The organism is Sphingobacterium sp. ML3W (assembly GCF_000747525.1).
Classification (GTDB): Bacteria; Bacteroidota; Bacteroidia; order Sphingobacteriales; family Sphingobacteriaceae; genus Sphingobacterium.
Map to the genome: position 1 here is coordinate 3,803,344 of NZ_CP009278.1, position 115,343 is coordinate 3,918,686.

Consider the following 115,343-nt stretch of genomic DNA (forward strand, 5'->3'; position numbering starts at 1 on the left):
ATCCCCTGTGTATCCTTATCGCTACAAGATATAGTCATAGTGGCTAATAAGGCTATGGCAATAGCTGATTTAATTGTATTTTTCATTTTAAAATTATTAATATTAAAAATTTGTTTTACGGTTTATTATAGAGATGAAATGTTTGTTTTATTGATGGTTGCGCTGAAAATAATAGCGTAAGTTGACTGCAAAAGAGCGTCCTGGTTTTTGCAGACTAAAATTGTCATACAGATTAGCATTGCCTAGATTACGACCTTCAAAACCAATATTATATTTACCGGAACCTAAGCTGTATACGATATTAACATCATGACTGAATTGTTTTGGAACTTGTTTTTTATCATCCGAGGCACTCCCTCGACTAGGCCAGTATAACCAGAAATCGTGCACGTATAATAAATTGTACCCAACTGTTAGTTTGTTACTCTTGCCTGAAAAATCAAAGAAGGAGACTGCAACATTAGCATTGCCAAATAGATAGGGAATATTGGGCATCTGGTCATTATAAACTGGACTCACCCCTGTATACCCTTCCTCATATTTCTGTTTATTCTGCAGATATTGATATGTTAATGAACCTCCGAAATTCAAAAAGCTTTTATAAGAATAATGGGCGTCGAGATCCCAACCACGTGTACTGACACCGTCACGATTATCAGCGACTAGCTTCGATTGATTGTTATTCAACCTGTTGTATATAAAGTCAAAAGAGTAACGATAGATGAGATTTCCAGCGACAGAAAAACGATGATCATCACCTTGCTTCCAGCCATACATAGCACCTAGATTTATATTATGGCTACGTTCAGGTTTTAGATTTCCATTAGCTTCTTGGTTTTCTAAATCACCAAAGATTTCATAAGACGTTGGCATCCTGTTGGTCATTTCATAAGATGCCTTTACTTGTAGATCCGACTGCAGAAAATAAGTTGATGCCATTCCATAACCAAATCGCGTTAATGATGTAGCCTCAGCTACGTCAAGTTTATTATTCTGTGTGATCATCTTTCCAAATACGGTTGTACTCCAATGATCTTTAACATCATAACTATATCCTAAACCCATGACATTTTTAATGGAGCGCTGGCCATGTTCATAGTTATTATTTTGAGGATTCAGTTCATCCTCTCCTTTCCTATTAAAGGTCGTAGCGACGTTGCTTAAGGCAAGAGATTGACGATCGGAAAGTTTGTAATTGACGGCTAAAGATGCGAGACCTTCATTGTTTTTATAGACATAAACTTGACGACTGCGCTCACCGTTAACCCCAGTTTCCTTGTAGTTGCCATACCAATCGTAGCGTCGGTTGAGGGTGTCAATATTCTTTTCGTTACCTAAATTAAAATTCGCATTTAACGTAACATCTAATCCTTTTATTAGATTATTTTTCTGATATTTTAAGGTTGGCATAATGGTACTCCCGCGACGGTGCCACCCTCCAAATACAGAAACCATACGTGCACCTGTTTGTATTTCTTTATAGTTTTCACCCAATGTAATACCTAGGAGAAGTTTATCTGCATAGCTTTTATTGGATACGCCTACCTGAGCAACTAGTGCTTCATTATGGTATTTATCATGAAAACGCTTTACTTTAACATTTTCTTCAATACCCCAGGTATTGGGATCTGAGAACATTGTAGTTACGGTATAATCGTTGTCTGAGTAATTTTGATAGGCATTCAACAATACCATAAAACCATTTTTATTGGTGATTCCAGCATTTATGGCTGTACGGTGGGTATTAAAGGAACCATAAGAGTAAGATGCATCCAAAAAAGTACGTGGCTTAGTTGAAGTCACAATATTAACTGCTCCTCCTAATGCATCTGAACCTAACCAAATTGGAACGACCCCCTTATATACTTCTACTCGCTCGGCTAAATTGATCGGAATATTATTGATTTGAAAAGAAGTTCCAAAATTATCCATCGGAATGCCATCCAAAAAAAAGCGAATATGGCTACCAGAAAAGCCATTAAGTGTTAGACTGGTGTTGGAACCTACTCCACCTGACTCCCGTACACGTACACCAGCTACTTTATCCAGTGCATCTGCAATATTTAATGTTGAATTATATAATTTGGTTGCATCGATAGCGGTGACATTGTACGCCTGACGATTGATCTCTTTGACTTTTGTCAAGCCCATTACTTCAACCTCATTGATATCACGACTATCATCTTGCATTTCGATAATAATTGGAATGGTCAAATGATTAGACAAAATCACTTGTGGTCTGTTTACCGTAGTTTTACCAACTGCAGTAATTTGGATATCAACCGTCGATTTGCTATTTGTGAATGAAAAATTTCCACTCTTATCCGCTCGAATAATCTGTCCGTCGATTTTTACAGTTGCGAAGGGCACTCCTACCGTTTCGGATAGTACCTGCCCGCTATAACTTTTGGTATTATTTTGCGCTATGCTATTAAAAACACATAACGACATACCAATAGTCAATATTATTTTGCTATTTTGCATTGTCTTTTAATTGTAACACTTTAGGAGATATACTACATGCTTAACGTAGTAGTAAAGGCAGCCTAATTACCGTTAGACTACCTTTGGCGCCATATTAGAATTACCGTTCTATATGGCGTTTTTTCTTTTTTATTTTACCTGAAAACTTGCTGTAAGTCCCTGCCAATTCTTACTATAGGTTTTATCATTCCAATTTCCTGATTGATCGGCCATATGACTATTTTCGATGACATAGGTACCTGGCCAAATTGCCTCTGCTTTAATTTTACCTTGATGATCTGTTTTATAGCTTTTGCTCCATCCCTTTGGAGACATCACTAAAATTTCTTCATTAGCTACTGGACTGTTGCCACGCAATAATTGAATTTCTACTTGATCATTTGTTTTAAATACTTTGTTTTGGAATATGAAATGAGCTGACAAAGGAACTGCAGAATATGCAGTGCCCTTACCTACCTGAATGTGGCTTTGCGCTAAAAATTCATACCGTGTAGTTCCACCAAGTTCTTTCGCAGGATGTGAGACGAAAATCTGATAAACTCCTTCTTGGACAGGAACAAAACTAGCTTCCAAATAATCTCCCTTGTCCGTAAGTTTCAACTCAGCTTGATTGTCCGGATTTACAAGATTCAGTTTTAACTGACTTAAATCCGAATACCAGTCTTTAGTCTTTTCTATTTCTCCACTTGCGTACTCACCATAATAAATTCGGATAGTATGAGATTGGTTCTTGATACCCATTGGATTGCTTTCAATCCAGATCGCGTGAGCTTGTACCATTTGGTTACCGCCAAAAAGTACGATCATCGCGACTAATAGTTGCTTAACGTAATACATTCTTATTTAGATTAATTAAAGATAATGGACAAATATACAAAGATTGACAAAATATCCAAATCAATTTATTATTTCTATTAAATCATTTCATCTCAGAGGAAACCAAACAGGGGTGTTGGGTGCATAAGCGATCATTTAGATAATAAAGCTACAAACAATATTAGATCTCATTTAAAAAAAATCCGTTCTTCCAATTTTTCCATCACTATTTATCGCAACAAAAAAGAGGTTGTATCTTTTGATACAACCTCTTCATTTACCCGTAAATTTAATGATATGATACAATCACTTATAAGGATAGTATCCATTTAACAATTTCATTTGCTTCATCTTCTTTTAGTGATGGATGTGCTGCCATAGCTACCTCACCCCAAACACCGCTACCTCCATTAATGATTTTATGTGATAGCAGTGCTACTGCATCCTTATTATCTTTATAACGTTTGGCGACTTCTTTATAACTAGGTCCAACGGACTTCTTATCCGTTGCATGACATGCTTTACAATCGGATGCTAATACCAAAGCTTCTCCTTTAGGAACATCTGAACCTTCTTTATGTCCCAAAGATCCATCTGCTTTATCTAAATCTTTATAGGTGGTATCACTAGATGATTTCCCCCCTGCTACAGTAACAGTTTTATTCACACGTTTTGAAGGCAATTCTCCTGCATTATAATCGATTCTTGATATACCAGCATCTGCATTTTTACTGAACCAACCATTACCATATTCCAAGATGTATATTTTACCATCTGGACCAACTTCCATATCAATCGGCGAAGCCAATTTTGTATGGGGCATAAAAGGTTCCATTTTATCAAAATCACCATTTGGCAACATCGTCACGACTTTGATCCATCCACGAATCCAATCATAAATAAATAATTTTCCATCATAATAATCTGAATAACGACTTTCTTTTGGATAAAGATCTGAATAGTATACCGGACCAGTCATAGCGTTACGTCCACCCGAACCCACTTGTGGAAAATCTACAGACTCACCATATGGATACCAGATAAAAGCAGGTTGTGCTACAGGTAATTCTTTAATACCATTATTATTGCGGGAGTTATTGACCGGCTTTTGAGGATCAAATGCTTGGCTACTTTCTCCTGTTTCATAATTATAAGGATTGTAGGCATAATTATTCCCTACGAAAAATGGCCAACCGAAAAATCCAGCTTGACGCGCTTGATTCACCTCATCGTAACCTCTCGGTCCTCTACCTAAACTATCTGCATTGGCATCTGGACCAACTTCTCCCCAATAAAGAAAACCTGTTTTTGGGTCGGTGGAAATTCGGTATGGATTTCTGTTCCCCATGACATAGATTTCAGGTTTTGTATTTGCTTGCCCCTCTGCAAATAGATTTCCTTTCGGAATCTTATATGACCCATCCTTTTCTACCTGTATTCGTAAGATTTTACCGCGTAGGTCATTGCTATTCCCTGAACTTCGTGCAGCATCGTATTGCTCATGTCCAGGACGATCATCGCGAGGGGAATAACCATTACTCACAAATTTCTGATCTTTTTCATCAAATGGAGTTGAGTTATCACCTGTGGATAAATATAGATTTCTGTCTTTACCAAAAGCAAGAGAGCCACCAGTATGACAACAGATATCGCGTTGTGAATAAAACTGAAGCACTATCTTTTCCGACCCCATATCAAGTTTATTATCTTTAAACTCGAATCTTGACAAACGATTAACAGAGGTATCCTTAGGACTATAAAATGCATATACATAATGATTATCTGCAAAGTCCGGGTCTATTGTCAGTCCCATAAAACCTTCCTCAGCATTCACATTAGGGGTTTCTGTTTTATGATATACATCTAAAAAACCTACCTGACTTACTTTTTTTGTTTCCTGGTTATAGTGGAGCAACTCGCCACGGCGTTGCGAAACCAAAATATCAAGATTTGGCAAAATAGCCATTTCTGTTGGTTCAAAAAACTCACCAACTGCTAAAGAAACTTTAGTAAACCTTTCCTCTTCTGGTACTCGTTTTGTCTTGGCTTTAGTGTAATCCAATACGTAGTTATCTCCGATAGCATATTCAATACCTCCTAATACGTGCTTAAGAAATAAATCGTCTGTATAATCTTCATCTTGATGTCCTAAACCAGTATAAAAGGATCGCCCACCATCAAAATCATGGTACCAAGCCATTGGTGTTTCGGTCATTTTTTCAGGATTAGCATAGACCTTTTTATCGATTGTCATCAACACGTTAATCTGTTTGTACAACTTTTTAAAGACATACCACTCATCGGTATGTACCCAAGTATCAGATAAAAAGCTTGTTGCAGGATGTTTTTTATCCAGTATCGTTAATTCCCCTTCCTTCACTTCAGGGTGTGTAACAAAATACCCTCCAACTAACCGTCCATACCATCCCCAATCATATTCAGCATCAGCGGCTCCATGAATACCTACAAAACCTCCACCCGCTTGTATATAGCGCTCGAAGTCCGCTTCCTGGTAACTATTCAACAGATCGCCCGTCGTATTGAGGAAAACAACAGCAGAATAGTTTTTTAAAGAATCTTCTGTAATCCAATCTGCATTCGTCGTAGTATCTACGTCAAAATTATTATCGAGCCCTAACTTTTGAAGAGCAACATTTCCTTTTTCAATAGAATTGTGATGGAAGCCAGCCGTTTTACTAAAAACCAATACGCGAGGTTTTCCCGGTCGCTTATCGTGACAAGAACTTAGAACTGATACGGTCATCAGCAGTAAGAAGATTTTTGACAAAAGTGTTTTAATCATAATTAATCTTATAGGTTGTACTAACTTATTTTGCGTTTCATTATTATTAGCATAATAATTTGCCTTAAAGGTGCAATTATATTTTCGCTCTAACTAACGCTATTTTAACCAAAATATATATTATTTTGATGGCTCTTTTTTTTTAGTGATGCTATTCGGCAACCAATGTAGCTAGATCTTTGCTCCATATCTATCTCGAGGAATATTATATTAAAATTATTACAAAGAAAATCCTTTTAGCAACGACTAATTTGCTACATTTATGGTTTATAACCTAATACTCAATATGAAATTAAACTACTTGAAGTTCGGGACAACCGGCTTATGCTGGTTATTTGGAACGACATTGTTAATGGCTCAACAGCTAACGGATCAGTCAGAAATTAAACTTAACGATCTATCAGCATTCAATGCCGCAGGAAAAACTTGGACTATTGCTGAAAAAGTAATAGCGGAACCCAAAAATGAAAATGAAGTAAAACCATTAAAAGGATTGGGCATTCTTGTCAATTCAACCTCGACGAAAATGAAGGGGTCGGATTTGTTTACAAATGCAGTGCATGGAAATATGATTCTTGAGCTGGATTATTTAATGGCTAAAAATTCAAACTCCGGAATCTACCTACAGGGAAATTATGAAGTGCAATTAAAAGACTCTTGGGGTGTCCTAAATCCGTCCTCATCGGACAACGGCGGTATTTACGAACGTGTAGATAACACTAGACCTGAAGGTTACCAAGGTTATGCTCCCCGTCAAAATGCGAGCAAAGCTCCTGGCTTATGGCAACACTTGAAAATTGCATTTCAAGCACCTCAGTTTGATGCAGCGGGAAACAAAACTGTCAATGCAAGGATATTAAGCGTTGAGCTTAACGGCGTCTTGGTTCAAGAAAATGTTGAATTATTTGGTCCAACAGGTGGTGCGGCAGATAAAGAAAAAGCCCTAGGTCCTTTACGTCTTCAAGGGGACCATGGATCAGTCGCATTTAAAAATATTAAAATATCAAAACTTACGGACGATCTAATTAATGCAAGTAATAAAGGCGGCGATACTACCGATCCTATTTATATCGATGCTCCGACCAATACGATGATAAGAAGTTTTGTCAATTATGCACCTAAAAAACTTGCTGTACATGCGATATCTGTTGGGTCGCCGCAAAAGACGCACTATAGCTATGACTTAGATAATGGGGTGTTATTGCATGCATGGCATGGCGAATTTATCGATGCTACCCCGATGTGGGATGGTAGAGGTAATGGTACTTCTAGAGCTCGTGGAGCAATTACTTCTTTTGCAAAAATAGCTGCACCTGCCGTAGCGCAACTTACTAATGCGCAAGCAACATGGCCAACAGACACTACAGGAACAGGTTTTAAAACTAAAGGATATGTCATCGATAATGAAGATAGACCACAATTTAAATATAATGTGTATGGTGCAGGAGTTACAGACATCATAACGGTTTCAAATGATGGTAAGAGTTTGAACAGATCCGTGAGCGTTGACAAACCAGTTTCAAATCTTTATTTATTATTGGCCAATGCCAGTTCTATTGAAGAGCTTTCAAAAGGTTTTTACCTGATGGATGGGCAGTCCTATTATCTCGAACTTGATAAAGGTGCTCCAAAACCTATCATTAGAGATGCTAATGGTGGTAAAGAACTCATCATACAACTTGACAAACAATTAAATTATTCTATCTCATTCTAATCGAGAGAGCACAATTATTATATGAAACACACTTTTAGAATGCTAGCAATGCTAGCTTTGAGTTTTAGTTATAGCATTTCGCAAGCTCAAGAAACACCAAAAGAAGAAGATTTCTTTAAAATTATGAAAGTAAGGATGCCTGAGGGACCTGTGTTAGAGGTAGGTGGCCTAATTACTTTACCCAATGGTGACCTTGGCATATCCACCCGTAGAGGTGATGTATTTATCGTAGAAAATCCAACTAGTAATAGACCATACTTTCGGAAATTTGCTACTGGTCTACATGAGATATTGGGTCTTGCCTATAAAGATGGTGCACTATATGTAGCCCAAAGAGGCGAGCTGACTAAACTCGTTGATAAAAACATGGATGGTAAAGCCGATGTTTATGAAACGGTCTATGCATGGCCAATAAGCGGACACTATCACGAATACAGTTTTGGTCCTAAAATAGCTGCAGATGGATCCTTTTTTGTATCTGGTAACGTCGCTTTTGGAGACGAAGAATGGTGGCGTGCAGAAAGTCGCGTGCCAATGCGCGGTTGGATTATGAACATTACTGAGGATGGAAAAATGCAGCCTTGGGCAGCAGGAGTACGTTCCCCAGCAGGTATCAATGTTATTGACGGACAGCTTTATTATACCGAAAACCAAGGGGATTGGGTAGGTTCCGGAGGTTTATGGAAAGTAAGTAAAGGTGATTTTATGGGGCACCCTGCCAGTTTGGTATGGACCAAAAGACCAGATTCACCGTTAAAATTATCATCTGAATCCTTTTATTCTAAAATAGATGAACGTCGCATCAAAAATGATCAAGGAAGATACATAAAACCTGAAAATAGAGTCAATGAGAATTTCAAAACAGTTTTTGAAATGAAAAAAGAAATTCCTGAAATTCGCTTACCATCAGTATGGCTTCCACATGGTATTCTTGGGATTTCAAATTCCGAACCCGTAAAAATTCCTCAAGGAACATTTGGTCCATTTGAAGGACAATTATTGGTTGGTGATCAGGGAATGAGTATCATCTCGCGTGTATTCCTTGAAACTATAAATGGGGAAGAACAAGGAGCGGCATTTATGTTCAGAAGTGGGTTTCGTTCAGGCGTATTGAGACTTGCGTGGGGACAAGATGGTTCATTATTTGTTGGTGAAACTAACCGAGGATGGGGTTCTGCAGGTGATGCAAATGAAGGACTTGAACGCTTGGTGTACAACAATAAGATTCCATTTGAGATGAAAGCTGTAAGAGCAATGCCTGATGGTTTTGAAATTGAGTTTACCCAACCTGTTGATTTAAATTCAGCGCAAGATTTAGCTTCGTATAGTGTTGAAAGTTTTATTTACAAATATCATCCTGTATATGGTTCACCTCCTGTTAATAAAGAGACTTTAAATATTAAAGGTGTTAAGGTTTCTCCCGATGGACTTAAAGCTAGAATTGTAGTAGATGGTCTTCGTGAGCATTATATCCATACCATTAATGTGGATGGTATCCGTGAAAAGCAAAACTTCTACTCTATTGTTCACCCAGACGCTTATTACACTTTAAACGCAATACCTAATGGAGAAAAATTAGCTTTAAGCGCATTGAGTACTAAAAACTCTGCAAATGACCCTGTGGTGGAGGTTACTGCAAAACCGATCGATAAGGTTGCAACAACCAATAACAAAGTTGCGACAGCAAAAAAGACAGCTGAAGTAAAGACGAAAGTTAACGAGGTAAAACCGAAAGTAACCGAAGTGAAAACAGTTACTAAAGCGCCAACTTATGCTGAAGTAAAGGGGTTATTGACAAGTAATACTTGCTTGGCCTGTCATAACCCTACAAAAAAGCAAATAGGACCATCTTTCACTGAAATTGCTAAACGTAAATATTCAAATGAAAAGATTGTGCAGCTCATCTATAACCCTAAACCTGAAAACTGGCCAGGTTATGCTACAGAAATGCCTCCTATGCCTCAAGTTTCTAAGGCTGACGGATTAAAAATTGCAGCTTATATCAACTCATTAAAATAATAATGATACTAAACAAGAAAGCCATTCCTAAAAAGAATGGCTTTCTTGTTTTATATGATGTCCTTCTAGTTTCGATTTTCTTAAAAGCGAACCAATAGTTCCGTAATATGATTATTTTCCACTATGCAAAGACTTCCAAATTAAATCGTAAACTTGAGTCGCTTGTATATTGCCTGTGTGTAAACTTGCGTCAGTTATTAAAACAGGATGAAATTTCTCTGGTGTATTGACACTTCCATGCGACCCTTTAACCAAATTAGCATCTAATGGAATCACATCCATTACATAACGAAACCCTGCTTTCTTTCTCAAGAGTTTATACAAAGCTCGAAACTTTGAGGACATAAACATTTCGACAGGATCATACCCTGGCTTTTTATGGATATCAACACATCTTGCATAATCAGGAGCTTTGTCATCATCGAGCCAGAAATAATAAGTGAACCAGCTTTCTGGAGATGCAACCAAAACAAACTCACCCGCACGTTCATGGGCTATCCCATACTCCTCTTTCCCTTGCTGATCCAGAACCTGAGCAATCCCTGGTGTTCTATCCAAGATCTCTTTCACCTGAGCCACTACTGACTGATCGTTGATATAGACATGCGCTACCTGATGATCCGCAACGACAAAGGCTTTGGAAGCTCCTGCATCTAATAACTCTAGACCGCGCTCCATACGTATTTGTAATAATCCTGCTTCTCTAAAGATTCGATTGATATGTATGGGATTATTTACTGGTACAATACCATACTCGGAAAGTACAATAACATTCGCACCTCTGTTTTCATAGAATACAACCAGTTCCCCGATCAAGGTATCTATTTCACCAAGCTCCTTACTGATATTATTCCAATCATTGCCAAATTTCTGTAAGCAATAGTCCAAATGAGGTAAATAGATTAGCGATAGTGTAGGATCATAAAGCTCATCTGTAATCATGGAGGCATCGGCAATCCATCTGCTCGATTTGATATTGGCACCAGGTCCCCAAAAATTAAAAAGAGGAAACTGACCCAGTTTTTCTTGTAAAATATCACGTAACTCTGCTGGTTCTGCATAACAATCTGGCAGTTTTCGACCATCGGCCAAATAATTGGGTCGTGGCGTAACGCTATAGTCAGCATTCGAATACATATTGTACCACCAAAATAGATTGGCACAAGTAAAATTTGGGTCTTCTTTTTTGGCTTTGTCCCAAATCTTTTCCACGAGCACCAATTTGTTGGATTGCTTCCAGAATTTAATTTCCGAATCAACTTCATCATACCAACCATTTCCAACAATACCATGCTCTGTAGGCTGTTTTCCTGTCAGATATGTTGACTGTACACTGGTTGTTAATGCCGGTAGCATGGGAGCTATTGCAGCTAAATTTTTCTCCTTTAGATACCGTTCTAAAAATGGGGTATGCTTTCCGATTAAGTTCGCAGATAAACCAACTACATCGATTACAACTGTTTTCTTCATCTTATACATTCGTTTTGATTACCCAATCCAGTTCATTACTAATAGATTCTGCAATGGGTATTTTTAATTGTTCTGGTAGTACCTCCCAAGTGTAGGTCTCCACTTCTAAATGATCGGTAAAGGGTTCGTTTTTTTGCAGCTCTAATAGTTCGATGATATCTTGTTGTGTGGACTGTAATGCGCCAATATCTTGTACAGATATAGGGACATGGAAGTGGGCACGCCATTGAATCACATCATGATGATCAAAATCTGCCAGTGCAGGTGTTAGGTCCGAATAGCGTATCACTTGACCATCACTTTTAAGGGCTACTACTTGATGTAGATAAGTCGGTTCATTAAACTTTTGAAAACTATTTTTAATAATTGCTCTTTGTTCACTAGATTGATCTAAGTTTGCTTTTAAAGCTGCAGATATTTGTATTTTACCCACTCGTATTCCTTTCGCTTTTAGCTCTTTTAGCACGACTGCATGGTCTTCATAACCGATTGCAAAATGGCAAACATCATAGCAAAGACAAAGGTGTCTCTTAATCAATGATTCGGCGTCAATTGCAGTGATACCAAATGATGTTGCAATATCCTGAACTGCTATCGGGAGTAAATCATTCGTATACCAATCGATAAATTCTCGCCCTGTTTCCAATATCCCATCCGGCTCAGGTTCCAAGTCGAGATGCATGATTGTACCCGTACTTTCTGCCATCGAAATCAATTCCTTTATTACTTCCACTATATTTAAGGTAGCAATCCTTTTTGCCTCCATAAAATCAGCAGTGGACTTAAACCAGTGTCTATAACTAAGTGGAGATGTCGAGATACCACCAGTCATTCCTTCGGCTAATAAAGACTGTAGAATGGTAAAGAGTCTTATCGTATAATCTTTACGCGCATCAGTAGTCCAATCTGGTGTATGTACATCCTCTTTGACTACTGTACGATGAAATTCGCCATAAGGAAAACCGTTCATCGTAAAGACATAAGCGTCATTTTCTTTCAACCATTGCTTGAACTCAATTAAATTATCCTCTTTAACGAGCTCCAAGCTCGAAATATTAGATAATCTAAGTCCTATTCCAAGTGGCTCATTTTTTGAAACAGACTGTTTGATAAAGGAAAAATTATCCTTTAAAGCTTTAAAATCATCGGCCCAATTTTTTCCTGGATGGATATTTGTGCAATATGTTAAATGGCCTGTATTAACTTTCATTTTCTACTAATTTAATGATTTAAGCCAGCTGTTACGCTGGTAAAATTTAAGACATAGTTACTTGCTGCTATCAATAACTGATGGTCCATATGATGCACCTCTTTCCCTGTACCTAGGTCAGTTAATAGCGTGATGGTCAACTTACCCCCAAGATGTTCCTGAAACTCCGTTAAACCACTAAGTATAGGTGATTCTTGATCATTAATCTGAATTAATGGATTAGAAATATCAAATGATAGATGATGCAATACATGCAATATGCGCAACAATTTATCCTCTGTTAATAATCCGCTTAAGAATGAATAGGCACTATCCAAAGCGATACCCATTGCTACAGCCTCACCATGCAAAACATGAAAATTGCTTAATTGCTCCAATTTATGTGCGCTCCAATGACCAAAATCCAAAGGTCTCGCAGATCCCATCTCAAATGGATCTGCAGATGCAATATGATTTAAATGTAATTCAGCACAACGTACAATCAGATAGTTCATGGTATCTAAATCACGAGCAACCAATTTTGTCGCATGTTCTTCAATCCAATAGAAAAATGTTGGGTCTTTTATCAATGCAACTTTAACAGCCTCTGAAATACCTGACCGCCAATCCCGATCCGTTAATGTTAACAAAAACTGATCATCATTGAACACTACAGAGGGGGGCGCGAAAGTCCCTAAGAAATTTTTCTTTCCTTTATAATTTATGCCATTCTTAACACCGATACCAGAGTCATTCTGCGAAAGTACGGTTGTTGGTATGCGGATATGCTTGATCCCACGGTGAGATACAGCCGCCGCATAACCGACAAGGTCGAGCACTGCTCCACCACCAATTGCAGCTATGTAAGAATGGCGATCAATACCGTAATGATCCACCGCTTCTACTACACGATCAAACAAGGAAGTGTCATTCTTTGAGGCTTCTCCTCCCGGAATAACCAAAATCTCTTGGATCAGCTGAACCTCTTGTTGTTGTTTAAAATAAGCTTTAATACGAGGCACTAAATCAGGGTGTGCATCAGCTACCCCCTGATCTAATACAAAAAATATTTTCCGTAAAACATCGGTAGGATTCCCTTTAAAAAAATCTATTAAAGTAGGATTATCGATGTCAAATAACGATTTAGTAAAATGTATTTTATATTCAAATTTTACACTAAAGGACTGTTCTAAAAAACTCATAATTAAAAATCACTAATTAAGTAACAGCGAAAGCTTTACTTAGTAAAATGGATAATGGTAATAAAAAAATGATTGTCAGCGCAATTTTCCAATCTGCAAAAACACTGGCCCAAGCCGCATTCATTAAAATCAAAGCAATCACACCGGCTTTAACTGCTTTTCCGATATTGGGTCCTATAGGGTTATTTATTGCTTTTATAAGTGGCTTAAAAATCATCCATGCAAAGGGTGCAAGGAATAAAAGGGTGACGGTAATATCTCCTTTGAAAACTGCAAAAAATAAGATACAAGCTATAACAAAGGCATAAAGTAGAGCTGCGAAATAAAGCATTCTTTTACTTCCTCCATGTACTTCATCCCTACTTATCATCGTGATAGAGGCAATATAAATAATAGGTACAATCGCCAAAAACCACCATTGACTCACTTCGGAACTAATGATGCTGACACCAAGTAACAGGTTTAATCCACGACAGAGCCCCATATTTAGGGGACCTAAAATAGCATGGTGTTTCGCCCATTTATTATACAGTAAACAAGCCACCATAATGGATATGGCAAGTACAGTTGTCGTCGCACCAATAAAAGTAGCGGTCCCAACCCCTATAAGGAAAAATATTGCTCCAAAAATAGTTGCACCTCTCTCGCTGATCAATCCACTAGGTATAGGACGTTCGGGACGTTCTACCCGATCTAGATTGGCATCGAAGACATCATTAAAAATAATGCCGCCACTATACAGACCAATTGTTGAAATACAAAGTAGTATAATTGGCAATGGATCATCCCAACCTATTGTTAACAAGTAACCTGATATCGCTATACCAGCAAGTACATCGGCTACTGCAGTTACAACATTTGCGGGTCTCATTAACCTGATATATCCTATTAATTTTTCCAATGCAATACCTAATTAAGTAATGATAATCGAGTTTTTATCAATTCGTGGTTGCTGTCCACCACGTAAAATAGAATTACTCGCAAATTTTTGAGATTGATCAATATTCTTAACGGATATGAAATCACTTTCATCAATCTGCCCGCTTTGACTAAAAGCCGTAATTGCATTTCGGAAACTGACCAATTCGATATCACTTAAACTAATGCCAGATTTTTTCATTAAAGCAGCAGTTTTAGGTACGGCAAGTGGATCAGAAATACCCCAATCTGCAGCTGAGTTAATCATAATCCGCTCTGAACCATATTGTTTCACAATATCTACCATACGTTCATTACCCATTTTCGTAAATGGGTAGATTGTAAAAGCAGCCCAAAAACCCCTGTCTAAAACCTCTTTAACAGTCTCTTCATTATTATGATCGACAATCACTGAATAAGGAGAGAGACCATGCTCAATAGCAATATCCATACTACGCTGCGTACCTCTTTTCTTATCTCTATGCGGTGTATGAATCTGTACAGGTAATCCTGCCTCTTTGGCAAGCTCCAACTGCAATCTGAAATATTTTTCTTCCGCAGCAGTCTGATCATCAAAACCTATTTCACCAATACCAACCACTCCCTCTTTAAAAATAAACTGAGGCAATAGTTCCATTACCTGTTCAGCCAACTTTTCATTATTAGCCTCACGCGAATTTAAGCCTATCGTACAATAATGCTTAATACCGAACTGAGAAGATCTAAATCTTTCCCAACCGATCAAGCTACTATAATAATCCGTAAAACTATCAATTCCGGTACGCGGCTGACCCAACCAAAAAGCAGGTTCTATGATAGCCACGATACCTGCATCTACCATCGCTTGGTAATCATCCGTAGTCCGTGCAGTCATATGGATATGTGGATCAAAAAATTTCATTCCACTAATATCATTTAAATCAAGAGCGCTTTGGTTTCTTTCTCCTGCATTTCTTTCTTGGAAATTGTCATTACAGCACATAATTCGTTATTTTATTTTCCTAATTCTATTAATTGATAAATTTCTGGATGAACTGTTCTATGGGCCGCTAGACGTTCTTCAACATAATCGTTTAAGGTACACGCTAGGGCCTGATTCGCTCTTTCTTTTAATCCAGTAATTTGGTTAACATCTTTTTCAGTAAAAAAAGCTTTTAAAACCAATTGGTTCCATGCAGCTTCGGTAAGTGTCTTTGCAGGAAAGGGATTGTGATACATAATTGCATCCAATACCGTTCCTATGTTAGAACGAATTCCTTCTTCACATCTGCTAACCCATTCTTCGGTATAACTTAAGAAAGGCAGAGCTGAATAAAGTGCAATCAGTTCATTCATTTCCGAAGCGATAAATAAGTTATTTATTTTATGGAGATAAACCTCTTTATTATGATCCGGTAACTGCATCAACAACCATACACGAGCCAGTCGATCCGAAGACCATTCCTGCAAAGAAAAACCAGGCAATAATGTACTTATTTCCACGGATTCTTCGGGCTGGATAATTACCTGATTTTTACCTAACATCCTTGGTATTTGTGAAAAACTTTGATTTAACTGGAGTGTTTTTTCTTCTGTTTTAATCGCCTCCACCTTAAGGACTAACCAAGACCATGCATCCAGAGTCAGGTTTTGTTTAAGAATCTGTTGGAACAGCTCATTGAGTTGTTTTTTTCTCTCTAAATCGATCATCGATATCATTTACAAATTAACAGCAACAAAATAGTTTATAGCCAACGCAGCAGCAACAATGAGAAGACCGAAAAATTCTCTCGTTTTCTCAATATAAGGTTTAGTAGCTTGCATACTCTCCACCAGACTTGGCGTTCGGTATTTCATCAACCAATCACGAACTCCATCTTTTGCAAAAAAGAGGATAACAGCATAAATAAGATAAAATACAATAGCACCAAGATATATAAATGGATAATAAAGATCAAAAACAGTCAACCCACAGCAAACGGATGCCAGCATATATATTGGTATCCATAGCCATGAATCTTTATCATTGAGATTTACATATGCAAATCCAATAAATGCAATGCAAAAAATAATATTTAAAACGCTTAGCATCATAAAGTTAGGTTTAGTCAATGAAATTCCATCATTTCTTTAACACAAATAAACAGATTATTAATCTGATTTATACAGTCAAATTGTAAAAAAATTAAGACGAATGTCAAATTACCATTAACTAGATGCTTAAACAAGCAATCATCAATTCTTTAATTTTACCTTTTTCTAGTTATTTCTAGTTCCTTCTCGCTCCGCTCTCCCCTATCTGTTCATGTAATTCTTTAATGGTACTAGAAATAAATAACATACATTATTTTCTTTTTTAAGCAATCAACAGCAATCTTGTGGTTGGTAAATGGAAATTAAATCGTTCAGAAATCTATTGCCATATCGCTTATCGCTCGCATTCTTTAAAAAAGCTTTCCATGTGCATCCAAATCGAATGGAATAAGCAATCCTGACTTTCTTAATCTAGATCAATGATTTAGAGCAATGAAACGACTATCTTTAGCTTAGTAAATAATGAAATCGTCGAAAATTGTACAATTATGATGTTATTTAGTTGATTTCAAGATTTGCTAAAATGTAAACTTAAGTACAATAAAACTGTTTAATACTTTAACGCGTAAAAATAGAATAATATGTCAAATATAGGAGTCATTATAGAAGAGCGAGCCGCAAACATCGGTAATTTTATGGTCGGTCGTCTCCTTCCATTCCATCAAAAAAGAATGGTCGGGCCATTTACATTTATCGACCATATGGGGCCGGCTGCATTGAATGAATATGAAAATCTAGATGTAGGTCCTCACCCCCATGTTGGACTATCAACTTTAACTTATCTTTTTGAAGGCGCCATCATGCATCGCGATAGCCTAGGTACCGAAATGGAAATAAAACCTGGAGCCGTAAATTGGATGACTGCTGGAAAAGGTGTAACACATTCGGAGCGAACCCCAGAATATTTACGCCATACCGACAAAGTATTACATGGGTTGCAGATCTGGGTAGCCCTTCCTAAGGAACTGGAAGAATGCGAACCTTCGTTTGAACACACCAATGCAGAAGACCTTCCGCATTGGGAAGATCAACAAGGTGTAAACTACACGCTAATTGCAGGAGAGGCATTTGGAAAAAAATCCCCCGTATCTGTTTACAGTAAACTGTACTTTATCGAAATAAAATCAAAAAATAAAGCAAAAGTCAGTATAGGTAAAGATCTCTATGGCGAATCGGGACTTTATATCTTGGAAGGTAGTATAACAGATAATGGAACAATTTTCGAACCCAAACAACTCCTTGTAGCTAAAGATGCACAGTTGTGCGAATTTGAAATTGGTGAAAATTCGACTATTTATATTTTTGGAGGAGAGCCATTGCCTGAAGAACGTTATATCCTTTGGAACTTCGTGGGTTCTTCCAAACAAAGACTTGAACAGGCCAAACAAGACTGGATCGATAAAAAATTTCCACCCGTTGCCAATGAAACTGGCTATATACCACTACCTGATTTTTACTTAAATAATAAAATATAAAAGCATGAACACCGTAAAAGCAACTATAGGATCCGATAAATACAAAACCACAGTTATCGCAGGAAAAAATAACATTATTGTTGATGAACCTACTGAAAAAGGAGGTCTTGACTTGGGTTTTCAGCCGTTAGAACTACTAGCGTCTTCGCTTGCTTCTTGTACAGCGATCACGCTAAAAATGTATACAGACCATAAACAATGGGCAATTGAAAAATTTCATGTAGCAGTTACCGTAGAACAATCTGAAGATAAAAAAGAAACAAAATTAATCCGGAAAATTAGTTATGAAGGTAATATTGATGAAAAACAACAAGTACGGTTGGAAGCAGTCGCGAATACTTGTCCAATACATAAGATTCTCCATTCACAAATAAGTGTAGAGACAATAATATTATAACTATAATTTGGTAAAGTAAAAGACTTATAGGGATAAGCCTTTTACTTTTTTTCAATAATTGAGCAATTAGTATGGCAATTGTGGCACGGTCCATGAGTTCCAAAAGGACTTAACTTTGCCTTACAATTTGTATTTCAGCATTGATTCTTACTTCATCACTTACAACGATATTACCCGCCTCGGTTACCGCATCCCATGTTAAACCGAATTCCTTACGGCTTAACTTACCAGAGACTGAGAACCCCGCTTTCGTCTGGCTATACCCATCGACTACAATGCCACCAAATACTACGTCTAACGTAATCGTTCTGGTAACACTCCCTATTGTCAATTGGCCAGTTAATTGGGCATCACTGCCTATTCCTTTATAGTGTGTACCTAAGAATTTCAAATATTTGTTTTCTACACTATTAAAAAAATCGGCCGACCGCAAATGTTCATCGCGCTGTATATCATTGGTATTAATCGAATCGATTTCAGCTACAAATACAATCTTTTGGGCTGTATTAAAATCGTCGGAAACGGTCTCTACCTCAAGGTCAAATTTCCCAAAATAACCTGTCACCGTCGTAATCATCAAGTGCTTTACTTTAAAAGACACCTCACTGTGACTTGGGTCAACCAACCATTTTTGTGTGATCATAATCTGATATTTTTAATATTTATAAATAAATGAAAGCAATCATTGTCCATCGCGAAGTTAAGAAGTACCAGTAAACTAAAAGTTGATGTAAATCAAGATTTACCCTAATCTATTGCCTCATACGAGGTGAAATTGATACCCACCCTTAAAGCTTGCAACCCCTTAACTCCCTGCAACTCTTCCAATTCCAATTCTTCCAGATCATCTAATAATGTTCCATTCTTTTGTAAATATTGTATATAGCCCAAATACTCCTTTTCATCATTCTTCGTAAAGTAAACAATTGCTATTTTACCCGGTTGGGTCAAGCGCTCGCTCGTACCTTTAAGGGTTACCTTATCAATTCTCCTCTTAATGATCTGGTAACGAATATTATAAGAACCTTCTACATCAAAACGGTGCTCATCTGTTCTAAAATTGATATCAATCAAATTAGCATTGACAAAAATAAGCTGTGTAGTCAGTAGATGTTTGCCCATCTGCTCGAGTAAACTATGCGTAATTTTCCCGATAGCAGCCATTGAAGTCAATTGCCAAAGTCGAATATTTTTAAGGTATATCTCATTAAATTTTTTATTCGGTGCAATAGATTGCCCTATGTATATATCATACTCAACTCCATCTGATCTAAATTTCTCGAAATAACAAGGGTAAGAACTTTGTAATTCTTTATCAAATAATTCCAAATAACCACTGATACCACTATTTATCAATTGAATGGAGTTTTCTAAAATGTTACGATTTTTATAGACAATACCCTCTATAGGGTGAACTGCTTTTTCGTATCCGTTGATTAAGGTATGGGCTTCTTTTGAATACTCCGTAAAATAGGTTAGCACTTCAGGCACATTCTGATTAAAGAAATCATTGACTTGGATTTGGAAACTATCCATCATCTCTTCATTGATTTCCTGTAACCATCGCCTACAGTTAAAAATCATTTCATCAAGAATAACAATGCTGTGCAGATCCTTTAACCGAACCAATAGTTTTTCTAGTAACTCTAAGTGAACGACCATATCCTGATATACTGCTTTGTTTCTTTCAATGGTTGAATTCCTGATATCAACAGCACCATATAAGGGATATACTTGTTCGAATTTAATATCGCCTATAATAGGCCTAGGTTTCCCTTCCTCCAACTGCTGTAAATATGTCCAAGCTTCTTTATTAAACTTCCACTGTACGGCTGACTGAAGGGAGGTAAACTTATCTTTTATAACCTCATTTATTTTCGTCTCAAAGTCAACGATTTCATCTTTTAATAATTGTGCAAGTAGTGTACTCGCACTAAATATACGCGCTAGAACCTGTTCATCTAAAACAACCTTCTTCTTGGTGAAAACTTCTATAACTCCTACTAGCTCTTTATTATGAGCTATCGGAATCAAGGCATAGTTTACCACATCCAACTCTTTTAATTTATCCCAGAAAAATTGTATGTTTTTATCTTCTGGCGATTGGTCATTACTGAATACTAGAATTTGAGGTTGTTTAATAAATTGATCCAATATTTCCTGAATACGATCCTCACTCATTTTATTATTCTGAAATAAGGAATAGATTATTGAATTCTTCTTATTTTTAAAATCAAAGACTACTTGAGCATTTAGCCTCAAAAAGGGTAAGAGCGAAAATTCAATATCTGCACTTCCTGCAAGTATTTTCAAAGCCTGTATGACATGTCCGTAGGAATCTGAGTTTTCAACCCCTCTAATAATCATGTTTTTGATATTTTCAAGGGCTTGTTGTGCAGTAACATCAGTAACTGTTAAAATTGAGAAACCATCTAATCGGATTTGATCCAATGGAAGTATTGATTTTATTATTTCAAAATTTAAGGTTTTTGAAAACTCATCTCTTATCTTCGAGCGGTCAATAATGGGTAATTCTCCTGTTACATTCACATCTACGAAAGAATGATCGATATGGATTCTATAGTACTTTTGCAGACCCGAAGTAGCATCTTCAAATGAATGTATCAGCTCTAAATGTTTTGCAGGATTTATACCATATAATCTTTCCAGAATAAATGCGTACAACATGTTCGTTTTATCTGATGAATCCAATGGATTCTGACTAATCCTTAATTGATCTTGGCACACATGCTGCTTCAGAAGCTCATAAAATTTATCTGTGCCAAAACATATTTTTTGTCCTATCGGAAACCCAAGAGCCCAATAAGCCTCTTCTTCTTCCACTAACGGCGGGTTTAATGAGGCATGGATTAACCTGAATATGGGTTCAAAGTGAACAATATTTTCTTCATTTACAGTTCCATGTACTTCAAATATGAGCTTAAACTCATGGAGTACATTCTCGAAAAAATTCTTCTTGATTGAAATTTCATTCCTCGTCCTTTCTTTTAAATAATTTAAAAACGGTTCAAAGGAGAACTTTGTTTCAATTTCAGGAAATTGACCTCCATCTTCATTTATGATATCGAATAATGCTGATTGCATCTTTTTAAAAGTTTAAATTAACACGGGCTTAAACATTGAATATGAATATCCTTTTTGACAACGATCGTTTGTCTCCATTTTTATCAAATCGTAAAACGAATCAATCTAGGAAGGACTCTTCTGCTATCAAAATTACTTCGTAAATTTATTTAATGACTAAATATCCTCAATTTAGAAGTCTTTTATTGCATGGCTAACCCTATTTCCTGAGGGGTATGCAATATACAAAATCCTCCTTTATTCCATGATTATCATAACGATAATAAGTAATACGAGTACTCCGATCCAGCATCATATCTACTGCAACAAAACCCTGTTTAGCATTTTTATAAAGCAATTTCTTATTGTTCTTAATAGCGGAACTTTTAGCTCCGGAACCACTTACTATTTGATATTGATCTCGATTTTTGATAAACTGCAATCCATGATCATGGCCTGCTACATAAATGTAATTTGGGTGTCCTTCGAATACCTTCCCAACGCTTTGTTTCAGACGTTTATATGTAGGATGGCGCATATCCTCTGCATTTGAAAAAGCAGTTGAACGCAATAATGGATATAATGATCCAATAACAGGTAACGGTAAATAAAGGCTTTTATCAATCAGGGTCAACGGAAATAGGTGATCTTTCAACGAATAATGGCCCCCATGTATTCCAAAAGATTGCATAGGGTGATGTGAGGCTACCAATACCATTTTGTCCTGATTCTTATCCAGTATGTTTTTTAGTTTTGCCAAAACCTCTACCTCGGAGTTACATGCGCATTCATGATTAGGATTATCTTTTTTATAAGGAAAAAGCCACCATTCACTATCATAAGCAATAATAACCATCTGATCCGAGATCGGGATTTCAATCGGGTCAGGGCATCCATTTGCTGGAATCAACCGCAAGAGAGAATCATTTTGTTGCGCTAAATAATCTCCTTGAGCCCTAATCTTTGCTAATCCATCCTTACCCGACCTGTCCCAGTCATGGTTTCCAGGGATAAAATATACGGGTGCACCTTTTGCTCGCATCGGCCCATATTGAGAACGCAAGATTTCCGCAGTTTCTACTTCCTCTTGGTCACCCGGAAGCCCCATTCCACGCGGATAGATATTATCTCCCAAAAACATAACGGTCGTTCTACCCTTTAGAATTAAATCTGCAGCAAGTGGTATGATGGTTTCTTGTTTAAAATTTATCTCACCAGCATCGCCTATAAAAATAACGCGATTGAGCACACTATCTTGAGCAATAACTTGAGTCATTGAAAAGGATAGCAAAACTATATGGATGAATTTTAACATATGATCAATTCAATTTAAATTTTATTAATGTTGCTTTATTAGTTTTATCCCCACCCTCATTTCCTATATATAGATTACCCGAATGATCGAAGGCAATGGCTTCTGGCTGATTAAAAACAGTTGGATTCAAGGGGTAAGCTCCTATCACTTCCCATTTATCATTGGCAACCACGAGCATCTTATTGATAGAGGAAAGAATAAACCATTCATTCGTCTGTGTGTTTTTAGTCAATGCCGACGGACGGAAGCTCTTTCCGTTCAAACTACTAAGACGGTCAATTTGTTCCTCATCTATTTTAAATTCACCTTTGCGGGAAACTTCGCCATCTTTAGCAAGTGCCAATATATATCCGGTCAATGTTTTAGACCCTTTATCTACCGTGCACTTTTTACATAATACATATAATAAACTATCCGCTGTTGAAGCTGCTAATGATTCATACTCCTCTTTTGGAATCAGACTCTCTGCGACTTTTACATTTGACGCATTTTTTTGACTCATATCAGCATGAGGAAAAGTATAAATAGTACCACTGCTTTCCATAACTGCCACATAGCCATTATTAATAGCAATACCTTCATAATCACCTTTTTTCGCAAACTTTATCTGTTGCAGATTTTGTTCACCTGGAGCGAAAAAATATACGATACCATGCTCATCTTCATTAGCGAAAATATATTGTGAGCTTTCTTGAGGGAAGGCTATACCAGATATTTCATGTAAGGCATCTGGCAAGAATTGCTTTTCGCCATTATTTAAATCATATCCCTTTGGACTTACAAAGCTTTTAGGGGTTTGTGCACATGCCGAGAAGAAAAATAAGCTTGCTATCGGCATACATATCCAAAATATTTTTTTACTGTTCATATGATATTAGTTTAAGGGATTTTCAATTTGTTTACAATAGTTATAAATACGATCTTGGGCACGCAGTCCTTTACTCGATAAAAATTTTATCGGTTCCATATTTCCATCCAAAAGTTCCGCAGAAGTATCGTCTTCCAGTTGTAAGGCGATAATGGTTTGTATTTCTTTTTTCAACCGTTCATTTATAATCGGAAAACAGACTTCAATACGATTAAATATATTTCGAGTCATCCAATCGGCAGATCCTAGATAAACTTGTTCGTCACCGTTATTATAAAAAATAAAGACTCGGCTATGTTCTAAATAACGATCAACGATACGTCTCACACTTATATTTTCGCTCAAGCCAGCTACTGCGGGCACCAAACGACATATACTTCTAACAATTAGCTGAATTTTTACCCCTGCTCGACCTGCTTCATATAATTTTTGAATCATTCCCTTTTCTTCTAAATTATTTACTTTTATGATAATCGAAGCAGGAAGTCCATTTTTTGCATGTGCAATTTCCTGATCTATTAGCTTAATAAAGCGCTCTGACAAATTAAATTGAGCGACCAAAAGATGGTTGAACCGAATAGTATAAGTAGATTCTTTGTCTCTTATCTCTGTCAGCATATTAAAAACTTCCTTTAATTCATAAAGAATTTCTTGATTAGCAGTCAATAATATGTGATCCGCATATACAAAAGCTGTTTTTTCATTTAGATTCCCTGTAGACAGCAATCCAAAGAATTTTTCCTGACCGTCTTTTCGTGTTTTCACCAGAGCAATTTTAGCATGTACCTTTAAGTTTGGAATACTATACAATACTTTTACTCCTGCGTCTTTTAATTTTTTAGCCCAGTAAATATTATTCTCTTCGTCAAATCTTGCTTTTAATTCTACAAAAACAATTACTTTTTTCCCATTTCTAACTGCGCTTAGTAAGGCATTCAGAATCTTTGAATCACTCGCTACCCGATACATGGAAATATAAATTTCTTCAACATCCCGACTTAATGCCGCTTCATTAAAAAACCGTAAAATAACCTGATACGATTGGTAAGGCGTATGTATTAAAATATCTTCCGTTTCAATTTCTGCAAACAAAGAAAAAGATCTGGTTTTAAAGCTATAAGGAATCGGAGCTTGTGTTCTGTATTTCCAATCTTTTTTATCAATTGGAAAAGAAAATAAATCGCTTAAATTATGATAGTTTCCTCCTTTTATTCCATTAGATCTTCGCAGATTAAAGAGCTTGTTGATCTTTTGTAAAAGTTCATCCGGAAGATCTGGTTGGTACAATAAGCGCGTAGCAATTCCAAAATCTCTTTTCTTAATTTGTTTTTCTATCTTTTCCAACAATGAGCCCTCAAACTCGTTGTCCAATTCTAAATCAGCAGTTCGTGTCACTTTCAATGCATAGATACCTGTAATAGAACCCTCTGGAAATACCAATTTCAGATTTTGCCGAATAATATCATCAATAAAGACAATATATGTTTTATCTTCATCTGAAACTTTGTAAAAACGAGCTATTCGGTCGGAAGGAATATTAATAAGACCCAATTTTTCAGTTCCTTGCTCTTCAACAGTAAAGATTAAATACAATTGATTGTTTTCAGGAAAAAAAGGCTCATCATCAAGTATCCTAATTTCCAAAAATGAAGCTATGCTTTCATAAAAATAATCCCTTGTTTGGGACGCAATAGTTTCGGGTATAATACCATCGTATACGACAAATATGCCTTCATCCTTCAAATCGGGAATGATATCTGCTACTAAAGTATTTCCAAAAAGAGCTAATTGCTTTTCTATTTGTAACTTGGCTTTTTTGTATATATTCGTCTCGTTAGGTACATAATCATCATGACGTTCCTCATTTTTAATCTTTTTCAATGCAGAAAGCACCGGCATGCGCACCCGGTAAAACTCATCTAGATTAGAAGAAAAAATTGCTAAGAAATTAATTCGTTCCAGCAAAGGAACCTGTTTGTTTCCTGCCTCCTTCAAAATCCGCTCATTAAAAGATAACCAGCTTAAATCCCGATTAAACAACCTCAAATTAACTGATTCACCATTTGTATCGTTCATATCTTAAGCATTAATAATAACGACAATAACAAAAGCAAGTACAGAAACAATTAACCCATACATGAATATATTATAAGCTAAGCGGAGTAATTTGAATTTACGTCCCAAAACAACTCCCTGGGAGTAAACATCTTTAATTAAAGTACTATAGAGGTAATCTCGTTCTTCCATCATGAGTTTCATCCCATTACTATAGCTTTCTAGGTTCATTTGGTAAAAATTACCGAAAAATAAGAGATTGACTTTCTTATTTTTCAGGTCATCTGGTGTGTATTTACCATTTGGGACAGAAGGTCTAGTTGCGAGAATCGCTATCACCATCGTAATCAGACTAGTAAATAGCAAAATAGCAGTAGGGAATACCAGATGTACATTATTATCTAACTTACGCAACAACAGTGCAATAACAACCGATAATATGATGGAGTTTACCGTAATTAAGATATTTGATTTATTGTCAGCCATATCACTTAAGCGCTGATTGTTGGTTGAAGTAATTCGAAACATGGTCTCAATACCCCGCTCTGGCCTTCGATTATTTTTTTCTTGACCGCTAATTTCCGACTCTTCTTTCTGTTGTAAAGCCTGGATATTTTGTTGCTTTTTTTGATCTAATAAGTTACGTCCATAATCGGTATGGTAATGATGAGCTTCCATCAATTTAATGGTGTTTTTACGCCACTCCTCTTTAGTTGCAGTATATCCACAAGCTTTTGCCTCTTGGCGCATCAATTTATTACGAGCTTCAAACCGATCGCTCCCAAAATGATACAAGTCTGCATCGCAGACAATTTCTTCAAGGAGATCTTTAGGAGATTGTGGTAGTTTTGTCGCCAAAATACATCCGCGAATTGCAAGAATAATGCTCGTATCAACCTGCTTTAAGTGTAAAAATTTTTCCGCTATTTCTGCACCTCTTTCTTCATGATTATCTTTACCATTAATGCAGTAACCAAGATCATGAAAATATGCCGATAGCGTCACAATAGCTGTATCTCTTTCATCGAGGTTATAATAGTCTGCCATCTTCTTCACGGCCTCTACCACCTCTTCAATGTGCGCTCGGTTATGGAAGCTCAGCTTTGAAAGGTCATGGTCATCCATATACTTATGTACGTATTGTGCTGTTTCATTTATCAATTGAGCGTAATCCATGAGGTCTAAAATTAGTATTATTTTCAGTAATCAATTGTGATTTAATGTTGTCTTCTCCTTGTCTTAAAGATAGGGATTTATCGGAAGATATTTTCTTACGATTTTAGAGATTTAACAGCAATCCTCTCCGAACGAAAAACTTAAGTATTTTTTTTAAACCCTTTTTTATTTGACTAAAACGCATTAGCTTTAGAGATATATTGCTAGTAAACAATTTCTGCGCAATATATCAACCAATATAACCTCTCAAATCTAAGGTTAGTTAAAAATAAAAATAGTTCGTCAGTAGTGAATCGATTACTGTTTTTGGAACAAAAAACCACACAAAATGAAAAGAACTTTATTGATTGTTGCACTAACTGTAGGCTACAATCTTTATGCACAACAGAAGCTTACGGTATGTGAGCCAATCAAATTAAAATGTGAACATCTAAGTAATCCATTGGGAATCGATATCCAAAACCCTAGGTTAACCTGGATGTTGAAGGACGATAGACAAGGTGCTATGCAGACCGCTTATCAGTTATTTGTAGGGACAGATTCTATAGCTGTCGATAATAACAAAGGTGAGGTTTGGGATACCGGTAAACAGTCGAACGGAGATATTATCGTTTCATATTCAGGAAAGGAACTTAATCCATTAACCAAATATTTCTGGAAAGTAAAAATCTGGGATAAGGATGGTAAACCGACGACTTCTAAGATTGTTGCTTTTGAAACAGGCATGATGGGAAGATACAATTGGAAAGGCACTTGGATCAGTGATCATCATGATATCCATCATAAAGAGGCTCCCTACTTCCGCAAAGCATTTGAGGTCAAAAAGACAATCAAATCGGCACGTGCTTATATTGCAGCTGCGGGGCTATATGAACTGTCGCTCAATGGTAGAAAAGTAGGTGAAAACTGGCTTGACCCCATGTATACCCGATTCGATAAAAGGACATTATATGTTGTCCATGATGTAACGCAACAATTGCAGTCGGGTGAAAATGCCATTGGTGTTATATTGGGAAATGGATGGTATAACCATCAATCTCTTGCCGTGTGGGATTTTCACAATGCACCATGGAGAAATCGGCCTGCCTTCTGCATGGACCTCCGCATTGTTTATACAGATGGCACTGAGGAGACCATTGTATCTGAGCAAGACTGGAAGACTTCTTCGGGGCCTATAACTTATAATAGTATCTATACAGGTGAACATTATGATGCCCGCTTGGAACAAGAAGGATGGAATACAGCTAATTTTGATGATTCAAAATGGCAGGGGGTAAAATATCGTAGTGCTCCAGCAGATCTCATTATTTCTCAACAAACTGTACCTATCCGGTTAATAACACCCTTTACCCCAAAGTCGACCCAAAAAATTGATGATAAAACCTACGTATTTGACATGGGACAAAATATGGCCGGTGTTACCCATGTAAAAGCTAAGGGTGCTGCGGGTACTGTGCTCAAAATCAAACATGGCGAGCGCCTACATACTGATGGCCGAATTGATATGGCTAATATTGATGTATACTATAGGGGAGATAAAGAGAATGATCCTTTTCAGACCGACATCTTTACCCTAAGTGGTAAAAAAGAAGATGAATTTATCCCAAAGTTTAATTACAAAGGATTTCGCTATGTTGAAGTTACCAGTAGTCAACCCATCTCCTTGCAAGATTTAAAAATCACCTCCTACTTCATGCATAGTGATGTCGAATCTGTAGGTGAGGTAAAAACCTCTTCCAAATTGGTCAATGATCTTTGGAAAGTAACCAACAATGCTTACCTATCCAATCTCATGGGATACCCAACGGATTGTCCTCAAAGAGAAAAAAATGGATGGACAGGCGATGGCCACCTCGCTATAGAAACTGCTTTATATAATTTTGATGCAATTACAGTCTATGAAAAGTGGCTAGCCGATCATCGAGACGAGCAGCAACCAAATGGTGTATTGCCAGACATTATCCCTACTGGGGGATGGGGATACGGAACAGCAAATGGATTGGACTGGACAAGTACCATTGCTATCATACCGTGGCAGATCTATATGTTTTATGGCGACAGCAGGTTATTGAAAGATTGCTATGAAAACATAAAACGATATGTAAATTATGTAGATCGAACCAGTCCTAGCGGATTGACTAGCTTTGGACGAGGGGATTGGGTTCCTGTAAAGTCAACTTCAAATCTAGAACTTACCTCTTCCATTTATTTCTATGTAGATGCGACTATATTAGCATCCGCAGCTAAACTATTTGGCCAACAAGAAGATTATGCGAAATACGATGCTTTGAGTAAAAAAATAAAAAAAGCAATCAATGATAAATTTCTAAATCGATCGACTGGAATTTATGCAAGTGGCACACAGACTGAATTGAGTATGACTTTACATTGGGACTTGGTACCTGAAGATATGAAAGATAAGGTTGCTGCCAATCTTAACAAGAAGGTAATAGAGACAAATTTTCATCTTGATGTAGGTGTACTCGGAGCAAAAGCCCTATTAAATGCACTAAACAACAATGGCTATGGAGAGACTGCCTATCAAGTAGCTGTTCAGGATAGCTACCCTTCTTGGGGTTGGTGGGTGGTAAATGGCGCCACTACGCTTTTAGAAAATTGGGACCTAAAAGCGGAAAGAGATATTTCTGATAATCACATGATGTTTGGAGAAATTGGGGGTTGGTTTTTCAAATCTATAGGCGGTATTCTTCCTGATGCTGATCAACCAGGATTTAAACATATCCTATTGAAACCTTCATTTCCTAGCACACTAGATCAGTCTGAAGTGACACATAAATCACCTTACGGATCGATAACTTCAAAGTGGACCAAAAACAAAAGGACCATCAATTATGAAGTCGCTGTGCCTCCAAATTCAACAGCGACGTTTTATCCTCCTGCAAATATAAAAGAACAAACAAACATACAACTTAGTGCAGGAAAACATAAACTCGTTTTTACCCTGCTGTAAGAAGTGCTTGACCCTACAAAAACCAAGTACCTGTTGGTCCAAGATAGTATTGATAATAGCTGCCAAAATTAGGTTGCAGCATACAATAGAAATACAGTAAAATAAAAAAAATCAGTAGTAAAATATACTACTGATTTTTTTATATGATTGGATAGCATTTTTACTATCTACAAACAGATTACTTCCCGATACAGAATTTCGAAAATATATTATCCAACAAATCATCTGTTGATACAGACCCTGTTATTTCACCTAAATGATAAAGTGACTGACGGATATCCATAGCTAAAAAGTCTGAAGTAACTGGATTATCAATACCATTAAGTACGCGTTCTAAAGATGACTGTGTATGTTGAAGAGCTTCTACATGTCGAATATTAGTCACTAAAACATCATCAGTATTCAAGTTTGCTAAATTTACTTGTTGCAATAATTCATCTTTGAGTTCCTCCACTCCTATTTGCTCTTTTGCAGAAATATACAAAGGCTGCAATACCGCATACTGTTGCTTTTGTTCAACGCTCAATAAATCAGATTTATTAATAATAGTTACAAAAGGAATGTTTAAAAGTTTCACCTCCTCAATCTGGGTTTCAATATCCTGCACCTGATCTTGTGTTGGATCAAACAGATAGATGATCAAGCGTGCTTGTTTCATTTTTGCTCTAGTACGCTCTACACCCTTGGCTTCGATAACGTCTATTGTTTCGCGAATACCTGCCGTATCAATAAATCGGAAAGTAATTCCCTTGATATTGATTTCGTCTTCAATCGTATCTCTTGTAGTGCCTGCAATTTCCGATACGATTGCACGCTCTTCATTCAATAGTGCATTTAAAAGTGTGGATTTACCCACGTTCGGTTTACCTGCGATAACCACTGGTACACCATTTTTCAATACGTTTCCTTGCTCAAAAGAAGAAATAAGCTTACTCACTACTTGATTTATCTGTTTAATCAGATTTTTCAGTTGATCACGATTTGCAAATTCCACATCTTCTTCAGAAAAGTCCAATTCCAATTCTATTAGTGACGCAAAATGAATCAAGTCGTCACGTAATTTTTTCAATTGATTGGAGAATCCTCCTCGCATTTGCTGCATAGCGATTTGATGAGAAGCAGCTGAATTTGAAGCAATCAAATCTGCAACAGCTTCTGCTTGAGATAAATCCATACCTCCATTTAAAAACGCACGTAAGGTAAATTCTCCAGCTTTCGCTGCCCTAGCTCCTTTTTTAATGAGTAAACTCATCACCCGCTCTATGATATACTTCGAATTGTGTGTGGAAATCTCCACTACATTTTCTTTTGTGTAAGAATTAGGACCTATAAATAGGGAAACCAACACTTCATCTATAATTTCTTCGCCATCACGTATGGTGCCGAAATGAAGGGTATGAGAAGATTGCTTGAGCAAATTCTTTCCTCGAAATACTTGATCGGTGATTACAATCGCATCCTTTCCTGAAAGACGAATAACTGCAATAGCGCCGTTACCACTAGCTGTGGCTAATGCCACAATTGTTTCTTGTTCCAAAATAGTGTGTTCAGACATCTTGCAAAGATAAGGATTACAGCCGTAGTTCACTGGTAAATAAACGATATATTTAAGGTATGATCAGTACATAAGTATTAAATTATACGAGCATTTTTCAACCCAGAAGTTCGCTCACTCTCATTAAACGAGGGCAAAATACCTAGAATAGGTTAGCCTAACATAAAATCATTGAATCTCTTGACATCCGAGTAGTGTTAGGGCACTCATTGGTAATGATTCGAGTATGACAGAAGACTGGTTCGGCAATTGTATGGAGCTTGTTCGCCTAATAACCGAAGGATAGTCGAAGGTCATTCGAAGCGCGGTCGAACAATCATCGAACCAGGGCCAAGGCTGTGTCCCATCAGTCTCAAATCGTTGGCACACATGGTATGGACTTGCATGGAGTTTTAAAGACTTACAGGGACTTTCATGCACTTTCACCTTCATAGTGAACCAAGGTGTACTAAATTACTTTTGAGCTATAATATTGCTTTGGTACGGTAACAACTAATAATTACTAAAGTGATTTAGGGAGTGAAAATTAAATTGGCTACCAAAAAAATACGTCCTGTTTTTTGACTTTAGAATAATTATCTTCAATAGATCGTGTACAATAATATTAATAAAGAAGAGGCGGTGGAATTAAGCGGCTACTAGCAAAAAAAGCAATTAAGTTAAAATCATGTTATTACTTAATCGCTTTTAAAAATTGTTTATCAACACCCTCTTTTCAGTATCTCTGCGCGCAGGGATACTGAAAAGAGATCTCATTCGTTATTTTTGTTTCCCGTCGAAAATAAGTTTATTTTCAATCATCCGATTATTATATTGTTGTTCAAAAGCTTGAAGTTTAGTATCCATAGTATCTAATACTGCTGGGTGCTGCTTGAGGATATCTTGCTGCATAAAACGATCTTCCTTCAGATTATGAAGGGATACATTTTTTGTCCCATCATTGATCAACATATAATCTTTGTAGTAGAAGTTATATGTACCTGCATTATTATTGATTACAAAATTTTCTTTTGTTGGATTCAATGCATCAAAACCAAAGGCAAAATAAGGTTTATTATAATTTAAATAATTCAGTACCGTAGGCATGATATCTATTTGTTGTGCCAACTTATCACTTCTACCTTTTAACTCTCCTCCTGGAGTATACAAAATTATAGGAATGGCAAAGCTATTAGCAGCAGTTTTATATTCAGGTAGCGCACTAACGGTTGCATGATCGGCACAAATGACAAATAAAGTATTTTTATACCAAGGCATGGTCGCTGCTGTTTTAAAAAACTGACGTAATGCATTATCGGTATAACCTATTGGTTCTTGTACAGGCAAGGGTCCTTTTGGAAACACACCTTTATATTTTGTCGGTACTTTAAAAGGGTGATGCGAAGATAACGAGAAGAAACTGGCAAAAAATGGTTGTTTGAAAGTATTGATTTCATTGGCCATAAATTGCATAAACGGTTCGTCCCAAATGCCCCAGATACCATCAAAATCCGCATCATTATTGTATTCATTTTTACCATAATAATGTTGAATACCTGCTAGTTTCATATAAGCAGAGAACCCCATACTCCCGTTTGGAGCACCATGAAAGAATGCCGTTTCATAGCCTTCATTTCCCAATAAATTGGCGATACTAGTTGTCTTATTGCCCGAATAAACCGATAGTACAAAAGGCTCTCCTACAGAAGGAATTCCTGTAATAACAGACGGAAGCGCATCGATTGATTTACGTCCATTAGCATAGGTATGTTCAAAAGTATATCCTGCACGAATCAAAGAATCTAAAAATGGTGTGTAACCTTTGTATTTTCCATCTTGGATATCCCTATTTAACTCTCCAAAATGTTCCTTTGCGAAACTCTCTAGAATCAAAAAGACAACATTCATTTTTTTGAATGGCTCCCTACTTTCTGGATAGTGGATAGGATTATAGATATGGTCCAATTCTTCTTGTGTAAACGTATGAATGGGTTTCAAATTTACGGCTTTCAGAGTCTTCATCATACTAAAAGGTGTATTTAATACGATGTTCATTTCCTCTGGGTTTGTCACATAATCTCCCGCATTACTTAATGTAATGGGTCTGGTACTATGTGCCCATCCACCACGAACTCCACCTATAAACAGAAATATACTTAGTAAAAATAAGGCTGACTGAATGCTATATGCTCCCCATTTAAAGGTCGCTGGCCTATATATCTGCAGCAAGTCATGCAACTTAATTAGAACGTATACCAAGACAGCAAACAATATAAACAAGTACCAATAATCAACGCAAAAATCAAAAGCTAAGGACCAAAGATTCTGCTCATTTGCAAATTGATCAAAGACTGTACCTGTGGTGCGCTTCAATGTAAAAGGGTAATATGCAAAATCAATCAAATTTAAGGCTATACCAATGGAGTTTGTGATAACAAAGATCCATTTCGCTATTTTTTGATAGGTCGCATTGTACTTAAATGGAGCTGGGATAATTTGCATCAAGAGATAGAGTACATTTAAATATAATAAAGCTACAATATCAAATTTAACCCCTCCCCATAGCATCAATGCTAAATGCTCAACACTAACATTTGGAAATAAGGAGTAATTAATCCAATAAAATCCCAATCTTAAAAAAGCGTAAATCAACAACAGCATCAAGAATCGAATCAACAACCCCAAATACGGTGCGAAAAAACCTTTCAATTTAATCATATTTTCTAATTAATATTTTAAAAACTCATGATACACTTCCTGATAATAAGCTTTTCCAATGTTCAATAAACTATCCGTTTTTGCATGGGGAAAATTACTATTTTGCTTGTAATTGATAATTTTCCCGACATTATCAAAACTAACCGCCTGCTCTGGTGTAATGACACCAAATGCATCTTTGGAATTATAAAAAGCAATCTGCGGCGTTGTTGGATTTAACAGATCTCGGCTCCAATGATAACGTTCGGAAGATAAACCCAATTGATGGAGTAAGGTCGCCACCATATCCGTTTGATTTCCTATTTTATGATATTTCTTACCTCTAAATTCTGGCTTTATTACATCTCCAAAAAACAACAATGGAATATGGAAGCGGTGTGGGTTCGACAATTCCCATTTCTCAGCAGGTAATCGATGTCCGTGATCTGCTACAACAACAAACAAAGTATTTTTATACCAGCTTTTACTTTTTGCCTGATTGATAAAATCATAAACCACAGAATCGGTATAATATGCTGTACTTCTAAATTTATCGGCATTCGTTTTAGTGCCAAATTTATAACCATCTTTCAAGTTAAATGGTTCATGATTGATTAACGTAAAAATGGTTGAAAAGAACGGCGTTTTTTCCGTATCAAAGTCATGCAGCATGCGATTTAAGACAACATGATCATACACTCCCCATGATGCACGATCTACATCAACCCCAAAGCTTGCATTATCAACCACTTTGGAAACGCCATGCATCAACATATAGGATTTAAAATTATAAAATTCACTTTGTCCACCATGATAAAATGAGCCGCGGTACCCCACGCTGCTTAGCTCTTGGCCAACAGCTGGTAAGTTTTCATGCTTATCAATATACTTGATAATACTCTCTGGACCTTGAGCAGGGAAAGCGCTAAAAATACCGACCATTCCTTTATCCGAACGATCTGCCGCAGCATAGATATGATCAAAAAAAACACCTTGGTTAATTAATTTTTCAATATTGGGTGTGACTCCCTTTTCACCCCCCATTGATTCAATCAGTCCCCCGACGAAACTTTCCAACATAATAAAAACTACATTTGGTCGATTTGTTGTTAATATCGAAATAGCTGAATCTGGATTTGCTTGAAATGCTGGTTTTAAAATAGCTTTCATTTCCGATTCATCACTATAAAATTGGTATGGACTTTTTAACCGTGTACTTTTAGAGAAATAATCACGCAGTAGCGCCCATTGTGTATTTACTGCTGCATGGTTATAGAAACTTTCCTCAGAGAAATATGCTTTACTGGGATTTAAAGTTGCTCTGCCATAGCCGCCTCGTATAAAGGTAAATAATAAGAGTGCACCAACCAAAAATTTAACAGCATTCTGCCACGGTAATTTAATGTTATAAAAGTGTACCTTTTTGAACATCCAACGATAGAGGAAGTAACCAGATACGATACCAACGATCATACCAAAAACAGGAAAAAATACTGGCGTGGACTCCGCTGAAGCAACAGCTCCTGAAGGAGATGCTAAAAAAGCATCAAAAGCACGTTTAGAGATTTTATCGCCCCATTCTCTATATATATTAATATTGATGAAAGAAACCACGAAGTAAATAACCAACAAACTAATGGTATAAACATCCAATACTTTTCTTTTAAAATGTACTTGAGGTAAGAAAGATAAAAGGCAATAAATGAAGAAAGGAATAGCACATATATAGGAGACTGCAGAAAAATCTAAACTGAGACCATGATAATAGATTCTAAAAACCTCCGACAAATTTTCAAACCCAATCTTCTCAAAAAAAGCGGTGATAAAAAGCAATCGATCGATAAAGCATATGAGCAGCCAAAATAAAAAGTATTGAGTCAGGGCCTTCAACTCATTGGCAATTCTATTCATTTTCAGTAATTTTTAAAACACGCAAATGTACGCTATTTCAGGAATAATAGATTGCTATGTGACGATTATGTTATAAAAATATTATCATATCATCAATTCTTGCACATAATATAACCTCCCCAAGTAAAGAATTATGAGTATAATGGCAAGTAATCAAGCTTAAAGAAGCAATTCCTTCTTACTTAACTGCTTCCTAATTATATTTATACTGCCATTACTAAAATCAAAATGTCAAGGAAATACACATTTTTTAAATAGAAATATTAAACTTCAATAAAACAACTAAATTCGTTAAATTTGCGAACGATTTTGAAAAAAAATTATCATGAGTATAGCAAAAACTTACAATCCTAAAGAAGCTGAAGACAAATGGTACAGCTATTGGATGGAGAATGGATTTTTCCGTTCTACACCTGATGAGCGTGAACCGTATACAATAGTAATGCCTCCTCCAAACGTCACTGGTGTATTACACATGGGACATATGTTGAACAATACCATTCAAGATGTATTGATTCGTCGCGCACGTATGCAAGGTAAAAATGCCTGTTGGGTACCGGGTACCGATCATGCATCTATTGCCACTGAAGCTAAGGTTGTCGCTATGCTGAAAGAGCAAGGAATTGATAAGAAATCATTATCGCGTGAAGACTTCCTAAAACATGCTTGGGAATGGAAAGAAAAATATGGTGGTATCATCTTAAAACAACTTGAGAAATTAGGCGCCTCATGTGATTGGGAACGCACAAAATTCACGATGGATGCTGATTTATCTGAATCGGTTATCGATACTTTTATCAAATTTTACAAAGAAGGTTATATCTATCGTGGTGTTCGCATGGTAAACTGGGATCCACAAGGAAAAACAGCTTTATCTGACGAAGAAGTAATTCGCAAGGAAGTAAATCAAAAATTATACTATATCCGTTATAAAATTAAGGATTCAGATGAACACATCATCATTGCAACGACTCGTCCTGAGACGATTATGGCTGATGCTGCTATCTGTATCAATCCAAATGATGAACGCTATGCACACCTAAAAGGCAAAACAGTACTTGTACCATTAGTTAATCGTGAAATTCCAATCATCGAAGATGAATACGTGGATATGGAATTTGGTACTGGTTGTTTAAAAGTAACTCCTGCACACGATTTAAACGATTATGCTCTAGGCCAAAAACATAATTTAGAAATCATCGATTTATTAAACGATGATGGAACTTTAAATGCCAATGCTCAAATTTTGGTAGGTGAAGATCGTTTCATTGCTCGTAAAAAAATCGCAAAACTCTTAGAAGAAGTTGATCAAATCGAAAAAATCGAAGATTACAAATCTCAAGTTGGCTTCTCGGAACGCACTGATGCTGCAATCGAACCGAAATTATCGATGCAATGGTGGTGTAAAATGGATAAACTAGCACAACCTGCATTGGATTATGTGGTTAGTGGAGAAGTAAATCTGATACCAGACAAGTTCACATCCAGCTATAAGCACTGGATGGAAAACGTGAAAGATTGGTGTATCTCTCGTCAGTTGTGGTGGGGACAGCGGATACCAGCTTGGTATAATGAGAAAAACGAATGGGTAGTTGCTAAAACTGAAGCTGAAGCTATTCAAGAGTTTGAGTCGCAAGGAAAAGCTACTGGAGCGATCCGTCAAGAAGAAGATGTACTGGATACCTGGTTCTCTTCTGGTTTATGGCCAATGTCAGTGTTCGACGGTGTCCGTAATCCTGAAAATGAAGAATTCAATTACTACTACCCGACCAATGATTTAGTTACTGCTCCCGAGATTCTTTTCTTCTGGGTAGCACGTATGATGATCATGGGGCATGCATATACAGGGAAAGCTCCTTTCAAAAATGTATACTTAACAGGTATCGTTCGCGATAAATTGGGACGCAAGATGTCTAAGTCATTAGGAAATTCTCCCGACCCCATTGAATTAATGGCACAATACGGTACAGATGGTGTACGTGTAGGTATGTTATTATCTTCTCCTGCCGGAAATGACTTGATGTTTGATGTTTCTTATTGTGAACAGGGCCGTAATTTTGCAAATAAAATCTGGAATGCCTTCCGTTTAGTAAAAGGATGGGAAACAACTGATACAGCTGCAACTGAGGCTCAAAAAACAGCTGCAAGATGGTTTGAAAGCAAATTCAATGCTACTTTAATAGAGATCGAAGATCACTTTAATAACTACCGTTTATCCGATGCCTTGATGTCTACGTACAAATTGGTGTGGGATGATTTCTGCGCTTGGTACTTAGAGTTGGTTAAACCAGCATATCAAGCCCCTATTGAAGCCGAAACTTTTGAAGTAGTAAAAGGATTTTTCAAACGCATATTAACCTTGGTACATCCATTTATGCCTTTCTTATCAGAAGAATTATGGCATGATGAATTATTCGGTGAACGCGATGCAAAAGATTGTATCATCGTTGCGGACTATCCAACTGTAGGTGAAATCGACCAAAAAATAATTAAAGAGTTCACCATCGTACAACAGATTATTTCTGAAGTTCGAAATATCAGAAATACGAAACAGATCTCTCCAAAAATTGCTTTGCCTTTAGCTATCAATTCAAGTGAAATTGAATTCACGAGTTACCAAGATAGCATCATCAAATTGGCAAATATTGAAACATTAACTTTTGTTCAGGAAAAAGTTAATGGCGCTATCAGTTTCTTAGCAGGCAAAGAAGAATGCTATGTTGCACTTGCAGAAAATATCGATGTTGATGCGGAGCGTGAAAGAATTACAAAAGAAATTGATTATTTAAAAGGTTTCTTGGTTTCTGTAGATAAGAAGTTATCGAACGAGCGTTTTGTTCAGAATGCGAAACCTGAAATTATTCAAAACGAACAGAATAAAAAAGCAGATGCTGAATCTAAGATTAAAATCTTGGCTGAAAACTTAGCAAGTCTATCATAAAAAATATTACTAAAAAGAGGCCAACTTTCTTATCGAAAGTTGGCCTCTTTTGTTAGACAGAATAGGACATAGAATCAAAAAAGCCATACTCAATAGTTGGAATTAAAATTGCATTGTAAAAACAGATCGCAAAAGAAAATTATATAGATAAAAAACAATAACGGTTAATAAATGAAAAAAACAATGTTTTTGCTCTTATTTGTCCTTACTTCTTTATTTGTTCGTGCACAAGAGCAACCTACTGCTTATGCAGTATACGATGAGTTCGATTTATGGAATTTTAGCAAAGGTGATACAGCTTATATTTTTGCTGACATCGCTTATATCCGTAGTAATGCCAGCACCAATGCTACACTCATTGATTCTATAACAGCGGGAAATAGTGTTGTAATTGCCAGCGAAGGATATAATGGAAATACTATAAGAGGGTTCCATGCACCTTGGTATAAAATAACGTACATAAAAAACAACGTTGAGAAAGAAGGGTTCATTTGGCTAGGCCTTTTGGCTCTCAATAGTATCCAGAACGAAGATGGTGAGCAATTTATTTATGGATTTAAAAAATTCAAACCATCTACTGAATATGCTGCAGCTTATTATGAGGCTCAGATAAAGGTGTTTAATAAGGAAAAGAATTGTATTGCACGTGCCGATTATCAAGCAGATGTAAATGATCAACTCGGTACAGAAACAAAAATCCTACCGGCAATGGGATTGAAAAACATCAAAAACATTCATCGCTCAGCATTTCTAAGTGAATCTTGCGGAGTATCAACCCAATATTATTATTTCGCATGGAATGGTCATGAGCTGATTCATTTTCCGAATAAAATGACAGTTTCTGACGCAGGTGTATTCTATCATGACGAAACCATTCTTTTCCCCTCAGAACATTTAGGCGACCAAAATATGATTATTAAAAGGATTATAGAGGGTGAAAACACAAGTGAAGATATGGAAGACCCTAAATATCAAGAAACTAAAAGCCAGATTAATTATATCTGGGATGGGACTACTTTGAGTGAAATCATGGAAATGCGTTGATTAACTTGTAATGATAATGCGCTATTCACCATTTAACAAAAGATATTCACCGATTGTTTCCGGCCGTTTACCTAATGGGAATGTCGATTAATTGCGGTAATAATTATCTTTGAACAAATATTAAAATAATAGATATGATCCTAATAGCAGTATTACTACCCTGGTTATCCTTCTTTTTAAGGGGAAAAATATTTTCTGGAATCTTATGTTTGATTTTGCAGTGTACACTTATCGGTTGGTTGCCCGCGGCTATATGGGCTGTGGCTTCCCGAGTTGATGGTAAAAACAAATCTAGATTTAAAGAAATTAAACGTCAACAACGTTTTTAACATTTTTTTAGCAACAATTATTGATTGAAAGTGTTTATATTTAAAAACAACATCAATTTAAAAATCAATACATTATGGGCATAAAAGAAACATTTTCTATTAATGGAGAGAATCTATTAAAAAAGATTAAAGAGCTCATTGCTGAAGGCAATGTGACCAAAATCAGTATTTCTGATAAGTCTGGAAAAGAAATTATGAGTTTCCCGGTGACTGTAGGTGCTATTGGGCTGATATTCGCACCAATATTTGCTGCTATTGGTGCTATGGCAGCACTATTAACAGAGTGCAAAATAACCGTTGAAAGAAAAGTAAAGGATACGGATGACCACGATCAAAACGCGGACGATACATCACAAAATATTGAAGTAAAATAATTTCGATACTAAAGGGAGAAACTGCATTCTCCCTTTTGCATATTGCTAACTAAGTACGGTATCCCTTACCTCGACTTGTTTCCAATATTTACTATATTGATCAATCCCCGCCAAATGATCAGGATGTACTTCATATGCTGTTATCGCTTCTAGACTTGAAAAGGTTAACATCACGTGGTACGAAAATGAATTATCAACCACGTCTCTTGCATTAGTACCTGCAGGTTTACCAATATGGCAAGATTCTACGCCTGGTACTTTTTTTAAAATCTCAAAAAAGTTTAAAAAGTCTTTTTCTTCTTTTTCCTGAATACCATCTTTTAGCCAGAAATATACACTGTGAAAGATATACCCTGCCTTAAATCCATCGCTTGTTTCCATATTTTTAATTTCTTTTTCTGTATTTGCACATGAGGCTAAAACTGTTCCTGCAGCGCCCGCAAGCACCAATGATTTTAAAAATTTTTTACGTTCCATTATTTTATAATTGATCTATCTAAGATACATAGAAAAAAACAGATGGACAATCTTAAATTCATGGTAAACAATACAGGGTATTTTATAGAAATAAGGCATTATTTTTGATTAATATCCTTAACATTGCAAATATATTTCTCTATAAGCAGTTATCAGGGAAAAACTTAAACATTCACATCCCTTCTAAAGGTAAGCGTAGCGTTATTAGGAATAAAAGTATAAACATATTTACTTGTTTTACGTTATCATATTAAATTAAGGGTTCATAAAAGACTAATACATATTTTGAATAAATTTAGCCGTATCGCATTAAAGACCCTATTATGGATTGTTGGATCTGTAATCGGACTTCTACTTCTAATTATTTTTTTAATTCGACTTCCTTCCGTGCAAAATTATATTGCAGGAAAAGTGACTAGCTATGTAGAAGGGAAAATTGGCACTCCCTTCCATATCGGAAGTATCAATATCGAATTTCCTAAAAAACTAGTTCTTGAAAACATCTACCTTGAAGACCAATCAAGAGATACATTAGTGGCTGGCGAAGCAATTAAAGTCGATATCAATATGATGAAATTGCTGAACAACACCGTGGAGATCCAACAATTGGAAGCGACAGGTATTACGGCAAAAATTCGTCGTTCTCTCCCAGATAGTAGCTTTAACTTCGACTATATTATCAAAGCATTTGCTGGTCCTGAAAATAAGGATACCAAGACCGATACCTCTTCTGCAATGGTTTTCAATATGGACAAGGTACTCTTCGAGCGTTTCCATATTGTCTATGCAGATGATGTAATTGGCACCAGTGCTGATGTCTATTTGAAACATTTCAATACACGAATCAAAAAATTTGATTTGACTAAAAACATGGCTTTTGATTTACCAAAAATCAATATTGATGGACTTAATGCTGTTGTGACACAATGGAATCCCGTACAAGAAGGAACGGCACCCAGTGTTGAAGATTTTGGTATTACAGATTCTACTGCTATCGTCACATCGCTATTACCCGATATTGGAATCAATACTGCTGACTTAAAAAATATCAATGTTCGATATGAAGATAAATCATCCAAACTAAAAACAAAGTTTGCTATACAAAAATTATATGCGGAAATCAACAGTATCGACCTTAATAAAGAACATGTTGCTATTGAAAAAATAAACCTTGACGGCTCCGATGCAGAGGTGTTATTTGACAAAATCGCACAAGTTACTAAACCAGTAACGGAAAAAAACACAGTCTCTACTCCTAGCAAAATCAATTGGGTCGTATCCGTTAAAGATATCAATATCAATGATACACACGTTTGGTATAAAGATGACAATCAAGCACGGATGAAAGGCTTCGATTACTTCAATATAAAAATACCTGCTATCAATACATCGATGAACGACCTATATTATAGTGCTGATTCGATAAGTGGTTCTCTAAAGTCCTTAACTGCCAAAGACCACTCAGGTTTCGAAATCAAAGGCCTAAAAGCTGATTTCATTTATACCAATACAGGTGCTGAGATAAAAAACCTATATGCAGCAACCCAAAACACCTTATTGCAAGATTATATCAAAATAACTTACCCATCTTTAGAAGCCATATCGGAAAATCCAGCATTGCTTGCTGTAAATGCCAATATAAAAAAGAGTCACATCGATATGCGTGATATTTATTATTTCGCACCTTTCTTGGATACCATGGAGGTTATGCAGCCATTAATGAATAAAAAATTCAATATTGATGGTAAAATAATTGGTAAGCTTAATGATTTAAACATTCCAAATTTAGATTTCAGCACATTATCAAATACAAAAATACTGGCCAGTGCAAGGATAAAAGGTCTACCTGATGTAGATAAAATGACGATAGACCTGCAACTCAAGAAGTTCACAACCGGTCGTTCGGATATAGAGCAATTGGTTGCGAAATCCATGTTTCCTAAAGACTTAGAGCTTCCTAATGCGATTGGCTTAACCGGTACATTTAAAGGTGGGATGCAAGCTTTCAATACGAACCTCGCATTAGTTACCGAAAAAGGAACCGCAAAAGTTAATGGTAATTTTGACATGTCCACTCGAGACACCACTTATGATGCCTTCGTATCGATCAGTGACTTTGATATAGGGAAAATATTGAAACAAGATTCGGTGTTAGGAATATTATCATTTGAAGCTAATTTAAAAGGACATGGACTCGACCTTAAAAAAGCTATGGCAAATGTTGATGGGAAGCTGATTCAGTTGGATGCACTAGGTTACCGTTATCAAAACATCGATATGAATGTAGAGGCTGATGCGGGAGATATCCATGCCAAGATTAACAGCATCGACCCCAATATCAAATTCGATTTAAATGCTACTGCTGATATGCGAGACCGATATCCAAAGATAAATTTTGAATTAATGGTAGACAGCATCAATCTTAAGAATCTACATTTAATGGACGATGATTTCCGTTATCATGGTAAAATAGTGGGTAATTTCGAAACTGCAGATCTTAACTATTTAAATGGAAAGGCTCACATCATCAATTCATCTATTGCCTACAATAACGAACGCTACGTCTTAGATAGCATATCACTTATTGCACGTTCTGATAGCAGTAGAAACCTACTCATGTTACAATCTGCTTTTCTTAATGCCCATTTGGTTGGAAAATATAAATTAATGGAACTAGGTTCGGCCATTCAAGATATTGCCCATGTATATTATCAACCTGGTGCCCCTGTTGTCATTCCAAAGTACGAAGACCAACAATTTGAATTTTCTGCGCAGTTGACAAGAACCAAATTTATAAAAGAGTTTCTACCTGATCTTACCGAGATGAAAGATATCACGCTAGATGGTATGTTTAACAGTAAAGATAAATTGATTCAGGCTAAATTAGAAGCTCCAAAAATTGTCTATGCGGGTACAGATATTAATAGTGTTTCTTTCGATCTTACGACCGTCGATAGCACCATGTACTATTCAGCTCTTATCAATAAGATCAAAGTGAGTAACATCGAATTGATTAACACTGTATTCAGTGGTAAAGTCATCAAAAACAACTTAGACTTCGGTCTCTGGATTAAAGATAATAAAGACAAAGAACAATATCATTTAGGTGCCAATATGAAGGTTCACCATGGAGATTTCTTATTTAGCCTTCTTGAGGACGGTTTGATGTTAAACTATGAAAAATGGAAAGTAGACAGCACAAACGTGTTATCATTTGGTAAATCGGGACTTCAAGCGCATAATTTCACTTTGGAAAACAACGGACAGTTATTAGAAATTAAATCGCAGGACACTGTTCTTAACTCTCCTATTGACTTGCTTTTCAAAAACTTTAGAATTGAAACGTTAAGTAAAATGATTGCTGCAGAAGATATGAACCTCGGAGGTGGTATTAATGGTCAGGCTACTATCTCTCGTTTGGAAAGTAATCCTGTATTCGTTTCAGATATTGGAATTGACAAATTTTATCTTGGGACGGATACAATTGGTAATGTAAACATTAAGGTCAATAACGAAAAGGAAAATACCTATGCGGCAAATGTCAGTATTACAGAAAATGGCAATAATGTGAGTTTAATTGGCGAGTTTATAAGTCCACCTAAGGGAGATGCTACTTTTAATGCTGTGTTGAATATCGCTCCTTTAAAAATGCGTACCATACAAGCTTTTAGTTTCGGTTATTTAAAAGAATCTAAGGGCGACCTACAAGGAGAACTTAAAATATCCGGGACAACTAACCGGCCAGTAATTGACGGAGACTTGAATTTCAACTCCGCAGAGTTTAACGTTGCCATGCTAAATGCATCATTCTTTATTGACAATGAGAAAATCAGATTTAACAATAAAGGTATACTATTCTCAGATTTCAATGTTAAAGATAAAAAGGGAAATGTTGGTGCATTAAATGGAACTATACTAACCAGTAACTACTTGGATTATGATTTCAATCTGAATCTTAAAACTGATAATTTTGAGGTTGTTAATTCAACCCGTCAGGACAATGACTTATTCTTTGGTAAAATGTATGTTTCATCGGATTTACGGATTCGTGGTACCTTAGATAAGCCTGTTGTCGATGGAAATATCAAAGTACAGGATAAAACTGATTTTGTTTTCATCATGCCTAATGACGACCCAGGCATGGTTGAACGAAAAGGTGTTGTGGAGTTTGTAGATAAAAGTGATACCACAGCAACAAATGTCTTTGCACGGTTGGACTCTCTAACAACAACGAAATTAACGGGAATAGATGTTACTTTAAATTTACAAACTGACAAAAATGCAAAATTCAAAGTTATCATAGATGAAGGTTCGCAAGATGCTTTAAACATTCAAGGTGAAGCAGAGCTGAATGCAGGAATTGATGCCAGTAATAAAATAACAATGTCAGGGACATATACCGTAGATAAAGGAAGTTACTCCTTTTCATTCGGTCCCGTAAAACGTGAATTCTTATTCAAAGAAGGTAGTACCATTACTTGGGCAGGGGATCCACTGGATGCTCGAATGGATATTACCGCCGTATATAAAGTTAAAGCTCCTACTCTAGAATTGGTACAAACACAATTGGGCGCAGATAATTCAAACTTATATAAACAGCGTGTTCCATTTAACGTTAACTTATTGATTACAGAGCAGCTATTTGCTCCCAAATTAGGATTTGACATTGATTTGGATGAAAATAATGCTATTGTCTCACAAGATGTCGTGAGTAAGGTAAACAATGCACTTTCACAACTTCGATCAGACCCCTCTGAGATGAATAAGCAGGTGTTCTCGCTAATTGTATTAGGGCGCTTCTTAGCTTCCAATCCATTTGAGAGCTTATCTGGTGGCGGTGGAGTCGAATCCATGGCTCGTAATAGCGTGAGTTCGTTGTTATCATCACAGTTAAATCGTCTAGCATCCGATTTAATTACAGGCGTTGAGTTAGATTTCAACCTACAATCTGAAGAAGACTTTACCACTGGAGTTGGCGAGACGAGAACGGATTTAAATATTGGGGTTTCCAAAATGTTGTTTAACGATCGCCTAAAAATCACCATTGGATCCAATTTTGAGGTGGAGGGTAATTCGAGACCTGGAGAACAGGCGGCTAATATCGCTGGTGATATTAGTTTAGATTACCAATTATCTCCTGATGGTCGATATTTTGCACGTGTGTATCGTAAAAATCAATACCAAGTGACATTACAAGGACAATATGTGGAGACAGGTATCGGTTTTATCATCAATATGAGTTATAATAAATTCAAAGAAATTTGGATGAATTCAAAAAAACTGAATGAATATAATACCCGAAGCAAAAGTTTCAGAAAACGCTTTGATGTTGAACGTATGGAAACCGACTCCGTTTATCGGGACAGTGTACGCTACGCAATCCGAGATAGTATGATGCGTGTTGATCCTGATAAATACAAGAAACGTATGTTAGATCGGGAACAAAAGCGCACAATTAAGAAAACAAGTACAGACAATAAAACAGATTCTACTGATCAAAAAGTAGATACCATAGAAGAAAAAGTGATTAGAAATGAAGAAAGGGAGAACAATGAAAAATAACAATCAATTTATAGCACTAACCATTATGCTAGGGCTTTTCATTGCCTCTTGTTCGACCACCAAAAACCTAAAAGAAGGTCAGTCTCTTTATGTCGATGGTCACGTTGACATTGAGTCGGATACGATACCTAAAGCACAGAAAGAAGCATTAGCAACCCATCTAGAAGCAGTGCTTACACCACAACCAAATAAATCATTATTTGGTTGGCGTTATAAACTGGCTTTTAATAATATGGCCGGTGACTCTGTGGGGAAAAATTTCATACGTCGACAATTAAAAAAGATGGGTGAAGAACCTGTTCTACTGAGTGATGTCAATAGAGAATATAATGAAAATCTGCTCCGAAATAGACTTGAAAATATTGGTTTTTTCAATGCTGAGGTGAAATCAGATACAACGGTTAAGGATAAGGAAGCTACGATTCACTATATTGCTACCACCAATCTTATTTACCGCATCAAAAGCGTCACGTTTTCTGTAGACAGCACAAAACAACTCGGGAGGGATATTCTCCAATCACGAGATAAATCCCTTTTAAAAGTGGGGAAACACTATAACTTGGATGATATTATGAACGAGCGTGATCGTATCGATAATGAACTCAAAAATATAGGATATTACTATTTTAGCCCTGATTACATTTTAGTAGAAGTGGATAGTACCATTGGTGACCATAAAGTTGATTTATTTGTAACGATTAAGCCCGAAACACCTGCGATTGCGAAAGCTCCGTCGCAAATTAATAATATTTACATCTATCCAAACTATACAGATGAAGGTACAGGTTACCAACGTGCACCACGTAATCCCCAATTATTTGACAGTTCTCTCTATTTTATTGACCCAAAAAACACCTTTAGAAAACCGGTTATAGCCAATCATATTTTCTTTAGAAAAGGGGATCGCTATAATCGAGGAGCGCATAACAAAACCATTAGCCATTTGGTTAATCTCAACAGTTTTAAATTTGTAAAGAACAATTTTGTCGATAGCAAGGAGGTCAAAAATGGTCTAGATGTGTATTACTACCTGACACCTCTTCCGAAGAAATCAATCCGTGTTGAATTATTGGGTAAAATGGCTTCTGTCTACAATGGTTCAGAGCTGAATGTTAACTGGCAACTTCGTAATGCCTTTAAAGGAGCCGAATTACTAAGTCTCAATGTCTTCGGAGGATATGAGACCCAAACAGGTGGAAGTGTCAGCCTTAATTCAAGCTACTACCGCTATGGTGCCGATCTTACATTGACTTTCCCTCGCATTTTGTCGCCCTTTAAGATTGACCCGAGCCGTAGATTTATTCCGAAAACTTATATCAAGACAGGTTTTGAATTTCTAAATAGAACAAAGGCTTATACCCTACGTTCACTTACATTGGACTACGGTTATATTTGGCAAGAGTCAGAAGAAAAACAACATGATTTGGGTTTAATCGAGATCACTTATGTTCAACCGAGCCGTATCTCGGACGAATATAAAGCTCAAATGGATACTGTACCAACGCTGAAACACGCGATTGAACCACAATTTACGATTGGACCCAATTACAATTTCACATTATCCAACACGATGAACAAAAATCTAAAGAACACCTTTTATTTTAAAGGTAATCTAGATTTATCAGGTAATGTAATCGGTTTAATTAAAGGTGCTAATTATAAAGAGGGAAAAACATTTAAACTTTTTGACGCCTATTTCTCGCAATATATTAAGATAAGTGGAGACGGTAGGCACTACCTGAAACTGAGTGAAAATTCGCAACTTGCCTCCCGTGTTAGTTTGGGTCTCAGTTACTCGTATGGTAACTCTCGTGCCCTTCCCTACTTAAAACAATATTATGTAGGGGGACCAAATAGTATTCGAGCCTTTGCAGCTCGAGCCATTGGACCTGGAACATTAAAGCCACAGAATATAGGAACTGATAAATTCTATGCAGACCAAACCGGAGATATCAAATTGGAACTAAATACAGAATACCGTGCTAAATTAGCAGGATTTGTACATTGGGCTGCATTCATTGATGCGGGTAACGTATGGCTTCAAAATACAGATGAAGAAAAGCCCGGTGCAAAATTCAGTAAAGACTTCTTAACAGAATTAGCTGTTGGAGGAGGTTTGGGACTAAGGTTTGACTTCACTTTCCTGATTCTTAGAACAGATTTTGCAATACCTCTACGTGTGCCTTATTTAGAAAAAGGTGATCGATGGGTGATAAAAGATATCGATTTGGGAAGTAGAGCTTGGCGAAAAAACAACCTGATGTTCAATTTAGCTATCGGCTATCCATTCTAATAAAAAGGGAGAAACAATGTTTCTCCCTTTTTATTTTACTGTTTTTTTATATCACTTAATTGTATTCCTACAATTTATTAAGTAAATTAAACAAAATTAACGACGAGGACCAAAATTAATAAGCTTATGAAAGTTACAATAGTTGGAGCGGGAGCGGTTGGAGCAACAACAGCAGATAATTTAATAAGAAGAAACGTTGCCGAAGAAATCATCCTATTGGATATCAAAGAAGGTTTTGCAGAAGGCAAGGCACAGGATATGTCACAAACAGCTGCCTTATTGGGCTTCGACTCCAAGATAACAGGTGTTACCAGTGATTATAGTGCCACAGCAGGGTCTTCAGTTGCAGTTATTACCTCAGGAATTCCGCGAAAGCCAGGGATGACACGAGAGGAGTTAATAGGAACAAATGCCAATATTGTTAAAACAGTAGTCGATAATTTGGTAAAACATTCTCCAGATATCGTTATTGTTATTGTTTCCAACCCGATGGATACTATGACCTATCTGGCACTTAAAAGCTCTGGATTACCCAAAAATAGAATTATTGGTATGGGTGGAACATTAGATTCTGCACGATTTAAATACCAATTGAGTCAAAAATTAAATGCCTCAGCAAGTGACCTCAATGCTATCGTCATAGGTGGTCATGGTGATACTACGATGATACCACTGATAAAACATGCGACTTGGAATAGCATAGCTGTGAGTGATTTTTTAACTGAAGCGGAACAAGATGAGGTCGTACAGAAAACCATGGTTGGCGGCGCAACATTAACATCCCTAATCGGTACATCAGCTTGGTATGCACCCGGAGCAGCCACTGCTGCTGTCGTGGAAAGCATTGTTAGAAACCAAAACAAACTGTTTACAGCAAGTGTGCTTTTGGAAGGAGAATTTGGTTTATCAGATATCACATTAGGCGTTCCAGTCATCATAAATAAAAATGGTTGGAATAAAATTGTACCTTTGAATCTATCTGAAGAGGAAAAGCAAAAGTTACATAAAAGTGCCGATGCTGTCCGGAATATGAATAATGTACTAAAAGAAATTAACGTTTTATAAAAAATAATATGCAACTCTTTATAAAAAATATGGTCTGCAATAGATGTAAAATGGCTGTAGGAAATATATTTAAAGAGTTGCATATCTCCTATCATGACCTACAATTAGGTGTAGTTACACTTGATTCGGATTTAAATTCAGAACAAAGGACTCAACTGCAGGAAAACCTTCATACTATCGGATTTGAATTAATCGACGATAAAAACACCCGTATTATTGAGAAAATAAAATTGTTGATTATCGACTATACTCGCCAACCTTATGATTTTTTAAATAAAAACCTTTCCGAGATATTGAGCAGTAACTTAAACGTTGAATACAGCTCTTTAAGCGCGCTCTTTTCTTCTGTCACCAGTATTAGTATCGAAAAATATGCGATAATTCAAAAAATAGAATATATTAAAGAATTATTGATATACGACGAACTTTCTTTAGCTGAGATAGCTGAAAAACTTAACTATTCGAGTACTGCCTACCTGAGCAATCAATTCAAAAAAAATACAGGTTTGACTCCTACTCAATTTAAGAATCTAAGCGACCCTACAGCCTTGCGCCAAACCCTTGACCAAGTAAAATGATTAATAAATAAATCGAGTTTCTCCTTTCAGAAAGAACATATTTTCTCTATGTTTGAAGCATGTCGATCATACCACTACAACTTTTACAATTACAGGAACAAGGCACTCATATCTTAGTTGAAGTCATGTTGTTTGATACGGTTCATCTGATGGTGTTGGATACAGGGGCTTCAAAAACAGTTTTTGATAAAAACCAATTGGAACAGATTCATGCCGAACAATTCCAACTGGAAACAACAGATACCTTATCAACAGGTCTCGGAACCAATACAATGCAAAGCTTTCTTATACAGATTCCAATTTTCAAAATCCAAGACTGGAGCATCAAAAATTATAAAGCTGCAGTTTTAGATCTGAGTTCTATCAACTATGCATACGAACAGATGAACTTGCAACCTGTCATTGGTGTTATAGGTGGTGATATTTTAGCCCCTTATGGCGCTATCATCGATTACAAGAAAAAAACGCTCAAATTGCTTAAAAGAAGGTTAAAACTTAAATAACCTTTTGTGTATATGCAGTCGCAAATATAAATAGTATGATAAAGCAATCAACACTCCGGCCACACCCATAAAATAAAGTGTGCTTCTAAGACCAAAATAGCTAGCAAAAGCTCCAATCATTAAGCTTCCTATTGGAAAAACCCCTTGAAATGCCATCACATAATATGAAATTGCGCGCGCTCTATACATCGGCATCGCATGGGTTTGAATGTAGGTGTTGATACTGGAGTTTTGAATCATCATAGCAAAAGAAACAATGGCGGTATACACAAGTGCTAAGACCAATACAGAAGAATGACCTAATAAAAACAAAGCTGCTCCTAATAATAAAGCTGCCCCCATCACTTGATAGCGCATATTAGTCCCAGACTTCAACCGAGCCATATTAATAGCCCCAATCATCGCCCCAAGCCCTGCAGCGCTCTCAAACCAAGAAAATGTGGTAGCATCCCCATTAAACATTTCTTTAGCAACAGCAGGCAATAATGAAGTATATGGAATGACCAATAAACTCGAGAAAGTCATGACAATGATAAGGGAAAAAATATGTGGAGAACGTTTTAGATAGTAGAAACCTTCGACCAGGCCTTGCCAATTACTCCCTTTACTCAAATTGTCTGCGCTTTCTGTAACATTCATCATCCAAAGTGTAATCAAAACGGGGATAAAACTCAGAAAATTAGTACTGAAACACATCATTTCTCCATAGGTACTCAACAGTATACCTCCTATTGCTGGCCCCACCATACGTGCAGCATTAAATATAGAAGAATTGAGCGCTATCGCATTGGGTAAATCTTTTCTGTTTTCGACTAAATGCACCATGAGTGATTGCCTCCCCAATACATCAAATGCATTAATTACACCTTGCGTAAACCCTAACACAGATAACCAAAGTACGTTCTCTAATTTAAGATAAACCAGTAATGTCAAGATACCCGCCTGTATCATTAGACCAATCTGTGTTAGAAAAACAAGCTTGTACTTTTTATGTTTATCGACAAAACTTCCGATAAATGGGGATAATACCAAAGATGGAAGCAATGATATAAAAGAAACAAAACCCAACCAAAAAACTGAGCCCGTTAATTTATACACCAACCAGCTAATAGCGACCCGCTGCATCCAAGTTCCCATCAATGAAATCGCTTGACCAATTATATGTAGTCTGAAATTAGGGTACTGAAGCGATCGAAATAACTGCATATCAATGAATAATAGAAGTAAATGAAAGGAGTAAAATAAGTGAACAGGAATTACTAAGCAATATTTGTGCAGTAATTTCAATTCAGCACAAGATTAGTGAATTTTAATCGATAACTTTGCCACTTAATGGTAAATAAACCAAACAATTAACAATCAATTCAATACGAGATGAAATTTTTTATTGACACAGCAAACTTAGAGCAAATCAAAGAAGCACAGGACTTAGGTGTATTAGATGGGGTAACTACAAACCCAAGTTTAATGGCCAAAGAAGGAATCAGTGGGGACGAAAATGTAATCAATCATTACAAAGCAATCTGTGCTATCGTGGATGGTGATGTAAGTGCAGAGGTAATTTCTACAAATTACGAAGGAATGATCAAAGAAGGCGAAGCACTTGCAAAATTAGATGACAAGATTGTTGTTAAAGTCCCTATGATCAAAGATGGTATCAAAGCGATTAAATATTTCAGCAAAAAGGGAATCAAAACAAACTGTACTTTGGTTTTTTCAGCAGGTCAAGCATTATTAGCTGCTAAAGCTGGAGCAACTTATGTATCACCTTTTATAGGACGTTTAGATGACATTTCGACAGATGGTTTAGGCCTAATTGAAGAGATTCGTTTGATCTATGATAACTACAGTTTCCCTACCCAGATTTTGGCTGCATCGGTACGTAACAGTGCTCATATCCTAGGTTGCGCTAAAATTGGAGCTGATGTTATGACAGGTCCTTTATCAGCAATTACAGCTTTATTGAAACACCCTTTAACAGATAGCGGTCTTGCTACTTTCTTAGCTGACCATGCTAAAGCGGCAGGTAAATAATTTCAGAATAAAACGATTTTAAAAGAACGGTCGAAAGTGCGTGTTATACACCTACTTTTGACCGTTTTTTTATCTAGGAATAATGATGTATTTTTGTCATATGAGTAAAGAGCAACAACAAGAAAAAACAGCATTTGAAAGTGTCGATTTTGCGGCTTTGCTAAAGCAATATCAACTCAAAGTGACACAACCCAGATTGCGTACTTTGGAAATTATATCTACTAAAAAATCGGCCATATCACAACCCGAATTAGAGAAATTAATAGGTAAAGAAATCGACCGTGTCACCCTATATCGCGTACTCTCTTCTTTTGAAGAGAAGGGGATTTTACATAAAATTTTTGACCTGAATGGCACTGCTACTTATGCCCTTTGCTCTACAAATTGCTCTGAACATGAACATCATGACCAGCATATTCACTTCATCTGTAGACGATGCAATTCCGTTTATTGTATGGAAGAAATCACACTCCCAAGCTTTAATCTTCCCAAAGGTTATAAGCTCGAAGCTGTAGCGATAAATGCCCTTGGTTTATGTGACCAATGCCAGGAAAAATAAAAATATTTGTTGACAATATATTCTAAAACATAATGGTTTCATGAAAATTTGAAACCATTATATCTATGGATTGAACAGCCACAAATGCGCGCTAAAAAACAATATAATATATAAGCTAAATTTTAGCTTAAGGAATTACAACACATTGTAACAAAGGTTATTATAAAAGAATAATAAAGATATTATAAAGGAATAAATTTTTAGCTAAATGAACAATTCTACACTAAAGTTTGAAATTGACTCCCTACTCCACTTACAGCATCAGAAACATTAAGCATCAATTAATGCAATAATCTGATTACCAAATAATTAACAAAGCTAAAGAAAACAATAAATACACTAAATAAAAAACACATAATAAACACCTTAAAAACACCCGTAATTCTAGATTAATATTCGTATCTTGTAAGTGATAAGGCATGAGAAATAGCGCAATCAAAGATACCAAAAACATCATGATTCATAGCAACCTTCTCCTCTACTTATAACACGATAAAAAGTAAATAAATACGTATGACGACAAAAAAAGAAAACCCATATCAAGAGGTTTTGACACAGCTCATCATCGACATCTTTGAGAAGTCAAGCAACAAAGCCCTCAACTACAAACAAGTCGCATCAAAATTGAACGTTCACGATTCCGATTCTAAAATAGCTATCGCCAATATCTTAACTTCTCAACCCAAAAACAGCCCATTTATAGAGGTTGAAAAAGGGAAGTTTAAACTTCGTCAGCTCAAAGTTTACGTAACAGGTAAAGTCGATATGACCGCTGAAGGATCTGCTTATATTATACCCGAAGACGAATTTGAAAATGACATTTTCGTAGCACCTAGAAAACTACGTCAAGCATTACATGGAGACATCGTTAAGGTACATACATTTGAGAAGAGCAGAGGCCGAAAAAAAGAAGGCGAAGTTGTCGAAATTATTCAACGAGCCAAAACAGATTTTACCGGCATCATCAACCTTTCACAAAACTTCGCCTTCTTCATTGCTGATGACAAAAAAATGCTTCATGACATCTTTATTCCACTTGATAATCTTGTTGGCGCGAAGGATGGCGAAAAGGCTGTAGTCTCCATCATTGACTGGCCTGAAGGAGCTAAAAATCCAATCGGAAAAGTCAAAACTATTCTAGGTAAAAAGGGAGAAAACAACACCGAGATGAATGCCATCTTGGCAGACTACGGTTTCCCACTAAAATTTCCTAAAAAAGTAGAGGAAGAAGCAAACGCACTACCAGAAACCTGCTCAAAAGAAGAGATTGCAAAAAGAAGAGATTTTCGAAACATCACCACTTTCACCATTGATCCCGCAGATGCCAAAGATTTTGATGATGCCATCTCGTTTCAACAACTAGAGAATGGAAATTACGAAATTGGAATTCACATCGCAGACGTCTCCCACTTTGTCATTCCTGAAACAGAATTAGACAAAGAAGCATACGAAAGAGGTACTTCTGTGTACTTGGTCGACAGGGTGATTCCTATGCTTCCAGAGCGATTGTCCAATGGCGTGTGCTCACTTCGTCCCCACGAGGATAAACTTTGCTTCTCGGCTGTCTTTGAGCTCGATGAGGATGCAAATGTACTAGAACAGTGGTTTGGCAGAACAATCATCCATTCAGACCGTCGTTTTTCTTATGAAGAAGCGCAAGAGATCATCGAAACAAAAACAGGTGATTTTTCTTCAGAGATCCTAAAACTGAATGAACTTGCTTATATCCTCCGCGAACGCAAATTCAAGAATGGCGCAATTGCCTTTGAAAGTGAAGAGGTTAAGTTTATATTGGACGAGAATGGAAAGCCTACAGGTGTCTACACTAAGGTTAGGAAAGATGCGCATAAGCTTATTGAAGACTTCATGTTACTTGCCAATAGAAAAGTTGCCGAATATATCGGAAAACAAGGAAAAGGTAAAAATAAATTACCTTTCGTCTACCGTTTTCATGATGTTCCCAATCCGGAAACATTAGCAACGTTTTCACAATTCGCAGCTCGATTTGGACATAAATTAACGATAAAATCGGATAAAGAAACGGCCAAATCCTTAAATGCATTAATGACCAAGATTGAAGGTAGCAAAGAACAGAATATGTTAACTTCCCTTGCTATTCGCTCCATGGCAAAAGCCATATACACGACTAAAGGAACAAGCCATTACGGATTAGCATTTGATTATTATACTCATTTTACATCCCCTATCCGACGTTATCCCGACGTTATGGTACATAGGCTCCTAGCTTACTACCTTGATGGCGGAAATAAAATCAATGCCGATCATTACGAGAAGATGTGCGAACATACTTCACAGATGGAAAAGAAAGCAGCGGAAGCAGAACGCGCTTCGATCAAATACAAACAAGCAGAATTCCTTCAAGAGCAAATTGGAACTGAATACACAGGTATTATCTCTGGCGTGACAGAATGGGGTATGTATGTGGAAATTCAATCAAATAAATGTGAGGGAATGATCAGGCTTCGCGATATTAACGACGATTTTTATGTCTTGGATGAAAAAAACTTTGCCATCATTGGGCAACGTAAGAAAAAGAAATATCAATTGGGTGATGAAGTACAGATTAAAGTCAAAAAAGTTGACCTTGACAAACGCCAGATTGACTTCACCTTAATAAGCTAAACTAAGTTTATCAAAAAAAGAAATTTCCGCCTCCAAATAAGATGAGACTTTTTGGAGGCGTATCTATTGCATAAATGAACACTAACCATCCAAATGTCGCAACATCTCATCGGTAAAATGTTCCATATGCCTGCCCTGTGTAAACCGCACAGCATTATAAACTCCAGACTCTCCCTTTGGAATAGATAAGGATCTCCAGTTATTCCCTTTCATCATTTTTCCCAGCATCACAATCTGTCCCACATGATAAGGATAATGTGCCAACTGTCTATTAATAGCCTCTATAACAGTATGCCCTTGATTCCGAATATGAACGATCTTACTCAAATCATCAAACTCTAGGGTTTTCAAAGTAGCAAACAGATTTTCCCACGCTTCATTCCATTCTAGAAACAACCTTGTTTTGTCTTCGTCTATCAACTCGAACTCAGCATCCCGGTTACGCCATTCTTTTTCACCATCCGAAGTCAAAAAATCCGTAAAACGAGACCTCATATTTCCGGAAATATGCTGGATAAGAACAGCAACACTGTTACTCTCCTCATTGTAACGCCAAAACAACTGGCTATCACTCAACTGATTCAAAGTACTATCAACTAACTGCTTATAGTACAAAAACAATCTCTGAACATCCTCTAAGTAATTCATATACATAGGTTTACATCTTTACAAAAGCAACAACACCCACACTGTGCTGAATGAAACTTAAATTTAGCTAGAATAAATGACTTTTTTCTAGCTAGCATAAAAAAGCTGACATTGAGCTGAAAAATCACACTGATAATATGCAACTTCACTAAAAGATTAATCGCCTACCTTGTTCTGGGAAAATATAATTTAAAGCTAAAGGGTTATCCTCCATCAACTCCCGCTTAATCTCTTCAACTTGACCGGCCTCAGGTTTCATGTGCGTGATGACAACGTTCAGCTCTCGTAAAGCCTCTTTTCCCGTAAATTGAGCTAACTTTTCCATTTCTTCACTTAAAAGTGCAGGAGTCAAATGGCCAAAAAGTAGTTTTTCAGATTGTGCATTCGGAAATGACACTTCGATCATCAATGCCTTTAGTTGCTTAGCTATTACAATTGGTGCAATAGCTTTCCATAAGTATTCCAAATCTTTGGTTCCCTCCACACGATCCGCACCAGTATCTCCTAAGTATAATACGGAAGATCCCGCTATACTTACCAAAGCTGCAGAACTTCTCATTGGACTCACATGACTCAAATCAAAAGCCTGTATCGTCATATTGGTGTTTTCTACTGAATCCACCTCTCCTAGATACAATCTTTTATATCGATATTTACGAATAGGCAGGGTTCCTTCATTTCCAAAATTAGCCCAAGTAGCATCAATGAAATAATGATTTTTCAATACATCGATCATCCCTGGTGTTGCATAGATACTTTTAGGAGCATCAGCAGGTGCATTAATTATCATACCCGCCAAATGGTCTAAATGCCCGTGTGATATAAAATAGCCCTTAATATAATCCTTCAACACCCTGGAAGCTGGCTCATTGAATGTTTTTAATGCAATTGCTTTTCTAATACCCGCATTAATAGTCCCTCCATCCAATGCTAAATATGCATTATTTTGGTATTCACCGATTAAATAGGAAGAAAGATTATCTTCATGATTACCTCCATAAACACCTAACGGAACGACTTCAAAAGTTTGACTATAAGCCGTAGTACAGAATAACATCATAGCAAGTAGAACCGTCTTTCTCATTTCCATATATCTTATTTAAAAAAACAAAATTACCATAAAAACAATAAACATATTTTAAAGTTTCCTGCGGGTAGTCAGAAAATAAGATGATTGAGATTTTAATAGGGGAAATAAATTATTTTGCCCAGATTTGCAACCTACATCAACGAGAAAAAAAAATGAAATTTAGAAATGACATAGGAGCATTGCGTGCTTTAGCAGTATTAGCAGTAGTTTTTTTCCATTTCAAAATTCCTTACTTCGACGGTGGGTTTAGCGGAGTGGACATCTTTTTCGTCATCTCTGGATATCTAATGACAAAAATCGTGCTTTCTGGATTCGAAAAACAAAACTTCTCCTTTAAAGAGTTTTATATAAAGAGAGCCACCCGAATCATTCCAGCTCTGCTATTCCTCCTTATTGGGGTAATCTTAATAGGAGGTTTTATTTTACTTCCCAACGACTTACAGCAACTTGGAAACAACTCCTTCTTCAGTAGCCTCTTTATTTCCAATATCGATTACTATCTCCATAGTGGATATTTTGACATTGCATCCCAGAACAACATACTGCTACATACCTGGTCACTATCCGTTGAATGGCAATTCTATCTTTTGTTTCCAATATTGCTTTATCCCTTTAGAAATAGCTATTCAGATAATAAAATAAGGTTTATCGTCTTTTTTAGCAGCCTCACAGCAATATCCGTGGCGTTCAACCACTATTTCAATAATACAAACCCATCTTTCAGCTTTTACATGTTCCCAACTAGAGCTTGGGAGATGCTCATTGGCGGGCTTGCATTTCTGACCGAGGGACATATACGAAAATCCATAACTTCCCCTTTAAGGAAAATATTAGCTTTTCTTGGATACTGTACCCTGATCACATGCATTCTCACTCTGAACGAGGAAAATATCAGCTGGCCTTCTTACTATACCCTCTTTCCAGTTGTTGCGACATTCTTGATTATCGTGACACAGTGTGATTTCAAAGTATTGGCTTTTAAACCTATCCAGTGGATAGGAAAACTATCTTACTCTTTATATTTATGGCATTGGCCAATTTACGTATTTTCCATATACCTGGGTTTGAACAAACCCTTCATCACCCTACCCATATTTGTCCTTTCGCTTGCTTTAGCCTGTTTATCATATTATTTCATTGAATCCAATAAAAAATTCAATAAAATTCGCTTCACACTGACCTGCACTTCGGGCGTCGTGGCAGCAGCAGCATTAGTCATGTTATTTCCATACAAAGAATTAAAAACAAATAAGGAGATACAGCACCTCACCAATTATAATACAAATTACCGAAAACACGATCTTGCCAAACAATTTAGAAAGGGCAGTTGTCACCTTGATATTGATAACACCTTCGATCAATACGATGTTGAGTTCTGCGCAAGTATTGATACCACTAAAAGAAATATTCTCCTTCTTGGTGATAGCCATGCGGGCGTTTTTGCACAGAGCCTAAAAGAACAGTTAGCAACAGAAGATGCTCACCTATTGCAAGCAACCGTTTCGACCAGCTACCCCCTTCTAGACCCAAAAGGGCCAAAAGCCTCTTGCGAACTGATCAATTACATGTATCAATCATTTATTCCTAAAAATGCTAAAGATATAGACGAGGTCATTCTCGTTGGATTTTGGGGATCGCAACAATACCCAGATGAAACCTTAAAAATCAAACTGCGAGAAGTAATACAATACTTCAAGGACAAAAAAATCCCACTCAAGATGATTGGGCAAACACCAAGTTACACCATCATCTTTCCAAACATATTGGCTTTGCAATTAAAAAACAGTAGTATAAGAGAAAAGAATTACGTCGAAGCAAGGTCTACACATATCAATAATTTTCTCAAGACGTTCGTCTCAGAAGATATTTATATCGACATTTATAATTTACCTGATGTAAAAAAATACAATGGCCAAGACCCATATATGCATGATGACGACCACTTATCCAAATACGGAGCCGATCAAATTGTTCGCTATTTATTAAGAAACAAATTGATTTAGATGCTAAGTGCAAGATTCTCAATCAAAATGTGGAAAACTAATGGTCGATGTATTTCGATTTAACAATAAAATGGTTATCTTTGCGAACTTATAATAATTTAAGGAGTAAATTAAATAACAAAATCAGGTAAATGCCTACTATTCAACAATTAGTTAGAAAAGGTAGAGTAGCTCTGGTTGACAAGAGTAAGTCACCAGCGTTGGACTCATGTCCACAGCGAAGAGGTGTATGTACACGTGTATATACTACTACCCCTAAAAAACCAAACTCAGCAATGCGTAAAGTAGCTCGTGTACGTTTAACAAACGGTAAAGAGGTTAACGCTTACATCCCAGGAGAAGGTCACAACTTACAAGAACACTCAATCGTTTTGATTCGTGGTGGTCGTGTTAAGGATTTACCAGGTGTACGTTACCACATTATCCGTGGTGCATTAGATACTTCAGGTGTAGCAGGTCGTAACCAACGTCGTTCTAAATACGGAACTAAGCGTCCTAAACCAGGACAAGCAGCGGCTGCGCCAGCAAAAGGTAAAAAGAAATAATTAAACGGAGGAAAGAAAAATGAGAAAATCAAAACCAAAAAAGAGAATCATTTTACCTGATCCAAAGTTTAACGACACTCAGGTAACTCGTTTTGTAAACAACATGATGTATGATGGTAAAAAATCTACAGCATATGAAATTTTTTACAATGCGATTGAATTAGTAGAGCAAAAAACTAGCGAAAGTGGTTTAGAAGCTTGGAAAAAAGCTTTAAACAACGTTATGCCAGCTGTAGAGGTTAAATCTCGTCGTGTTGGTGGTGCTAACTTCCAAGTTCCTATGGAAGTTCGTCCTGAGCGTAAAATTGCTTTGGGTATGAAATGGTTAATTTCATATTCACGTAGACGTGGTGAGAAAACAATGTTTGAAAAATTAGCAGGAGAAATCATTTCAGCTTCTAAAGGTGAAGGTGCTGCTGTTAAGAAGAAAGAAGATACGCATAAAATGGCGGAAGCTAACAAAGCGTTCTCACACTTCAGATTCTAGTTTTGAACTTACACACACAAATATGATTACACCGATCTTAGGTAAAAGACTATTCTTTTACCTGGATCGGTGTACTTATTTAGACAGAAAAATATACGGTCCTTCCGGGGCTTAGTGCTAAAAAATATTATGGCAAGAGATTTAAAATTAACTAGAAATATTGGTATCGCTGCACACATCGATGCTGGTAAAACTACAACAACCGAGCGTATCCTTTTTTATTCTGGTGTAAGCCATAAATTAGGTGAGACGCACGAAGGTTCAGCAACAACTGACTGGATGGCACAAGAGCAAGAGCGTGGTATCACAATTACTTCCGCTGCTGTTACTGTATTCTGGAACTACCGTGGAAAGAAATACAACGTTAACGTTATCGATACTCCTGGACACGTGGATTTCACGGTTGAGGTAAACCGTTCATTACGTGTATTAGACGGATTAGTATTCTTATTTTCTGCAGTTGATGGTGTTGAGCCTCAATCAGAGACTAACTGGAGACTTGCTGATAATTACAAAGTTCCACGTATTGGTTTCGTAAACAAAATGGACCGTTCAGGTGCTGATTTCTTGAAAGTTGTGAAACAAGTAAAAGAAATGTTAGGCTCTGATGCTGTTGCTTTGCAATTACCTATCGGTGCTGAAGATAACTTCGAAGGTGTTGTTGATTTAATCAACAACCGTGGTATCGTTTGGAATGAACATGATAAAGGTATGACTTTTAGAGAAGTGCCTATTCCAGCAGATATGTTAGACGAAGTTGCTGAATACCGTGAAAAGTTATTAGAAGCAGTAGCTGGTTATGATGAGTCATTGATGGAGAAATTCTTCGAAGACCCTAATTCATTAACAGAAGCTGAAATCTTGAAAGCTTTACGTGCAGCAGTATTAGATAATGCTATCGTTCCTATGGTTTGTGGTTCATCTTTCAAAAATAAAGGTGTTCAAACAATGCTTGACTTCGTTATGGAGTTATTACCATCACCAATGGATTCAGAAGGTGTAGTTGGTACTAATCCTGACACTGGTGTAGAAATTCTACGTAAACCAGATGTTAATGAGCCATTCACAGCATTAGGTTTCAAAATTGCTACTGACCCATTCGTAGGTCGTCTATGTTTCATCCGTGCTTACTCAGGTAAGTTAGATGCTGGTTCTTATGTATTGAACACGCGTTCAGGCAACAAAGAACGTATCTCTCGTATTTTCCAAATGCATGCGAACAAACAAAACCCTATCCCTTTCATCGAGGCTGGTGATATCGGTGCTGTTGTTGGTTTCAAAGATATCAAAACAGGTGATACTTTATGTGATGAAAAACACCCTATCGTGTTAGAGTCAATGAATTTCCCTGAGCCAGTAATCGGTTTAGCTATTGAGCCAAAAACTCAAGCTGACATTGATAGATTAGGTATTGGTCTTGGTAAATTAGCTGAAGAAGATCCTACATTCGTCGTTAAAACTGACGAAGAAACTGGTCAAACAGTTATCTCTGGTATGGGTGAGCTTCACTTAGATATCTTAATTGATCGTTTGAAACGCGAATTCAAAGTTGAGGTTAACCAAGGTGCTCCTCAAGTAGCATACAAAGAGTCTATCACTGGTACTTCTGAGCACCGTGAGGTATTCAAAAAGCAATCAGGTGGTCGCGGTAAATTTGCGGATATCAAAGTTGTGATTTCTCCAGCTGATGCAGATTACGATTTAAGTAAATCACCTCTTCAATTCGTCAACGAAATCGTTGGTGGTAAAATTCCAAAAGAATTTATCCCTTCAGTTCAGAAAGGATTTGAAGTATCAATGAAAAACGGTGTATTAGCAGGTTTCCAATTATCAGGAATGAAAGTTCGTTTGATTGATGGTTCATTCCACGCAGTCGATTCAGATTCATTATCTTTTGAATTAGCAGCTCGCTCTGCATACCGTGAGGCATTACCTAAATGTTCTCCAGTGTTAATGGAGCCTATCATGAAAGTGGAGGTTTTGACACCAGAAGAAAACATGGGTGATGTAATGGGTGACTTAAACCGTCGTCGTGGTTTAATGCAAGGTTTGGATACACGTAATGGTGCTCAAGTTATTAAAGCATTAGTTCCACTTTCGGAAATGTTTGGTTATGTAACTCAATTACGTACTATCACTTCGGGTCGTGCAACTTCTACAATGGAATTTGATCACTATGAAGAGGCTCCACGTAACGTTACAGAAGATATCGTTGCAAAAGCAAAAGGTAAATTAAAAGGAGAATAATCCTTTCTAATATAAAAGTAAACCGATCTCCTGTTGATAATAGCTCTAACGGGAGATCACTTTAAACAAAAACAGAAATGAGCCAAAGAATCAGAATCAAATTGAAATCATACGATTACAATTTAGTTGACAAATCAGCTGAGAAAATCGTAAAAACAGTAAAACCTACAGGTGCAGTTGTTAGTGGTCCTATTCCATTACCTACTGAGAAAAAAATCTATACAGTTTTACGTTCTCCACACGTTAACAAAAAAGCGCGTGAGCAATTCCAATTATGTTCATACAAGAGATTGTTAGATATTTATTCATCTAACTCTAAAACTGTTGATGCATTGATGAAACTTGAATTACCTTCAGGTGTTGAAGTAGAAATCAAAGTGTGATAGAATTGCACTGATTGAAACAAGAAAGGCTTCTAATTTAAATTAGAAGCCTTTTTTGTTTCCTATCTATGAAAATTCATTTGGATCAATCAGAACTATGAAATATACAATAGAGCTAAGCACCATCAATGAAGCAGCTAACCGTCTTACGTGCCTCAAAAAAGCCTGTCTAAGAAGATGGTTACATAGGTCTATAAACACCATTAATCATAACCGAACCTTTCGATACCTTTGAAGTATTAATAATAGTCTTATTGATTCTTTTTAGGACTCATTGATTTAAGTATCTTCGAATACGTATTCCCTTTATTATCTTCCTCACCAAGTAAGAATCCCCAAGGTTTCAATTCTTTAACACGATCCATGACAATTTTACAAATGGCCAAGATTGGGATAGCTAGAAACATACCCGAAATCCCCCAAATCAACTCTCCCACAATAATCGCCATCATCGCAAATAACGAGTTAACTTTCACTTTAGACCCTACTACTTTCGGGACAATAAAATTACTATCAATCAGATGGATAATAATCAAGGCAACGATTACGACCAAGACATGTGTAAATGTTGATGTCGCAAATGTAAGCAGCGCTATGACTAAGATTGATGTGAAAATACCAATATATGGCAACACATTGAATACGCCCGTGATAATGGCTAACAGAAGGCTGTATTTCACTCCTATGATACTCAAAGCTGCAAATACTAGCGTAGATACAATGAGCATCTGCAACAATAAACCTATCAAGTATTTTTTAACGACATATTGCACTTGCCCGACAACATCCAATACAATATCATGGTGCTCTTCATTATTGAGCAGCAAAAGAAAACGGACGATGTGACTACGATAAATCAACAAGAAAAAGGTGTAAAGAAAAGTAAATACCAATAAAATAAACAGCGATGATAAAGAGAGTAAGGCTGTACCCAATAGCAGTGTTCCACTATCCAGTGATTTGGAAGCCGTTTTATTTATAATATCCATTTGCTCATTATGCATCACTCCAAAATGGTCTGTAACCCAAATTTGAACATTTTGAAAGCCCGCCAAAATTTGTTCTTTAAAAGCTGGCCAATCGTCTTTTATCATGGACAATTGTGAAGCAAGCATGTAAAACCCAAAACCAACAAAACCAAAGAAAAGCAAAACCGTCACAATCCCTGCAACAGTTCTTGGAAATTTCAATTTCTTTTCAAAAAAATTACTGACGGGAACCAAAAGCAATGCTAAAAGTAATCCTAGAATAAAGGGCACTAATATAGTTGCCCCTATCTTAGCAAGATATCCTAAGGTAATAATAGAAATTAACGTACAGGTTAATTTTATATAAAATGGCAAGGCCAAAAACTTCGTCATAATATCCAATATTTATAAACGTAAAACAATAATACTAAAGTAAAGTTTTACAGGGCAATAAAGAAGCCCTTGCTATAAAAGCAAGGGCTTAATTTTAAAAGATTTTAGTTAAAATCGTAAGCGGTTATATTAAATTCCGAATCCAAGACCTATTGACCAAACACGGTTTTTTGCCGTACCATTTGGTCTCGGATCTAAGTTAGTCAAACCTAGGCCATAACCTGCATTAATTTGAAAACCACTAGTCAATTGATAACCCGCCAAGAAATTTACACCAAAATCTGTACGTTTTAAATCATCAGTTGCATCACTGCCAAAATTAATGTCTCTATCTCCTTTAATAGCTCCATCCAAAACTTCTCCTTTACGCTTTCCACTTAAACCAAATCCAACATATGGACCGGCTCCAACAAAGAAATTACCTGCTCCACCTGTAGGCAGCTTAACAACTAAATTTACCGGAATATCAAGAGACATAACGCTTTCTTTAGTTTCACTTGAAGAAGTCGGCTCCCATTTCCCTCCTTTATTTTGTAAAGATAATCCTGGCTGGATGGAGAAATTTGGTGAAATAGGCGCATCTAAATATCCTGTTACAAAGAAGCCTGTATTTGATTTTGTACTCCCATCATTTATAGAATATTTAGGAATGTTTACCCCCGCACGGAGCCCATATCCTAATCCACTTTGTGCTTGAGCACCAGCAGCCAATAAAAATGCTGCACCTAATGTTAGTAATAACTTTTTCATCGTTCTATTTTTTAATAAGCGTTTTTATAAACATTGCAAGATACACGCCAAATCAATAAAACCCTATTAGTCAAGCTGATATTGAACTCCCATGATTAGTTACTACTGTACAAAATAATAGACAAGTATTACGCGATTGATACATAGCTTGCAGACATCTAAATAACTTATAAAAATAATTTCAAACAAAACAGCTTGATAATGATTTGTTTAAAAAATAATTACACAATAGTCTTTGTTAATCCAAATATTAATTTTACTTTTGCATTCCCTCAGGGGAACAAATAGGGTCGGATGGCCGAGTGGCTAGGCTGAGGTCTGCAAAACCTCCTACAGCGGTTCGAATCCGCTTCCGACCTCGTTTTATTGAACAATAAAAAAATTTATCAAAATGGGAGTTACACGTTTAAAAAGAAAAGATAGAAGAAATAAAACCACTTCACGTGTTGAGGTTCAATTCTTAAGTTTAGGTAGTAATATTGAACTTGGTTCAAGATCTAGAATGAAGAAGTCAAATCAAATCGTTAAAAACGATGCTATCTTAAGCCAATTAGTTTCAGAAGCTAAATAGGTCTAAAAAATACTAAAAGGAATAGCGTTGTAAATTACAACGCTATTCCTTTTTAAGGATGTCTACCAACTGGTGGACTTTTTCTTTTGATGTGCTAAAGATAGGTTCGTTCATTCCAGCGACCTCTGCACGATCAAATATCATTTGCGATGATATTGTTTCTTTTGCCGAGCTATGAATAGCCGTCACACCTGTAGCTTTTAAAATCATTTCCATATTACTGCTATCCACGCCAGCACCGGGCATGATAACAATTCTACCTGCAGCATGCGCAACTAACTGCTTCAATAAGGCAACAGCATCTTCCGCTCTATTTTGCAATCCTGATGTCAATACACGACCTATTCCTAATCCAATCAGGACATCTAAGGAAGTAAATGGATCAACGCATTTGTCAAATGCACGATGGAACGTCACGTGCATCGGTCTAGCAGCCTCTACCAATGCTTTAGTTCGCTTTACATCAACAGTCCCATCCTTACACATAACTCCTATAACAACACCGTCACAGCCCTCCTTTTTACAGAATTGGATATCAGCTAATATTTCCTCAAATTCCAAATCAGAGTAAACAAAATCTCCACCCCTTGGACGAATCAGAACATGTATCCCAATATCTACCAATCTTCTCGTCTGAACAATTTGACCATACGAAGGCGTAGTCCCGCCGTTCTCTAAATTTTGACATAGTTCAACTCGTGTCGCTCCTCCCTGTGCTGCATAACATGCTGATTGCGGAGAATTGGAACAAATCTCCAATTCATATCCATTAATACTGATTTCTTTACCCATGAATTATATATAATATTTTCTCATCTAATTTTAGCGCTATGAAAAGGGAGAAAATTCACATGAATTTTCTCCCTCTCCTATTTATTTAAGTACATACGTGTACATACTTTTAGTAATGCATCACAAAATGGTTCGACAACATTGATGCATCGAATACCATTACCTAACAAATGTACAATAAATCCAACAATTAAGAAATCGACATTCTTCCTACAACTCTAACAATTTCCGAAAATTGATTTTTTATTTAACAAACATTTCAAACGTTTATTTGTATTTTAATTTTACGATTAAAATGAAACAAATTTTAATTATATTCAAGTAAAAAATAAGGATATTATGTCTATTGTATCAAAGGATCTTGAAATTCAGGAAAATCTCATTACACTTATTGAAGATCTCCAAAACAACATACATGACATTAGCCATCGTATAGCAGATTACGGTCAATTATATAACCAAGCTCGAAACCGGATTGGTGCATATGATGATAGGAATGAGAAAATAACAGACCAAATTGGTGAAAAGCACCACAATTTATATCATAAAAAGAAAGCGCTCAATTATCTTTTTGAAATTATAATGGATTATCGAGATGCTAATGGTATTTACCACGAATATGATGATATGATTGCTCAAGTAGAAAATATTATGCTAGCTTTTGCTGAAAAAGAGCAATATGAAGATGCCGCAACTATAAAGAAATGGCACGACCGCCTCCATAAGGCTATTTATATCGTGTAAACCATACTTAGGCTTTATTTGTTAGTCTGTTAATCGTACTTTTGCCCATCATAAAAAGATCGACATGAAAAAACCTGCTGTACAAATAGATTTACACGCTGAAGCCTTTCTTTCCGACTGGGAAGATTATACGGCTGACGAATTAGCAAATGAATCCCTTATCTATATGCGCGATATGTTGGACGCTGCTATTTATTGGGATATGCCAGAAATAAAGTTTGTGCATGGGAAAGGAAAAGGTATCTTAAAAAGAATGATCTACGATGAATTAAAATTCTATAAAGATCAGGGTGCCATCTCACATTACCATCCTACATACCATAATGAAGACATTGTCGTCGTGATTATTGGATTTTGATTCCTAAATCTTTCCCAATTCTTATCTTAACCTTGTCCATAACGAACGTATATGAAGATACTATTGATAGAAGATGAAGTCGCTTTAAGCCAAGTCATCATGGAATCCTTACTAGCGGAAAAACACCGTGTAGAGCAAGCTTTTGACTACGAAAGTGCTCTTGAGAAAATAGCCCTCTATACCTATGATTGCATTTTACTGGATATCATGTTGCCAGGTGGATCAGGTTTACAACTTATGGAGAAAATAAAAGAAAATGGGAAGGATGAATCTGTGATCATTTTATCTGCCAAAGATTCCGTTGACGACAAAGTCAAGGGACTAGAGTTGGGTGCTGATGATTATTTAGCTAAACCCTTTCATTTGGCGGAACTACATGCGCGGATCAAATCCATTATACGTAGAAAAAATCAGCATGGCGACGATATTTTGGTTTATAAAAATATTGCCGTTAACACGACAGACAGGAGCATAACAGTCAATGGAAAACCCGTCACCCTCAATAGAAAGGAATTTGACCTTTTGTATTACTTTATCATCAGGCCTACCAAACTCATTCAAAAAAACAGTTTGGCCGAATCTATCTGGGGAGACCATATCGATCAGGCCGATAGTCTAGATTTTATCTATTCCCAAATCAAAAATCTAAGAAAAAAATTAAAAGATAGCCAAGCCGATATCGATATTCAAGCCGTTTATGGAATCGGATATAAATTAATTTAATGACGAAATCACTCAAAAACTATACGATACGCTATATCACGATCATGATTTTGATCGTGATTGCCGTATGGGCGTTATTATTCTATGCCTTTATCATGGAGGAGGTTTACGATAATGTTGATGATGGATTAAAAAATCAAAAAATAGAAATTATCCGAGCGGCTTATAATGATGAGACAATCTTAAAGATTGATACATTCGGTATCAATCAATTCAAGATTACAAAAGCCTCCCAACAAATACAACAAGGTAAGAAAAACACGTTTAAGAACGACCTGATTTACATGCCATATGACGAGGATATGGAACCTTACCGCATCTTAAACACTTACTTCTATGGAAAAGACAAACAATTATATCATTTAGAAATTCGAACCTCTACTGTCGAAGAAGACGAATTACAATATGATCTCGCTACTGCATTAATTGTTCTCTATATTTTAATTATCATAAGTATCCTTTCAATAAATACCTTAGTCTTTCATCGCGCATTTAAACCATTTTATCAAATATTGGATAAATTAGAAAAATATCATTTTGGTAAATTAAAAGCGACACAAACTATAAAAAGCAATGTTAGAGAGTTTATTTTATTGGACTCGGAGATTGATAAAATGTTGGATCGTAATGAAAAGATATTCCAGCAGCAAAAATTATTTATTGAAAATGCCGCACATGAGCTACAGACACCTTTAGCGATCTCTACCAATAAACTCGAATTATTACTGGAAGATGAACGATTAAGTGAACAACAATTAATCGCCATCAGTGAGACCAAAGAAGCCCTGGAACGCATGATTAAGTTGAACAAAGCCTTACTCATGCTTTCGCGTATTGAAAACAATCAATTTGAAAGTACAGATAAGGTAATATTCAATTCTCTTATCCATCAAATTTGTGATGAGTTAGCAGACTTGATAGAATATAAAGGAATAACGGTCGAGATAGCTGACCACGGTACATTTATCCTAGAATTTAATTCGGACCTTGCTACTATTTTGCTATCTAACCTAATCCGTAATGCCATTACTTACAATAAACCGAAAGATGGTCTGATTAAAATTGATATCCACGGCGATTCTTTTTCTATCGCTAATACGGGTAATAATACAGCATTGCCTCCAAATAGTATCTTCAATCGGTTCCATAAAGAAAATAGTGCAATAAATTCAAACGGTTTAGGCCTTTCGATTGTTAAAACAATTATAGATACAAGTAGCAAAATTGAAATACACTACTCATACTCAAATAGTTTTCATGTTTTTAACATACAAAAGCTATAATTCCTAAATCTTTACCAAATCATAGGGGAACTTTGATATATAAAATAAAAGGAGAATATATTATGAACAAAATTAAAACAATAGCCATCGTCGCACTAGTAGGGCTATCGACGATTACATTTGCACAAAAAAAAGTAATCAACAGTAACGAGTTGCCCGCAAATGCACAGACATTCATCAAAAACAATTTTGCTACTAATCAAATCAGTAGTACGATTGAAGAAAAAGAAAAACTCTTTTCAAAGGAATACAAAGTAATCCTAAACAATGGTACAAAAATCGAATTTGATAAATCTGGAAATTGGGAAGAAGTTGATGGTGAAAAAACAGCAATTCCTTTAAAAATCGTTCCGACAGCGATTCAAAATTATGTAACTAAAAGTTTTCCCGATACACAAATCGTAAAAATAAAAAAATCATCACGTAAATACGAAGTCGAAATATCAAATGGTATTGATTTAGAGTTTAATAAAAAAGGAGAATTTATCCGAATTGATGATTAATTCAAAAGGAAAAGATATGAAAAAATTAATTATAGGATTCGTAGCTCTGCTTACTATCGTATTCATTACGGTATCCTGCGACGACAAGGACGATGATCACCAAATACCAAGCACCTCTTTACCTGCTCCAGCGATAGGTTTTCTTGATATGAATTTTAAAGATATCAAAATTCGTAATGTAGAGAAAAAGAATCCAAATCAGGCAAATGGAACTGTTTACAGCGTTGAATTAGTAAATGGTATAGAAGTGGATTTTGATCAGGAAGGAATTTGGAAAGAGGTAGAGTCTGATAATAATACCGCCATACCCACAGGTTTTATATTGCCATCCATTGTCAGTTATGTAACTACAAATTATACAACTGCACAAATCACGGCTATCGACAAAGTTGCTACCGGATTTGAAGTCGACCTCACAAATGATATCGATTTACTATTCGATGTTAATGGTGATTTTGTAAAAATAGTTTTATAATAAAAAAAGCCACTTTCATATCTATGAAAGTGGCTTTTTTTATTATTATCCAATTATTTTTTAGCTGGTGTAATTTTTATCTTTCTAAACTCTATGGGAGCGTGATCCCCTTGTAAATAGATTGGTCCTGGCTCACCCTCTTTGCTATCTAAAGCGCCGCCTGTGATACCCGGAATCTCTTGATTATTGATGATGGTCTTACCATTTGCTACCACAGTTACCAATCGGCCTACAAGCGTTACTTCATATTTTTGCCATTCATTTGGCCCCAAAGCCACCATTTCATTTGGTGCTAAAAACCCGTAGATAGCACCAAAATAAAGGCTACCAGGGTGCTGATCCTTAGGACTATCTTCGATTTGCAATTCATAGCGACCTCTCAAATAAATCCCCGAATTACCACCTTCTGCATATCTAAACTCTGCTTCCAGTTTGAAATCTTCAAACTTTTCATCTGTTATTAAATTAGCACCTGCTTTATCACTCGTTAAGATACCATCTTTCACCGACCAATTATTATCACCACCAACTGGCTTCCACCCTGTCAAATCTTTACCGTTGAATAGCTCAATAGCCTCACCCCACTGTACTGTACCTGTACGATTCAAATAAGGTGCTTTCTCGCCTGTAAAATTATGGCTGATTCCTTTATTTGATGTCACTGTTCCTTTTATTCCTGTTGCCGTCACTTCACCTTCAATTACAAAGTCACCTTCACCGCCTTCCCATTGAGGAGGAATAGCAAACGAGAATTTTCCATTTTCAAACTTCACATGAGAAACAGGACGAGCACTACCACTATCTCCTACATAAGTACCTACTAAAGTATTAAACCCAGACAGCTTGACCTCAATCCAAGAAGGAGCTACTTTTCCATCTTTATCCACATTTAAATCCCAACGGCCAATTAAAGCCTTCGCTAATTCAGGTACAACTTGCTGCGCTGGATTATGTTGAACTTCCTGCACTTTTTTTTGTTCTTGATTTTGACATGAACTTACACCTGCTCCCAATAAACAAAAGAGAACACTATATTTTAAACGATTTTTTAACATTTTTTAAGAATTGTTATACAGATTTAGATTTTCATTATAATTACTAAAACGAATATACTAAAAATATCAAACTTAGATAAATTTGCTTTTATACTCTAATTATAATCGCGTTAATTATTAATGGAAATTTCCAATCTATCCGCTGAATATGAAATTATTTATTCCGATGAAATATTGAATCCGAGAGTTCCGATATGACCAAAATAAAGAACATGCTTTATATCTTAAATTTTATCAAATGTAAAAATTAATTCCACTTTTAGTAAAGATATTTGTATCAACAAATTAGATACATCATGAAAACAATAGTAACAACAAAAACAATCGTTCGATTACTGATTATATGGATCGTTGTGATTGGATTAATGCTATTTGAAAACCAACTATTCAAAACCACACTGTCATCAACAACAGCGGTCGTTCTATTTATGGTGCTCCTTACTACCATTCTAACGGCATCTTTTGGAGTTGTAAAAGAAGCCGATGAACTAGCACATAAACTAGGGGAACCTTTTGGTACTTTAATCCTCACCCTTTCTATCGTTGCGATAGAAGTCGTACTCATAGCTGCCGTTATGCTTGGACCGGCGGAATCACCGACGATAGGTAAAGACTCTATATTTTCTGTGATGATGATTATCATGAATCTAGTTGTCGGACTCTGCATCTTATTGGGAAGTAGTAAACATCAAGAGCAAGAGTACAATGCGCAAGGTACGTTGACCTATTTCTCTATGATTGTGATATTAGGAGGTACTTCGCTTTTATTGCCAAATTTTATCAAAGGAAGCGGCGATGGATCATTTACTACTGTACAGGCTTTATTCATATCTACTATCATCATTCTTGTATACGTAGCTTTTCTACGTTATCAACTTAAAGGATATCACCATCTTTATATACAACCTATGGCAGGAACCCTAGAAATAAAGTATCCAAAACAAAAATTAAATTCCCAGTTGGACCAAGACCATACAAATTTAGATAATAAAAAACAGATCTGGATACGTTCTATTTTATTGTTGCTCATGATTTTACCGATTGTGTTATTATCGCATCAAATGGCTATAGTCGTGGACTATGGCATCGAAACGATCCAACTTCCATTAGCATTGGGAGGTATATTGATAGCAATTATTGTCTTTACACCAGAATCAATAACAGCCGTCAAAGCTGCTATAAACAATGAATTCCAGCGCAGCATCAATTTGTGTCATGGTGCATTTGTTTCAACTGTAGGTCTCACTGTGCCAGCTGTCCTACTTGTGGGGCTTCTAAAGGGAAAATTAGTCCTATTTGGATTATCAGACACAGAAACTGTTTTATTTGTGATGACACTCCTCTTAAGTCTAATCTCATTCTTAGGCAAGAGGACAACGCCTATTTTAGGGGTCATTCATTTAGCACTATTCGCAATTTATATGCTATTGGTATTTAATCCTTGATTGGTATAGATAAAGCAACGGTAACTGACCTCAGTTTATAACCCAGCGCCTTTAACCAAAAAAAGACTCATAACTTAATAAAATGCATGAGCATATATATATGATTTGGGGAATTAAAAACAACACGAATAAAAAAGAGTTTTCTTTATAGTTTGTTAAAAGCTATTTTGCTAAATTTAACCTATAAATTATTCAAAAAAGACGAGCATCATGTTTGAAAAAGAAATATACATCAAAAGAAGAAGCGAGCTCAGTTCCAAATTTTCATCTGGACTACTCCTATTTTTAGGAAATATTGAAAACCCAATCAATTTTGAGCACAACACCTACCCTTTCCGTCAAGATAGTAGCTTTTTATACTACATGGGGATAAAGAGTCCAAAACTGGCTGCTGTAGTGGATATCGAGGCCGGTGAAACCGTATTGTTCGGCGATGAGATGAGTATCGATGATATCGTATGGATGGGACAGCAGCAGACTCTAAACGAAAAAGCGCAATGGGTAGGCATAACAAGCCTACGCCCATTCCGTGATTTACATCAGTATTTGGAAAAGGCAAAAAAAAATAATAAGCCGGTACATTATCTACCTCCTTACCAGTCACATAATAAATTACTATTACAACAACTGCTCAACCTAGCCATTGATGAAATCAAACCATCAGTTGCTCTAATTCAAGCTGTAGTCTCTCAAAGGAATATCAAAGCAGCAGAAGAGATTGTTGAATTGGAAAAAGCTGTAGATGTAGCAGTGGATATGCATCGTTTAGCTATCAAAATGACCAGACCAGGTATGCATGAATTTGAAATCAGCAATGCCATGCAACATTTTGCTCAAAATAAACAAATGTCCTTATCCTATCCACCAATAGTGACCAAACATGGAGAAATATTGCACAATCATATCCAATACCATAAGATCAAGGCAGGAGATATGCTCCTTAATGACTCAGGAGTTGAAACAGCCTTAGGATATGCTTCGGACTTAACACGTACATTTCCTGTTGGCAAACGCTTTAATCCCTTACAAGAAGAACTATATACTATAGTATTACATGCATTCAAAACGGCAGAAGCAGAATTGGCCCCAGATGTTGCATTCAAAAATATCCACTTGAGAGCCTGTGAAGCTCTAGCCGAAGGATTGATTCAGATTGGGTTTATGAAGGGAAATGCACAAGATGCAGTAGCCAATCATGCCCATTCATTGTTTTTTCAGTGTGGGTTAGGTCACATGCTTGGACTGGATGTACACGATATGGAAGATTTAGGTGAGCAGTATGTAGGATACACCGCAGACGAACCCAAGGACACCGAAACCTTTGGTATAAAATCATTACGATTGGGGAAAAAACTAGAAGTAGGTAATGTTGTTACGGTAGAACCCGGTATTTATATTATTCCAGAACTGATACAATTATGGGGGCAACAAAATCTGCATAGCGATTACATCAATTATGATTTTCTAAGCAAACATCTCGATATTGGCGGTATACGTATCGAAGATGATTATGTCATCCAAGATTCAGGCTACCATCGTTTAGGAAAATACCTAGAAAGGGAAATCCATGAAATTTATGAATTGAAAGACCAAGGAACAGATTAAATCAAACCCTGTGTTTTAATCTAATTGGAAAAATTACAAAAAAGAGGGGATAAATGCATGAGCGTGTATCCCCTCTTTTCCATTTTTGTCTTATATCCATTCCCACTATATACAATCTACCCCTTGATTGTATTTATACTTTCATATTCTTGTTTTCTATTCGCCATACAAATTGCAAAACATTCCATAATCCAGACAAAAATCTCATACACACTTGTATTACTTTATGCTTAACTCTCGATATAAAAGATTTGTTTTTTTAAATTGAAAATCCAAGACAAAAGCTAAAAGAACCACTGAATCTGGGCAAAAGAAATTTCAACAGATACAAATGTGTAAAACTTGAATTTATAAACCTGTCTTTAAACGACTTAATTATATTTTTTAACATTTTTTTAACAAAAATTACAAATTAAAGACTACTTATTAGGTGGATTTTATATATTTGCCTTAATAACATTAAATAATGACACTTAACACCATCAATATGTGCGCAAGACGAATGCTTTTAGGAGGTAGTTTACGTTAATAATTCACTAACCGCCTCCTATAACAAAAGCCACAATAAACATCTTATATCCTGATTTTAACATGACAAAACATACAACAAATTTTGTCGTAGCAGCAGCGCTTTGCCTAAGTTCGAGCGCACTATACGCACAATCCACTATAAAAGGAAAAGTAACCGACGAACAAAATCAATCGATTCAAGGAGCGACCATAACAGATATCACTAGCAAAAAACAAGTTCAAACAGATGCAAACGGTGTATTTGAACTCATCACTAATGAGAGTTCGATTACGCTGCAAGTGCAGTTCATTGGATATGAAATAAAAACTGTACAAGCCAATTCTACGGATTTTACCCATATTTCCTTATCCCCTAGCAGTTCACAGCTTAATGAAGTTGTCGTTACAGCCTTAGGTATTTCAAGAGAGAAAAAATCACTCGGATATGCTGTGCAAGAAGTAAAGGGCACTGAACTGCAGACTCGTCCGACCAATGCTTTGAGCGCCCTATCCGGAAAAGTAGCAGGACTTCAAGTCACGACTTCCGGAGGCAATATGGGTGGTTCATCATCCGTTCTTCTTCGTGGAATCAATTCTATTAATGCAAGTAATCAACCATTATATGTCATCGATGGAACACCTATTGATAACACCGATCTCAACTCTTCTGCCACCATCAATGGCAGTGCAGGAAAAGACGTCGGCAATATGATTCAGGATATCAACCCTGATGATATCGAGAATATTTCCGTTCTTAAAGGTCCATCTGCAGCAGCTTTATATGGTTCTAGAGCTGCCAACGGTGTTATCATGATTACGACTAAGCGCGCATCCAAAGGTGAAAAAGTGGATATCTCGGTCAACACAGGCCTTGATTTTGAGAACATCGTCCGTTTACCGAAGCGTCAACAGCTTTACGGACAAGGTTATTCCACCAATTTTCAAACTCAAAATATCAATGGAACAGATTATAAAATCGTAGATTATGCTTCTGACGAAAGCTGGGGGCCCAGACTAGATGGAACCCCCGTCCTACAATGGTATAACCTCAATCCCGAAGACGAAGCAAATTACCTAAAACCATCACCTTGGCTATACCCCAAAAATGATGTCAGCTATTTCTTCCGAACCGGCATATCCAATACCAACAACTTTGCTATTGCAGGCAATAGTGGCAATACCAACTACCGATTTTCTTATACCAATAAAAATGTAAGTGGCACTGTTCCCAATTCCAATATGAGCCGCAACACCTTCAATTTTTCTGGAGGTACACAATTGGGTAAAATCAAAATAAGCTCCAATTTCAATTACATCCGTAACGCTTCTACAGGTCGCCCATGGACAGGCGCTTCAAACAGAAATATCATGTTAGAAGCATTTCAATGGGGGGCCGTACAAGTCGATTACAAAATACTCGAAAACTACAAACGTGCTGATGGAACACCATTGGCATGGAACCGTACAGGTTGGCAAAATACACCTGAGGATGAAGCAACACGGTTCATAGACAACCCCTATTGGTCTGCATATGAATCTTATATGGAAGATAGCAGAGACCGTTTTTACGGGAATATAGGTCTACAATACGATATCAATGACTGGCTAACAGTGGGTGCTAAGGTCCATGGCGATATCTATGCATTCCAATCCCAAGACCGCATAGCCGTATATTCACGCAGTACTTCGCAATATGAGGAGATGAACAATAAACTCAATGAATATAATTATGAATTCTTGGCAACCGCTAAAAAGACTTGGGACAAATTTTCTCTGATTGCTAATATTGGTGCTAATATCCGAGACAAAAAAAATAAAAACGACTATGCGATTACTCAAGGAGGTCTAATCCTCCCAAATTATTACAACTTAAAAAATGCATCATCTGTCAAAATCGACAATTTCAAATATCACCGTCGAATTGCATCCGTTTATGGAAGTTTTTCACTCGGATACAATGACCTATTTTATTTAGACGGAACGATTCGCAATGATTGGTCATCTACCTTACCTGTTGACAACAACTCTTTCATCTATCCATCCTTAACGGGTAGTTTTGTCTTCAGTCAATTAGCCCCCTTCAAACAATTGGATTGGTTGAGTTTCGGAAAAATTCGTCTCGGGTGGGCTGAGGTTGGTAACGATACAGATCCTTATCAATTGTACAAGTCTTATCTTGCTGAACAGTCTTTTGACGGTACTCCATCATATAGCTTACCGGACAGAAAACCCAACGCCAATTTAAAACCAGAGATTACAAGCTCTTGGGAAACTGGTCTTAATCTCCAATTATTTAACAACAGGTTTGGTATTGACCTGACGTACTACAACAACAACTCAAGAAATCAAATTATCGCAATACCTGTCACAAGCTCCTTTGGTTATTCTTCCAAAATGTTAAATGCAGGCAAAATCAATAACAAGGGAGTTGAAGTTGTATTGAATGGTACGCCCATCAAAACAGAAAACTTTACTTGGGATGCCACACTGAATTGGGCTAAAAACAAAAATAAGGTCGTAAAATTGGACGATCAAGTGACCTCACTAAGTCTAAGTAGCTCCTTGATTGATCTAGTAGCAGAAGAAGGCAAGTCGTATGGACAGTTCTTAGGTCAGGACTTTGTCTATACTCCAGAGGGACAGCGTATCATTCAAGAAGATGGCACTTTTATGAAAACCTCACAATTGGTACCTTTAGGATCTATTCTAGCCGATTATACCTTTGGTTTCCAAAACAGTTTTCGTTATAAAAGATTTAACCTTGGTTTATTAGTTGCTGGTAGAGTGGGGGGGAAATTTTTCTCCCAAACATACAAAGTCGGTATGTACTCCGGTATTTTGGACAAAACAGCAGCTAACAATATCCGCGAAACAGGTATTGTCCTAGACGGAGTCAAAGCCGATGTAGTATTCAACAGTGATGGCACTTACGATGTCAGTAACATTCGTGAAAACAACACCAATATCAGTGCACAAGATTGGGCACGTAATGAGTATAATGGTCCAACTGCTTTCTCTATTTTCGACGCCACATTTATCAAATTGAGAGAAGTAACCTTTGGGTACAACTTCCCAATCACCAATAGCAAATTGGTCAAAAATATAGGGATCAATATCTATGGACGAAATCTTTGGAACATTTATACCAAGAGCAAATATATCGACCCTGAATTTACGTCCAGTGGTGGTAATGTTCAAGGTATCGAAGGCGGTAATATCCCTACACCTGTTACCTATGGCTTCAATGTTAATCTTAAATTCTAGCAAAATGAAACGTACACATATATTATATACATCACTTTTAGGCTTGATTATATTATCAGCAAGCTCTTGTTCCAAGTCGACTTTAAGCAAAATCAATGAAGACCCTAATAACCCTGCTATCGTCACTACCCCAACACTTTTGGTTACAGCAGAGAAACAATTGGTCAATGCGATAAGAAGCGAAGATATCAGCCTACGAGGTGCACAACTTTTTACGCAATATTTCAGTCAGAATATCTATACTGATCAGTCGCGATACCAAATTAGCCCCAGTACTTCCGATAGTTATTGGAATGCCACTTATAGATCGCTCAACAATTTGAATGAAATTATTAAGTTAAATACAAACGAAACGACCAAGGCACTTGCATCAGCAGGTACTGCTGGTAGCAATAGCAACCAAATTGCCATTGCACGTATATTAAAATCCTATGCATTCCACTCGTTGACCGATGTTTTTGGTAACATCCCCTATCAATCCTATGGTAGCGTTGATCCAGATTTTCAAGCTTTACAACAAGATCCTGACAACCTAGTACCTAAATATGCTAGTCAAGAAAAGATATACAAAGATATTTTGATTGAGCTGCAACAAGCAGCAGATACCTTGATTAAATACCAAGCAGAAAGAACCTTTGGAAATTCAGATATCATTTATCGAGGAGCAAATGGAAATTGGGCAAAATTTGCCAATTCTCTACGTTTACGTTTAGCGACCCGCATCAAAAATAAAGATGCCGAATTAGCCAAAGTCCATATCGAAGACGCGATAAAAAAAGGAGTGTTTACCTCTAATAGCGAAAATGCTGTATTTAAATATTCGAAAACATCTCCCAATGAAGCACCCTTATTTCGGGCTACAGTAACTGCAAACCGGAAAGATTTTGCGATTTCACATGTCATCGTGGAGGCACTCCAAGGCAAGAGAGGCCCCTTTAAAGTCACCGACCCAAGACTTTCTAAATATGCAAACCCGACTACTGACGGGGGTAGTTATTTTGGTCAACCCTATGGTCTGCCGTTAGCAGCAGGAAATTTATTCCCGATAAATAAGATATCATTACCTAGTAATATCATCAACGCAGCCGACTATGGCGAAGTGTTATTAGAATATGCCGAAGTAGCCTTTCTCTTATCTGAATACAAAAACTGGGATCAAGTAAATTATGAGAATGGCACACGCGCATCTCTTGAAAAATGGGGTGTCTCTACAACTGATATCACCGCGTACTTGGAGCAATTACCTAAAGCTAATAAAGAGCATGTACTCTCACAGAAATACTTAGCACTTTTTAATCAAAGTATCGAGTCATGGTCTGAAATCAGACGTACTGGATATCCCCTCTTCCTAGTCAAAAAAGGAGATGTGGTATGGAGTGGTACGGTCGAAAATAAACCGGTAAGTTACACCTTCAATCCTGAAGTCGGAAATACAATTCCGAATCGTTTGGTTTACCCTTTGAAAGAGCAAAGTACCAACAGAAGTAATTACCAAGCATCCCTGGCTCAGCAAGGCGACGACGTAATCAGCACTAAAATCTGGTGGAATAAATAAATTTACATTCCTATAATCAAGAGCGCCATCCCAAAAAAAGGATGGCGTTCTTGATTGGTATTTGAATACCCTTCTTGGCAATTGCTCTGGATAGTTCATCTTATATCTCGCAGCTGTGATTGCATGTAAACATGATTCAATATCAACCATCCCTATTTGGTAAGGTTCAATTTCTTCATCAAGGAATCAGTTATCGGATAAATCGGTTCTTTAGCCTTCTATTCGGGTTTTCCGTATTCATCGGCATACCGCTGTTGTATAGTAAATCTGTCATATTATAAAAGATATAATTTTTCGCTAAACAACTGGTATTCAATACACAACAGCAGTTATTAAAATTTTATACATTTAGAATTCAAACGATGAAAGTATAAATAATAAAATCCTATGAGAATGCATATAAATACCTTTTATATTTAATGACTTTGATATGTCATAAATATAAAAGAAAAGTTAGAATTTTGCTTAACACTGTTAAATCATTTATGCTAAATAAAGCATGGCTAGTAAAGATCGCATACAACGTCTTAAAGACGAAAATAGAAGCAACATTCTTGACGCCTCTCTTCAAATTGTAAAAGAAGAGGGATGGCAGGCATTGAGCATGCGTAAGATCGCCGATATCATCGAATATTCGGCACCCATGATTTATGAATACTTTGCTAACAAGGATGCCATCTTAACAGAGCTTGCTAACCAAGGCTATAGACTGCTTGCCCAAAAGGTAAAAGAAGCGAAATCTACAGAAACTGATCTTGAAAAACAATTAGAAGCCATGTGGTTTAGCTATTGGGATTTTGCATTTGACGAAAGCGAACTTTATCAATTGATGTTTGGTGTCGGTACAGCCTGCTGTGGATTTGAAAAGACCTATAGATGTGCAGAATCTCATGGTAAGCTAATCAGCGATGTCATCCGTGAGATTATGAAAGATAAAAATCCTGCCGAAGAATTGGTCTGTAGAAAGTACTTTACCTACTGGTCGATTATTCATGGTTTGGTATCCATCAACCTGGTCAATCAGGGAAACGGAGATATTACCAATCAAGAAGTTTTGAAAGATGCAATTTACGGAATCACACGCTCACTGACAGATTAGTTTTTTTTACCCTAAAAAATACAACGTTAAATAACTTAACGGTGTTAAATATAACATACTTCAATTTTTGATATAACATGAAAACACATCTATTACTAGATTTTAAGAAAATTTACGCCTCATTACTTAACAGTGTTAAACAACTTAATGCAGTAAAGTACCTTTATTTTCTATCGGCTATTTTCCTATATAGCTGCACAACAGGAACCAGTAAACCCGTACCTCCGCCCCCAGCAAGTTTACCTGTAATGAGCATTTCGAGTGGTCAGGAGACTGTCTATCAAGAATACCCTGCTAGCATCGAAGCATCTGCTAATATTGAAATTAGGCCACAGGTAGAAGGTATTTTAGACCGCATCTTTGTCGATGAAGGAGCAAAAGTCAAGAAAGGTCAGCCATTATTCAAGATCAACGACCGCCCTTACCAAGAACAGCTCAACCAAGCTCAGGCGAACCTACTTTCTGCACGGGCTGATTTAGAAAATGCTGCTTTAGAAGTAGAGAAAAAGACACGCTTGGTCAACAACAAGGTATTGACAGATTTTCAACTCAAAACAGCAACCAGTGTGCGTAACGCAGCCCAAGCTAATGTTCAACTCGCCCTTTCAGCAGTCGAATCAGCTAAAATAAACATGGGTTATACGTTGATACGCGCGACTACAGACGGTTATATTGGAAGATTACAGAAAAAACAAGGAAGCTTAGTTAGTCCTGTCGATGCGCAACCATTGACTGCATTGTCCAATGTACAAGATTTGCACGTTTACTTTTCTCTTTCCGAGAATGATTTCATCGCATTCAAAAACAATACAGCAGGTAGCGATCTGCAGCAAAAGTTAAACAACCTTCCTCCTATCAACTTGGTGCTATCCGATCAAAGCATCTATGATCAGACCGGTAAGATCGATATGGTGGATGGCCAATTTGACAAAAATACTGGAGCCATTACCTTACGCGCTACTTTCAAAAATCCAGAAGGAATTTTAAGAAATGGAAATACAGGCCGTGTCAGATTACAGAAGAAATATGACAATACGCTCTTAGTACCACAAGTAGCGACACTCGAGATGCAGGACAAAATCTTCGTATATACTGTCAACAAAGAAAACAAAGTGGTACAACAGCCTATCACAATTATCGGAAAAAGCGGAGCCAGTTACCTCGTCAGCAAAGGCCTTAAAGAAGGAGACCGCATCGTATACAAAGGAATCGATCTGCTGCAAGATGGTCAATTGATTACACCGCAAGCGCTACCAAAAGACAGTATCAACTAAACATAATACGACAAACACATGCTTAAGAAATTTATAGAAAGACCTGTACTTGCTACTGTGATCTCCATTCTGCTCGTCATACTGGGTATTATTGGGATCCTGAAACTTCCTTTACAACAGTTTCCCGATATTGCTCCCCCCGCAGTACAAGTAACCGCACTTTATCCCGGGGCAAATGCCGAGACGGTACTCCGTGCTGTAGCCCCTTCTTTAGAGGAGTCCATCAATGGTGTAGAAAATATGAGTTACATGAGTTCCACAGCCAGTAATGATGGATCACTAATGATTACCGTTTATTTCAAACTAGGTACCGATCCCGATCAAGCCGCAGTGAATGTTCAAAACCGTGTTTCCCAAGCAACCAGTCAACTTCCAAGCGAAGTCGTACAAGCAGGGATTACGACTGCAAAGCAGCAAAACAGTTTGATCATGGTTTTAGATCTTTATACCGAAGACGAGAGCAAGTACGATCAAACCTTTATCACCAACTATGCGCAGATCAACATAATTCCTGAACTGAAACGTATCCCCGGTGTAGGACAAGCATTGCCTTTTGGTGGAAGTAAGGATTATTCCATGCGTGTTTGGCTCAAACCCAATCAGATGGCAACTTACAAACTGACGCCAGAAGAGGTTATGGCCGCCATTCAGGATAAAAACGTTGAAGCTGCTCCGGGTAAATTCGGTGAAAGCAGCAAAGAGGCTTTTGAATTCGTTATCAAATACAAAGGAAAGCTCAATGAACCAAGTGATTATGAAAACATCATCATCCGTTCGAATACAGATGGGTCCGTTCTAAGACTCAAAGATGTTGCGCGTGTTGAATTAGGTTCTTATACCTATGCCAGCCACACACGTATCAATGGGAAACCAGGACTTAATATCGGTGTGATGCAATTGGCAGGTTCCAATGCTAATGAGATTCAGATTGCAATCCAGGAATTTATGGAAAAAGCATCTTTAAGTTTCCCTAAAGGTGTAAAATACCTCGTACTTTACAATACCAAAGATGCTTTAGATCAATCCATCGATCAGGTTAAGCATACCCTGATGGAAGCTTTCATTCTGGTATTTTTAGTAGTATTCCTATTCTTACAAGATTTTAGATCAACGCTTATTCCTGCTATTGCAGTTCCTGTAGCGATTGTCGGAACCTTTTTCTTCATGCAGTTATTCGGTTTCTCGATTAACTTACTGACACTCTTTGCACTCGTCCTCGCCATCGGTATTGTGGTCGATGATGCTATTGTGGTCGTCGAGGCCGTGCATGCTAAGATGGAGCATGAACATCTACCCCCAAAATTGGCCACCACATCGGCCATGAGCGAAATCACAGGTGCCATTATTTCCATTACTTTGGTCATGTCAGCTGTATTCCTTCCTATTGGATTTATGGAGGGATCAACAGGAGTATTCTATCGGCAGTTTGCCTTTACTTTGGCTATTGCCATTGTCATTTCAGCGATCAATGCCTTGACATTAAGTCCTGCTCTCTGTGCACTATTTCTCAAACCCATACATCATGACCAGTCCGATACCAAGAAGCTTAACTTTAAAGAACGCTTCTTCGTAGGATTCAATGTTGGTTTTGATCGATTAACTAAAAATTATATCGGTAGTCTTCGTTTCTTGGTTCGTTACAAATGGATTGCATTCAGTGCTTTAGGTGTTATTTTACTCCTTACCGTTGTCATGATTCGCAAGACACCAACCGGATTTATTCCTTCGGAAGATCAGGGTTTTATTGCGGTATCTCTTTCTATGCCTGCTGGAGCGTCATTAGACCGCACATCAAATGCATTGGCCGAAGCAGAACAACAATTGCAACATGCCGAATTTACAAAAACATTGAATATTTTAGCCGGTTTCAATATTTTGACACAGTCAACAAGTCCATCTGCTGGGGTAGCTTTTATCCTCCTCAAATCACATAAAGAACGAGGAGCCATAAAGGATATCAATGCCATCATGGCGGATGTCAACCAACGCTTATCCAAAATTAAAGGAGCTAACTTTTTCGTCTTCACCTTCCCTACCGTTCCAGGATTTAGCAATGTGGATGGACTCGATATGGTCCTACAAGATAGAAGCGGTGGTCAGCTAGGTAAATTCAGTACCGTAGGACAACAATTTATAGGGCAACTGATGAAACGTCCGGAAATCATGATGGCCTTTACGACATTTAAAGCCGACTATCCACAGTACGAATTACAAGTTGATGACATCAAAGCCGAGCAGCTCGGTGTAAGTACCAAAAGCATCCTGCAGACTATGCAAGCATACTTTGGTAGTGCACAAGCTTCAGACTTCAACCGATTTGGTAAATACTACCGTGTTATGGTTCAGGCGGATGTAAAAGACCGTACCGAGCCTTCTTCCATGGATGGTATTTTCGTTAAGAATCGTCAGGGAGATATGGTTCCAATCAATACGCTGGTTACCATGACACGTGTATATGGTCCAGAAACAGCATCACGCTATAACCTTTTCAACTCCATTGGTATCAATGCGATTCCAAAACCTGGATACAGTTCAGGAGATGCGATTCGTGCGGTAGAAGAAGTGGCAAAACAGCATCTTCCTACAGGATATACTTACGAATTCTCAGGTATGACAAAGGAAGAGATTGTCTCAGGCGGACAATCCACCCTTATTTTCATCCTATGTTTAATATTTGTTTATTTCCTGCTTGCTGCACAATATGAAAGTTATATCATTCCATTAGCGGTCATCCTATCCATTCCAACAGGAATCTTTGGGGTATTTGCGGCCATTAGTCTAACCGATATATCCAACAATATCTATGTACAGGTCGCCTTGGTTATGCTAATTGGCTTATTAGCCAAAAATGCCATTCTGATCGTTGAGTTTGCCATTCAGGGTCGTAAACGCGGACTTTCCATTACAAGTGCTGCCTTAAAAGCCGCAAAATTACGCCTAAGGCCTATTATTATGACCTCACTCGCATTTATCGTCGGAATGATCCCAATGATGACTGCTATAGGACCATCCGCGCAAGGAAATCACTCCATCAGTATTGCCGCAGCCGGTGGTATGATCAGTGGAGTCGTACTTGGACTATTCATCATCCCAGTACTCTTCATCTTCTTCCAATATCTACAAGAGAAAGTAAGTCAGAAGCCTACTCGAGAGCAAGAATTGGACAGACCAGAAACTGTTAGCGAACCAGCACATACAACTTTTTAGTGAAACAATGACAAAATCGAAATACATGAATATAAGAGCAAACATACTGATGGTTTTCATCTTACCCCTTGTTATGTGGTCTTGTAAAACCGAAAAACTGATCAACAACAAAGATCTTGCCCCTAGCCTTCCGACTCACTTTCGTGACCAGGAAGAAGGAGCAAAAGAAATAAGTATCAGCTCCATTCCGTGGCGAGACTTTTTTCAAGACCGCATCTTACAAGATCTGATTGACAGTGCCATCCAACATAATGTAGACATGCAGCTTGCCATTAAAAACATTGAGTCATCACAGCTGATGTTTAAACAGGCAAAAGCCAACTATCTTCCCAATCTGCAATTGCAGATAAAAGCCAATAGTACCAATCCTTCCAACAACAGTATGAATGGATTGAGTCTCGGTCAGTTTTTAGGTCAAAACCATGTTGAAGATTATACAGCATCGTTAGGACTATCTTGGGAAGCTGATCTATGGGGAAAGATCAAGAGTCAAAATACAGTAGCATTGGCTTCTTATTTACAAACCGAGGAAGCAAAAAAAGCAGTGCAGACGCAATTGATTTCACAAGTAGCGCAAGGATACTATCAATTACTTATGCTATATCAGTTTCATGAGATTGCGCAACAAAATCTACGTCTCAGTGACAGTACATTGCGTATTGTCCAACAACAATATGAAGTTGGCGACATTAGTATGTTGGCTGTAGAACAGGTCGATGCACAACGTCTAGCAGCTGCCAGCCTCATTCCAGATTTCGAACAGCAGATCCATATACAGGAAAATGCACTTCAAATCCTCAGCGGTAGACTACCACAGGCGATTAAAATCGAAGAAAAACTGGCCAATATTCAACTTACAGAAAATTGGTCTGCTGGAGTACCCGCCGATCTATTAAGTCGTAGACCTGATGTTAAACAAGCAGAGCTAGCCGTGACAAGCGCCAAAGCCTATCAGCATTATGCCAAAGCAAAGATGTATCCTTCATTGGTCATCAGTGCCGAAGCAGGAATCAACGCATTCAAAAGCAGCAATTGGTTCAATATACCGGCTTCCTTATTTGGCGCTGTTGCAGGTAGTATTACACAGCCTATATTTCAACGTCGTGAACTAAAAACACAATACGAAATCGCACAAATTGATCAAGAAAAAAACGTCATCCGATTCAAACAAACGGTTATCACAGCGGTTGGAGAAGTTTCCGATGCTTTGATTTCAATTCAAAAATTGAAAGAAAAACAACAGATCACACAGGAAAGAACCAACCGATTGAAGAAAGCCATTCAGCATGCCGATTTACTTTTCGAAACCGGTATGGCCACATATTTAGAAGTCATCACAGCACAAAGCAATATGCTGCAAAGTGAATTGGAACTTGCACAAGTCAAGAAAGCCGAACTTTCTGCCGTTGTATCGCTTTACCGATCGTTAGGTGGCGGCTGGGCTCAATAATTAATAGCTTACAGTATAAACTAAGATAAATGACGGTAAAAAAATCAACAAAAAATCCGTTACAAAAAACCAGTCTTAGTACATGTTCACCAACAGAAGTAACTACCAAGCACCCCTCGCTCATCAAGGCGAAAATGTTGATTGGCAACTAGATCTGGTAGAATAAGTAAATTTACATTCCTAATAATCAAGAAAGCCATCCAAAAAGAGGATGGCTTTCTTGATTGATATATACGATAGCCCTTAAACAGACGGAGTCAATCACTCCTATAAATTAATTTTCGTAATTTTGGATAAGCAACACAATCATTCATTAAAAACGGATTAACATTGGAAGAATTACAGTATAGCAAGATATATGGTGCTGAAAATAACGGGATCCCATTAGTGGTCATACATGGTCTATTTGGTATGTCGGACAATTGGGGAACCTTTGGTCGCAGTTTCGGAGAAAACAGACAAGTGCATCTCTTGGACCTGCGTAACCATGGTCGCAGTTTTCATAGTGATGAAATGTCTATCGAAGTGATGGTAGATGATCTTTCCGCTTATATCGCGTCAATCGGAGCTGACCAAGTATATCTATTGGGCCATTCATTAGGGGGTAAGGTAGGCATGCAATTTGCCATTGACCATCCTGAAATAATGGCTAAGTTGATTATTGCAGACATTGCACCTAAAGCGTATCCACCACATCACGAAGATATATTCAATGCTTTATGTGCAGTCGATATCGGATCAAAAGAAAATCGAAAGGATGTACAAACAGCATTGGAACAATACATTAAAGAACCTGGCGTAATTCAATTTCTATTAAAAAACGTCTATATCAAAGAAGATAGAAGTTTGGGATGGCGTTTCAATTTAGAAGTGTTACAAGGTAAATACGAAGATTTCATCACCGTTGGTGTCAAGTCCGGTATCTTTAAGGGACCCACCTTATTCCTTGCCGGAGAAAAATCAAGATATATCCTTCCGGAAGACAAAGCTCATATAGAAGCTCAATTTCCACAAGCCGTGATAAAAACTATTCCCAATGCAGGACACTGGGTCCAGGCAGAGAATCCACAGGCATTTGACGCTTTCGTAGAAGAGTTTTTAGATCAATAGGAAAATTATATTTCAAAAATCCTTCTCTAGATAGAGAAGGATTTTTTTATCAATTCCAATCATCCCATTATAACATATATATAATTGCTGATGTTCTTCAGCCCTTATTGTATATATGTATATCAATTCTATCCCAAATAGATTTTATTAAGCCTCCAACACATAAATTCATTGAGATTAGAGAGATATACTGTACTCATCTTTAAGCTATATCCAGAAAATCATAAATTAAATAATGTATATTAATATACTAATTAATTAAAAATAAGTATATTTGTATATTATATTATGAATATGAATTATACTCTTGTTAAAGATGTTCTTGATTTAATTGAGAAATTTGAAATAGAAAATTTACATGCTGATGCATATAGTCAACAAGTCGATGGGTTTAAAAAATGGATTATAGACAATTCCAGTAATGAAATAGATCAGGAGCCTAATTGGGAAGGAAAAGAAAATGGTCGAAGTCCTGAAAGTGTTATCAATACTTTGATTGTACATATGAATAGGTATGCCAAATCTTATTCCAAATCAGCTATACATGGTTCAGCATTTGCCACGCAAGAGGATTTTATCTATCTCATCAACTTAAAGGCATTTGGAAAGATGAAAAAAATGGAGTTGATAAAGAGAAATGTACATGAAAAACCTGTTGGTATGCAAATTATTAATCGACTAATAAAACAAGGATGGGTGAATCAAACTGATTCAGAAACAGATAAGAGAAGCAAGCTTCTTGATATTACGGAAAAAGGATTAATGGCATTAGAGCAACAAATGAATCGAATAAGACAAGCTAGTACCCTTGTGACCGGAGATTTGAACCATAACGAAAAGATGGAATTGATTAGAATCTTAAACAAGCTCGATCGTTTCCATCAAATAATCTACGATAAAAACATCGAAGCCGAGCATCTGATTGCTGAAACTTTAAAAAGTAAAAGATCCTATTAAAACATTTCACCATATACCCAATCATTATTGGAAGAAACAAATGAGGTGAAAAGAATTACAGATAGAGTAAAGTCAATATGAAAGCAAAAAAGAAAATAGCTATTATAGGTTCTGGGTTCTCTGGGATGTCTGCAGCTGCATATGCTGCACAATCGGGATATGAAGTTCATGTATTCGAAAAACACAATCAGCCAGGAGGTAGAGCTAGGCAGTTTTCTACAGAACAAGGGTATGTTTTCGATATGGGTCCAAGCTGGTATTGGATGCCTGATATTATGGAAAATTTCTTCTCAGATTTTGGTTATAAAACATCAGATTTTTTTGAGTTGATTTCTCTAAATCCACAATTCGAAATGATTTTTGATGATGAAAAGATTTCAATACCTAAAAAATATGAAGACTTAAAAATCCTATTTGAAAGTATTGAAATTGATTCAGGAAAACAATTAGACAAATTTATGCAATCTGCTAAATTCAAATATGAAATTGGAATGCAAAAATTCGTTAATAAACCTTGTCATAATTGGAGTGAATTCATTTCACCTGAAATCTTAAAAAGCGCTTTAAAACTTGATCTATTGACCAATTTCAGAACCTACATAGCTAAATACTTTAAAAACCAAAAATTAAGAACATTAATGGAATTTCCTGTAATATTTCTAGGTGCTTCGCCCAAAAATATTCCAGCTATGTACAGTTTAATGAATTATGGAGGTTATGCTTTAGGAACTCACTATCCACTTGGAGGATTCTATCAATTGGTATTAGCGATACAAAATATCGCCGAAAAGCAAGGCGTATCTTTTCATTTCAATCATACTTTAGAAAAAATAAACTCCGAGAATGGAAAAATAACTTCTCTGATTATAAATGGTGAAAGTTATAAATTTGACGCCGTCATTGCATCGTCCGATTATCATCATACAGAAACACTATTACCAGAAAATCTTAGAAATTACAGCGATAGATATTGGAGACAAAGAACTTTCGCTCCCTCCAGTCTAATTTTTTATTTAGGCATTAAGGACATAATTCCTAATCTCAGACATCATACACTTTTTTTTGAAAATGAAATAGATGGACATATTGATTGTATCTATGGGAATAAAAAATGGCCCGAAAAACCTTTATTTTATTGTTGCTGTCCTTCTAAAACAGACCCGAATGTTGCACCACAAAATAGAGATAATTTATTCCTATTAATGCCTTTAGCAATTGGGTTAAATGATGATGAGAATACAAGAGAAAAATATTTACTAGAGATGCTTTCAAGAATTGAAAAGCACACAGGAATAAGCGATTTATACTCAAAAATTGAATATAAGAAAAGCTATTGCGTGAGCGATTTTATTTCAGATTATAATGCATACGGTGGAAATGCATATGGCCTCGCCAACACATTAGGACAAACGGCAGTATTAAAACCAAAAATTAGAAATAAAAAAATAAGTAATCTTTTTTATACTGGTCAATTGACCGTGCCCGGCCCAGGAGTTCCACCGTCTATAATATCAGGCAAATTAGTAGCTAATGAAATGAATATTCTAATAACGAATTACTATGAAAAAACTATTTGATGAACTATCTTACGAAGTAAGCAAAAAAACCACCGAAAAGTATAGTACAAGTTTCTCTTTAGGTATACTTGCATTAAAACCAACTATTCAACCTGCTATTTACGCTATCTATGGCTATGTGAGATTAGTCGACGAAATTGTTGACAGCTTTCACGATTACGATAAAGAGAAACTATTAAATAGATTGAAGATAGAGACATATTATGCCTTAAAAGAAGGTATTTCACTCAACCCTATTTTACAATCTTTTCAGGAAACATTTAATCGATATCGTATTGACAAAGATCTATTAGACCAATTTCTTCACAGCATGGAAATGGATCTGCAAAAAATAGAATACAATTCGACACTATACAATGAATATATCTATGGATCTGCTGAAGTCGTAGGACTGATGTGTTTACAAATATTCACAAATGGTGATAGGGAATATTATGAAGAATTAAAACCTTATGCTATGAAACTCGGGTCGGCTTTCCAAAAAGTCAATTTTTTAAGGGATTTAAAAGATGACTATCAAACACTGGGACGTACTTATTTTCCTAATATTGATATGGTCATGTTCAACAATTCCGTAAAAAGTCAGATTGAAGATGAAATAGAATTAGAATTTAAGGAGGCTCTAATAGGCATAAGAAAACTACCTAAATCATCCATGTTTGGTGTATATCTAGCTTATAAATATTATTTATCTTTATTTGAAAAGATAAAAAGCAAATCCTCTGCAGAAATTTTAGAAAATAGGATTCGAATTCCAAACTCTTATAAAGCCTACGTTGCATTAAAAAGCTATTTACGCTATAAAACAGCATTCTTATGAAAATATCTATCTTAATAATGCTCATCACTTTTTCACCCCAGATCAATGCACAGCCCAAATGGATAGATCTGGATATCGTACGAACGAATTACGGTAAGGCCGTATCTGATAAAAAGTTGTGCATGCTTATGATAAAACAATTACATACAGTTAAAAGCAACCCCATCTATCTGGGTTATTTAGGAGGTTTTCAGACGATACGGGCCAAGCATGTTTTCAATCCACTGAAAAAGCTCAGTACATTTAAAGAAGGAAAGAAAAATCTTGAGCTTGCCATCACACAAGAACCACAAAGTGCTGATTTAAAATTTATTCGATTGTCCATTCAAAAAAATACACCTTCTTTTTTAGGATACTCTAATCAAATGGAAACAGATATTATATTTATCAAAATACACAAAAAACAAATTTCATCCAATATCGTATTATTAAATATAGACAACCTAATGGATCATAAGTCATGAGATACAAATTATTAAGAGAGCAACAACTTAATTGTGATTTAGATACGGCTTGGGATTTTTTCTCATCGCCACACAATCTCGAGAAGATAACACCAAAAGAGATGCAATTTATCGTATTATCAAAAGACAATAATCATACTATTTATGAAGGGCAATTGATAAATTATACCATCTCACCGATACTAAAAATTCAAATTAAATGGAGAACCCGCATCACACAAGTTGATCCCAATATTAGTTTTACCGATTTCCAAGAGCAAGGACCTTATAAATATTGGAATCATTTTCACGAGTTTCTACCGAATGAAAAAGGAGTTTTAATAAAAGATACAATAACGTATGAACTACCATTCGGAATATTGGGTACCATTGCACATCAACTTTTTGTTAAAAACAAATTAAATAAAATTTTCAAATATCGTTTTGAAGTTTTAGAAAAAATGTTCAACAGAGTTAAATCATAATTATGAATTATTTAATTATACTCTTTGTTTTTATATTAATGGAAGCTGCTACTTGGCTTATTCATAAATATATTATGCATGGTTTATTATGGGTTTTACACAAAGACCACCACGACCACAGCAACATAGGCAAACTCGAAAAAAACGACTATTTCTTTGTCATATTTGCCTTGCCGACTATTATATTGATGTATTATGGTTCATTAGCAGATTTCAATCATCTATTTTATATTGGTTTGGGAATCATGCTCTACGGCATAGCCTACTTTTTTGTACACGATATCTTTATCCATCAGCGAATTAAGTGTTTTTCCAAAACGAAGAACCCTTACTTCTTAGCAATACGTAGGGCTCATAAACAGCATCATAAACATACTAATAAACATAATGGTGAATGTTTTGGGTTTTTATATGTTCCTATCAAATATTTTAAAATGTATTTTAATTCACCAAAATAATGACTGCATATACCTATTCTTTGGTTTTATTTTTCACGATTATCATTTGCTTTTTCGCATCATTTGATAAAAGGATTCTTTTTAATCATCACTTTGGCGCTTTCCTTAAAGCCTCCATACTGGTAGCCACACCTTTTATCGCTTGGGATATCTGGTTCACATCAATGGGTGTTTGGTGGTTCAATACAGACTATACACTCGGCCTTAACCTAGCAGGATTACCACTAGAAGAATGGTTGTTTTTTCTCCTCATTCCATTTTCCTGTATTTTCACTTATTTCTGTTTTGACAAATTTTTCAAACTAGATTGGTTAAGTGCTTTGAATAATATTGTCGTTTTCATCAGTGTGATTACTTGTTCAGTAATTGCTCTTTTGCATCACGATAAAATTTATACCCTTACTACCGCTGTAATTACGATAACCACCCTCCTATATTTACATTTTATAGCTCGGGTAGATTGGATTGGAAAGGCATCTCTGGTTTTCAGCATATTGATGTTAGGTTTTTTTCCAGTAAATGGTATATTGACAGGTTTCGGCTTAGACTCTCCTATTGTAAATTATAATCCTAAAGATTTTTTAGGGTTTCGTATCCTAACGATTCCTATTGAAGATGCTGTCTATGGCTATACACAATTCTTATTAGTTCTATATTTTTTTAAACTCTTTCAAAAACAACAAAATGAATTTACAAAATAAATGGATTATTCCGACGGTTTTGCTTATTAGTATATCAACACTCTTTTTTTCCTGTACATCCATTCCAAAAAGCGCCACGGCCATTCAAAATTTTGATGTCAACCGTTATCTCGGTACATGGTATGAAATTGCACGATTTGATTTTCGATTTGAAAAAGACTTAGATAATACTTCGGCACAATATAGCTTAAATGAAAAAGGAAATGTAGTTGTCCTGAATAGCGGCTATAATTTTAAAAAGAATGAATGGAAAAAAGCGGATGGCTTAGCGAAGTTCAGAGGAGATAAAACCATTGGTGCACTAAAGGTGAGCTTTTTTGGACCTTTCTATTCGGGCTATAATGTGATTGCATTAGATGATGACTACCACTACGCACTGATTGCAGGAAAGAATTTAGATTATTTATGGATCTTATCTAGAAACAAAACTATACCAGAAGAAGTGAAGTCAAATTTTTTAGACATAGCGACTCAGATAGGTTACGACACGAAGAAGTTACTATGGATCAAGCACGATAGAAACAACAACCCTTATCTGAATGAAAAATAAAGTATCCCTATTCTGGTTTCGCAGAGATCTACGGTTGGAAGATAATGTAGGTTTATACCACGCACTTTCTTCAGCATTCCCCGTTGTGCCCATTTTTATATTCGATCAAGCTATCTTGGATAAATTGGAGAATAAAAAAGATAGAAGGGTAGATTATATCCATCAAGCCTTAACAAACATTAATCTAGAATTGAATTCACTGGGTTCAACTTTGAAGACCTTTCATGGCAATCCATTAGAAATCTACAAAATACTTGCTGATGAGTTTGCTATTCAAGCCGTTTATTGTAACCGTGATTACGAACCGCAAGCCATTGCTCGAGATACGGAAATCTATGATTTTTTTGCTAATAAAAACATTCCTTTTAAGGCCTATAAAGACCAAGTCATTTTTGACAAAAATGATATTCTAAAGAAAGATGGCAGCCCTTATACGGTTTATACACCATATTCAAAAAAATGGAAAGAAAATTTAAGCCCTAAAAATTATCAATCATTAGAAATAAATTTCACAAATTTTTACAAACAGACACGCTCAATAATCCTTTCTTTGCATGACATCGGTTTTGAAAAAACAGAGTACCTTTTCAACCTTCCAACATTAGATTCCTTGATTATTGATGAATATGATCAATTCAGAGATTACCCTACCCTTCAAAAAACAACGCAATTAGGTATTGCTTTACGTTTTGGCACCATCAGTATCCGTAAATGTGTCAGATTTGGTTTAGCACATAATCAAACCTGGTTGTCTGAATTGATTTGGAGGGAATTTTTTATGCAAATCCTTTATCATTTTCCCAGAGTCGTTAATCAATCCTTTAAAAAACAATATGATCATATCCAATGGCGCGATGATGAACAAACATTTGAATTGTGGTGCCAAGGAAAAACAGGCTACCCGATTGTTGATGCGGGCTTGAGGCAGCTTAACGAAACTGGATTTATGCACAATCGGGTCCGAATGATTGTGGCGAGCTTTTTATGCAAGCATCTACTGCTAGATTGGCGTTGGGGTGAAGCTTATTTTGCACAAAATCTGAATGATTATGACCTATCTGCCAATAATGGTAATTGGCAATGGGCAGCAGGTTCAGGTTGTGATGCAGCCCCTTATTTCAGAGTGTTCAACCCCACAATTCAAGCCGAAAAGTTTGATAAAAATTTCACTTATATCCACAAATGGGTTCCTGAGTTTGGAACAGACGCCTATCCACACCCGATCGTTGAACATAAATTCGCAAGAGACAGAGCGTTGCAAGTATTTGGAGAAGCATTAAAATAAAATTATCTTACATCTTAATGATTATAAAAATGGAAAGAAATAAAGTAATTCTGGTCGATGAAAATGACAGCGTATTAGGTGAAATGGACAAAATTGATGCCCATAAACAAGGTCATTTACATAGAGCATTTTCGGTTTTTATCTTTAATAATAAGGGGGAGTTATTGCTACAGCAAAGAGCAGAGCAAAAATATCACGGTGCCGGTTTGTGGACAAATACCTGTTGTTCGCATCCACAACCGGGAGAAGATGTCTTAACTAGTGCAGAAGAGCGGTTAAATCATGAAATGGGATTACAGAGCACGTTGAAATTTTCACATGCTTTTGTTTACAAATCCGAAGTTGAAAACAACTTGATAGAACATGAATATGACCATGTCTTTACAGGCTATATAGCTGGTGAGCCAAACATAAACAAAGATGAGGTGCAGGACTATAAATGGATGAGCTTGAGTGAAATTTTGGAAGATATCAAAAATAGCCCAGAAATTTATACCTCTTGGTTCAAAATCGCATTACCACAAGTCATTATTGATATGGAAAAAAATGTACTTTAAATAGTAATTACTTGTTTCCATCAAATATTATCATCATATTTATATATACAATCTTATACACCTAGGTAAACTTGAGCCCTTTACATAATCTTTCGGAAGAAACATTGATCACTTTATTAAAGAGAAAAGATCAACGTGCTTTTAATTATCTTTATGATAATTATTCGAAAGCATTATATGGAGTTGTTTTCCGCATAATACCATACAATAATTATGCAGATGAAGTAATTCAGGATGTATTTATGAAGATTTGGAAATATTTAGATTTATTTGATGCCGATAAAGGGAGACTCTATACCTGGATGATCAACATTGCACGCAATACGGCTATAGATTATAACAAATCTAAAAATGTAAAAAATGATCAAAAAAACCAGTCGCTATCTAATATCGTAAATAGTAATGAGGAACAAAATTATTCGCAGTCGGATCAAGTTAAAAAATTAGATTACATTGGATTTAAGAACGTACTAGATCAACTTAGGCCAGAATGGCGTATTTTAATCGAGCTGGCTTACTATGAAGGATATACACAGCAAGAAATTGCTGAACACCTCGATATTGCATTAGGTACAATAAAAACACGTACACGGTCTGCACTTTTACAGTTGCAGCAGTTGTTAAAAGAATATCAATAATTTTGGATATTAAAGAATACATATCATCAGGGATCATTGAATCTTACGTCTTGGGGCTTGCTTCTGAAGAAGAAATAAGCATATTGACCTGTATTTCGAAAAATAACCGCGAAGTGCAACAGGCAATTATAGATGCACAGATTACATTCGAATTGCTTGCCGATGCACAAGCAATGGAACCTCCCGCAAAATTAAAAGATTCCATATGGTCTAAAATCAAAGGTGAAGGATCTGTAATAGAAGAGCATCAAAATCATCAATCAGCTTCAACAACAATTGATAATAGCATCGAAACAGCTAACAAGACATCAAGATATCAATGGGCTATTGCGGCAAGTGTATTATTGGCCGTTAGTATCGGTACAAATCTATATTTATATTGGAACAATGAAAACCATAAAACAGAAATTGTCAAGGTAATAACAGAAAAAAACATACAAAAACAAGCCCTTAATCAGCTGTATGACAGGTTAGCATTGCTTCAAGATTCCAACGTAAAGAAGATTTTACTAAAAGGCGTAGAAAATAAACCGACATTAGCTGCAGTTGTATTCTGGAACCAAGAAACAGCTGAAGTATATTTGAGTCTGGATAAGATGCCAACACCTCCACAAGGAAAACAATATCAACTCTGGGCCATGGTAGACGGTAAGCCTGTAGATGCAGGCATATTCCCATTAGATTCAAAAACAATAGACCTGAGTAAGATGACCAATATACCGAAAGCACAAGCATTTGCCATTACATTAGAGGATGAGGGTGGCAGACCTACCCCTACACTTTCAGAATTATGTGTGATGGGCACTATTTAATACTGAAGTTAAAAAAAGAGCTCCCAATCCATATTGGATCAGAAACTCTCTCTTTAAAATTACACACTAATTTTTAATAAATAATTGCGCAATATTCAATACGGCCTCAGCAGCTAAAGGTTCATCAAAAGATTGTGTTGCAGTAGCTAGGGATATATTTCCCATCGCGCCCTTCAAAGTTGTTATGTCAACACCTCCTTGCACTTTATTATCTTCCCCCATATATACAGGATCCACAACAGCACCAATTCCGCTATCATTTGCACCAGTTATCCAAGGTTTTTGATTAGCCGCTGCACCACCCCTTGCCCTACGCATCTGGCGAATGTGCGATGCGTGGCGAGCTTCGACAGAATGGATCTGTAATGCAGCCGTTAGTACAACCCTATTTCCGACTAATATACCCGCTTGCCCCTTATAAGCACGTACACCAGTATCTTCAAAAGCTTGTGCCAAAGCCAAGAAGGTATCATAATCACTAAAGACATTGGCAAACGTACCTCCCGCAGTAAAATCAAACGTAGGTTTAGAAACAGCTTTATCTCCCAATACCTGTTTCAAAAATTTGACATGTGCATTTTCATGATCACGAATGGTTGTTATTGCTCCTAACGGTCTACCTGCAGGAATCAGATTAGGAGCTGCTACACCCATAGTATAGTATTCTGCTTCAAGATACTCCAAAGTTAATGCATAGTTCAACACACCATTGACATCTGTTGGTGCCGTAGCACCATAAGCTTTCGTAAATAGATTATTTATAAAAAAGGGCAAAGAAGCCAAGGTGACCTTTTTTCCAAAAGAAGCCATATTCCGAATAACTTCTCTGCGTGGATTAATGCGATCGGTAAATTCCGGATCAACATTATTTATTTCGTTAAATACATTTAAAAGATTCATAACAATAAAATTTAAAGGTTAATAAGTGGGTAAATCCTTTACATCAATTTTCGATTTGATAAATGGAGCTGCAGCTTGAAGTACCTGAGTAGGACTTTTTGCAAGATCAAGACCATTTGAATTAATGACTTCTTGATTTGCAAAACTACCGTTATCAATTAAATCTCGGATTAAAGCAGCATGTCTAGCCTCCACAGATACTATTTTCCCCGCTAAAAGTAGATATCCAGTATCTTTAATCAACCAACCTGCACCATTATAGGCCGATACGCCTAGATCTTCAAAAGTTTTCGCCGTACCTAGGACACTTTCACGACTTGAAAAATTAATCCCCGAAAGGTTAAATTCCAAACTTGAAATAGCCTTGGCACCAAGCGCTTTTTTAAAAAACTCACGATGCGCAATCTCATGATCTCTAATATCCGTAAAGTAAGTCTTCTCCAGATCTGAAATACCTGAATAAGGACTATTTACCACTTGCATATAAAATTCAGCTTCCAGCTGTTCCAATGCGTAAGCATAATTTAAGATTGCGATATCGCCACTACCAAAATAAAAACCATCAGCACCCATATCGTCATCATCGTGACGATCTTTTTTACAACCAACTACGCCCAATAATGCGACACCAGCTAATCCTGCACCGGTAAATTTTAAGAAATCCCTTCTCCGAAGGTCTTTTTTATCGAGATGTTCTTCTTTATCGATTAAACACTCTTTTTGAGATGACAATTTTTCCATAACATATTCGTTTTAGTGTATAATTTTAGTCTTTAAACCTATATACGAGAACTCTTTATGTTTTGGATTGCTGAAAATGATATTTAAGAAAAAATATTAATACAAACTTTTTATAGGGATATAAAAGCCTTCTACCAACAGACCATACATACCAAAAGACAATTCCATAGGTAACTTCCTATCCTAACGCATCGTCCACTCGTCAATAACAGCTATTTAAGCAGTAGCGTCCTAAACGTTGAAAAAAGTGGCGGTGTTTTGCTATAGCAAAGTTGCTATATTTAAATCGTCAAATTTTAACACACCGCCATGGTAAATTTAAACGTTTTTAGTCAGATTTTATCACTTATCGACCGCGAATTATTCAAGGTTTTGGTTGCTAAGCACAAGAGTGACAAACATTGTAAAGGGATCAACAGCTGGACGCATCTTGCTAGCATGTTGTTTTGCCATTTTTCTTCTGCAGATTCAGTTCGTGATATCAGTAATGGCTTACGTAGTACGACTGGTAATTTGAACCATTTAGGTGTTGGTAGAGCACCCAGCAAGTCCAATATTTCCTATATCAACAAGCACCGCACCCATGAACTCTTTAAAGATCTGTACTTTTCGCTATTAGATAAGCTATGGCAAAAGGATACCCATTTGCGCAAAGATCTAACGCAATTAAAGCGCAAGGTTTATCTGATGGATGCCAGTATCATCCCTTTATGTTTATCTGTATTTGACTGGGCTAAATTTAGAAGCACCAAAGGTGCTGTAAAACTGCACACTGTGCTGGATTATGATGGATGTCTTCCTGTTTTCATGCAGATTACAGACGGGAAAGTTCATGAAAGCCAGCGTGCGGGTAGCTATAGTTTTTCCAAAGGAAGCGTTGTAGTGGTGGATAGAGGTTATGTGGATTACAACTGGCTCGGGGATTTGGACAGCAGAGGTTGTTATTTTGTTACCAGGAGTAAAACTAACATGAAGTACAACGTTATCAAGTCATACCAGAGTGAAGCACTCCTTGAAAAGGGAATCATTAAAGATGAGATCATTGAGCTTTCTGGTCCATCAGCAGATAGATACAACTCTAAACCATTACGCTTGATTCACTTTTGGGACAGCAGCACAGACAACCAGTACCACTTTCTGACAAATAATATCCAATGGAAGGCATCACTAGTAGCTAACATTTATAAACAGCGATGGCAGATCGAGATTTTCTTCAAGCATCTGAAGCAACGCTTAAAAATATCATCTTTTGTGGGTACTTCTGAAAATGCGGTCATGATCCAAATATGGACTTCGTTGATTGGAATATTACTGCTCAAATACCTTCAGAAGAAGGCTAAATACGATTGGAATCTGTCTAACTTGGTCGGGTTTATCAGGATGAATATATTCGTGAAAATAAATATATGGCAATGGATAGATGATCCTTTTATCAGGCCACCAGTTAAGGGTAAAAATGGACAGCTACAGATATTCTCAGACTAAAAAATAGGGTCAAAATTGAAATTATCTAAAAATAGATACTGTTTCAAGGGAAACACGCGCCTAAAATTTATTTAGGACGGAAGTGCTATTTAAGCCCTACGATACATGAATAGCTTTCGACAAGCAGAACATTCTCGAGCATTAATTTAGGAATGCCTAATTGGCTTTTTTAGAACAACAATAGACAGTATAGGTACCAGATAGGTACCAGCTTCGGCCCTTACCCACCTCTCACACATCGCTGGCACATCCCCCAAACACCCCTTCACCAAGCAATCGGTATTAAAAGGTAATTAGAAGGTGATTCTAGGATAGTAAAAACTCCGAAGCAGGTACGAATAAAGTACGAAGCAGGTACCTACAGAACATAAGCTTAGGAGCTTTTCGATGGTATCGAATATACAGGCTCGTTAACTAAAATACGACAGCGAAACAAAGTTTTCTGATAGTTTTTCATGAAGTACCTTAAAATCCATAAAAAAATATCATAATTTATTTTAATATTTACTTAATTTATGGTTTATTCTAAAGTCATAAGAGAAAATTATTTACAATGGTTAAAAAAACCGAGATTCTAGATCGTTATTGAACAATACGATATCAAGACAGATGATAGAACTGTAGATATTTAACCTACTCCTCAAAAAACTGATGTATTTTTAATAGGTTATTGCCTTGGTAATTAAAACAAAATGATCTTCAAAATTGTTGATATCCCCACAGGTCGGTATCATTTCATGATGAAAAACACCATTCTGCTTAAACTGAAATTTTGATAATGCAGGGACTACTTAAAATATATGATTATGACAAAAAAGACTAAAATCGGAATATGGATGGACCATTCGGTAGCCAATTTAATGGAGTACACAGGCAATCCTATTGTGACAAAAACAATCGAATGTAACTTTACCCATCAGGATAAGGAAGAGACTCTGAAACGGAGTGAAAGCACCATGCATAATAAGGAACAGGGGGAACTGTCAGATTATTACAAGGAAATAGCGGAAATCATCAAACAGTATGATGAAGTTCTTATTTTCGGTCCAACAGAAGCGAAAAATGAATTATATAACACACTTAAAGGAGACCATCAATATTCAGATATCAAGATTGAAATCAGAGCGGCCGATAAAATGACAGATAACCAGCAGCATGCTTTTGTGAGAGAATATTTCGAAGGGCAAAAAAGTTAATATCCTACACATTGTAAAAATATATGGGGAGTCAGACCCGATTAGGGTCACACTCCCCATACAACTGCAAATAATATTAAAATTAATACCAAAACAATTCTATTAAAAACATTTTCAATATTTAAGTCAAATGAAGTCATCTATCTTCATAGGCCAATACCAATAAATCGTCCATGGAAAGCACTTACGGCTCAGCGATACTTAAATTATATATAAAACAGTACTTATGATTCTTTTAAAGAGAAAATATTAGAGATTATTTTATCGAAAATCATGATTTAAATCTCATCTTTCTCAATCCATTTAATCAACTTAGGTGCTACATAACATTCCATCTTCTCGAGCAAATCTTCAATATTATCCGCTACCAACAGCATCTCTTGGTTCTCTTTCTTCAATAATCCTTCGGAGGTCATATGTGCAACAAACTGGATCAAATAATCGTAAAATCCATTCGTATTCAGGATTCCTACTGGCTTCTTATGCAAACCAAGCTGTCCCCAAGTTATCATTTCAAAAAGCTCTTCTAGTGTGCCGAATCCACCAGGAAGGGCGATAATACCGTCCGAATAGTCATTCATGATACGTTTACGATCATGCATAGTATCTACCGTAATTAATTCCGTAACACCAGTATGTTCCCTCTCTTTTGAATTAAGAAAGTGTGGGATTATCCCGACTACTTCACCTCCTTTTGCCAATGCTCCGTTAGCAACTGCTCCCATTAAACCTACCCGTCCACCGCCATATACCAAACGAATGCCGCGCTGTGCAAAGACATGTCCAACATGCATAGCTTGTTCTTCATAACAATTATTAATACCCAAACTTGAAGCACAAAAAACAACGATACTTTTAACCTTATCCATCATAACTAGAAATAATTCTGAACTTTTTTATTAAATACAAATATAGATTTACTTCTTTATGTTTAGATAAAATAGCACTTCCGTCCTAAATAAATTTTAGGCGCGTGTTTCCCTTGAAACAGTATCTATTTTTAGATAATTTCAATTTTGACCCTATTTTTTAGTCTGAGAATATCTGTAGCTGTCCATTTTTACCCTTAACTGGTGGCCTGATAAAAGGATCATCTATCCATTGCCATATATTTATTTTCACGAATATATTCATCCTGATAAACCCGACCAAGTTAGACAGATTCCAATCGTATTTAGCCTTCTTCTGAAGGTATTTGAGCAGTAATATTCCAATCAACGAAGTCCATATTTGGATCATGACCGCATTTTCAGAAGTACCCACAAAAGATGATATTTTTAAGCGTTGCTTCAGATGCTTGAAGAAAATCTCGATCTGCCATCGCTGTTTATAAATGTTAGCTACTAGTGATGCCTTCCATTGGATATTATTTGTCAGAAAGTGGTACTGGTTGTCTGTGCTGCTGTCCCAAAAGTGAATCAAGCGTAATGGTTTAGAGTTGTATCTATCTGCTGATGGACCAGAAAGCTCAATGATCTCATCTTTAATGATTCCCTTTTCAAGGAGTGCTTCACTCTGGTATGACTTGATAACGTTGTACTTCATGTTAGTTTTACTCCTGGTAACAAAATAACAACCTCTGCTGTCCAAATCCCCGAGCCAGTTGTAATCCACATAACCTCTATCCACCACTACAACGCTTCCTTTGGAAAAACTATAGCTACCCGCACGCTGGCTTTCATGAACTTTCCCGTCTGTAATCTGCATGAAAACAGGAAGACATCCATCATAATCCAGCACAGTGTGCAGTTTTACAGCACCTTTGGTGCTTCTAAATTTAGCCCAGTCAAATACAGATAAACATAAAGGGATGATACTGGCATCCATCAGATAAACCTTGCGCTTTAATTGCGTTAGATCTTTGCGCAAATGGGTATCCTTTTGCCATAGCTTATCTAATAGCGAAAAGTACAGATCTTTAAAGAGTTCATGGGTGCGGTGCTTGTTGATATAGGAAATATTGGACTTGCTGGGTGCTCTACCAACACCTAAATGGTTCAAATTACCAGTCGTACTACGTAAGCCATTACTGATATCACGAACTGAATCTGCAGAAGAAAAATGGCAAAACAACATGCTAGCAAGATGCGTCCAGCTGTTGATCCCTTTACAATGTTTGTCACTCTTGTGCTTAGCAACCAAAACCTTGAATAATTCGCGGTCGATAAGTGATAAAATCTGACTAAAAACGTTTAAATTTACCATGGCGGTGTGTTAAAATTTGACGATTTAAATATAGCAACTTTGCTATAGCAAAACACCGCCACTTTTTTCAACGTTTAGGACGCTACTGATAAAATAGCTTATTTAGTAACGAGCTAAGATTATCTTTTCCTATTCTTAAAACTAGTCAAATAAGCTGTAAGCCAAGTATTATATGAAAAGAAGTATTCATAGTAGCGAATATATGAAAAGCATTATACGTTTAAATTGGCCCATAAACTGAGATGAGCGCTGAAGTCAATATAACCTCATCACCATAAAGAACAGTTTATCCAAATGTAATATGTGAAAGAAATATTGACTATATAGTAAGCAACACTTAGGATATTAACATTAAAATTGGAACCTTCGTATAGACTGCCAATTTTTTTGAAGCGCGTTTTTGAAAGAAATTGGCAAAGAATCCCAATTTCCGAGGTACGGTTATCAATACATCGATATCATGATCGTGAACATAAGAACTTAGCCTTTCAACGAAATCTTCTCCATCTAAATAGGAATAGCTGGGTTCAAGACTATCTAAACTCGAATGTAAAAAAGACTGCTCTTCTACCAATTCAGCTGCTGTATGTTTACCTTCGATACTCACATTAACAACATGCCACTTTAACTTTAAAAACTCTTGCAATCGGAGAATTGCCTTAACGGGCAACCTTTCCTTCAAATGAGATAGATCTACTGCAAGAAGTGCATTTTTAAATATAGCTATTGCATCCATTTCCGGAACCAATAACAGATTATAAGCATGTGCTTGTATAAGCTCGTTAGTTGTGGTACCAATACTGTTTTTCCCTTTATCATCACTACCCCTCATCCCCACAACAACAAGTTCTATATGCTCATGTTGAGCAATTCGCCGAACACCTTCAATAACCGCCAAACTATCGTGTCGGGTTTCCACTTTTGTAAATGGAGAGACATTCAATAACTCCTGTTTTAACAGATGAAATTTGGCTTCCACATCTTCAATATCTGTGTCATCAATTAATGGAGGAGGGGGCATGAAGTCCCCGACATTGTAAAATCCGCCATTTACATACGCAAAAGAATGATACATAATCACTCTTTTGATTCCCGTCTGTTTTGCAATGATCAATAATTGATCAAAGGCGTGCCGAGCAGGAACAGAAAAATCTGTTAAATAAACAATTGTTTCCATAATATTGATGTCTTATATTCATTGTGACAATAATATACATACTACATTCAAAACAATTATACAATAGCATTAGTTTGCCAATTCGAAAAAATAATCGCATCACTTTTTATCCTGTAATAAATAGGTTTTAAAATTGACATGAATCGATTTTTATTGCTTAGGGAGAAATATGGGTTATCTATTTCAATTCGCTGAAATACTTGAACCAAGAAAACCTCCCATCTCAACGAATTGACTTTTGTCGCTATTATTGTTTTTTCAAAAAGTATGTTTAATTGAAAAATATACTACTCTTTTTAGCCCCTGACAGGAATAGTATACACTATAAATATGATTACGACAGCATCTTTTATTTTTCCAAATTCCAATTATCGGTCCGAAATGGAGAGGCTGGTAAACCGGCCTCATTGTATAAAACTAAATCGGGATTGTCGGCCCACCCATACCGTATAGCTACTGGAGCCGCTACTTCCAGCGCACTTACTATCAGTTTATTTCCTTGCTGTTTAATCTCTGCAGGGTAGAAGACTTGGTCTTTTCCAGCAACCGTAAAGCCTCCACTTTTCTTATTAAATTCTTGGAGGACTAATTTATTGCCCATAGGGTCAAAGTGAAGCTGAGCTTCATTTCCCTTTATATACCATTTCTCAGTAGCGTCCTAAACGTTGAAAAAAGTGGCGGTGTTTTGCTATAGCAAAGTTGCTATATTTAAATCGTCAAATTTTAACACACCGCCATGGTAAATTTAAACGTTTTTAGTCAGATTTTATCACTTATCGACCGCGAATTATTCAAGGTTTTGGTTGCTAAGCACAAGAGTGACAAACATTGTAAAGGGATCAACAGCTGGACGCATCTTGCTAGCATGTTGTTTTGCCATTTTTCTTCTGCAGATTCAGTTCGTGATATCAGTAATGGCTTACGTAGTACGACTGGTAATTTGAACCATTTAGGTGTTGGTAGAGCACCCAGCAAGTCCAATATTTCCTATATCAACAAGCACCGCACCCATGAACTCTTTAAAGATCTGTACTTTTCGCTATTAGATAAGCTATGGCAAAAGGATACCCATTTGCGCAAAGATCTAACGCAATTAAAGCGCAAGGTTTATCTGATGGATGCCAGTATCATCCCTTTATGTTTATCTGTATTTGACTGGGCTAAATTTAGAAGCACCAAAGGTGCTGTAAAACTGCACACTGTGCTGGATTATGATGGATGTCTTCCTGTTTTCATGCAGATTACAGACGGGAAAGTTCATGAAAGCCAGCGTGCGGGTAGCTATAGTTTTTCCAAAGGAAGCGTTGTAGTGGTGGATAGAGGTTATGTGGATTACAACTGGCTCGGGGATTTGGACAGCAGAGGTTGTTATTTTGTTACCAGGAGTAAAACTAACATGAAGTACAACGTTATCAAGTCATACCAGAGTGAAGCACTCCTTGAAAAGGGAATCATTAAAGATGAGATCATTGAGCTTTCTGGTCCATCAGCAGATAGATACAACTCTAAACCATTACGCTTGATTCACTTTTGGGACAGCAGCACAGACAACCAGTACCACTTTCTGACAAATAATATCCAATGGAAGGCATCACTAGTAGCTAACATTTATAAACAGCGATGGCAGATCGAGATTTTCTTCAAGCATCTGAAGCAACGCTTAAAAATATCATCTTTTGTGGGTACTTCTGAAAATGCGGTCATGATCCAAATATGGACTTCGTTGATTGGAATATTACTGCTCAAATACCTTCAGAAGAAGGCTAAATACGATTGGAATCTGTCTAACTTGGTCGGGTTTATCAGGATGAATATATTCGTGAAAATAAATATATGGCAATGGATAGATGATCCTTTTATCAGGCCACCAGTTAAGGGTAAAAATGGACAGCTACAGATATTCTCAGACTAAAAAATAGGGTCAAAATTGAAATTATCTAAAAATAGATACTGTTTCAAGGGAAACACGCGCCTAAAATTTATTTAGGACGGAAGTGACCATTTCTTTAATAATGGACCGCTATAGGGAATCTTTTTTCCATAAAGTTTATGCAAAGCAATCAAAGCCAGTCTACGACCTACTTCTTGCTTATTCTTTGGGTGAATATCCCCTGCTTCTCCAATATCTGCAATAACCGCCATTCCGGTGTTTGGCATCTGTAGCGTAGCCAGTTGCGCTTCTCTCAAACTTGCCCATGTGGAAGCTTGCGGCTGGGCAAGTTTTTCCTTGTAATTGGCCAATTGTACAAAATAAAAGGGCATATTTTCAGTTTGCCACTGCTGTCTCCAGTCTTTGATCAGCGCTGGCAATAGCTCCTTGTAAGCTGCTTCTCTATAATCTGTATTGCTTTCACCTTGATACCAGATAGCCCCTTTAATCTTGAATTCTACAAATGGTTGTACCATCGCATTAAATAACACTGTAGGTCTATTGGGGCCATCCAGTTGTATAGGCATAGGAGGTAATTGTTTCAAATCGAGAGCTACATTACATTTCCATTCCCCAACTAAAGAAAGAGTCTCGCCGTTCGGTCCCTCCAACCGAGGGTTTTCTGAACCTGCATAAATACCTCCATCACCAGCTCCATCAAATACACGAACAGCAACGCTGAGTGTTGACTGATTATTGATATTTTTTGAAATTGAATATTTCCGAATCTGATTATAACCATTGGTCTGGCCTACAAACTGCCCATTGACATAACTTATGTCATTGTCATCGACTGTTCCCAAAATCAATTTGATGTTTTTGCCAATCCAATGATCTGGTAACTTGATTTCTTTTCGAAAATAAATGACGCCATCCATACCAGGGAACAACTCTTTATCGTAATAGCTAGGGATAACAATATTGTGCCAAGAACTTACATCGATTTGTTTTGCTAACCACCCACTATGCACATCTGACTTACCTTTGTCTGCCTGCTCTACAAGAGCATTCCATTCTTCCATTTCTTGTTTATAGACTGCTTCAACATCTGAATGCTGAAGTTTATTGATAGCAGAGCTGTACTGTTCAAAAGGGGATAAAGCTTCTGCACTCATCCATGCTTCGATAATGGTACCGCCCCAAGAAGAATGTATTAACCCTACGGGTACTCCTGTTTTTTCAAAAATCTCACGTGCAAAGAAATAGGCCGTAGCCGAGAATTCTGGAATATGCTCTGGAGTGACAGCATTCCAGCCTCCTGCTTCGACTTTGGTATTTGAAGTAGGACGAGTGGATGTGGACTTCGGTATCTGTAGAATTCGAATATTGGGAAAATTGGCTGTATTTATTTCTTGTTGGTAATTTTTTATTTGCCCCCAACCAGCTAGCGGCATCTCCATATTAGATTGTCCAGAACAGAACCAAACTTCACCAATAAGGATATTATTTAACGTCAAACGATCACCGTCATCAATCGTAATTTGAAATGGTCCACCGTATGTTGGGGTTTCAAGATACACTTCCCACTGCCCCGCTGCCGAGACCTGAGTTTCGTAGCTTTTATTATTCCAACTGGTCCTAACTTTTACTCTGCCATTAGGGAAAGTACTACTACCCCAAAATTTAACTTTTTCCTTCTGCTGCAAAACCATATTATCACCCATGAATGCTGGTAACTCTACTTTGGCTTGCACCGTCGATGCTACAGCAAACCCGAGTATCAACGATAATATCATTTTTTTATAATTATTGATTTTCATTGGTTTGTTTTTTTATTAAATCATTAAAAAATATGGATACTATTTTGAAACTTAAATAGTGTCCATATAGCTTTTAAGGCTTTCTAAAAAGCTTAAGTGGTTTGTTCGCTTTCAATTGAACTTGATACACATATTTCCCTTCAACTTCTTTTAATAGCTTTGTAGCTTTAAGTGCTGTTGATGTCAATATCTGGCAGGTCTTTGTCTGCGATGAAGATATCACAACGGATTCGATTTGATTATTTTCCCAAATCATGTTCTCAATGAGCACATTTCCTCTGGCCTTCAATCCCTTTACTTGCCCATCTGTCCATGCATCTGGCAACGCTGGCAATAGTTCTATTGCATGGGTATGTGACTGTACCAGCATTTCACTCACCGCTGCTACATAACCTAAGTTACCATCTATCTGAAATGGGGGATGTGCGCATAGTAGATTGGCGTAGACACCTCCTCCATTATCGTAATCAATGTCGTCACCACCAACAAGATTAATAAAATTGTTCAATATCAAATGAGCATGATTACCATCTTTTAATCTAGCCCAGAAAGCAACTTTCCATGCCATTGACCAGCCAGTGGATTCATCTCCACGTGCGCTTAAAGTTACTTTTGAAGCTCTAGCTAAGTCGGGAGTTTCCAATACTGAAATTTGACTTCCAGGATAAAGAGCAAATAAATGAGATACGTGACGGTGCTTGTCTTGCGGATCATCACGATCTGTCTCCCATTCCTGCAACTGACCCCATTTCCCAATCTTTGGTTTCAATAATGCGTCTCGTAGATTTTTAATATGCTTTCCATAGTCAAGATCGATCTTTAAAATATTGCTTGCCGCAACATAGTTGGTAAATAAATCGTAAATAATTTGATGGTCGTAACTTACGGCATCTTCCGTAGGTCCATGCTCTGGCGACCATCCCATTGGCGCAATGACAGTTCCGTCGGATCTGTGAACTAGCCTATCGTCCCAAAATTCACATATTTCTTTTAATATCGGGTAGGCAAACTTTTTTAAATAGTCCTTATCTTGAGTAAAGGCATAGTGCTCCCAAATAGCCTGGGCGTACCAAGCGCTTCCTGGCGTATTCCATGTAAAGCTTTCGCCTCCGAAAATATTATTCTCAGTACGAACTGTCCAACCTCGAACTCCGGGAAATTCTTTTTGAGTGTGCTCTTTCTTCACTTCTCGCATACTATTGATATAATCGAGATATGGCCAAGCAGACTCGCTCAAATTAGCGACTTCGGCTGGCCAATAATTCATCTGAACATTGATATTAGAATGGTAATCTGATCGCCAAGGAGGTGTATTGCTGTTATTCCATAAACCTTGCAAATTGGCCGGTAACCCTCCTTTTCGTGATGAACTAATCAGCAGATAACGACCATATTGGTAGATAAGCGACTCCATTGCTGGAAATTGTTTTTTCTTATACGCTACTAAGAGTGCCTTGGTTGTTAAATTACCTGGAAGATGCTCTTTACCAAGCTGTATCTGCACTCGTCCATAAAGTGATGTATAATCTTTTACGTGCCGATCAAGTAGTTGTTCAAAATGATATTTACCTGCTTGCTGTAAATACCTTTCATTTGCTGTTAATGGATTTTCAGTTGTTTTCCATTGTGAAGATCTAGTATTGGCATAATCTGTCGCAGCACTTAAAAGGAGTACTATTTTATTTGCTGATCGCACTTCTAGAAAGATCTCTCCATTTTCTTGCTTCATTTCTAATACTTCACCACCTTCATTCTTCACCTGTAAACGAGCAGCATACTGCATCCCATTTCCCAATCTACCATTGAAAACAAGATGTCCTGCGTCGGATGTAGTCAACTTACAATGCGCATCTTTAAGTTTGATTTTTGCATTTAATGCTTTTCTATTTTTATTGGTATACTCCATGACAATAATCTGGTCCGGGTTACTAGCAAAATAGCGCCGATTAAACTGTTGGTTATTTTGACTATAAGACACGCTATGCAAAGCTTGATCTAAGTCGAGTTTTCGGATATAGTTTGAAAAAGGTGCAGCATCATCATCTTCAAATTGGATGAATAAATCTCCAAAAGCCTGGTACTCTCCGGTTTCCTGCTCATCTCCAGTCCATAAGCTGTTCTCATTAAATTGAACATGCTCCTGATTTACTCCGCCAAAAACCATCGCTCCTATGCGACCGTTACCAATTGGATATGCCTCGGTCATCCAATCTTTCGCGGGTTGATCTGCCCAGAGATAGAAGTTTTGTCCATAAGTCCGAACATGGAATACAGATAGGAGAATAATAATTAACAGGCTAACTTTCTGTCTTTTTAACATTGTGCTGTAACAAGTTTACTGGGCCAAGCCCAGGGGTGAAAAAATAAGATATATAGACACCATCGCTATCAAAAGGATAACGGAAACGAGATGTCTTCCTTTCCAATATGCTGTACGGTCTTGTCCGGTAAATTCAAATTGAAATGTTGATTTATAATGAGGCTGTGTTATGCTACTTCCGATCCAAATAGTGGAAGCAATAATGATGAATAAAAGAGCAAATAAGTGCAAGTAATGGAGGTCGATTTCCCAAATAAACACAAGAGCAAAATAGCTAAACATATACAGAAACAATCCTGTTTGAGCCATTGCAGGAGTTACTTTTTTAGATAGAATCCCCATGATCATTATCGTGAAAATTGGCATATTAAAAAGCCCCGAAACAGTTTGCAGATAAGTATAGAAACCATCGTGCGCAAAAAGTATAAATGGTGCAATAAACATTGCGGATATCGAAATAATCAATTCAAAATATTTTCCTTTTTTCACCAATTGACGCTCACTGATGACAATATCCCTATGTTCCAAATACGGTTTGTATATATTAAAAACAAATAAACTGCCACAACTTTGTAAACCGGCAGTATAAGTTGTCATAGCGGCTCCAAAAACCAACGCTAATGAAAAACCGATAAGAATATCAGGAAAAATATGCACAATTAAATTAGGGAAAACTGATGCTGTAGGTTGAATATCTGGTAAAAGATGTATTGCTAATAGGCCTGGAAGATTGATAAGCAATGGCATAAGTAACTTAAATCCTGCAGCCAACGTCATTCCTTTTTGGGCTTCTTTCAGGTTTTTTGCACTCAATGCTTGTTGTGCAATATAGGGTTCCATACCCCAATAATAAAAGTTTATCAATAGCATTCCCGTAAAAAGTGTGGCGAATGGAACTGCATCGTGCTTACCTCCTACCGCATTTAAATGTTCTGTTTTTTGAAGAAATACGTGTTGAATGCCAGACCAGAAATCTCCTCCACCTAAATACCAAAACGCATAAAGTGGAATAGTCAAAGCAAGGAAAAATAGTCCAATACCAAGACTCATATCTGACAAAGAGATCATTTTCAAACCCCCTAATATGCTATATAAACTTCCGATAACACCTAATGTCCATACAAGAATCCATATGCTCTGCCAATAGCTAATCTGGAAATAAGTAGGAACATCAAACATCGTGGCGAGACTGATCGCTCCACCATACAAAACAGGAGGTAGTAAATTCACAATATAACCGACAAGAATAAGCACCGATACGACAAGCTTGGTTTGCCCATCAAATCTTAACGATAAGAAATCTGGAATGGTACGAAATCCGTGTTTAAAGTAAATAGGTAGTAAAAATTCTGAAACCAACAACATGGCTACAACTGAACTTACTCCCCATCCAATGACTGATAAATTATTGATATAGACGGATTCGTTTTCTCCAATAAATTGATTCGCGCTCAAATTGGTCAACAAAAGTGCAGACCCCACCATCCAGAAACTATTACTCTTACCTGCCAAAAAGAACCCAGTAAGGGTACTAGAATAATGAGTCTTAAATTTAAACATTGACCACAAAGCTACTGCAACTGTAAATAGGCAAAAACTGGCAATTATCATATCAATCCTATTTTGCTAAGTTTTTTAAAGAGACTTTCTATCTACTAATGTTGTTGGAACGATTTTTCTCACAAGTGATCTATTCAACACAAATCTTGCTGCTTCTTGGCCGATGGCTGAAAAATTAGTTGAAAAAGTCGTGATTCCTCCACTGATAATTTCCTTAATAACATCGTCATTGTGTGAAAGAATACCTAGATCTCTTCCCAATTTCCATTTTTTTTGTAAAACTTCTTTGAGCATAACGTATAACTCAGGATTGTGTATCGTAAAATAAAGTTTTCCTTTCTGTAGATCGCCAGACTTAAATTGTTTTTCAATGTGCCCATTCAATCGATGTTTATTGAGAAAATTTAAAAATGCATTTTTAATCTCAACAGGTTCAGCTATAAACGGGAAATCGACAAGTCTTCAATTTTAAATCGACTCGTCTCAAAAAAAGACAATTTAAAAGGCATTTAATAACTTATTAAATGCCTTTTAAATTTTATATAGATACTAAGAATTAACTTGTGGCATTGTAGCATCTGTATTAACTTCTATTAGCAATCCTTGTCGATAATGCATATATCGACCATCACCCAATGGGACTGCACCATTAAAACATGGATAACCCCAAACCGATATAGAGCCTCTAAAAATATTTAACGCATTTCTAAAAGCATTTTGCATATTTATACGAATTCCAGTATAAGGATGATTTTTTTGTTCATGATTAATATCTCCAGCAGTATAGTGTGATAAATCTAGCATTGCACCATTTTCCAAAGTACTCATCTTGACCCCCGTAGTATATCCAAAAAAATCATCACGAAACCTATTCATACTATCAAAGGTGAATCCATTAGTCCTTAGTTCTAGCATATCATAAAGATCATACCCGAACTCCCCTTTGAAGGGAATTATCTTACCGTCTTCAACCCAAAAGTTGCCGATTCTACCAGTATTTAAATTAAAATTTGTTGCTGTGATTTCTTCAGAAAACAGCTGTTCTACATCTATGCGCTCAGCAGATATCTTTCCCGTTGTAATTTGAGCCCCGTTTATGTAAGTCATACCATTGGTGAGTGAATAATCTCTTTTATCCTCAAAAACATTGTAAAGTACACCTAGGTTAAGGTATAAGTATCCTGTTTCTTCATCTACTCTTCGAGAAGTTTCCGACACGTCCCAGACTCCTGTTAGAGCAGTTTTAGAACACTTAGCAGATAGATAGTACGCCTTAGCTGGATCAAGTCCTTCAAATAGACCTTCAGTCATAATCCATATGTACCCTAGGCCTTCAATTTTTAATTCTCGATGAATCAGATCCCCTGAACTGATTGCTATTTTATTAGCGTCATTCTGATAATTTGGCTCAATACGAACACCATTTAATGAAAAGTTTTGTGACTTGGCACCAACACTTAGCATTAAAGTTTCAATACTTTCAGGTCTTATATTCGTTGGGTCAAAGTAACCATCCGGATCAAAAACAAGCTCTTGAAGCTCACGCATCCGCATCGCTGCAATTCGATCATTTTCATAGCTTCTTTTAGTTACCTGAGTAATTACCTCTTTATTCTCTTTTATATCCTTTTCGACCCTTTGAGCACGCGTATAAGTAACCTCTTGGCCTATCTCAG

The 115,343-nt window shown here is 36.7% G+C and carries 92 protein-coding genes and 1 tRNA gene (2 of these 93 only partly in view); 54 read left to right on the forward strand and 39 right to left on the reverse strand.

Annotated features, from left to right (window positions below; translation table 11 throughout):
- The 4 genes from KO02_RS16295 to KO02_RS16310 form a co-directional block, all read right to left on the reverse strand.
- Positions 1-86 carry the start of a DUF4374 domain-containing protein gene (locus tag KO02_RS16295; protein WP_038699972.1) on the reverse strand. 1,135 nt of this gene lie to the left of the window's left edge, so the window shows 86 of its 1,221 coding nt (coding positions 1-86); the start codon lies at positions 84-86; the stop codon falls past the left edge of the window.
- A 61-nt stretch (positions 87-147) separates the two neighbouring features.
- Complete coding sequence (locus KO02_RS16300) at positions 148-2,484, reverse strand: TonB-dependent receptor plug domain-containing protein (protein ID WP_038699975.1); 2,337 nt, start codon at positions 2,482-2,484, stop codon at positions 148-150.
- Between the two features lie 129 nt (positions 2,485-2,613).
- Positions 2,614-3,321, reverse strand: a complete 708-nt coding sequence (locus KO02_RS16305; protein ID WP_038699977.1) for a DUF4198 domain-containing protein — start codon at positions 3,319-3,321, stop codon at positions 2,614-2,616.
- Between the two features lie 289 nt (positions 3,322-3,610).
- Positions 3,611-6,103 carry a ThuA domain-containing protein gene (locus tag KO02_RS16310; protein ID WP_038699980.1) on the reverse strand — a complete coding sequence of 831 codons (2,493 nt, stop codon included), beginning with the start codon at positions 6,101-6,103 and terminating at the stop codon, positions 3,611-3,613.
- A 286-nt stretch (positions 6,104-6,389) separates the two neighbouring features.
- On the opposite strand from KO02_RS16310, the gene KO02_RS16315 reads away from it, so the two are divergent.
- Positions 6,390-7,817, forward strand: a complete 1,428-nt coding sequence (locus KO02_RS16315) for a DUF1080 domain-containing protein (RefSeq protein ID WP_038699982.1) — start codon at positions 6,390-6,392, stop codon at positions 7,815-7,817.
- A gap of 39 nt (positions 7,818-7,856) precedes the next feature.
- The gene (locus KO02_RS16320) at positions 7,857-9,836 is read left to right on the forward strand and encodes a c-type cytochrome (RefSeq protein WP_235212277.1); all 1,980 of its coding nucleotides are present in this window, start codon (positions 7,857-7,859) and stop codon (positions 9,834-9,836) included.
- Positions 9,837-9,947: 111 nt separating this feature from the next.
- On the opposite strand, the gene KO02_RS16325 is transcribed toward KO02_RS16320, so the two are convergent.
- From KO02_RS16325 to KO02_RS16355, 7 genes are read right to left on the reverse strand one after another with little or no spacing between them, the layout of a single operon-like run.
- Positions 9,948-11,306: an alkaline phosphatase family protein gene (locus tag KO02_RS16325; RefSeq protein WP_038702854.1), complete on the reverse strand. Its 1,359-nt coding sequence runs from the start codon at positions 11,304-11,306 to the stop codon at positions 9,948-9,950.
- Between the two features lies 1 nt (position 11,307).
- Entirely contained in the window at positions 11,308-12,516 is a 1,209-nt protein-coding gene (eboE, locus tag KO02_RS16330) for a metabolite traffic protein EboE (RefSeq protein WP_038699986.1), read from the reverse strand.
- A gap of 11 nt (positions 12,517-12,527) precedes the next feature.
- A complete protein-coding gene (locus tag KO02_RS16335; RefSeq protein ID WP_038699988.1) occupies positions 12,528-13,697 on the reverse strand; it encodes a 3-dehydroquinate synthase in 1,170 nt (389 codons plus the stop codon).
- 16 nt (positions 13,698-13,713) lie between these two features.
- Entirely contained in the window at positions 13,714-14,598 is an 885-nt protein-coding gene (gene eboC / locus KO02_RS16340) for a UbiA-like protein EboC (protein ID WP_200878561.1), read from the reverse strand.
- Positions 14,599-14,610: 12 nt separating this feature from the next.
- On the reverse strand, positions 14,611-15,597 hold the full coding sequence (locus KO02_RS16345) for a TatD family hydrolase (RefSeq protein WP_038699992.1): 987 nt from the start codon (positions 15,595-15,597) through the stop codon (positions 14,611-14,613).
- A gap of 11 nt (positions 15,598-15,608) precedes the next feature.
- Positions 15,609-16,304, reverse strand: a complete 696-nt coding sequence (locus tag KO02_RS16350; RefSeq protein WP_235212278.1) for an EboA domain-containing protein — start codon at positions 16,302-16,304, stop codon at positions 15,609-15,611.
- A gap of 9 nt (positions 16,305-16,313) precedes the next feature.
- Positions 16,314-16,688, reverse strand: coding sequence for a transmembrane 220 family protein (locus KO02_RS16355; RefSeq protein WP_038699994.1), 375 nt, complete (start codon positions 16,686-16,688; stop codon positions 16,314-16,316).
- A 581-nt stretch (positions 16,689-17,269) separates the two neighbouring features.
- Here KO02_RS16355 and KO02_RS16360 point away from each other — a divergent pair.
- On the forward strand, positions 17,270-18,163 hold the full coding sequence (locus tag KO02_RS16360; RefSeq protein ID WP_038699996.1) for a pirin family protein: 894 nt from the start codon (positions 17,270-17,272) through the stop codon (positions 18,161-18,163).
- A 4-nt stretch (positions 18,164-18,167) separates the two neighbouring features.
- Entirely contained in the window at positions 18,168-18,560 is a 393-nt protein-coding gene (locus tag KO02_RS16365) for an OsmC family protein (protein ID WP_038699998.1), read from the forward strand.
- Positions 18,561-18,669: 109 nt separating this feature from the next.
- Here the strand turns inward: KO02_RS16365 and KO02_RS16370 are convergent, their stop codons facing one another.
- The 6 genes from KO02_RS16370 to KO02_RS16395 all read right to left on the reverse strand — a co-directional run bounded on the left by KO02_RS16370 (position 18,670) and on the right by KO02_RS16395 (position 27,058).
- Positions 18,670-19,203: a YceI family protein gene (locus tag KO02_RS16370; RefSeq protein ID WP_038700000.1), complete on the reverse strand. Its 534-nt coding sequence runs from the start codon at positions 19,201-19,203 to the stop codon at positions 18,670-18,672.
- 104 nt (positions 19,204-19,307) lie between these two features.
- Positions 19,308-21,665: a hypothetical protein gene (locus KO02_RS16375; RefSeq protein WP_051959996.1), complete on the reverse strand. Its 2,358-nt coding sequence runs from the start codon at positions 21,663-21,665 to the stop codon at positions 19,308-19,310.
- Positions 21,666-21,864: 199 nt separating this feature from the next.
- Entirely contained in the window at positions 21,865-22,959 is a 1,095-nt protein-coding gene (locus KO02_RS16380) for a metallophosphoesterase (RefSeq protein ID WP_081918411.1), read from the reverse strand.
- Between the two features lie 4 nt (positions 22,960-22,963).
- On the reverse strand, positions 22,964-23,827 hold the full coding sequence (locus KO02_RS16385) for an SdiA-regulated domain-containing protein (RefSeq protein ID WP_038700004.1): 864 nt from the start codon (positions 23,825-23,827) through the stop codon (positions 22,964-22,966).
- A gap of 6 nt (positions 23,828-23,833) precedes the next feature.
- Positions 23,834-25,903 (reverse strand): polyphosphate kinase 1, encoded by a 2,070-nt coding sequence (gene ppk1, locus KO02_RS16390; protein WP_051959998.1) that lies wholly within the window; start codon positions 25,901-25,903, stop codon positions 23,834-23,836.
- 3 nt (positions 25,904-25,906) lie between these two features.
- On the reverse strand, positions 25,907-27,058 hold the full coding sequence (locus KO02_RS16395) for a Pycsar system effector family protein (RefSeq protein WP_038700006.1): 1,152 nt from the start codon (positions 27,056-27,058) through the stop codon (positions 25,907-25,909).
- 328 nt (positions 27,059-27,386) lie between these two features.
- Here KO02_RS16395 and KO02_RS16400 point away from each other — a divergent pair, with 328 nt between their 5' ends.
- A complete protein-coding gene (locus KO02_RS16400) occupies positions 27,387-30,029 on the forward strand; it encodes an alpha-L-rhamnosidase (RefSeq protein ID WP_038700008.1) in 2,643 nt (880 codons plus the stop codon).
- A gap of 178 nt (positions 30,030-30,207) precedes the next feature.
- Here the strand turns inward: KO02_RS16400 and mnmE are convergent, their stop codons facing one another.
- From mnmE to KO02_RS16415, 3 genes are all read right to left on the reverse strand, one after another.
- Entirely contained in the window at positions 30,208-31,584 is a 1,377-nt protein-coding gene (mnmE, locus tag KO02_RS16405; protein WP_038700010.1) for a tRNA uridine-5-carboxymethylaminomethyl(34) synthesis GTPase MnmE, read from the reverse strand.
- A 759-nt stretch (positions 31,585-32,343) separates the two neighbouring features.
- On the reverse strand, positions 32,344-34,281 hold the full coding sequence (locus KO02_RS16410; protein WP_038700012.1) for an LTA synthase family protein: 1,938 nt from the start codon (positions 34,279-34,281) through the stop codon (positions 32,344-32,346).
- A 9-nt stretch (positions 34,282-34,290) separates the two neighbouring features.
- Complete coding sequence (locus KO02_RS16415) at positions 34,291-36,171, reverse strand: LTA synthase family protein (RefSeq protein ID WP_038700014.1); 1,881 nt, start codon at positions 36,169-36,171, stop codon at positions 34,291-34,293.
- Between the two features lie 325 nt (positions 36,172-36,496).
- On the opposite strand from KO02_RS16415, the gene KO02_RS16420 reads away from it, so the two are divergent.
- The 4 genes from KO02_RS16420 to KO02_RS16435 all read left to right on the forward strand — a co-directional run bounded on the left by KO02_RS16420 (position 36,497) and on the right by KO02_RS16435 (position 40,859).
- A complete protein-coding gene (locus KO02_RS16420) occupies positions 36,497-39,112 on the forward strand; it encodes a valine--tRNA ligase (protein WP_038700017.1) in 2,616 nt (871 codons plus the stop codon).
- Positions 39,113-39,283: 171 nt separating this feature from the next.
- Complete coding sequence (locus KO02_RS16425) at positions 39,284-40,156, forward strand: SH3 domain-containing protein (RefSeq protein WP_038700019.1); 873 nt, start codon at positions 39,284-39,286, stop codon at positions 40,154-40,156.
- Between the two features lie 134 nt (positions 40,157-40,290).
- Positions 40,291-40,485, forward strand: a complete 195-nt coding sequence (locus KO02_RS16430) for a YqaE/Pmp3 family membrane protein (RefSeq protein WP_038700020.1) — start codon at positions 40,291-40,293, stop codon at positions 40,483-40,485.
- Positions 40,486-40,559: 74 nt separating this feature from the next.
- Positions 40,560-40,859 carry a DUF4342 domain-containing protein gene (locus tag KO02_RS16435; RefSeq protein ID WP_051959999.1) on the forward strand — a complete coding sequence of 100 codons (300 nt, stop codon included), beginning with the start codon at positions 40,560-40,562 and terminating at the stop codon, positions 40,857-40,859.
- 45 nt (positions 40,860-40,904) lie between these two features.
- Here the strand turns inward: KO02_RS16435 and KO02_RS16440 are convergent, their stop codons facing one another.
- Positions 40,905-41,336, reverse strand: a complete 432-nt coding sequence (locus KO02_RS16440; RefSeq protein WP_038700023.1) for a Dabb family protein — start codon at positions 41,334-41,336, stop codon at positions 40,905-40,907.
- Positions 41,337-41,621: 285 nt separating this feature from the next.
- On the opposite strand from KO02_RS16440, the gene KO02_RS16445 reads away from it, so the two are divergent.
- The 5 genes from KO02_RS16445 (at position 41,622) to KO02_RS16465 (ending at position 51,337) form a co-directional block, all read left to right on the forward strand.
- On the forward strand, positions 41,622-46,898 hold the full coding sequence (locus KO02_RS16445; protein WP_038700025.1) for a translocation/assembly module TamB: 5,277 nt from the start codon (positions 41,622-41,624) through the stop codon (positions 46,896-46,898).
- Positions 46,888-49,191: a BamA/TamA family outer membrane protein gene (locus KO02_RS16450; RefSeq protein WP_235212279.1), complete on the forward strand. Its 2,304-nt coding sequence runs from the start codon at positions 46,888-46,890 to the stop codon at positions 49,189-49,191. Before KO02_RS16445 ends, KO02_RS16450 begins: the two co-directional genes overlap by 11 nt.
- Positions 49,192-49,317: 126 nt before the next feature.
- The gene (locus KO02_RS16455; protein WP_038700029.1) at positions 49,318-50,256 is read left to right on the forward strand and encodes a malate dehydrogenase; all 939 of its coding nucleotides are present in this window, start codon (positions 49,318-49,320) and stop codon (positions 50,254-50,256) included.
- A 50-nt stretch (positions 50,257-50,306) separates the two neighbouring features.
- Positions 50,307-50,834, forward strand: coding sequence for a helix-turn-helix domain-containing protein (locus KO02_RS16460; RefSeq protein ID WP_200878562.1), 528 nt, complete (start codon positions 50,307-50,309; stop codon positions 50,832-50,834).
- A 59-nt stretch (positions 50,835-50,893) separates the two neighbouring features.
- Positions 50,894-51,337: an aspartyl protease family protein gene (locus tag KO02_RS16465; RefSeq protein WP_038700033.1), complete on the forward strand. Its 444-nt coding sequence runs from the start codon at positions 50,894-50,896 to the stop codon at positions 51,335-51,337.
- On the opposite strand, the gene KO02_RS16470 is transcribed toward KO02_RS16465, so the two are convergent.
- Positions 51,323-52,543, reverse strand: a complete 1,221-nt coding sequence (locus tag KO02_RS16470) for an MFS transporter (protein WP_038700035.1) — start codon at positions 52,541-52,543, stop codon at positions 51,323-51,325. The genes KO02_RS16465 and KO02_RS16470 overlap by 15 nt on opposite strands.
- Positions 52,544-52,711: 168 nt before the next feature.
- On the opposite strand from KO02_RS16470, the gene fsa reads away from it, so the two are divergent.
- The 3 genes from fsa (at position 52,712) to rnr (ending at position 56,573) form a co-directional block, all read left to right on the forward strand.
- A complete protein-coding gene (fsa, locus tag KO02_RS16475; protein WP_038700037.1) occupies positions 52,712-53,371 on the forward strand; it encodes a fructose-6-phosphate aldolase in 660 nt (219 codons plus the stop codon).
- A 100-nt stretch (positions 53,372-53,471) separates the two neighbouring features.
- Positions 53,472-53,930 (forward strand): Fur family transcriptional regulator, encoded by a 459-nt coding sequence (locus tag KO02_RS16480; RefSeq protein ID WP_051960000.1) that lies wholly within the window; start codon positions 53,472-53,474, stop codon positions 53,928-53,930.
- A 513-nt stretch (positions 53,931-54,443) separates the two neighbouring features.
- Positions 54,444-56,573, forward strand: a complete 2,130-nt coding sequence (gene rnr / locus KO02_RS16485) for a ribonuclease R (RefSeq protein WP_038700039.1) — start codon at positions 54,444-54,446, stop codon at positions 56,571-56,573.
- An 81-nt stretch (positions 56,574-56,654) separates the two neighbouring features.
- Here the strand turns inward: rnr and KO02_RS16490 are convergent, their stop codons facing one another.
- Both KO02_RS16490 and KO02_RS16495 read right to left on the reverse strand, forming a co-directional pair.
- Positions 56,655-57,221, reverse strand: a complete 567-nt coding sequence (locus KO02_RS16490) for a DUF1572 family protein (RefSeq protein ID WP_038700041.1) — start codon at positions 57,219-57,221, stop codon at positions 56,655-56,657.
- A 148-nt stretch (positions 57,222-57,369) separates the two neighbouring features.
- Positions 57,370-58,311 (reverse strand): MBL fold metallo-hydrolase, encoded by a 942-nt coding sequence (locus KO02_RS16495; protein WP_200878563.1) that lies wholly within the window; start codon positions 58,309-58,311, stop codon positions 57,370-57,372.
- Between the two features lie 152 nt (positions 58,312-58,463).
- On the opposite strand from KO02_RS16495, the gene KO02_RS22940 reads away from it, so the two are divergent.
- The 5 genes from KO02_RS22940 (at position 58,464) to rpsJ (ending at position 63,976) form a co-directional block, all read left to right on the forward strand.
- Positions 58,464-60,314: an acyltransferase family protein gene (locus KO02_RS22940; RefSeq protein ID WP_158500307.1), complete on the forward strand. Its 1,851-nt coding sequence runs from the start codon at positions 58,464-58,466 to the stop codon at positions 60,312-60,314.
- A gap of 131 nt (positions 60,315-60,445) precedes the next feature.
- Positions 60,446-60,859 (forward strand): 30S ribosomal protein S12, encoded by a 414-nt coding sequence (rpsL, locus tag KO02_RS16505; RefSeq protein WP_002993550.1) that lies wholly within the window; start codon positions 60,446-60,448, stop codon positions 60,857-60,859.
- A gap of 19 nt (positions 60,860-60,878) precedes the next feature.
- The gene (rpsG, locus tag KO02_RS16510) at positions 60,879-61,346 is read left to right on the forward strand and encodes a 30S ribosomal protein S7 (protein WP_021188484.1); all 468 of its coding nucleotides are present in this window, start codon (positions 60,879-60,881) and stop codon (positions 61,344-61,346) included.
- A 129-nt stretch (positions 61,347-61,475) separates the two neighbouring features.
- Complete coding sequence (fusA, locus tag KO02_RS16515) at positions 61,476-63,593, forward strand: elongation factor G (protein WP_038700045.1); 2,118 nt, start codon at positions 61,476-61,478, stop codon at positions 63,591-63,593.
- A gap of 77 nt (positions 63,594-63,670) precedes the next feature.
- Positions 63,671-63,976, forward strand: coding sequence for a 30S ribosomal protein S10 (gene rpsJ, locus KO02_RS16520; protein WP_013667229.1), 306 nt, complete (start codon positions 63,671-63,673; stop codon positions 63,974-63,976).
- Between the two features lie 251 nt (positions 63,977-64,227).
- On the opposite strand, the gene KO02_RS16525 is transcribed toward rpsJ, so the two are convergent.
- Together KO02_RS16525 and KO02_RS16530 are read right to left on the reverse strand one after the other, a co-directional pair.
- Positions 64,228-65,337: an AI-2E family transporter gene (locus KO02_RS16525; RefSeq protein WP_038700049.1), complete on the reverse strand. Its 1,110-nt coding sequence runs from the start codon at positions 65,335-65,337 to the stop codon at positions 64,228-64,230.
- 129 nt (positions 65,338-65,466) lie between these two features.
- Positions 65,467-66,087 (reverse strand): porin family protein, encoded by a 621-nt coding sequence (locus KO02_RS16530; RefSeq protein ID WP_038700051.1) that lies wholly within the window; start codon positions 66,085-66,087, stop codon positions 65,467-65,469.
- Positions 66,088-66,375: 288 nt separating this feature from the next.
- Here KO02_RS16530 and KO02_RS16535 point away from each other — a divergent pair.
- Positions 66,376-66,446, forward strand: a tRNA-Cys gene (locus KO02_RS16535).
- A 32-nt stretch (positions 66,447-66,478) separates the two neighbouring features.
- Positions 66,479-66,658, forward strand: coding sequence for a hypothetical protein (locus KO02_RS16540; RefSeq protein ID WP_038700053.1), 180 nt, complete (start codon positions 66,479-66,481; stop codon positions 66,656-66,658).
- Between the two features lie 42 nt (positions 66,659-66,700).
- Here KO02_RS16540 and KO02_RS16545 read toward each other — a convergent pair whose 3' ends face one another.
- Positions 66,701-67,450, reverse strand: a complete 750-nt coding sequence (locus KO02_RS16545; protein ID WP_038700055.1) for a copper homeostasis protein CutC — start codon at positions 67,448-67,450, stop codon at positions 66,701-66,703.
- Between the two features lie 339 nt (positions 67,451-67,789).
- Between KO02_RS16545 and KO02_RS16550 the strand changes: the two genes are divergently transcribed.
- From KO02_RS16550 to KO02_RS22945, 6 genes are all read left to right on the forward strand, one after another.
- Positions 67,790-68,194, forward strand: a complete 405-nt coding sequence (locus tag KO02_RS16550; RefSeq protein ID WP_038700057.1) for a hypothetical protein — start codon at positions 67,790-67,792, stop codon at positions 68,192-68,194.
- Positions 68,195-68,258: 64 nt separating this feature from the next.
- Positions 68,259-68,552, forward strand: a complete 294-nt coding sequence (locus tag KO02_RS16555; RefSeq protein WP_038700059.1) for a Smr/MutS family protein — start codon at positions 68,259-68,261, stop codon at positions 68,550-68,552.
- 51 nt (positions 68,553-68,603) lie between these two features.
- On the forward strand, positions 68,604-69,275 hold the full coding sequence (locus tag KO02_RS16560; RefSeq protein WP_038700061.1) for a response regulator transcription factor: 672 nt from the start codon (positions 68,604-68,606) through the stop codon (positions 69,273-69,275).
- Complete coding sequence (locus KO02_RS16565; protein WP_038700063.1) at positions 69,275-70,558, forward strand: sensor histidine kinase; 1,284 nt, start codon at positions 69,275-69,277, stop codon at positions 70,556-70,558. Before KO02_RS16560 ends, KO02_RS16565 begins: the two co-directional genes overlap by 1 nt.
- 62 nt (positions 70,559-70,620) lie before the next feature.
- Positions 70,621-71,061, forward strand: coding sequence for a PepSY-like domain-containing protein (locus KO02_RS16570; RefSeq protein WP_038700065.1), 441 nt, complete (start codon positions 70,621-70,623; stop codon positions 71,059-71,061).
- A 16-nt stretch (positions 71,062-71,077) separates the two neighbouring features.
- Positions 71,078-71,536: a PepSY-like domain-containing protein gene (locus tag KO02_RS22945; protein WP_158500308.1), complete on the forward strand. Its 459-nt coding sequence runs from the start codon at positions 71,078-71,080 to the stop codon at positions 71,534-71,536.
- Positions 71,537-71,589: 53 nt separating this feature from the next.
- Here the strand turns inward: KO02_RS22945 and KO02_RS16580 are convergent, their stop codons facing one another.
- The gene (locus tag KO02_RS16580) at positions 71,590-72,591 is read right to left on the reverse strand and encodes a DUF1080 domain-containing protein (protein WP_038700067.1); all 1,002 of its coding nucleotides are present in this window, start codon (positions 72,589-72,591) and stop codon (positions 71,590-71,592) included.
- 296 nt (positions 72,592-72,887) lie between these two features.
- Here KO02_RS16580 and KO02_RS16585 point away from each other — a divergent pair, with 296 nt between their 5' ends.
- From KO02_RS16585 to KO02_RS16685, 21 genes are all read left to right on the forward strand, one after another.
- On the forward strand, positions 72,888-74,036 hold the full coding sequence (locus KO02_RS16585; RefSeq protein WP_038700069.1) for a calcium:proton antiporter: 1,149 nt from the start codon (positions 72,888-72,890) through the stop codon (positions 74,034-74,036).
- A 210-nt stretch (positions 74,037-74,246) separates the two neighbouring features.
- Positions 74,247-75,641, forward strand: coding sequence for an aminopeptidase P family protein (locus KO02_RS16590; RefSeq protein WP_038700071.1), 1,395 nt, complete (start codon positions 74,247-74,249; stop codon positions 75,639-75,641).
- Positions 75,642-76,232: 591 nt separating this feature from the next.
- Positions 76,233-79,415, forward strand: a complete 3,183-nt coding sequence (locus tag KO02_RS16595; protein ID WP_038700072.1) for a SusC/RagA family TonB-linked outer membrane protein — start codon at positions 76,233-76,235, stop codon at positions 79,413-79,415.
- 4 nt (positions 79,416-79,419) lie between these two features.
- Positions 79,420-80,970, forward strand: coding sequence for a SusD/RagB family nutrient-binding outer membrane lipoprotein (locus tag KO02_RS16600; protein WP_038702872.1), 1,551 nt, complete (start codon positions 79,420-79,422; stop codon positions 80,968-80,970).
- A 499-nt stretch (positions 80,971-81,469) separates the two neighbouring features.
- Entirely contained in the window at positions 81,470-82,069 is a 600-nt protein-coding gene (locus tag KO02_RS16605) for a TetR/AcrR family transcriptional regulator (RefSeq protein WP_038700074.1), read from the forward strand.
- A 77-nt stretch (positions 82,070-82,146) separates the two neighbouring features.
- On the forward strand, positions 82,147-83,343 hold the full coding sequence (locus tag KO02_RS16610; protein WP_038700076.1) for an efflux RND transporter periplasmic adaptor subunit: 1,197 nt from the start codon (positions 82,147-82,149) through the stop codon (positions 83,341-83,343).
- Positions 83,344-83,361: 18 nt separating this feature from the next.
- Positions 83,362-86,550 (forward strand): efflux RND transporter permease subunit, encoded by a 3,189-nt coding sequence (locus KO02_RS16615; protein WP_038700078.1) that lies wholly within the window; start codon positions 83,362-83,364, stop codon positions 86,548-86,550.
- 25 nt (positions 86,551-86,575) lie between these two features.
- Entirely contained in the window at positions 86,576-88,000 is a 1,425-nt protein-coding gene (locus tag KO02_RS16620) for a TolC family protein (RefSeq protein ID WP_038700080.1), read from the forward strand.
- Positions 88,001-88,330: 330 nt separating this feature from the next.
- Entirely contained in the window at positions 88,331-89,110 is a 780-nt protein-coding gene (locus KO02_RS16625) for an alpha/beta fold hydrolase (protein ID WP_038700082.1), read from the forward strand.
- 294 nt (positions 89,111-89,404) lie between these two features.
- A complete protein-coding gene (locus KO02_RS16630) occupies positions 89,405-90,067 on the forward strand; it encodes a MarR family winged helix-turn-helix transcriptional regulator (RefSeq protein ID WP_038702874.1) in 663 nt (220 codons plus the stop codon).
- 77 nt (positions 90,068-90,144) lie between these two features.
- A complete protein-coding gene (locus tag KO02_RS16635; protein ID WP_038700084.1) occupies positions 90,145-91,644 on the forward strand; it encodes a phytoene desaturase family protein in 1,500 nt (499 codons plus the stop codon).
- On the forward strand, positions 91,628-92,464 hold the full coding sequence (locus KO02_RS16640; protein ID WP_038700086.1) for a phytoene/squalene synthase family protein: 837 nt from the start codon (positions 91,628-91,630) through the stop codon (positions 92,462-92,464). Before KO02_RS16635 ends, KO02_RS16640 begins: the two co-directional genes overlap by 17 nt.
- The gene (locus tag KO02_RS16645) at positions 92,461-92,928 is read left to right on the forward strand and encodes a hypothetical protein (RefSeq protein WP_038700088.1); all 468 of its coding nucleotides are present in this window, start codon (positions 92,461-92,463) and stop codon (positions 92,926-92,928) included. The genes KO02_RS16640 and KO02_RS16645 overlap by 4 nt, the downstream gene beginning before the upstream one ends.
- Complete coding sequence (locus KO02_RS16650; protein ID WP_038700090.1) at positions 92,925-93,392, forward strand: SRPBCC family protein; 468 nt, start codon at positions 92,925-92,927, stop codon at positions 93,390-93,392. The genes KO02_RS16645 and KO02_RS16650 overlap by 4 nt, the downstream gene beginning before the upstream one ends.
- Before the next feature lie 2 nt (positions 93,393-93,394).
- On the forward strand, positions 93,395-93,850 hold the full coding sequence (locus KO02_RS16655; protein ID WP_038700092.1) for a sterol desaturase family protein: 456 nt from the start codon (positions 93,395-93,397) through the stop codon (positions 93,848-93,850).
- On the forward strand, positions 93,850-94,551 hold the full coding sequence (locus KO02_RS16660; protein ID WP_038700094.1) for a lycopene cyclase domain-containing protein: 702 nt from the start codon (positions 93,850-93,852) through the stop codon (positions 94,549-94,551). The genes KO02_RS16655 and KO02_RS16660 overlap by 1 nt, the downstream gene beginning before the upstream one ends.
- Positions 94,535-95,101, forward strand: coding sequence for a lipocalin family protein (locus tag KO02_RS16665; RefSeq protein WP_038700096.1), 567 nt, complete (start codon positions 94,535-94,537; stop codon positions 95,099-95,101). The genes KO02_RS16660 and KO02_RS16665 overlap by 17 nt, the downstream gene beginning before the upstream one ends.
- Positions 95,091-96,386 (forward strand): cryptochrome/photolyase family protein, encoded by a 1,296-nt coding sequence (locus KO02_RS16670; protein WP_038700098.1) that lies wholly within the window; start codon positions 95,091-95,093, stop codon positions 96,384-96,386. Before KO02_RS16665 ends, KO02_RS16670 begins: the two co-directional genes overlap by 11 nt.
- A 29-nt stretch (positions 96,387-96,415) precedes the next feature.
- Positions 96,416-96,943, forward strand: a complete 528-nt coding sequence (gene idi / locus KO02_RS16675; protein WP_038702876.1) for an isopentenyl-diphosphate Delta-isomerase — start codon at positions 96,416-96,418, stop codon at positions 96,941-96,943.
- A 71-nt stretch (positions 96,944-97,014) separates the two neighbouring features.
- Positions 97,015-97,581 carry an RNA polymerase sigma factor gene (locus tag KO02_RS16680; protein ID WP_038700100.1) on the forward strand — a complete coding sequence of 189 codons (567 nt, stop codon included), beginning with the start codon at positions 97,015-97,017 and terminating at the stop codon, positions 97,579-97,581.
- A 2-nt stretch (positions 97,582-97,583) separates the two neighbouring features.
- A complete protein-coding gene (locus KO02_RS16685) occupies positions 97,584-98,393 on the forward strand; it encodes an anti-sigma factor domain-containing protein (protein ID WP_038700102.1) in 810 nt (269 codons plus the stop codon).
- Positions 98,394-98,459: 66 nt separating this feature from the next.
- Here the strand turns inward: KO02_RS16685 and KO02_RS16690 are convergent, their stop codons facing one another.
- Positions 98,460-99,293, reverse strand: coding sequence for a ferritin-like domain-containing protein (locus KO02_RS16690; protein ID WP_038700104.1), 834 nt, complete (start codon positions 99,291-99,293; stop codon positions 98,460-98,462).
- 18 nt (positions 99,294-99,311) lie between these two features.
- Positions 99,312-100,034 carry a ferritin-like domain-containing protein gene (locus KO02_RS16695; RefSeq protein ID WP_038700106.1) on the reverse strand — a complete coding sequence of 241 codons (723 nt, stop codon included), beginning with the start codon at positions 100,032-100,034 and terminating at the stop codon, positions 99,312-99,314.
- A 309-nt stretch (positions 100,035-100,343) separates the two neighbouring features.
- Here KO02_RS16695 and KO02_RS16700 point away from each other — a divergent pair, with 309 nt between their 5' ends.
- Together KO02_RS16700 and KO02_RS16705 are read left to right on the forward strand one after the other, a co-directional pair.
- Positions 100,344-101,519 (forward strand): IS4 family transposase, encoded by a 1,176-nt coding sequence (locus tag KO02_RS16700; RefSeq protein WP_038694773.1) that lies wholly within the window; start codon positions 100,344-100,346, stop codon positions 101,517-101,519.
- Positions 101,520-102,325: 806 nt separating this feature from the next.
- The gene (locus KO02_RS16705; RefSeq protein WP_038702878.1) at positions 102,326-102,715 is read left to right on the forward strand and encodes a hypothetical protein; all 390 of its coding nucleotides are present in this window, start codon (positions 102,326-102,328) and stop codon (positions 102,713-102,715) included.
- Positions 102,716-102,993: 278 nt separating this feature from the next.
- On the opposite strand, the gene KO02_RS16710 is transcribed toward KO02_RS16705, so the two are convergent.
- The 4 genes from KO02_RS16710 to KO02_RS16725 all read right to left on the reverse strand — a co-directional run bounded on the left by KO02_RS16710 (position 102,994) and on the right by KO02_RS16725 (position 106,698).
- A complete protein-coding gene (locus KO02_RS16710) occupies positions 102,994-103,587 on the reverse strand; it encodes a TIGR00730 family Rossman fold protein (protein WP_038700108.1) in 594 nt (197 codons plus the stop codon).
- A 157-nt stretch (positions 103,588-103,744) separates the two neighbouring features.
- Positions 103,745-104,920, reverse strand: coding sequence for an IS4 family transposase (locus KO02_RS16715; RefSeq protein ID WP_038694773.1), 1,176 nt, complete (start codon positions 104,918-104,920; stop codon positions 103,745-103,747).
- 337 nt (positions 104,921-105,257) lie between these two features.
- Entirely contained in the window at positions 105,258-106,097 is an 840-nt protein-coding gene (locus KO02_RS16720; protein WP_038700110.1) for a universal stress protein, read from the reverse strand.
- Between the two features lie 349 nt (positions 106,098-106,446).
- Positions 106,447-106,698 carry a hypothetical protein gene (locus KO02_RS16725; RefSeq protein ID WP_038700112.1) on the reverse strand — a complete coding sequence of 84 codons (252 nt, stop codon included), beginning with the start codon at positions 106,696-106,698 and terminating at the stop codon, positions 106,447-106,449.
- A 135-nt stretch (positions 106,699-106,833) separates the two neighbouring features.
- Between KO02_RS16725 and KO02_RS16730 the strand changes: the two genes are divergently transcribed.
- Positions 106,834-108,009 (forward strand): IS4 family transposase, encoded by a 1,176-nt coding sequence (locus tag KO02_RS16730; protein ID WP_038694773.1) that lies wholly within the window; start codon positions 106,834-106,836, stop codon positions 108,007-108,009.
- Between the two features lie 71 nt (positions 108,010-108,080).
- On the opposite strand, the gene KO02_RS16735 is transcribed toward KO02_RS16730, so the two are convergent.
- The 5 genes from KO02_RS16735 to KO02_RS16755 all read right to left on the reverse strand — a co-directional run.
- A complete protein-coding gene (locus tag KO02_RS16735) occupies positions 108,081-109,787 on the reverse strand; it encodes a sialate O-acetylesterase (RefSeq protein WP_038702880.1) in 1,707 nt (568 codons plus the stop codon).
- A gap of 73 nt (positions 109,788-109,860) precedes the next feature.
- Positions 109,861-112,107: a glycosyl hydrolase family 95 catalytic domain-containing protein gene (locus tag KO02_RS16740; protein WP_051960003.1), complete on the reverse strand. Its 2,247-nt coding sequence runs from the start codon at positions 112,105-112,107 to the stop codon at positions 109,861-109,863.
- Positions 112,108-112,122: 15 nt separating this feature from the next.
- Complete coding sequence (locus tag KO02_RS16745; RefSeq protein WP_038700114.1) at positions 112,123-113,718, reverse strand: solute:sodium symporter family transporter; 1,596 nt, start codon at positions 113,716-113,718, stop codon at positions 112,123-112,125.
- 24 nt (positions 113,719-113,742) lie between these two features.
- Positions 113,743-114,051, reverse strand: a complete 309-nt coding sequence (locus KO02_RS16750; RefSeq protein ID WP_051960004.1) for a LacI family DNA-binding transcriptional regulator — start codon at positions 114,049-114,051, stop codon at positions 113,743-113,745.
- A 165-nt stretch (positions 114,052-114,216) separates the two neighbouring features.
- Positions 114,217-115,343, reverse strand: partial view of a phage tail protein gene (locus KO02_RS16755; protein WP_038700116.1) — the 3' portion only. 1,306 nt of this gene lie beyond the right edge of the window; only the last 1,127 of its 2,433 coding nucleotides appear in the window; its start codon lies off the right edge, out of view — the gene reads right to left on this strand; its stop codon occupies positions 114,217-114,219.

What these genes read in the sequence shown, in the direction of transcription:
- KO02_RS16300 (WP_038699975.1), bottom strand. Translation starts at nt 2,484, where the DNA reads ATGCAAAATAGCAAAATAATATTGACTATTGGTATGTCGTTATGTGTT.
- KO02_RS16305 (WP_038699977.1), bottom strand. Translation starts at nt 3,321, where the DNA reads ATGTATTACGTTAAGCAACTATTAGTCGCGATGATCGTACTTTTTGGC.
- KO02_RS16310 (WP_038699980.1), bottom strand. Translation starts at nt 6,103, where the DNA reads ATGATTAAAACACTTTTGTCAAAAATCTTCTTACTGCTGATGACCGTA.
- KO02_RS16315 (WP_038699982.1), top strand. Translation starts at nt 6,390, where the DNA reads ATGAAATTAAACTACTTGAAGTTCGGGACAACCGGCTTATGCTGGTTA.
- KO02_RS16320 (WP_235212277.1), top strand. Translation starts at nt 7,857, where the DNA reads ATGCTAGCAATGCTAGCTTTGAGTTTTAGTTATAGCATTTCGCAAGCT.
- KO02_RS16325 (WP_038702854.1), bottom strand. Translation starts at nt 11,306, where the DNA reads ATGAAGAAAACAGTTGTAATCGATGTAGTTGGTTTATCTGCGAACTTA.
- eboE (WP_038699986.1), bottom strand. Translation starts at nt 12,516, where the DNA reads ATGAAAGTTAATACAGGCCATTTAACATATTGCACAAATATCCATCCA.
- KO02_RS16335 (WP_038699988.1), bottom strand. Translation starts at nt 13,697, where the DNA reads ATGAGTTTTTTAGAACAGTCCTTTAGTGTAAAATTTGAATATAAAATA.
- KO02_RS16345 (WP_038699992.1), bottom strand. Translation starts at nt 15,597, where the DNA reads ATGTGCTGTAATGACAATTTCCAAGAAAGAAATGCAGGAGAAAGAAAC.
- KO02_RS16350 (WP_235212278.1), bottom strand. Translation starts at nt 16,304, where the DNA reads ATGATCGATTTAGAGAGAAAAAAACAACTCAATGAGCTGTTCCAACAG.
- KO02_RS16355 (WP_038699994.1), bottom strand. Translation starts at nt 16,688, where the DNA reads ATGATGCTAAGCGTTTTAAATATTATTTTTTGCATTGCATTTATTGGA.
- KO02_RS16360 (WP_038699996.1), top strand. Translation starts at nt 17,270, where the DNA reads ATGTCAAATATAGGAGTCATTATAGAAGAGCGAGCCGCAAACATCGGT.
- KO02_RS16365 (WP_038699998.1), top strand. Translation starts at nt 18,168, where the DNA reads ATGAACACCGTAAAAGCAACTATAGGATCCGATAAATACAAAACCACA.
- KO02_RS16370 (WP_038700000.1), bottom strand. Translation starts at nt 19,203, where the DNA reads ATGATCACACAAAAATGGTTGGTTGACCCAAGTCACAGTGAGGTGTCT.
- KO02_RS16375 (WP_051959996.1), bottom strand. Translation starts at nt 21,665, where the DNA reads ATGCAATCAGCATTATTCGATATCATAAATGAAGATGGAGGTCAATTT.
- KO02_RS16380 (WP_081918411.1), bottom strand. Translation starts at nt 22,959, where the DNA reads ATGTTAAAATTCATCCATATAGTTTTGCTATCCTTTTCAATGACTCAA.
- KO02_RS16385 (WP_038700004.1), bottom strand. Translation starts at nt 23,827, where the DNA reads ATGAACAGTAAAAAAATATTTTGGATATGTATGCCGATAGCAAGCTTA.
- ppk1 (WP_051959998.1), bottom strand. Translation starts at nt 25,903, where the DNA reads ATGAACGATACAAATGGTGAATCAGTTAATTTGAGGTTGTTTAATCGG.
- KO02_RS16395 (WP_038700006.1), bottom strand. Translation starts at nt 27,058, where the DNA reads ATGGATTACGCTCAATTGATAAATGAAACAGCACAATACGTACATAAG.
- KO02_RS16400 (WP_038700008.1), top strand. Translation starts at nt 27,387, where the DNA reads ATGAAAAGAACTTTATTGATTGTTGCACTAACTGTAGGCTACAATCTT.
- mnmE (WP_038700010.1), bottom strand. Translation starts at nt 31,584, where the DNA reads ATGTCTGAACACACTATTTTGGAACAAGAAACAATTGTGGCATTAGCC.
- KO02_RS16410 (WP_038700012.1), bottom strand. Translation starts at nt 34,281, where the DNA reads ATGATTAAATTGAAAGGTTTTTTCGCACCGTATTTGGGGTTGTTGATT.
- KO02_RS16415 (WP_038700014.1), bottom strand. Translation starts at nt 36,171, where the DNA reads ATGAATAGAATTGCCAATGAGTTGAAGGCCCTGACTCAATACTTTTTA.
- KO02_RS16420 (WP_038700017.1), top strand. Translation starts at nt 36,497, where the DNA reads ATGAGTATAGCAAAAACTTACAATCCTAAAGAAGCTGAAGACAAATGG.
- KO02_RS16425 (WP_038700019.1), top strand. Translation starts at nt 39,284, where the DNA reads ATGAAAAAAACAATGTTTTTGCTCTTATTTGTCCTTACTTCTTTATTT.
- KO02_RS16430 (WP_038700020.1), top strand. Translation starts at nt 40,291, where the DNA reads ATGATCCTAATAGCAGTATTACTACCCTGGTTATCCTTCTTTTTAAGG.
- KO02_RS16435 (WP_051959999.1), top strand. Translation starts at nt 40,560, where the DNA reads ATGGGCATAAAAGAAACATTTTCTATTAATGGAGAGAATCTATTAAAA.
- KO02_RS16440 (WP_038700023.1), bottom strand. Translation starts at nt 41,336, where the DNA reads ATGGAACGTAAAAAATTTTTAAAATCATTGGTGCTTGCGGGCGCTGCA.
- KO02_RS16450 (WP_235212279.1), top strand. Translation starts at nt 46,888, where the DNA reads ATGAAAAATAACAATCAATTTATAGCACTAACCATTATGCTAGGGCTT.
- KO02_RS16455 (WP_038700029.1), top strand. Translation starts at nt 49,318, where the DNA reads ATGAAAGTTACAATAGTTGGAGCGGGAGCGGTTGGAGCAACAACAGCA.
- KO02_RS16460 (WP_200878562.1), top strand. Translation starts at nt 50,307, where the DNA reads ATGGCTGTAGGAAATATATTTAAAGAGTTGCATATCTCCTATCATGAC.
- KO02_RS16465 (WP_038700033.1), top strand. Translation starts at nt 50,894, where the DNA reads ATGTCGATCATACCACTACAACTTTTACAATTACAGGAACAAGGCACT.
- KO02_RS16470 (WP_038700035.1), bottom strand. Translation starts at nt 52,543, where the DNA reads ATGCAGTTATTTCGATCGCTTCAGTACCCTAATTTCAGACTACATATA.
- fsa (WP_038700037.1), top strand. Translation starts at nt 52,712, where the DNA reads ATGAAATTTTTTATTGACACAGCAAACTTAGAGCAAATCAAAGAAGCA.
- KO02_RS16480 (WP_051960000.1), top strand. Translation starts at nt 53,472, where the DNA reads ATGAGTAAAGAGCAACAACAAGAAAAAACAGCATTTGAAAGTGTCGAT.
- rnr (WP_038700039.1), top strand. Translation starts at nt 54,444, where the DNA reads ATGACGACAAAAAAAGAAAACCCATATCAAGAGGTTTTGACACAGCTC.
- KO02_RS16490 (WP_038700041.1), bottom strand. Translation starts at nt 57,221, where the DNA reads ATGAATTACTTAGAGGATGTTCAGAGATTGTTTTTGTACTATAAGCAG.
- KO02_RS16495 (WP_200878563.1), bottom strand. Translation starts at nt 58,311, where the DNA reads ATGGAAATGAGAAAGACGGTTCTACTTGCTATGATGTTATTCTGTACT.
- KO02_RS22940 (WP_158500307.1), top strand. Translation starts at nt 58,464, where the DNA reads ATGAAATTTAGAAATGACATAGGAGCATTGCGTGCTTTAGCAGTATTA.
- rpsL (WP_002993550.1), top strand. Translation starts at nt 60,446, where the DNA reads ATGCCTACTATTCAACAATTAGTTAGAAAAGGTAGAGTAGCTCTGGTT.
- rpsG (WP_021188484.1), top strand. Translation starts at nt 60,879, where the DNA reads ATGAGAAAATCAAAACCAAAAAAGAGAATCATTTTACCTGATCCAAAG.
- fusA (WP_038700045.1), top strand. Translation starts at nt 61,476, where the DNA reads ATGGCAAGAGATTTAAAATTAACTAGAAATATTGGTATCGCTGCACAC.
- rpsJ (WP_013667229.1), top strand. Translation starts at nt 63,671, where the DNA reads ATGAGCCAAAGAATCAGAATCAAATTGAAATCATACGATTACAATTTA.
- KO02_RS16525 (WP_038700049.1), bottom strand. Translation starts at nt 65,337, where the DNA reads ATGACGAAGTTTTTGGCCTTGCCATTTTATATAAAATTAACCTGTACG.
- KO02_RS16530 (WP_038700051.1), bottom strand. Translation starts at nt 66,087, where the DNA reads ATGAAAAAGTTATTACTAACATTAGGTGCAGCATTTTTATTGGCTGCT.
- KO02_RS16540 (WP_038700053.1), top strand. Translation starts at nt 66,479, where the DNA reads ATGGGAGTTACACGTTTAAAAAGAAAAGATAGAAGAAATAAAACCACT.
- KO02_RS16545 (WP_038700055.1), bottom strand. Translation starts at nt 67,450, where the DNA reads ATGGGTAAAGAAATCAGTATTAATGGATATGAATTGGAGATTTGTTCC.
- KO02_RS16550 (WP_038700057.1), top strand. Translation starts at nt 67,790, where the DNA reads ATGTCTATTGTATCAAAGGATCTTGAAATTCAGGAAAATCTCATTACA.
- KO02_RS16555 (WP_038700059.1), top strand. Translation starts at nt 68,259, where the DNA reads ATGAAAAAACCTGCTGTACAAATAGATTTACACGCTGAAGCCTTTCTT.
- KO02_RS16560 (WP_038700061.1), top strand. Translation starts at nt 68,604, where the DNA reads ATGAAGATACTATTGATAGAAGATGAAGTCGCTTTAAGCCAAGTCATC.
- KO02_RS16565 (WP_038700063.1), top strand. Translation starts at nt 69,275, where the DNA reads ATGACGAAATCACTCAAAAACTATACGATACGCTATATCACGATCATG.
- KO02_RS16570 (WP_038700065.1), top strand. Translation starts at nt 70,621, where the DNA reads ATGAACAAAATTAAAACAATAGCCATCGTCGCACTAGTAGGGCTATCG.
- KO02_RS22945 (WP_158500308.1), top strand. Translation starts at nt 71,078, where the DNA reads ATGAAAAAATTAATTATAGGATTCGTAGCTCTGCTTACTATCGTATTC.
- KO02_RS16580 (WP_038700067.1), bottom strand. Translation starts at nt 72,591, where the DNA reads ATGTTAAAAAATCGTTTAAAATATAGTGTTCTCTTTTGTTTATTGGGA.
- KO02_RS16585 (WP_038700069.1), top strand. Translation starts at nt 72,888, where the DNA reads ATGAAAACAATAGTAACAACAAAAACAATCGTTCGATTACTGATTATA.
- KO02_RS16590 (WP_038700071.1), top strand. Translation starts at nt 74,247, where the DNA reads ATGTTTGAAAAAGAAATATACATCAAAAGAAGAAGCGAGCTCAGTTCC.
- KO02_RS16595 (WP_038700072.1), top strand. Translation starts at nt 76,233, where the DNA reads ATGACAAAACATACAACAAATTTTGTCGTAGCAGCAGCGCTTTGCCTA.
- KO02_RS16600 (WP_038702872.1), top strand. Translation starts at nt 79,420, where the DNA reads ATGAAACGTACACATATATTATATACATCACTTTTAGGCTTGATTATA.
- KO02_RS16605 (WP_038700074.1), top strand. Translation starts at nt 81,470, where the DNA reads ATGGCTAGTAAAGATCGCATACAACGTCTTAAAGACGAAAATAGAAGC.
- KO02_RS16610 (WP_038700076.1), top strand. Translation starts at nt 82,147, where the DNA reads ATGAAAACACATCTATTACTAGATTTTAAGAAAATTTACGCCTCATTA.
- KO02_RS16615 (WP_038700078.1), top strand. Translation starts at nt 83,362, where the DNA reads ATGCTTAAGAAATTTATAGAAAGACCTGTACTTGCTACTGTGATCTCC.
- KO02_RS16620 (WP_038700080.1), top strand. Translation starts at nt 86,576, where the DNA reads ATGAATATAAGAGCAAACATACTGATGGTTTTCATCTTACCCCTTGTT.
- KO02_RS16630 (WP_038702874.1), top strand. Translation starts at nt 89,405, where the DNA reads ATGAATTATACTCTTGTTAAAGATGTTCTTGATTTAATTGAGAAATTT.
- KO02_RS16635 (WP_038700084.1), top strand. Translation starts at nt 90,145, where the DNA reads ATGAAAGCAAAAAAGAAAATAGCTATTATAGGTTCTGGGTTCTCTGGG.
- KO02_RS16640 (WP_038700086.1), top strand. Translation starts at nt 91,628, where the DNA reads ATGAAAAAACTATTTGATGAACTATCTTACGAAGTAAGCAAAAAAACC.
- KO02_RS16645 (WP_038700088.1), top strand. Translation starts at nt 92,461, where the DNA reads ATGAAAATATCTATCTTAATAATGCTCATCACTTTTTCACCCCAGATC.
- KO02_RS16650 (WP_038700090.1), top strand. Translation starts at nt 92,925, where the DNA reads ATGAGATACAAATTATTAAGAGAGCAACAACTTAATTGTGATTTAGAT.
- KO02_RS16655 (WP_038700092.1), top strand. Translation starts at nt 93,395, where the DNA reads ATGAATTATTTAATTATACTCTTTGTTTTTATATTAATGGAAGCTGCT.
- KO02_RS16660 (WP_038700094.1), top strand. Translation starts at nt 93,850, where the DNA reads ATGACTGCATATACCTATTCTTTGGTTTTATTTTTCACGATTATCATT.
- KO02_RS16665 (WP_038700096.1), top strand. Translation starts at nt 94,535, where the DNA reads ATGAATTTACAAAATAAATGGATTATTCCGACGGTTTTGCTTATTAGT.
- KO02_RS16670 (WP_038700098.1), top strand. Translation starts at nt 95,091, where the DNA reads ATGAAAAATAAAGTATCCCTATTCTGGTTTCGCAGAGATCTACGGTTG.
- idi (WP_038702876.1), top strand. Translation starts at nt 96,416, where the DNA reads ATGGAAAGAAATAAAGTAATTCTGGTCGATGAAAATGACAGCGTATTA.
- KO02_RS16690 (WP_038700104.1), bottom strand. Translation starts at nt 99,293, where the DNA reads ATGAATCTTTTAAATGTATTTAACGAAATAAATAATGTTGATCCGGAA.
- KO02_RS16695 (WP_038700106.1), bottom strand. Translation starts at nt 100,034, where the DNA reads ATGGAAAAATTGTCATCTCAAAAAGAGTGTTTAATCGATAAAGAAGAA.
- KO02_RS16700 (WP_038694773.1), top strand. Translation starts at nt 100,344, where the DNA reads ATGGTAAATTTAAACGTTTTTAGTCAGATTTTATCACTTATCGACCGC.
- KO02_RS16705 (WP_038702878.1), top strand. Translation starts at nt 102,326, where the DNA reads ATGACAAAAAAGACTAAAATCGGAATATGGATGGACCATTCGGTAGCC.
- KO02_RS16710 (WP_038700108.1), bottom strand. Translation starts at nt 103,587, where the DNA reads ATGATGGATAAGGTTAAAAGTATCGTTGTTTTTTGTGCTTCAAGTTTG.
- KO02_RS16715 (WP_038694773.1), bottom strand. Translation starts at nt 104,920, where the DNA reads ATGGTAAATTTAAACGTTTTTAGTCAGATTTTATCACTTATCGACCGC.
- KO02_RS16720 (WP_038700110.1), bottom strand. Translation starts at nt 106,097, where the DNA reads ATGGAAACAATTGTTTATTTAACAGATTTTTCTGTTCCTGCTCGGCAC.
- KO02_RS16725 (WP_038700112.1), bottom strand. Translation starts at nt 106,698, where the DNA reads ATGGGCAATAAATTAGTCCTCCAAGAATTTAATAAGAAAAGTGGAGGC.
- KO02_RS16730 (WP_038694773.1), top strand. Translation starts at nt 106,834, where the DNA reads ATGGTAAATTTAAACGTTTTTAGTCAGATTTTATCACTTATCGACCGC.
- KO02_RS16735 (WP_038702880.1), bottom strand. Translation starts at nt 109,787, where the DNA reads ATGAAAATCAATAATTATAAAAAAATGATATTATCGTTGATACTCGGG.
- KO02_RS16740 (WP_051960003.1), bottom strand. Translation starts at nt 112,107, where the DNA reads ATGTTAAAAAGACAGAAAGTTAGCCTGTTAATTATTATTCTCCTATCT.
- KO02_RS16745 (WP_038700114.1), bottom strand. Translation starts at nt 113,718, where the DNA reads ATGATAATTGCCAGTTTTTGCCTATTTACAGTTGCAGTAGCTTTGTGG.